Below are 113652 nucleotides of genomic sequence, written 5' to 3'. Positions count from 1 at the left end.
AGTGCCAAGGGCGTGCGCGCGTACACCGCCTCGTCGAGCATCTCGAGGACGAACATGCCGACCGGGTCGAACCGCCGCGGTTCGCCGACCGCGGCGGGGTCGATCCGTGCGGTGATGTCGTCGGCGACCGCGTCCGCTTGGAGCAGTGAGAGGTAGCCGAGCTTGACGGGGAAGTCTCCGGCGTCGCCGGGGGCGTAGACGACGTCGGTGCACCGGACCCGGCGGGTCTGCGGTTCGGTCAGCAGGAACCCGTTCAGGTCCTTCGGCAGGCCCTCGTAGTCGACGGCGGCGGTGTGGGGCGCGGAGGAGACGAGCACGTCGAAGGTGTGCGCCGTCCCGTCGGCGAAGCGGACCAGGTTCGGTTCGACGCCGGTCACCACCGCGCGGGCCCGGCTGATGATGCCGCGGTCGGCGAACTCCTCGCCGATGACCGGGTGCAGTCCGGTGCCCAGCGCCTCCAGGTAGCGGTCTTCGAACGTCGCGAACGTCAGGCACACCAGGTCGCGCACCCGCGAGCGCCGCAGCCACGTCTCGAGCATGAACGCGAGCTCGTACACCGGGCCCGGCCAGGCGTTGCCCGGCGGCACCAGGAACAGGACGTGCTGCGGGGACCCGTCCACGGCCGCGTCGCGCACGCGCCGGAGCGTCCGGCCGAGTTCGCGCATCTGCTCGAGGGAACCGACCAGGTGGGCGTGTTCGGCGAGCCCCGGGACCCGCTCGGGTCGCATCGCGGCGCCGGTGGCCAGGACGAGGTAGTCGTAGTCGAGGGTGCATCCGTCGGTGAGCGCGAGCCGCTTGGGTTCGGTCTCGACCCAGGCGACTTCGCCGCGCCGCACCGTGATCCCCTGCCGTTCGGCGGGGACGGCGACCGGGATCCGCAGGTCGTCTTCGGCGCCGCCGAAGGGCACGTAGACCGTGCTCGGTCGGAACTCGAAGTCGTCCCGGTCGGTGACCAGGGTCAGGTCGACCCGGTCGCCCAGGCGCTGGCGCAGGGCGAAGAGCGTCTCCATGCCGGCCAGGCCGCCGCCGACGACGAGCACTCGAGGTGTGGTGTCCAAGGCATCCTCCCGAAGCTGTGTGTTCACCCCTCCATGCCACCACTTCGGGCGGTGCGGGCACAGCGACCAAGCGCCCCAGGCGAAGGGACGGAGGTCCCTTCGGTTGCCGCCGATGCCGACGCCGGAGGGCCGCGACCATCGGTCGCGGCCCGTTCCTGGTCTGGTGCCACGTCAGCCGCGGATGACGACGACCGGGCAGTGGGCGTGGGTGACGCAGTGGAGGCTGACGGAGCCGAGCAATGTCCCGGCCAGTGCGCCGCGGCCGCGGCTGCCGACGACGAGGAGGTCCGCGGCCGCCGAGCGTTCGACCAGGACCTTCGGCGGATATCCCTGGCGGGTCGCCGCCTCGACCGGCGCATCGGTTCGGTCGCCGACGACCTCGTCGATCGAGCCCTGGAGCGAGCGTTTGGCGGTGGCCTCGAAGGTCTCGCCGGGGACGGCCGGGACCGGGGTGCCGTATTCGTTGGGGATGTGCCAGACGTGCAGTGCCTCGACGATGGCGCCACAGCGGTCGGCATAGGCGATGGCCCATCGCAGGGCGTCCAAGGACGGCGGCGAGCCGTCGATCGCGACCACGATGCGTTCGGAGTGCCGGTCGGTCATGGGTGTGCTCCTTGTGCGTCTGCTGCGATCCGCACCGGAGGGTGCTCCGGCGGCGGTGCCGTTCGGTTGGCGGCGGGGTCTTGGTCGAGCCCCACCGGGTGGAGGCCGATGCCGTTGCACGCGAACGCGTCCAGGTTCGCGATCGTCGTCGCTGCGATCGCTTCGAGAGCCTCGGCGGTGAAGAACGCCTGGTGGCCGGTGATGAGCACGTTCGGGAAGGCGTTGAGCCGGTCGAAGGCGTCGTCGCCGATGACCTGGTCGGACAGATCCTCGAAGAACAGTCCGGCCTCCTCCTCGTACACGTCCAGTCCAAGGTGGCCGATCCGGCCGTCCTTGAGCCCTTCGACCACCGCGGCCGTGTCGACGAGCGCGCCGCGGCTGGTGTTGACCAGCATCGCGCCGGGGCGCATGAGCGCGATCCGTTCGCGGTCGATGAGGTGGAACGTCTCAGGCGTGAGCGGGCAGTGCAGCGACACGATGTCCGACGCGGCGAGCAGGTCCTCGAGGGGCACGTACTCGGCCCCGGCCTCGCGGGCCGCCTCGCTCGGGCAGGGGTCGTACGCCAGGACCCGGCATCCGAACCCGGCCATGATCCGCGCGAAGCACGTCCCGATCTTCCCGGTACCGACCACGCCGACCGTGCGGCCGTGGAGATCGAATCCGAGCAGCCCGGTCAGCGCGAAGTTGTGCTCGCGCACGCGGTTGTAGGCACGGTGGGTCTTCCGGTTGAGCGCCAGCACCAGCGCCGCGCAGTGCTCGGCGACCGCGTACGGCGAATAGTCCGGGACCCGCGCCACCGCGATGCCCACCGCTGCGGCCGCCCGCAGATCGACGTGGTTGAACCCGGCCGACCGCAGCGCCGCGAACCGCACCCCGCGGTCGGCCAGGGCCGCGAGCGTCGCCGCGCCGAGGTCGTCGTTGACGAACGCGCACACTGCCTCGCAGCCCGCGGCCAGCGCCGCGGTGTCGGCGTTCAGGCGCGGCTCCAGGAACACCAGTTCGTGGGCGCCGTCGCGGTCGGCATCGTGCAAGGACGTCTTGTCGTACGGTTTGGAGCTGAACACGGCCACCCTCACGGCAGGCCCCCTTCTTTCGAGATGCGGGCGAGCGAGTCGGCGCTGCCGTCCTCGCGTCCGCGTCCGATCCTCATTCGACGCCGCGGAAGACCAGGACGGGGCAGCGTGCGTGGGTGGCGCAGTACTGGCCGACCGACCCGATGACCGCGCCGACGAACCCGCCGTGACCGCGGGAGCCGACCACGAGCAGCTCCGCCCCGGCCGCTTCCTTCAAGAGGACCTTCGCCGGGTGGCCTTCTTTGACCTTGCGTTCCACGTGCACCCGGGGGAAGGCCGCGGCGGCCTCCTCTACGACCTGCGTGAGGCTGCGCCGGGCCCGGTCGGCGAACTCCGCGGCGGGCAGCACCATCGCCGCGGTCCCGTAGTTCATCGGGATCTCCCACGCCTGGACCGCCGTCACCGGCAGGCCGGCGGCGTCGGCGTGGCGCAGTGCCCACTCCAGGGCCCGCCGCGACGATTTCGATCCGTCGACGCCGACGACGATGCCGTGCCCCTGTTCGCGGTTCGACATGTCCCGCTCCTTCCTCTCGGACTCCAGTCTCGCCAGCGCGGCGGTCGCGGATCAGGGCCGAAGGTCCCCGGTTCCGAGGGCGGTGGTCACGAGCGGGAGCGGCGGGCGTCAGTGCCCGATGGTGAGGCGCAGGCCGGTCACCTGGTGCGGGCGGATGGCGATGACGGCGTCGTGGGGGCGGTCGATCCACGAGGGGACCTGCCTGCCCAGCTGCGCTGCGCGGGGATGGCCGGTGATGTCGGTAGCGGTGCCGCGGACCAGGACGCTCCAGCCGGTGTGGCTGTGGGCTTCGATCTCGTCGGTCTCGTATGCCACAGGCAGGTCCGGCCGTGCCCGGACGGCTTGGGCGAATGCCGAATCGTGCGAGGTGTGCACGATGATGTCGCCCTCGACCACGACGTGGTTGAGCGGTCGGATGACCGGGAGGCCGTCGACGATGAACGCGACGCGTCCGAACTCGGCGTGGGTCAGATACCCCTTGGCCACCTCCGGCCGCAGTTCGACCGGTTTGCGCTCGTGTTCCATGTTGGCCTCCGTTTGCCCGGGCCGGTGTGCGGCGGCCGCGGCGCGACCGCCGGCCGGGTCTTGCGCTCCTGGCACTCCTGGCGCTCCTGGCTCGAGCGTAACGGCGCCGCCGGTCTTGCAGTGATGACTGCGGGCACCTGCTGTCGGGACTTTCGGCTCTGCTGCGGCCGCGGCATCGCGAGCAGACTCGAGCGCAAGAGAAGGGAACGGCCATGACCGACATGAACGAATCACGGCACCGCATCATCGTGGGCGTCGACGGATCGGCGTCGTCCGCCAGGGCGCTGGCGTGGGCGCTGGACTACGCCGAGGAGCTGCATCTGGCCGTCACGGCGGTGCACGCCTGGCAGTACCCGTACGCGTACGGGTCGGGGGCCACGATCATCGCGGCGTCCGACTTCGGTGCCGAGGCTCGGCGCACGCTTGACGCGGCGGTGGAGAAGCTGGCGGCCGAGCACCCGTCGGTGCCGGTGGAGCGGTGCGTCGCCGAGGGCCACCCCGCTCGGGTGCTGATCGACCGGTCCGAGGGCGCCGACATGCTCGTCGTCGGCAGCCGCGGCCACGGTGCGTTCGTGGGGGCGCTGATCGGCTCGGTGAGCCAGTACTGCGTGAGTCATGCCCGCTGCCCGGTGCTGGTCGTCCGCGACGCCGACTGACCTGAGCCGGCGAGCGAAGTGGAGGAGGCGGCCGCGTTCGCGTGGCCGCCCCCTTCGTCGTGCAGCTCAGCGCCGGCGGGCGGGGTTCGTTGCCGCACCCATGGTCAGTCGCTTCTCGAGGGCTACGACGAGGCTGGTCGCCGCGGCGATCGCGAGGATGCGCAGCCACACGTCGGCGCCGATGGGGGCGGTGTCGAACACCGTGTTCATCGCCGGCGTGTAGGTGAGGGCGAGTTGCCCAGCCGCTTGCACGGCGACGCCGAGGAGGATCCAGGGGTTGGTGAAGGCGCCGATCCGCCACGCCGACCCGGTCAGGGTGCGGCAGCTGAACAGGTAGCACGCCTGGACGGTGACGAAGACGTTCACCGCGGCGGTGCGGGCCTGGGCGAGGTCGGCGCCGTGGGCGAGCTCCCAGTCGAACAGCCACCATGCTCCGGCGACGAGCAGCACCGACACCAGTGCGGTCCGGAGTATGAGCGCCCGGGTGAACAGCGGTTGTCCCGGCTTTCGCGGTCGCCTGGTCATGATGCCGGGTTCTTTGGGCTCGAAGGCGAGCATCAGTCCGAGGGCGACCGCGGTCGTCATGTTGATCCACAGGATCTGGCCGGGCAGGATCGGCAGGGCGGCGCCGAACATGATGGCCGCCAGGATCACCAGCCCTTCGCCGAGGTTCGTGGGCAGGGTCCAGGTGATGAACTTGGTGAGGTTGTCGAAGACGCCGCGGCCTTCTTCGACGGCGGCCTCGATCGTGGCGAAGTCGTCGTCGGTGAGGACCATGTCGGCGGCTTCCTTGGCGACGTCGGTGCCGCCGGCTCCCATGGCGACGCCGATGCCGGCTTGGCGGAGCGCGGGGGCGTCGTTGACGCCGTCGCCGGTCATCGCGACGACGTGCCCGCGCGACTGGAGTGCGGCGACGAGCCGCAGCTTCTGCTCGGGGGAGACGCGCGCGAACACGCTGGTGCGCTGCGCGGCTTCGGGGAGCTCGTCGTCGGGGAGGGCGGCGAGGTCGGCGCCGGTCATGACCGCGTCGGCGTTGCGGGAATCGAGCAGTCCCACGTCGCGTGCGATCGCGGTGGCGGTGGCCGCGTGGTCGCCGGTGATCATCTTGACCGCGATGCCGGCGGTCCGGCAGGCGGCGACGGCTGCGGCCGCGGCGGTGCGGGGCGGGTCGAGCATGGCCTGGAGGCCGGTGAGGACGAGTCCGCTGCCGAGGGCGTCGTCGTCGAGGCGCTCGACGCTTTGCGATCCGTTGCCGTGGGGGCGCAGAGCGGTGGCGAGGACGCGGAGTCCCTGGTCGGCCAGTTCCGCGGCGGCGCCGGTCACGGTGCGGCTGTCGAGCGGCCGGGTGGTGCCGTCGGCGTCCATCTGCAGGGAGCAGCGCTCCAGCAGCCGTTCGAGGGCGCCCTTGACGAGGACGACGGTGGCGCCGTCGCGGTCGTCGCGGTGGAGGGTGGCCATGAACTGGCGCTCGGAGTTGAAGGTGAGGGTCGCCTGCCGCGGCCATCGCGCCCGGAGTGCGTCCGTCTCCAGTCCCGCCTTCGCGGCGGCCACGATCATCGCCCCTTCGGTCGGGTCGCCGGCCACGTCCCAGGTGCCGTCATGGGAGGTGAGGCTCGCGTCGTTGCAGAGGGTGCCGGTGAGCAGGGTCCAGTGCAGCGCGTGGTCGCGGTCGGTGCCGGCCACCGCGCCCGCGGCGTCGCGAACGGTGCCCTCGGGGGAGTAGCCGGCGCCGGTGACGGCGTACCAGGCTCGGGGCGTCCAGACCGCTTGCACGGTCATCTGGTTCTGCGTGAGCGTGCCGGTCTTGTCGGTGCAGATCACGGTGGTGCTGCCGAGCGTCTCGACCGTCGGCAGGTGCCTGATGACGGCGCGGCGGCGCGCCATCCTGGCTACGCCGATGGCGAGGGTGACCGTCACGGCGGCGGGCAGCCCTTCGGGGATCGCGCCGACGGCGAGGGCGATCGCCGCGGTGAACATCGCGACGGCGTCGTGGCCCCGGAGCAGCCCGACGGCGAACGTGACCGCGGCCAGCGCCAGGATGCCGACGGTCAGCATCCGGCTGAACCCGGCGAGTTTCTCCGTCAGCGGCGTGGCCAGCGTCTCGGCGGCGCCGATGAGCCGGTGGATCGCGCCCAGCTCGGTGTCGGTGCCGGTGGCGCAGACGAGGCCGGTGGCGGACCCGGCCGTGACGAGGGTGCCCGAGTAGGCCATGTTGCGCCGGTCGGCCACCGGCAGGTCCGCGGGCAGGGCCTCGACGTGCTTGCCGACGGGTTCGGACTCCCCGGTGAGGGCCGATTCGTCGATGCGGAGGGCGGTCGCGTGCGTCAGCCGCAGGTCTGCGGGGACCTTGTCGCCCGCCTCGAGTTTCACGAGGTCGCCGGGGACGAGCGCTGCGGAGGGCACGGTGCGTTCGCGGCCGTCGCGGACGACCCTGGCCTCGGTGCGGACCATCGATCGCAGTCCGGCCAGTTCGGCTTCGGCCTTGGACTCCTGGACGAGGCCGATGACCGCGTTGATCAGCACGACGCCGAGGATCACGGAGGAGTCGACGTACTCCCCGAGTGCGGCGGTGACGGCGCCGGCGGCGAGCAGGACGTAGATGAGCGGATTGTGGATCTGCCGTGCGATGCGCACCGGCAGGCTGGTGTGTGCGGCGGTGGGGAGGCTGTTGGGGCCGGTGCGTGCGAGGCGGGCGGCGGCTTCGGCTGTGGACAGTCCGGTGCCGGGGTCGCTCGCGAGGAGGGCTGGTAGGTCGCCTGTGGTCGCACTGTGGAAGTGGCGGGGCGCGCCCGTGTCGACTGCGGCGGTCACCGCCCGTCTCCTCTCGGGCCGGGGTGTGCTGCGCGATCGGTGGAATCCGGTCGCCGTGCTCGGCCGCCGGTCGCGGCTGGTCGGTGTTCGCTCATGTGGCCAGCTTGGCGGAGCGGGGGGCGGTGCAGCAGGGGACGATGGTCCCGAGGAGGGCCGCGTTCGTCCCCGCGTCCCGATCCTTTGCGGCGCAACGCGACGGGGGCGGACCCGGTTGGGTCCGCCCCCGTCGCGCGCCGGGCTACAGGCTCAGCGGCCGCCCGGGGCGCCAGTCGGCGACCGCGGGGTGGTCGGTGCCGTGGGCGCGGGTGTACTCGCGGCAGACCCGGCGGGCGTCCCACATCTCCTGGCGCAGTCCGGCGGCGTTCTGGCCGAGGCCGGGGACGCGGTCGATGACGTCGATGACGAGGGTGAACCGGTCGAGGTCGTTGAGCATGACCATGTCGAACGGGGTGGTGGTGGTGCCCTCCTCCTTGTAGCCGCGCACGTGGAGGTGCTCGTGTCCGGCGCGGCGGTAGGTGAGCCGGTGGATGAGCCACGGGTAGCCGTGGAAGGCGAAGATGACCGGCTTGTCGGTGGTGAACAGCGCGTCGTACTGCCGGTCGGGCAGGCCGTGCGGGTGCTCGGTGTCGGGCTGGAGCCGCATGAGGTCGACGATGTTGACGACCCGCACCTTCAGGTGCGGGAGGTGGCGTCGCAGCAGGTCGGCGGCGGCGACGGTCTCCAGGGTGGGGACGTCGCCGGCGCAGGCGAGGACCACGTCCGGTTCGGTGCCGCCGTTGGTGGAGGCCCACTCCCAGATGCCCAGGCCCCGTTCGCAGTGGCGCACGGCCTCGTCCATGGTCAGCCACGAGGGTGCGGGTTGCTTGCCGGCGACGACGACGTTGACGTACTGGCGGCTGCGCAGGCAGTGGTCCATGGTGGACAGGAGGGTGTTGGCGTCCGGCGGCAGGTAGACGCGGACGACTTCGGCCTTCTTGTTGACGACGTGGTCGATGAACCCGGGGTCCTGGTGGGAGAACCCGTTGTGGTCCTGGCGCCACACGTGGCTCGACAGCAGGTAGTTCAGCGAGGCGATCGGGCGCCGCCACGGGATGCCGTTGGTGGTCTTGAGCCACTTGGCGTGCTGGTTGAACATGGAGTCGACCAGGTGGATGAACGCCTCGTAGCTGGTGAACAGGCCGTGGCGCCCGGTGAGGAGGTAGCCCTCGAGCCAGCCCTGGCACAGGTGCTCGGAGAGGACCTCCATGACCCGGCCGTCGGGGCCGAGGTGGTCGTCGCCGGGTTCGACGCGGGCGCTCCAGGCCCGGTCGGTGACCTCGAAGGCGGCGCCGAGCCGGTTGGAGGCGACCTCGTCGGGGCCGAAGAGGCGGAACCGGTCGGGGTTGGCGGCGATGACGTCGCGGACCCACTCGCCGAGCACCCGGGTGGCCTCGGTGTCGGTGCCGCCGGGCCGGGGGACCTCGACGGCGTAGTCGCGGAAGTCCGGCAGGACCAGGTCGCGCAGGAGGATGCCGCCGTTGGCGTGCGGGTTGGCGCTCATGCGGCGGTCCCCGCGCGGCGCGGCGGCCCGCAGTTCGCCGATGGGGGCGCCGGTGGCGTCGAAGAGGTCCTCGGGCCGGTAGGAGCGCAGCCAGGACTCCAGGGCCGCGAGCTGGGCCGGGTCGTCGCGGACGGCGCCGAGCGGGACCTGATGGGAGCGCCAGGTGCCCTCGACGGGCTTGCCGTCGAGTTCGCGCGGGCCGGTCCACCCCTTGGGGGTGCGCAGCACGATCATCGGCCAGCGCGGCCGTTCGACCGTCCCGCCCGAGCGCGCCTCCTGCTGGATCGATCGGATCGCCGCGAGGGCGGTGTCGAGGGCGGCCGCGAGCTCCTGGTGGACGGTGTCGGGGTCGTCGCCTTCGACCAGGTGCGGGTCGTATCCGAAGCCGCGCATCATCGACAGGAGGTCCTGGCGCGGGATGCGGTCGAGGACGGTCGGGTTGGCGATCTTGTACCCGTTGAGGTTGAGGATCGGCAGGACCGCGCCGTCGCGGGCGGGGTTGAGGAACACGTTCGACAGCCACGAGGCGGCCAGGGGCCCGGTCTCGGCTTCGCCGTCGCCGATGACGCAGGCGACGAGGAGGTCGGGGTTGTCGAAGGCGGCGCCGTAGGCGTGCATGAGGGAGTAGCCGAGTTCGCCGCCTTCGTGGATGGACCCGGGGACCTCGGGGGCGGCGTGGGAGGGGACGCCGCCGGGGAAGGAGAACTGGCGGAACAGGCGGGCCATGCCGGCCTCGTCGCGCCCGACCGAGGGGTGGTGCTCGGAGTAGGTGCCCTCCAGCCAGGTGTTGGCGAGCATGGCCGGGCCGCCGTGTCCGGGGCCGGCCATGTAGATCGCGTCGAGGCCGTGCTCGGTGATGAGGCGGTTGAGGTGCGCGTAGACGAGGTTGAGGGCGGGGCTGGTGCCCCAGTGTCCGAGCAGGCGCGCCTTGACGTGCTCGGCGCGCAGCGGTTCGCGCAGGAGCGGGTTGTCGAGCAGGTAGATCTGCCCGACGGTGAGGTAGTTGGCGGCCCGCCAGTAGGCGTCGATCTGGCGCAGTCGCGCCTCGGTCAGCGGCTGCGGAAGCGTCTTGTCCATCAGTGGCCCCTCGGGGTGGTCGGTGGTCGGTGCGCTTCCAGCCTCGCGGCTGCACCTGGCGCCGGGCAGGGACGGAGGTCCTCAATGCGGAGGTCCAAAGACGGCCGTCCCTTGCGGCCGGGGCGGAGGTCGATACGATCAGGTCATGGACCCCGTCTCGCCGCCGCACCAGGGAGATCCGCAGTTGCGGAAGCTGCCGATCGACGACCTGCTAGGCGAGCTGTCGTCGCGCATCGACGAGATCGTGCTGGGCCGTGAACGGCTGCGGGCGCTGCTCGACGCGGTGATCAGCATCGGATCCGACCTGGAGCTCGCGGCGATCCTCGACCGCATCGTGGCCGCCGCGTGCACGCTGGTGGACGCGCGGTACGGCGCCCTCGGCGTCCTGGACGACTCGGGGGGCCTGGCGGACTTCCGCACCCACGGCCTCACCGAGGAGGAGATCGTCGCCCTCGGCGACCCGCCCACGGGCCGCGGCATCCTCGGGCACATCATCGAGGTCCCCGAGCCGCTGCGGCTCGCCGACCTCTCCCGGCATCCGGCCTCCGTCGGTTTCCCTCCCGGTCACCCTCCGATGCGGACGTTCCTGGGCGTGCCCGTGAAGGTGGGGGAGAAGGCCTGGGGGAACCTGTATCTGACCGACAAGCGCGGCGGCGGGATGTTCACCGACGACGACGAGGACATCATCAAGGCGCTCGCCGCCGCCGCGGGCGTCGCGATCGACAACGCCCGGCTGTACGGGCAGCTGGCCGCCTCGCAGGCCGAGCGCGAGCGCCTGGTGGTCTTCCGCGACCGCGACCGGATCGGTCGCGACCTGCACGACCTGGTCATCCAGCGGCTCTTCGCCACCGGCCTCCAACTCCAGTCCATAGTGCACCTGGTGGACGCCCCTGAGGCCGCGACGCGGATCCACTCGGCGGTCGACGAGATCGACGGGGCCATCTCCGACCTGCGCGCGGCGATCTACAGCCTGCACACCGACACGGCCCAGGCGTTCTCGCAGACCGTCCGCGGCCTGTGCGGGGTGGTGCGCCACCACCTCGGCTTCGCCCCGCAGGTGGAGTTCGCCGGGCCGGTCGACGACGCGGTGCCCGAGCTGGTCCGCATCGAGGTGCTCGCCATGCTGCGCGAGGCCCTGTCCAACGCCGCCCGCCACGCCCATGCACGGCAGGTGCTGGTGACGATCGCGGTCGAGGCCGGCGCGCTCCGCATCCGGGTCGCCGACGACGGGATCGGCATCCCGCCGCAGGCACCGCGCCGCGGGCTGGCCAACCTCGCTTCGCGGGCCGCGGCGCTCGGCGGCGAGTTCACCGTCAACCCGGCCGAACCCTCCGGCACCGAGCTGCGCTGGTCGATCCCGCTCCCGCCCCCGAATTGACGTCCGTGGCCGACCCGGTTCGGCGTTCCGGGGTGCCGGTCAGGTGAAGAGCCGGGACGCCAGCACCGCCGCCTGCGTGCGCCGCTCCAGACCGAGTTTGCCCAGGACGCGGGTCACGTAGTTCTTCACCGTCTTCTCCGCCAAGTGCATCCGCTCGGCGATCTGGCGGTTCGTCAATCCCTCGCCGATGAGTTCGAGGATGCGCTGCTCCTGCTCGGAGAGCACGTCCAGCTCCGGGGCGGTGGGCGGCCCCGTGCGCAGCCGCTCGAGCACCGCCCCGGTCATCCGCGCGTCCAGCAGCGACCCGCCCGCAGCGAGGGTGCGCACGCCGTCGACGAGGTCGTTGCCGCGCACCTGCTTGAGCAGGAACCCCGCCGCCCCCGCCTCGATCGCCGCGAACAGCGTCGCGTCGTCCTCGTACGACGTCAGGATGACCACGGCGACGTCCGGGTCGGTCTCCTTGATCCTGCGGCACACCTCGACACCGCTGCCGTCGGGGAGCTGCGCGTCCAGCACCGCCACGTCGGGGCGGGCCGCGGGATAGCGCCGGACGGCCTCCGCCACGTCCGCAGCCTCGCCGACCACCTCGATATCGCCGTCGCGTTCCAGCAGTTCGCACAGTCCCCGCCTGACCACCTCATGGTCGTCGAGCAGGAACACTCTGATCGGTTCTCCGTCCATGGATCAAGTATCAGCGATCCGCAGGACCGGACCATCCCCCCGAGGTCCGTCCCGCAAGGGACCTAGGGCCCTTCGGCGCGCCCGAGGACCAAGGTCCCCGCGCCGCCCCACGTTCGCCTCTGGAAGTGGGGCCGCCGCTGACCCGATGCTCGAGTCGGGGCGGACCGACCGCTCGCGAACCCTGAGGAGCCAGGCATGCACCTCCGCCAGCCCGCGCCAGTCGACGCCCTCGACGCCGACGGCCGCATCGTCCGCATCCGCCCGATCGCACCGCTCGACCTCCCCTCGCTCATCGCCATGCACGAAGCCTGCCCGACCGCCGACCTGCGCTACCGCTTCTTCGGCACCGGCCGGGGCGTCCTCGCCATCGAAGCGCGCCGGCTCGCCGGCCTCAACGACTCCGGCCGCGGCATCGCGCTGGCGGTCGAGGACGAGGGCGCCCTGCTCGCGGTCGCCTCGTTCGCATGCGCGCCCGACCAGGCCGACCGCGCCGAGTTCGGCGTGCTGGTCGCCGAGTCCCACCAGCACCGCGGCCTGGGCACGCTCCTGCTGGAGCACCTCGCCCTCGCCGCGGCCGCCGGCGGCGTGAAACAGCTGACCGGGCAGGTGCTCGGCGGCAACTACAGGATGCTGCGCCTGGCCCGCCGTCTCGCTCCGGGGGTGGCGATGCCATACGCGGACGGCGTGGTCGACGTCGTGCTCACCGCCGATCTCGACGGCGCCTTCGCCGATGACGTCGCCGAGCGCGAACGGGCCGCCGAGCGCCTGTCGCTGCGGCCCCTGCTCGACCCGGCCTCGATCGCGGTCGCCGGCGCGAGCCGCACCGGCACCGGCGTCGGGGCCGAGATGCTGCGCTCGATCATCAAGGGCGGTTTCAACGGTCCGATCATCCCCGTCCACCCCGGCGCCGCCGAACTGGAGGGCCTGCCCGCGGTCCGGTCGCTGACCGAACGCTCCGAGCCGGTCGACCTGGTCGTCATCGCGGTCCCCGCCGCGGCCGTCACCGGGGTGCTGCGGGACGCCGGCGCGGCCGGAGCCCGGGCGGCCGTGGTCGTCTCGGCGGGATTCGCCGAGACCGGCGACGCCGCGGCGCAGGAGGAGCTCGTGCGCATCGCACGCGCGCACGACATGCGCGTGGTCGGACCCAACTGCCTAGGGATCGTCAACACCGACACCGCCGTGCGGCTCCAGGCGAGCTTCGCCGCCGAACCACCCTCTGCGGGCGGCCTAGCCCTCGCCTCGCAGTCCGGTGCGGTCGGGATCGCCGCGCTCGCCCACGCCTCCCGCACCGGGCCGGGTGTGCACGCCTTCGTCTCCCTGGGCAACAAGGCCGACGTGTCCGGCAACGACCTGCTCGCCTACTGGTACGACGACCCGGCCTGCAAGGCCGTCGCCCTCTACCTCGAGTCCTTCGGCAACCCCCGCAAGTTCGCCCGCCTGGCCCGCGCCGTCGCACGCCGCAAGCCGGTACTCGCCGTCAAAGGCGGCCGCTCCGAGCCCGGCCGCCGGGCCGGCCTCTCCCACACCGCCGCTGCGGCCACCTCTGACATCGCCGTCGACTCCCTGTTCGCGCAAGCCGGCGTGATTCGCTGCGACACGCTCGAACAGCTCCTGGACACCGCGCGCGTCCTGGTCGACCAGCCGCTCCCACAAGGAGTGCGCCTCGGCGTGGTCGGCAATGCCGGCGGCGTCGGCGTCCTGGCCGCCGACGCCGCAGCCGCCGCTGGCCTCGACGTCCGGGGCCTCGGCGGCGATGCGCGCGGACGACTCGCCGCGGCCGTCCCCGGCGCGGCGGCCGCCGACAACCCGGTCGACCTCGGCGCCGCCGCCGGCCCCGACGCGTTCGCCGAAGCGATCGCCGCGCTCGGCGCCTCCGGAGAAGTCGACGCCCTCCTCGCGGTGTTCGCCGTGACCGGCGCCAGCGACCTCGAAGGCAACCTCGCCGCGATGTCCGACGCGCTCGACGCACTGCCCGGCCTGCCGGCGGCCGCCGTCGTCATGGGCCTGAACGAGGCTCCGACCACCCTGGGCGCCAGGCGGATCCCCGTGTTCGCCTTCCCCGAGCCGGCCGTCGCCGCACTCGGCCGCGCCGCGGACTACGCGGCCTGGCGGGCCCGCCCGCTCGGCGCGCGCCCCGACCTGCCGTGCATCGACCGCAACGAGGCCCGCGCCCTCGTCGACAGGCTTCTGGAAGCGGGGGAAGGCTGGCAGCGGGCGACCGACGCCGCGGCGATCCTCGCCTGCTACGACATCCAGACGACGCCGGCCGTCCGTGTCTCCTCGAAGAGCGAGGCCGTCGCCGCCGCCCGCGCCTTCGGCTACCCCGTCGCGGCCAAGGCCGACGACCCGCGCCTGGTCCACAAGTCCGACGTCGGCGCTGTCCGGCTCGGCCTGCGCGACGCCCACGCGGTCCGCGTCGCCTTCGCCGAGCTGTCCACCCTGATCCACGACGAGGCGAACGCCTCGGTGCTCGTCCAGCCAATGCTGGACGCGGACGTCGAAGTGGCCGCCGGCATCGTCCACGACCCGTCCTTCGGCTCGCTGGTCGTGGTCGGTCTTGGCGGTACGGCCACCGACGTGATGGACGACAGGCAGTTCCGGACCCTGCCGCTCACGGACGTGGACGCGGAGTCGATGTGGCGCTCCCTGCGGTCCAGACCGCTCCTCGAGGGCCACCGCGGTTCGCGGCCAGTCGACACCGCCGCGCTCGCCGACCTCCTGCTGCGCCTGGGCCGCCTCGCCGAAGACGTCCCGGAGATCGCCGAACTCGACCTCAATCCGATCATGCCCGTGCGATACGGCGTCCAAGCCGTCGACATCAAACTCCGGCTCGCCCGTATCGGAGACGAACCCCACCCGATCGCCCGACGCCTCCGCTGACCGTGCCGAGCCCCGGCTCGACCGAGCCGGGGTCCAGGGCGCGGACCGGAAGTCCCGGAGACGGGTGACGTCCGGCCCCTGTACAGCGAACCGCCTCCGCCGCTCAATGGACGAAGAGGACACCTCACGGAGAAGGACATCGCGATGACCGCAACGACGCACCGGTACGTGTACGCGTTCGCCGAAGGCGACAAGGACCAGAAGGACCTGCTCGGCGGCAAGGGCGCCGGGCTGGCAGAGATGACCAACCTCGGGCTGCCCGTCCCGCCGGGCTTCACCATCACTACCGAGGCGTGCCGGCGCTACCTGGCCACCGGTGACGACCCGCCCGGCCTGGCCGAGGAGGTCGACGCGCACCTGGCCCGCCTGGAGGCCGAGCGCGGCAAGCGCCTCGGCGATCCCGGCGACCCCCTGCTCGTGTCGGTCCGCTCAGGCGCGAAGTTCTCGATGCCGGGCATGATGGACACCGTCCTCGACATCGGCCTGAACGACCGGTCCGTGCGCGGCCTCGCGGCCGCCGGCGGCGAGCGGTTCGCCTGGGACTCCTACCGGCGCCTCATCCAGATGTTCGGGGCCACAGTGCTGGGCGTCGAGGCCGAGGCGTTCCACGCCGCCCTCGAGGAGGCCAAGCGCTGCAACGGCGCCGAGCGCGATCTCGACCTCGACGCGGCCGCTCTGCGCGACCTCGTCGCCGTCTACAAGGGGATCGTGCAGGATGCGACGGGGATCGACTTCCCGCAGGACCCGCGCGAGCAGCTCGACATGGCCGTGCGCGCGGTCTTCGACTCCTGGAACACCGACCGCGCCCGCGTCTACCGGCGCCGGGAGCGCATCCCCGAGCACCTGGGCACCGCCGTCAACGTCATGGCCATGGTCTACGGCAACCTGGGGCCCGACTCGGGCACCGGCGTCGCCTTCACCCGCGACCCCGCCACCGGCGCCCCCGGCGTCTACGGGGACTACCTCGCCGAGGCGCAGGGCGAGGACGTCGTCGCCGGCGTGCGCACCCCCATTCCCCTGGCCGAGCTCGGGCGCACCGACCCCGCCTCCTATGCCGAACTGCGGCGCACGATGGCGATGCTCGAGGAGCGCTACCGGGACCTGTGCGACATCGAGTTCACCATCGAGCACGGGCGCCTGTGGATGCTGCAGACCCGCATCGGCAAGCGCACCGCCGCGGCCGCCTTCCGCATTGCGCTGCAGCTGGTCGACGAGGGCCGCATCAGCGTCGAGGAGGCGCTCGGCCGCGTCACCGGCGACCAGCTCGCGCAGCTGATGTTCCCCCAGTTCGATCCCGAGGCCAAGCCCGAACCGATCGCGTTCGGCGTGCCCGCCTCGCCGGGGGCCGCGGTCGGGGCGGCCGTCTTCGACGCCGCCGCCGCCGAACGCTTCGAGGGCCCCGCGATCCTGGTGCGCCGCGAGACCAGCCCGGACGACCTGGCGGGCATCATCGCCGCCGCCGGCGTCCTGACCAGCCGCGGCGGCAAGACCTCCCACGCCGCCGTCGTCGCTCGCGGCATGGGCAAGACCTGCGTCGTCGGCGCCGACGACCTCCGGATCGACGCCGTGCGCAGGCAGTTCACCGCCCCCGGCGGCGTCCTCGTCCGCGAAGGCGATCCCGTCTCGATCGACGGCGCCACCGGCGCGGTCTACGCCGGCGCCATCCCGGTCGCCCCGCCGCCGGTCGTGGAGTACTTCGAAGGCCGCCTCACCCGCGAGCAGCGCCGGTCCGACCCCGTCGTCCAGGCCGTCGCCCGCATGATGCGCTACGCCGACGAACGCCGCCACCTCGGTGTCCACGCCAACGCCGACACCCCCGAGGACGCCGCCCGCGCGCGTCGCTTCGGCGCCGACGGCATCGGTCTGTGCCGCACCGAGCACATGTTCCTCGGCGAGCGGCGGCGCATCATCGAGCGGCTCGTCACCGCCGGCACCGACCGGGAGCGCGAGGCCGCGCTGGCCGAGCTCTTGCCGCTGCAGCTGGGCGACTTCACCGGCATCTTCGCTGCGATGGACGGGCTCCCGGTCACGATCCGGCTGCTGGACCCGCCCTTGCACGAGTTCCTGCCCGACCTCACCGAGCTGTCGGTCAAGGTCGCCCTGGCCGAGGCCCGCGGCGACGCCGACCCGGCCGACGTCCGCCTGCTCGCGGCCGTGCGCCGCCTCCATGAGCAGAACCCGATGCTCGGGCTGCGCGGTGTCCGCCTCGGCCTGGCCGTGCCGGGCCTGGCGGCCGTGCAGGTCCGCGCGATCGCGATGGCGGCCGCGGCGCGCATCAAGGCCGGCAGCGACCCGCGCCCGGAGATCATGGTGCCGCTGATCGGCGGCGTCGAGGAGTTCGAGCTCATGCGCGCCGAGATCACCCGCGTCCTGGAGGAGACCGCCGCGGAGACCGGCGTGCGGGTCGCCGCCGAGATCGGAACGATGATCGAGCTGCCCCGGGCGGCTCTGACGGCCGGCCGCATCGCCGAGCACGCCGCGTTCTTCTCGTTCGGCACCAACGACCTGACGCAGACGACGTGGGGGTTCTCCCGCGACGACGTCGAGAGCTCCTTCTTCCCCGTCTACCTCGCCAAGGGTGTCTTCGCGGACTCCCCGTTCGAGGTCCTCGACGAGGAGGGCGTCGGGCGCCTGGTGGCGACCGCGGTCGAGCAGGGCCGGGCGGTCAACCGCGACCTGACCGTCGGCGTCTGCGGCGAGCACGGCGGCGACCCCGCCTCGGTCCGGTTCTTCGACCGGGTCGGGCTCGACTACGTCTCCTGCTCGCCTTTCCGCGTTCCCGTCGCCCGCCTCGAGGCGGGCCGGGCCGCCGTGGCGGCGCAGATCGAGGGCAGCGACTCGCGGTAGCGCGAGTCGCGGACCAGAGCACGGGTCCTTTCGGGGATCCGCACGGGGCCCGGTTCCGGCACCAGGACCGGGCCCCGAATCATTCCCGATGCCAGCAAGCACGTCAGAAAGGCGGTCGCCATGCGAGCCGCAGTGATCTACGAATCGATGTTCGGCAACACGAGGGCGGTCGCGAAGGTCGTCGTCGAGGAGCTCGCGAAGTACATGGACGTCGAACTCCACGAGGTGAGCGAGGCGCCCACCGCGATCGACGCGTCCGTCGACCTGGTGGTGGTCGGCGCCCCGACCCACGGGTTCACGCTCAGCCGTCCGCTCTCGCGCAGCGACGCCGCCGGCATCGCACCTGCCGGCCTGGTCTCGACCGGGATCGGCGTCCGCGAATGGCTGGCCGCAGTGGAGACCGCTCCCGGTGTGCAGGCGATCGCCTTCGACACCCGCGTCGACCACCTCCCCGGGTCCGCGGCCCGTGCGGCCACCAGACGGCTGCGCCGGGCCGGGTTCACCATCGTCGCGAGCCCGGCGAGCTTCAGGGTCGAGCGGACCCTCGGCCCGCTCAAGACGGGGGAACTCGACAACGTCCGCTCCTGGGCGTCCGAGCTCGCCGCGGCGGTCGCCCTGCCGAAGTGAGGAGGCTGCACGCCGGGCCCCGGCCCGGCGGCCGCCGCGGGCAGGGACCTTGGTTTGGGACCGCGGTGACGTCGGCCTCTGGGAGCGGCCGGCTGCGAGCGGGAAGCTGAAGGCACGACCTGAAGGAGGCGAGTCCGATGATGAATGGATTCGGTCCCGGCCGCTGCGGCCAGTTCGACGCCATGTCGGGCGGGGACTGGTGGTGGGCCGGTTTCATGATGATCTTCTGGCTGGCGGTCCTCGTCCTGCTGATCTGGGCGGTGGTCCGGCTCGGCAGAGCGATCGGCACCGACCGCGGCGCGGCCGACCCGGCCACCGCCCAGGCGAGTGCGGGCGAGATGCTCGACCGGCGGTACGCCTCCGGCGAGATCGACACCGCGACGTACACCGAGATGCGTGCCAGACTCGAAGGGCGCGAGCCGGACGGCTCCTGAGTGCGGCACCGGCCGGTGCAGGCGCGCTGTCAATCCTCGGTGCGGACGATGACCACGGGGCAGGCGGCGTGGGTGACGCACCGCAGGCTCACCGATCCCAGCAGCGTCCCTTTCAGGCCGCCCTGACCGCGGGAGCCGACCACCAGCAGGTCCGCGTCCCTCGACAGCTCGACCAGCACCTTCGGGGTGTATCCGCCTGGGCAGACCCGGCGCACCTCGAGATCCGTCCTGCCCCCCAGCTCCTGGTCCACTGTGCCGTCCAACGCGCGCTGCCCGGCTTCGGCGAAGTTCTCGCCCGGGACCTGCTCGATCGGAGTGCCGTAGATCGTCGGCACCTGCCATACGTGGACCGCGTCGATCGCGGCGCCGGTGCGCTCGGCGTACCGTATCGCCCAGCGCAGCGCCTTGGTCGACGCCGGTGACCCGTCGATGCCGACGAGGACCCGCTCCTGCTTCTGCCCGCTCATCCGGTGTTCCTCTCCGGGTCCGTTCCCGTCTGGTCGTGGACGACGACCACGGGGCAGGGCGCATGGCGGACGCAGTGCTGACTGACCGAGCCGAGCACGGTGCCGGCGAACCCGCCCAGGCCCCGGTTGCCCACTACGAGCAGGTCCGCTTGCCCGGCCTCGCGCAGCAGGACTTCCGCCGGGTGGCCTTCGACGACGCGCTGTTCGATCTCCACCTGCGGCCGCGCGGCGGAGGCGGGCTCGACGGCCGACCGCAGCGTGTTGCGGGCCTCGGCGTCCCATTGCGCGCCGGGCATCACCATGACGGCGGTGCCGAGATGGCGAGGGATCTGCCAGGCGAGAACCGCGACGACCTTCGCGCCGGTGGCCTCCGCCTGCTCGAGACCCCACCGCAGTGCCCGGCGGGACGACGGCGAACCGTCCACACCCACCACCACGACACCGCCTCGCTGCCTCTGACCCGCCATCGTCCCTCCCGGTCCGACTCTAACCCGGGCACGCGCCGATGAGGTCGAAAGCGGCGCGGCGCCGACCGGACCGTGAAACGGGCCCGGACGGGCCGCTTGCACGCCCGCTCTGCTGCCTGCGCCGATCTGCCCCCGATGGCCTCCCGGCCCGCATACCCTGGGATCCGGGCCCGCGCCCGCAGGCTTCGGTGTACAGGCGTCTTCGCGGGCACCGCCTGAACCGCCTGCCGGCCGGGGCGAAGGAGGAGCAATGAGCGGCTCGACACGAGTGGTGGTCGTCGGCGGAGGATTCGCCGGCCTGGAGACCGCGTTCACGGTTCGCGAGCACCTCGGCGACGGGGTCGACCTCGCACTCGTGGTCAACGGCCCGGACTTCTTGGACCGACCGAACAACCTCTATGTGCCGTTCCGCCGCGATCCGCGCCTGCGGGTCCCGCTGGCCGAGCCGGCAGCCCGGCGAGACATCACCCTGCACCAGTCGCCGCTGGGGGCGACCGACTGCGCCGCCAACCGGATCGAGCTCGCCGACGGGTCCTCGATCCGCTACGACTACCTGGTCCTGGCGACCGGCGCCGCGATGCGGCCCGGCGAGATCCCCGGTTTGGCGGAGCACGCCCACACGGTGTGGACCGAAGACCATGCACGGACGCTCGGCGCGGCCTTGGACCGGCTCGCCGAATCCGCCCGCGCCGGCCGCAGCCAGCGGGCCCTGTTCCTGGTGCCGCCGGGAAACATGTGCTCGGCCCCCCTCTACGACCTTGTGCTCCTGCTCGAGCAGTGGCTGCGCTCTGAACAGGTTCGCGATCGTGTCGACCTCCTGCTGACGACCTGGGAGGACCGGTACCTCGAAGCGTTCGGCCCCGACCTCCACGGCTCAGTCCGCTCGGAGTTCGCCACGCGCGGCATCGAGGGGGTCACCGCGGTCGAGGTCGACACCGTCCATCCGGACCGGGTGGCGTTCACCGACGGGACGTCGCAGCAGTACGACCTCTTGATCACCTTCCCACCGCACGTCGCCGCGTGCGCCTTCGACGGACTGCCCACCGACGCGCGGGGCTTCCTCAAGACCGATCCCGCGACGAGCCGCGTCATGGGCACCGAGAACGTGTTCGCGCCCGGTGACTCCGGTGACTTCCCGGTCAAGCTCGCCTACCTCGCCCTGCGCCAGGCCGACGCCGCGGCGGACGAGATCGCCTGGCGCATCGACCCCAACGCGAGACGCGCACGCCGCGAACTGGATTTCCAGGTCGGTGCCTCCCCGCTGTGGAATCCGGGGCGGGTGTCCGTGCGGGTGTACATGCCGCGGCTGTTCGCCGCGGGCCGCCCGTCCCAATCGGGCATCGGCGGCTGGTAGGAGCCCGGTCGTCACGCCGCGGCCTCGACGTGCGGAGGCAAGCGCCCCGTCATCGAGTGCGGCACCGGTATGGGCGGAGGGTTGCGGCCGCTTCGCCTCGGTGGCTCCTCGCGCGCCACGGGAGAGGACAGTCGGCGCCGTGAACGATGCCTCCAGGAGCCGAACGCCGACTCCCATACGGATGCTGCGGCCTCGGCGCTCTGGATGCCGGGCCCATCGGTCCTCGAATGAGGGGACATTCGGCACTCCCGGTCGGCGCCGGCGTCGGCGAGGCTGGGGACTGGAGGAAGGGAGAGCACGATGTCCGGCCGTTCGCATTCGGACAGCGCGATCATCGTGGGCGTCGACGGATCGGCGCCGTCGCTGGGTGCACTGGACTGGGCGATGCAGTACGCGGCGTTGACGGGAGCGCCGGTGCTGGCAGTGCGTGCGTGGCAGGTCCCGTTCGCCTCGGGCGCCGATGCGACCGCGGTGTCCGCGACCGAGTTCGTGAAGGCGATGGGGCGCGAGCTCGAGCAGGCGGTGCACGAGGCCGCGCTCGAGCATCCCCGGGTGCGCGTCGCCACGCTGCTCACGGAGGGACGGCCCGGGCGCGTGCTCCTCGAACGGTCCGGGCATTCAGCCCTGCTGGTTGTCGGCAACTGCAGGCGCGGCCGCCTCGTCGGGGCGGTCATCGGCTCGGTGACCAGGTACTGCATCACCCACGGGCACGGCCCGGTCGTCGTCGTCCCTGGAAGGCAGCAGTCGAAACCCGCCGCTTGAGTCGGCGGGGCGCCGTGGCGCAGGAGATCCGGATCGCCGCGGGCAGCGCCGGCGTCGTGAGGGAGCGATGGTGCCGGGGGACCCCGATGCCCGGCTCTGAGAGGGACTCGCGCCCCAGTCCGGAGCCTCCCTGCTGAGGGACGGCGGCCTTCTGGGGTCGGTTCAAGGCTGGATGCGGGGGATCGGGCCGAGGCGGCAGGCCACCACCTCTTGCGTTCTGCGCATGCCCCTCAAGAAACGCCGACCAGTGCTTCAATCGGGGTGAAAGGAAGGATGGGACCATGGGCAAGCTGGAGGGGCGGGTCGCCCTCGTGACCGGCGCCGCGAGCGGGATAGGCAAGGCCACGGCCTTCCGTCTCGCCGCGGATGGGGCGAGCGTGGTGGTGACCGATGTGCACGATGAAGCCGGAGCGGAGGTCGCCGACCAGGCCGGACGATCGGTGTACCGGCACCTGGACGTCACCGACGAAGCCGCCTGGCAGGAGGCGGTCGAGGCGGCGGTCGGGCAGTTCGGTGGACTGCACATCCTCGTCAACAACGCCGGTGTCGGAGACCTCGCCTCCATTGAGGAGACGTCTAAGGACGACTACGAACGGACGATCGCAGTCGACCAGACCGGGGTCTTCCTGGGCATGAAGACCGCCAGTGGAGCACTCAAGGCCTCGGGGCACGGTTCGGTGGTCAACATCAGTTCGATCTTCGGCGCCTCCGGCGGGTTCGGGACCTCGCCGGCCTACCATGCGGCGAAGGGCGCGGTGCGGATCTTGACCAAGAACGCCGCCCTGCACTGGGCGACAGAGGGCGTCAGAGTCAATTCAGTCCATCCAGGATTCATCGACACCCCGATGCTGGACGTCGCCAAGGGAACCGAGTTCGAAGCGGCGATGATCGCCGCGACACCCATGGGTCGTCTGGGCAGACCTGAAGAAGTCGCCGCTTGCGTCGCGTTCTTGGCAAGCGACGACGCGGCATTCGTCACCGGATCGGAGCTGTATGTCGATGGCGGCTACCTCGCCCGCTGAACCGAAGGCCACCGTCGTCGGGGTCGACGGTTCGTCGGCGTCGCAGCATGCGCTGGAGTGGGCGGTGAGGCGGTCTGCCGTCACGAACGACCCCGTGATCGCCGTCCGCGCGTGGCAGGCACCGACCGATTACGCCACCGGCGGGTTGCTGGTGCCCGAGGCGGAATGGGAGACCGCCGCGATCGAAGCCATGGCAGCGACTGTCGCCGAGGTTCACGCCGCATACCCGGCGGTGCCCGTGCAACAGCGCGTCGTCAAGGGCGATCCGGCTCAGGTCCTGGTGCAGGAGGCGGCGAACGCCGGACTCCTCGTAGTCGGCAGCCGGTCGCGCGGGGAGTTGAGGAGTGTGCTTCTGGGCTCGGTGAGCTGGAAATGCGTCCACAGCGCACGCTGTCCGGTCCTGGTGATCCGGGACGGCACGCAGACGATCTGAACCCTGGCGGTCTGCGTCATGGGGTGCGTGGCGCGCCGCGCTAGCGATTGCGTTCACCAGCGCTTCGGAAGTGATCGCGGACACCGGGATCGCAATCGATTCTGTGCCCGGATCCAGGCTGAATCGGAAGTCGTGCGGGATCGGGTTCGTCGGTCGGGGCCGGGTGCGGGGTGTCAGGATGGACGATGAGGGTGAATTCGGGAAGGGGGAGTCGGAGTTGAGGCATGAAGCAGGCCCTGAAGGGGGCATCGTGGTGGGTGTCGACGGCTCGCCGTCGTCGATCAGCGCGCTGGGTTGGGCGCTCGATGAGGCTGAGCGGACCGGTGCGGTGGTCCGGGCGGTCACGGCTTGGGAGGTCCCTACGAACTGGGGCAAGCCCGTCCCGGTGTATCCGGGCGACCATCTCGAGGCCGAGGCGGGGGAGCGGCTGGCGCGGATCGTGGGGGAGGCGACGGCGGGGCGGCCGACGCTGCAGGTGACCCAGGCCGTGGTCAAGGGCCATCCCGCCCGTGTGCTGCTCGACCAGGCTCGGCGGGCTGACCTCCTGGTGGTCGGCCAGCGGGGCCTGGGCGGCTTCTCGGGCACGCTGGTCGGGTCGGTGAGCCAGAAGTGCCTGCACCATGCCACCTGCCCGGTCCTGGTCGTCCCTGCCGAGGGCACCGACGATCGCATCATGGCAGGGACCTAGCAGGCCATTCAAGGCGATCGCATTCGCCACCGATGCGGCCCCCGCGGTGGACGGCTCGGGTTCGAACCGCCTTGGGGGACGTTGCGGAGGACGAGCGCCGCAGCGGGCGGGAGGTGGCCTTGGCGCGCACTCGCAGAATCCCCTCGTGGCGAACGGCGGGGCGGTGCGGAGGCCGCGTGAGACCGAACTCGTACGCCAGGCGGTGGCCGCGGCGCGGTCGCTGAAACCGGGTTCGGCGAGGATGCCGCTGAGGTGCGCGTCGACGGTGCCTCCGCAGAGGAGGAGCCGCTGGAGCATCTTCAATATTTTCAATGAATATTGAAAAGTCTGACATTTCCGGGTAGGCTGTGGTGGTCCGAGTGAGAGGAGTCCGCATGAGCGGGGAGCGCACCGCCCGGCACGACTACGCCGATGAGATCGGCGCCTATTTCGAAGGCTTCGGCCTGCCGCGCATACCCGGCCGCATCCTGGGTTGGCTGCTGGTGTGCGAGCCGCCGCATCAGTCGCCCGAGCAGCTCGCCGAGGAGCTGGGCGTCAGCCGCGGCTCGGTGAGCATGGCCATGCGGATGCTCCAGCGCAACAACGCCGTCGAACGGGTCACCGTCCCCGGCTCCCGCCGCACCCACTGGCGGCTGCGGCCCGGCTTCTGGCTCGACGAGGCCGCCGAGAAGGCCAAGCAGGCGCGCGAGTGGATCAAGCAGGCCGAACGCGGCCTGGACGTCCTCGCCGATGCGCCGCCGGAGTCCCGCCGGCGCCTCGAGGAGGCCAAGGAGATGTACACCTTCCTGGCCGAGCAGTACGAGCACATCGAAACCCTCTGGTACGAACAGCGAAAGAAGTGACGGCGATGAGCCCGGTCATCGACATCGACGACCTCACCTTCACCTACCCCAAGGCCGCGGAACCGGCCGTCCGCGGCATCGGCTTCAGCGTCGAGGCCGGCGAGGTCTTCGGCTTCCTCGGACCCTCCGGCGCCGGCAAGTCCACCACCCAGAAGATCCTCACCGGGCTGCTGACCGGCCACGGCGGTTCGGTCGCCGTATGGGGCAAGGAGCCCGCAGCGTGGAAAGCCGAGTACTACCAGCGCATCGGCGTCTCCTTCGAGCTCCCGAACCACTACCTCAAACTCACCGGCCTGGAGAACCTCGAGTTCTTCGCGTCGCTCTACGACGGGCCCACCGAGGACCCCATGGCGCTCCTCGAGCGGGTCGGCCTCGCCGACGCCGCCCACGTGCGCGTCGGCAAGTACTCCAAGGGCATGCAGATGCGCCTGGTCTTCGTCCGCGCCCTGCTGCACCGCCCCGGACTGCTGTTCCTGGACGAGCCGACCTCCGGTATGGACCCCGCGAACGCCCGCATCGTCAAGGACATGGTGAACGAACTGCGGGCCGAAGGCCGCACCGTCTTCCTGACGACCCACGACATGACCACCGCCGACCAGCTGTGCGACCGGGTGGCGTTCATGGTCAAGGGCCGCATCGCGGCCCTGGCCTCCCCCGCCGAGCACAAGCTCTCCCGCAGCCGCCGGACGGTGACCGTCACCTACCGGGCCCTCGGCTCCGACGACCTGGCCGCCAAGGACTTCCCGCTCGACGGCCTGGGCGAGGACGAGGCGTTCCGCTCGCTCCTGCGCGAGGCCGCCGTCGAGTCGGTCCACAGCCAGGAGGCCGACCTGGAAGACGTCTTCATCGACGTCACGGGAAGGAAGCTGCCATGACCGGCGTCCTCGCACAGGCGCTGCGTCTGGACCTGCGCCTGCTGCGCCGCTACGGCCTGCTGTACGCGGCGCTGTTCTCGGCACTGCTGTGGGAGGCGGTCGTGTACCTCATCCCCGGCCCCCTGCGCGCGACCGCAGCGGTCTACATCGTCTTCGAGGACCTCGCCCTGGTCGGATTCTTCTTCATCGCCGGCGCGGTGTTCTTCGAGCGCGGCGAGCGGACGCTGTTCGCACTGCTGACCTCACCGGTGCGGTTCGGGCACTACTACGCCTCGAAGCTGGCCGTCCTCGCAGGACTCAGCCTGGTGCTGTCGCTGATCATCGCGCTCACCTCGGTCCACTTCGCGTTCGAGCCGCTGTCGTTCCTGGCCGGCGTGGTGCTGTGCGCGCTGCTGTTCCTGACCTCGAGCTTCATCTCTGCCACCCCGTTCGGTTCGATCAGCGAGTGGATCATCCCCTCGACCGGGGTCCTCGCGATCCTCAACGTCCCCCTGCTGAACTACTCCGGCCTGTGGGAGCACCCGGTGACCTACCTGATCCCGACGCAGGGAGTGCTCCTGCTCCTGGGCTCTTCGATGGGGCGGGTCGACCTCGAACCCTGGCAGTGGGCGTACGCGCTCGCCTACCCCCTGGCGGCCCTCGCGGTGCTGTGGACGGCCTCCCGCCGGATGTTCCTGCGCCACATCGTGGCCGGGGAAGGAGGCCGCTGACATGGCCGGAGTCGCAGCGGCCTACGGCCGCAACGATGCGCGCAGCATCCGGCGCGACAGCCTGCTGCTGGGCGTGGCCGCCGGACCGTTCATGTACGCGGCGTCGATGTGGTTCCTGCCCGCGTTGACGCGTTACCTCGACCGCGACCACGGCTTCGACCTGGTGCCCTATCACGCGCTCGTCCTCAGCGCCTTCGTCGTCATCGGACCGGTCGCGGTCCTCGGCGCGGTGTGCGGGCTCCTGCTCATCGAGGACAAGGACCAGCGCACGCTCGCGGCCCTGCGCGTCACACCCGCCCCGCCGTCGAGCTACCCGCTGTACCGCGCCGGCACCACCGTCGCGGCCACCGCGCTGTCGCTGACGGCCGCCATGGCGCTGACCGGGCAGATCGAGGCCGAGGTCGTTGCGGCGTCGGTCCCCGTCACCCTCTTGTGCGGACTCAACGCCGCCGCGGTCGGGTTCGGGCTTGCGGCGCTGGCGCACAACAAGGTCGAGGCGCTCGCGCTGATCCGCGCGATCGGCCTGCTCCTGTTCGGACTGCCGCTCGTGCCGTTCTTCTACGACCACCCGGCCCTGATCGCCTTCGGCGCCATCCCCACGTACTGGCCCGCGAAGGCCTTCTGGGAGATCTGGGACGGCGGCAATCCGTGGCCGTACCTCGCCGCCGGGGCACTCTACGCCGGAGGCCTCGCCTGGTGGCTGCTGCGCCGGCTCGCCTCGCAGAAGCACTGAACCCCCGGCCGCCGCCGTGCCCGGCGTGCACGGCGGCGGCCCGCCGCAATTTCGCAGGCGACCGGCTGTCGCCAATCGACAGTCGTGAACGTCCGGGGTCGGGATCCGGAAGCGCGGATGGCCGGTTGGTTCCTGTGGGGTACGGTATGCCTTGGTGTGCCGGGAAGTCTGGTCGGCAAGGAATTGTTTCCTTCGACCGATCGGTGACCCTGCACGATGCGGAGCCTGTACAAGTCCGAACCCGGACGGCGCATCATCGCGCACTGGTGCCGGGCGCAGCTGGAGTCCTGGCCGGTAGCGCACCGCCGCAGCCTGGTCTCCGTGGACGGCGCACTGGCGCACGCCACCTTCCTCGGCACGGGCCCGGCACGCGTGGTGTTCGTCCCCGGCACCAACTTCAACGCCGCCACGTGCCTGGCAGTGGCCGAGACCCTCGCTTCCCGGTGGCCGACGATGGTCGTGGACCTGCCCGGTCAACCCGGTCTCGCCAGCGGCGAGCGCCCCGCCGCGCCCCTGCGCTCCTGGTACGGGTCGATGCTCGCCGGCGTCCTCGATGCGGTCGACGCCCGCGACGTCGTGGTGGTCGGCAACTCGCTGGGCGCGGCGGTCGCGCTCTCGTGCACCTCGGACCGCATCGCCGCCCGCGTCCTGTACTCGCCCGGCGGCATCATCCCGCTTCGCACCGACGCCCTGCTCCTGCGGCGCTCGCTCGCGTGGCTGCTGCGCCCTTCCGCGTCGCGGTCCCGTCGGCTGCTGGAGCTGTTCGTCGCCCCCGGAGCCGCGCCGTCGGCGTCCACGGTGGACTGGATGGAACTGGTCGCCCGGTACTGCAAGACCACGCTGGCGCCGCGGCCGCTGTCCCCCGAGCTGCTCGAGCGCTGGCGCGGCACCCCGCTGGTGGCGGCCGTCGGCGCCCATGACCGGTTCCTGCCACCGGACCGGCTCGCGCCGGCAGTCGAGTCCGCCCTGGGCACCCGATTGCGCATCCTGCCCGGGGTCGGACACCTGGCGGTGGAGGAACGTCCGGCGGACGTCCTCGCCCTGGTCGGGGAAGCCCTCGCCCTCTGCGCCGCCCGACCCTCTCCCAATCCCGAAAGGCCCCAGAACATTGACTGACAGCCAAAGCGCCGCACCCGCTTACACCAGCGGCTGCGGCAACGTGATCATCGAGGCCGCCGACACCGCGCCGGTGGTCAAGCTGAGCGCGGCAGCAGTGCGCATGCCGGTGCGCGAGCTCGCCGATCTGATCGCCTTCACCGCCCGGGACGCGGCCGACGCGATGCGCACCGACACCGCGAACCAGGAGGCCGGACTCGGCTCTGCCGCCGATGCGCTCGCGGAACTGAAGAACCTGCGCGACGGCATCCGATCCGAAGGACTGGAGGCGGTCATCCAGCGCAAGGGGGGCGAGTTCGGCGCCGAGGACGCCCTCCCCGCCGACGACCCCCGCGCGATGTCCCGCCTCGCCCTCAACCCGGGCGCGGTCTCGACCGCGAACCTGGACGCGGCCATCGCGATGCTCGAACGCTTCCAAACCACCCCAGGCGGGGCGCCCACCCCGCTCGAAGGCGACGCCGACGCCATGGTCGGCGTCGCCACCAGCGAGGACGGGCAGGTCACCGTCGAGGCCACCGGAACCTACCCGATCGCGCGACTCCTCCTGGGCCTGCACGCCAGGGAGATGGGGCCGGACCTGCTGGCCCAGCAGATCACCGCGACCGCCGAGCGCGCCGTCGCCAACCGCGACGAACGCCAGCGCGCGCACATCGACGCGGCCGGCCTCCCGTTGACGATGGAGCAGGTCGAGGGCCTGCCCGGCCAGATCGGCGACTACGCCCGCAAGGTCGCAGGCCAGGCCGCGTTCCTGCAGCAGGACTACCAACAGCAGATCCGCCGATTCAAGTGAGGACCGCCCCGTGACCAAAGCCGACCCGACCCAGATCCGCGCGCTCGGACAGAACATCCAGACCAAGGTCACCCCGACCCTGGAGGAGGCCAACGAGATCCTGCCGAACCTGCGCGGCATCGACCAGGCCCTGTACACCTCCGTGACCCCGGCGCTGGCCACCGTCTACACCACCGCCGTCTCCTACATGAACGAGATGGTCCAAGGCGCGGCCGAGTGCTTCCAGACCATGAACGCCGATCTCGACGGATGCGCCACCGCCTGGGAAGACGCCGACCAGGCCGCCGCCAACAACTTCAACTGACCCGCCCCACCCACACGCAAAGGATCCCAGCCAATGTCGATCGGCGCCCCCGACCCCAAGAGCTTCCAGGGCATGATGGACGCATTCGCGATGGTCGCCCCCGCCGCGGCCGTCGAAATCGTCCTGCCCGCCTTCACCTTCGGGCCCTCCTGCACCCAGATCGCCCGCATCATCTACATGAACCAGTGCAACCCCGGCCAGATCATGATGGTCGGCGCCTACTGGTTCCAGCTGGCCGAGAAGTACATCACCGGCGGCAAGGACCTCGAAGCCGAGGTCTCGGCGATGGACGCCGACGCGTGGGAGGGCGACGACTGCAACGCCTTCGTCGACCAGTCCGGCAAGGTCTCCATGCAGCTGTACACGATCGCGGCCTTCGCCATCCAGGTCGGACTGGGCCTGTTCACCATCGCCGCGCTCCTGGCGGTCATGGTCACCGCCTACGCCCTGTTGGCCACCGTCCTGATGGCGATGGCGCTCGTCTACTGGCCGCTCCAGGCGTTCCCGCTCACCGCCCCGGCCGCGGCCGCCGTTCGGACCGCGGCGATGACCATAGCCGCCACCGGCCTCGGCATCCTGAAGACCCTCGACGGCGCCCTCGAAGCGCTCGGCAACGGCCTCGCGGCGTTCATCGGCGGCGGGATGACCGGCTCGTGGGCGGTCCTGGCCTCCCAGGGCAACGTGGTCAACCCGGCCGAGATGGTCGGCCCCACCGCGTTCAACATCGCCAACGGCCTCGCCCAACTGGGCCTGCGCAACGCGCTCGCGCCCTCGGGAGGCAAGCACGTCGCCGGCGGGCTCGGCCACCTGTTCGTCGGCGGCCAGGGCGCCTACAACTTCGGACTCAACGCCAACGACCTCGCCGGCGACGGCGACGTCAACGGCGCCGAAGACCCTCGCGGGACCTACGGCGTCGACCCGGGCAACCTCGACTTCATCCCCTTCGTCGACACTCCCGAAGGCGAGCAGGAGCCGACCGGCACCTGGGAGAAGCCCAGCTGGGCCGACGACCAGGAGCCGAACTGGAGCGGCAGCTAGTGCGAGGGAACCGGTAGCCGTGGGTGCAGACGACCTGACCGCCCTCGGACTCGGTCTGGCCGCGATCGCCGTGCTGGTCACCTGGCCGGTGCTGCCCGGTCTGCGGCGCTTCTCGGGGTTCAAGACGTTCCCGCCGTTCAAGGGGTGGGCCGTACGGCCGCACCCTGATGCGGCCGTGCCGGTGCGGGCCGGACGACGCCTGAAACCGGGTGCAGCGGCCGGACGGGGACCGCACGCGGTCGTGGTGGTGCGCACCGCATGGCGCAATCAGGACTCCCGAGACGTCCACCCGTCGCTGCGGGTGAGCCGGCCCCTGGTCCCGGTCGTGAGCATCGACGGCGTGCCGGTCTCATGGGGGTGGGGCACGACTGAGATGACCGTCGATCCGGGCGACCACTTGATCGCGGTAGCCAGCAGCCACTCCCGCTGCTACCAGACGGTCGACCTCGAAGCCGGCGAGCGGCGCGAACTGGACTACGCGAGCATCATCGGCTCGACCGCGCACTGGTACGCCGAGGCCGGCGCCCAGATCAGAGACCTCACCGCGTTCGGGCCCCGGCGGCCCGGCCCCGGCGGCATCGGCGGATTCCACCTCGTCGCCGTGGGCGGGCTCGTCCTCGCCGCCGCGCTGACCGCCGTCGCTATCGCCAGTCCCGACCCGACTGCGGACCTCCTCGTCCCGGCCGTGATCTGGGGCGCGGCCGGACTGGGGCTCGGCATCGGCATCGTCGCCATCACCGCCTCCCTGATGCAGGAGGCGCGCGCGCGACGGATCGTCACCGCCGCCCCGCCGACCGGCGCTGCGCCGCTTGCGGTACGAGTCCTGGACGCCGACACCCCCGAGCGGCTCGCACCGGCACCCGGATGGGCCGGGCTCAACCTGCACCTGCGGTTCGAGATCGAGGCGCACCCCGAGCCCGCGCTCGCCGCCCTCGCCGGTGGGCGGAAGCCGGGCCCGCTGCAGCGGTGGCGGGCGATCAGGATCGGCGAACCCGAGCCGCCCGCCTGCCGGCCGTGGGTCCCGGCCCCGGAGGTGCTCCTCGACGGCGAACCGGTGGCCGCGAGCTGGACGCGCATGTGGATCCAGCTCGCCCCCGGAGCGCATGACCTGGTCGTGCGCACTGCGCCCGCACCGAGCCAGGTCGATGCTCGGACCGCGCTCGATCTGAGCGGGGCCGAGATCCGCAGGCGTTTCTCCGTCGACGCCGGGGGGACGTTCGACCTGCGATGCACGGCCGAAGTCGCCGCGCTCTCCGCGCACGACCGCCCCCGCCTCGCCGCCTTCCGCGCCCGATGGCGCTGACCTTCCCGGCCTGTGCGCGCGCTTCGGGGAGCGCGCCGCGGGCGACTACCGTTCACCGCGCGATTGCGGTCTCAACGACGAGACGACGCGGCCCGGCACCGCCGGGGCGTTCGCGCACCGCATTCTCCAAGGAGCCACCGTGAACCAGACCCCTGACAACGAGCCGACGCAGTCCGGGAGCGACCAGGCTGCCGATTTCGACCTCGCCGCTTTCATGAGCGGCTTCCGCGAGCAGATGGCGAAGCTCGAGGAGCAGTCGCTCCCGGTGCGGCACTTGATCGAGGCGACCAGCATCCGGGTCGAATCCGAGGGCGGCGAGGTGGCCTTGACCGTCACCGTCGGCGGCGACCTGGTCGGCATCGAGTTCCTCCCCGCTGCCGAGGATCTCGCGCCGGCCGATCTCGCCGAGGCGATCATGACCACGTACGAGCGCGCCAAGCACACCGCCCGCGAACGCTCCCCGGAGGTCCTCGGCCGATTCCTCGACCGCCAGGCCCGCACCATGGCCCAGGCCGAGGACCTGATCCGGCGGGCACAAGAGCGACGAGCCGGAACCGACGGCGAGACCCCTCCGGAGTCCTGACCCGAACCTGACAGGAATTCTGGCCCGAGGCTGTCGACCTGGAGAGGAGGTCGTTCGATGACGGGCGGGTCGGCGCACGCCAGCCGGAGCGCGTTCGAGCACGTCGTGCGGTATTACCGAGGGAACCGCGATTTCGCGGCGAGCGCGCTGTCGTTCGTCGAGCTCGGGATCACCGCCGCCACCTGGATCGCGGCGGTCGCGGGCATCGGGTTCACCGTCGCGCTGTTCATCACCGAGCTCGCCTTCCACAGCGGTGACGCGGCGCTGCTGACCGACGAGGCCAAGATCGGCGTCCTCGTCGGATCGGTGGCGGCGGCGCTCATCGGCGCGGCGATCGTCGCGACCACCGCACCGCGCAGGCGATCCGACGCCTGACCGATCCGTCACCGCAGGGCGTTGACGGATTCTTGACGGTATTCCTACGGCGCGCACTGCGGCCCCGATTCCAGCCTCCGGGTGTTGAATGACGTCGCTGACCTGCGCCTTCTTGCGTGCGGTCAGCGACGAGGCGTGGAGGGCCAGGCGGTGGGCGCCGTTATGGTCCAGTGGTGATGCGAGCGCTCCGACATCCCGCCCGACTGGTGCCGCTGGCGTTCCTGGTGTTCATCCTGATCGGCACCGCCCTCCTGGCCCTCCCGATCGCGACCGAGACCGGCGAAGCGGCCCAACCGCATGGAATTTCCTTGCGGCGGTGGCGCAGCACTGCGCTGCGGAGCGGGTCCGCCGTCGCCACCGCATCGGAATGGATGAATGCAGGCGCCGAAAGCGTAAGAGGACGTGGGGCGCTCAACCGACAACAATCGAGGTTCATCCATGCATCGAATTCAAATGTCCATGACCGTCAACCCGTGGGAAAGAGCCGGAAAGCGCGCCATCGAGTGCTGCGCGCGAGCCCCGGCAACTCATGTGCCGATGGGGCGGTTTCGGTAGGCGCTGGGGGTCATGCCGTGGACCCGAGTGAACTGGCGGGAGAAGTACATCGGGTCGTCGAAGCCGGCTTCGCGGGCGACCGCGGCGATGGGGAGGTCGGAGCCGTCGAGGAGTTCGCGGGCGCGGGTCATGCGCAGGTTGACCTGGAACTGGAGCGGTGAGACGCCGAGGTGGTCGCGGAACAGCGCCGTGAGCTGGGAGGCGCTGAGGCCGACCATCGAGGCCAGGGCGGTCACCGAGGTGCGGTGCGGGGTCGTGGCGCGGAGGTGGTCGACGGCGCGTTCGAGTGGGTTGAGGGTCGGGCCGGGGTTGCGGCGGCCGGTGGCGATCACCTGAGCGATCGCGTGCCAGGCGGCCCCTGAAGCCCTGGTCAGCGACGAGGTGGTCAGGCCCGATTCGAGGGCGTCGATCACCTGGGACACCAGGCTCGCCAAGGGCGCGGGGTCGCGCAGGTGGGTCACGCGTCCGCCCGCGGCCGAGTGCGCGGTGCGGACCAGGTCGGCCGCGTCGGCGCCGGTGAAGTGGAACCACCACAGCGTCCACGGGTCGGCCTTGGCCGCGCCGTACGCGTGGGGGCGGTCGGCGGGCAGCAGGACCACGCCGCCACGCGAGACCGTGAACTCGGCGCCCTCGGAGCGGCACCAGCCCTCACCGTCGGTGCAGACCAGCAGGATGTGCTGGCTCGCGCCGCGCGGGCGCGACCTGCCGTGCCGGGCGGCGTGGGGGAAGTAGCCGGCGTCGGTGACCAGCAGCTTGCCGGTCACCGGGTGGCGCAGCGCCTTCTCGGCCGTGGATCGCGGGATGACGAGCATGCGCTGGCCCGCGAAGCCGTCCCTAATGCCCTCCTGGTCGACCATCGTCGTCGATTCATCCATGTTCTCTAGTGAAATGACCATCGACACTGATGTCAAGTGTCCATACGCTCGATGCATGTCAACCGAAGAGTCCAAGATCGTGCTTCCCGACGCTCCCGCCGCGCTTGCTGAGCAGGCGGTCCGGGCATGGCGGGAGCCGGTCGTCATCGACACGTACGCGCCGGGTGCGCCCGACCGGTTCCCGGCCTACTTGGATCAGCGGGTCTACCAGGGTTCGAGCGGCGCGGTCTACCCGCTGCCGTTCATCGACGCGGTGTCGCGCGAGAAGACCCCGCGCGCCTGGGACGCGATCCACCTCGAGAACGAGTACGTGCGGCTGATGGTGCTTCCCGAGCTCGGTGGGCGAATCCACATCGGACTTGACAAGACTCGCGGCTACGACTTCTTCTACCGCAACGACGTCATCAAACCGGCACTGGTGGGCCTGGCCGGGCCGTGGGTCTCGGGCGGCGTCGAGTTCAACTGGCCCCAGCACCACCGCCCGGCCACGCACCTGCCGACCGAGGCGCTGATCGAGGCCGAGGAAGACGGCGCGGTCACCGTGTGGTGCTCCGACCACGACCCGTTCGCGCGCATGCAGGGCATGCACGGCATCCGGCTGCGGCCGTCGAGTTCACTCGTCGAACTGCGGGGCCGTCTGGTGAACCGCACCGATGACGTGCAGACGTTCCTGTGGTGGGCCAACGTCGCGGCCGAGGTCCACGACGACTACCAGTCGTTCTTCCCCACCGACGTGCACGTGGTCGCCGACCACGCCAAGCGCGCCACCACGAGCTTCCCCGCCGCGGATCGCTATTACGGCGTCGACTACCCGGCCCGCCGCACCGCGGACCGCCCCGACGGCGACTGGCTCGACTGGTACCGCAACATCCCCGTCCCCACGTCGTACATGTGCATCGGGACCGAGGACGACTTCTTCGGCGGCTACGACCACGCCGCAGGCGCCGGGTTCGTGCACTGGGCCGACCACCGGATCGCGCCGGGCAAGAAGCAGTGGACCTGGGGCAACGCCCCCTTCGGGTGGGCCTGGGACGACCATCTCACCGACACCGGCGGGCCGTATGTGGAGCTCATGGCCGGGGTCTTCACCGACAACCAGCCCGATTTCGCGTTCCTGGCGCCCGGTGAGACCAAGACGTTCTCGCAGTACTGGTACCCGATCCAGGACACCGGCCCGGTCCACCAAGCCACGTTGGATGCGGCGGTACGCCTCGATGTCGACGGCGGCCATGTGAGGATCGGCGCCGCCGTCACGGTACCGCGCCCCGGTTCGAAGGTCGTGCTCCGCGCCGCCGATCGGGTCGCCTACGAAGCCGAGGTCGACCTCGCCCCCGGCGCTCCCCACGTGCACGAACTCGACCTCGACGCCGTGTACGAGCCGACCGACCTCGTGTTGGCGGTCGAACAGGGCGGTGAAACCCTCGTGTCATGGCGTCCGCGGCCCGCACCGACCGAGCCGTCCACCACCGAACCCGCGACCGAACCGCCCGCACCCGCCGACATCGCCTCCGTCGACGAGCTCTACCAGACCGGCCTCCACCTGGACCAGTACCGCCACGCGACCCGCTCGCCCGAACCGTACTGGGAGGAGGCGCTGCGCCGTGACCCCGGCGACGCCCGCTGCAACACCGCACTCGCGGCACGCCGCCTGAAAGCCGGCCTCCTCGAGGAGGCCGAGACCCTGCTGCGCAAGGCGATCGAGCGGCTGACCAGGCGCAATCCCAACCCGCGCGACGGCGAGGCCCACTACCGGCTCGGACTCGTCCTCGCCCGCCAAGGCCGCACCTTCGAAGCCCGCGAGGCATTCGGGAAGGCCCAATGGGACCAAGCCTGGGCCGACGCCGCCGCCGTGGCGACCGCCCGGCTCGATCTGGCCGAGGGCCGCGACACCGAAGCCGCAACGGAACTGGCGGCAGTGATCGAACGCAGCCCCCGCCACGTCCAGGCGCGCAACCTCGCCGCCATCGCCGCGCTGAGGGCCGGAGACACTGCCGCGGCCGCCGAGCTCGTGCGCGGCACGATCGGTGACGACCCGCTCGATGCCTGGGCCCGCGACCTCGCAGTTCGCCTCGGGCTCGATGCGGCGCCGACCACCGATCCGACCATCGCGCTGGACGTCGCCCTCGAATACGGCTCCGTTCGCGAACATGCGGCTGCGATCGACCTCTTCGCGACCGCCGCGTCGCTGGACCCGGCCCCCGGCCAGACCAATGTCGCCCCGATCGCCTGGCTCCACCGCGCCGACCTCGAGTTCGAACGCGGCGACATCGAGGCCGCCGACCATGCGCTGCAACAGGTCCACGAACTCGACCGCACCTGGTGCTTCCCGTCCCATGCTGAAGACGACGCCCTCGCGCGCCTGCGGCAGCGGCGACCGGACGATCCGGTCCTGGCCGCGCTCGCCGGGCACCGCCTGTACGCGGCCGGCCGCCGCGAGGAGGCGATCGAAGCCTGGGAGACCGCGGCCGACACCGGTGACCCGGTGGTGCTCCGCAATCTCGGTGTCGCCGCCCACAACGTCCAAGGCGATCCCGAGCGGGCCGCGCACTGGTATGCGCTCGCCCGCGCCGCCGCGCCGGATGACGCGCGCCTGCTCTACGAGTTCGACCAGCTCGACGGCCGCCGCGGCCGCACGCCTCGGGAGCGCATCGCCTCGCTCGAGGAACGGCGCGACCTCGTCGACCAGCGCGACGACCTGTCGGTCCAGTTCGCCGAGCTGCTGACCGCCACGGGCCGGGCCGAGGATGCCGTCAGCGTGCTCGCGGGACGCCGGTTCCAGCCGTGGGAAGGCGGTGAAGGCCGCGTCCTCGCCGCCTGGGAGGACGCCCACCTCACCCTCGCCCGCGCAGCCCTCGCGTCCGGCGACCCGCAGCGCGCCGTCGTCCACGCCCGCGCGGCCCTGGACCCGCCCCGCGGCCTCGGCGAGGCCCGGCACCCGCTCGCCAACACCGCCGGCCTCCATCTCGTCCTCGGCGACGCGCTCGCAGCGGCGGGGGAGGACCTCGCCGCCCGCGAATCCTGGGAGCAGGCCGCCGCGCAGGAAGGCGACTTCCAGGGCATGCAGGTCCAGCCCCACTCCGAGCACACCGCCGCCGCGGTCACCGCGCTGCGCCGCCTCGGCAAGCACGACGCCGCAACCGCGTTGCGGGACGACCTCGAGCGGTACCTCCGCGAGCAGGCCGCGACAGTCGCGACGATCGACTACTTCGCGACCTCGCTGCCGACGATGCTGCTGTTCACCGTCGACGTCCAGGCCGTGCACGACACGCGCGTGCTCGTCCTCCGCGCCCAGCTCGCGCACCTCGACGGCGACACTGATCGAGCCGCCGGCGTGGCGCGCCGCGCCCTCGACCGCGACCCCCTCAACCCCTACGCCCGCATCATCGCCCTGCCGAACCCGTGACACCGAACCCGAACTCGCTCAAAGGAGAGACATGAACGCCCACGAACTGCGGGTCCACCAGCCCGAGCCGCCGCTGCGGGGCCACCTGCCCTTCGGTGAACCCGAAGGCGCGCCCGACCGGATCGAGGTCACCAGCCGCTGGTTCGAACGCGGCGGCCGGCCGTGGATGCCGATCACCGGCGAGATCCACTACTCCCGCATCCCGCGCGAACGCTGGAGCGAAGTCCTCGGCCACGCCCGCGCCGGTGGCCTCGACTCGGTCGCCACGTACGTGTTCTGGACCGTCCACGAGCCCGAGCCCGGCCGCTTCGACTGGAGCGGCAACCGCGACCTGCGGGCCTTCATCGAGCTCGCCGGCGCGCACGGCCTCGACGTGATCGTCCGCATGGGGCCTTGGGGTCACGGCGAGTACCGCTACGGCGGCTTCCCCGACTGGCTCATCGAGCGTGGCGACGTCCGCACCAGGACGAACGACCCGGCCTACCTCGACCTTGTGCGCCCGCTCTATGCGCAGATCATCGCCCAGCTCGAGGGCCTGACGCACGCTGAAGGCGGCCCGATCATCGGCGCGCAGGTCGACAACGAGCTGTACGACCAGCCCGACCACCTCGCCAAGCTCCGCGAGATCGCCGAGGAGCTGGGTCTGCGCGTGCCGTTCTGGACCGCCACCGGCTGGGGCGGCGCGCAGGTTCCCGAGACGCTGCTGCCGCTCTACAGCGCCTACTCCGAGGGCTTCTGGGAGGACTCGACCGTCGAGTGGCCCGCGTTCGCGCCCTTCCACTTCCGCTACTCCGAGGTCCGCGACGACCTCACCGTGGGCGCGGACCTGCGCGAAGCGCTCGACGGGATCAGCACCGATTCGACAGAGCCGCTCAAGCACGACGACCGGACCCCGTTCGCCACCTGCGAACTCGGCGGCGGCATGCACGTGGCCTACCACCGCCGCCCGCTCGTGTCGCCCGAGGACGTCGCCAACCTCGCGCTCGCCAAGATCGGCTCCGGCTCGGCCTGGCAGGGCTACTACATGTACGCCGGCGGCACCCAGCGCACCGGACCCCATGGGACCGAACAGGAATCGCACGCCACCGGCTACCCCAACGACGTGCCCGCCCTGACCTACGACTTCCACGCGCCCATCGGCGAGCACGGCCAGATCCGCCCTCACCACCACTACCTGCGCCGCCAGCACCTCTGGCTTCAGGCAGACGGCCGCCGGATCGCGACCATGGCCTCCATTGTGGGCGGCGGCAGCGACGACCCCGAGGAGCTGCGCTGGGCCGTCCGCTCCGACGGCCGCAGCGGGTACCTCTTCGCCACCACCTACCAACCGCCCAAGCGGCCCGTCGCCGCCCAGCCCGGCGTCCAGTTCACCGTCCACTTCGAAGACGCCGAAATCACCGTCCCGACCGTGCCGGTCAACCTCCCCGAGGGCGTCTCGGTGGCCTGGCCGCTGCGCTACGCCCTCACCGACGACCTCGAACTGCGCAGCGCCACCGCGCAACTGCTCACGCGTCTCGACGATCTCGTGGTCCTCGCCGCGACCGAAGGCGTCCCGGTCGAGCTCGTCCTCGGCGACGGCACGATCGTCGACCTGCCCGTCCCGCCCGGCCCCGACTGCTTCATCGACCTCCACGGCGTCCGCCTCCTGATCCTGGACGACGCGAGCGCCAACCGCCTCTACAAGCTCCCGTTCGCGGGCCGCGACCGCCTCGTCCTCGCCGACGCCCCGGTCTACGTCGAGAACGGCGACCTCGTCGTCCACCCCGAGACCGAGCGCACTGCGATCGCGATGCTCCCCGCTCCGGGCCCGCTCGAAGCCGAAGGCGCCGAACTGGAACACACCGCAGGCGGCGACTGGTCGACCTGGGTCCTCACCACGCCGAGCACCGGCCCCGTTCCCGTCACGGTCCCTGACATCGGGCCCGCCACCGCTCCTGAACCCCGCCTTGGCGGCCCGATGGACCGGCTCAGCGCGCCCACCGACTACTCCGGCGCCGCCAACGTCCACATCGACATCCCCGACTTCGGCGGCCCCGACCGGGCGCTGCTGCGGATCGACTGGACCGGCGACACCGGCCGCGCCCACATCGGGGACGCATTCGTCAGCGACCACTTCTGGCACGGCCGCGTCTGGGACATCGACCTCAGCGCGCACCGTGAAGCCGTCGCCGAGCACGGTGTGCGCCTTGAACTCCTGCCGTGGCGCCGCGCCACCGGCGTCTGGGTCGACCCCTCGGTCCGCGACGTCCCCGACGGCATCGAGATCCGTTCGGCCACGATCGTCCGCGTCGGCAAGGTCCGCATCAAGGAGGACCAGTGACGGGCCTCGATCGAAGGCGCCTCCTCCGACTCGCCGGGACCACCGGTCTCGGGGCCGGGGCGCTCGCCGCCTGCGCCTCCGGTGCGGAAGGCGACCCGATCGCCTCGGGCCCGGTCACGCTCGACCTGTGGACTCACGACCCCGGCTACGTCACGTACTTCACCAGCGCCGCGACCGATCCGGCCATCACCGGCGACAGCGCCTGGAAGTACTCGATCGCGACCACCTCGACCTCGCCGGCCGACGTGGTCTCCCGCACCATCAACCAGGCCGTCGCGCAGCGTCCACTGCCGAACCTCACCGGTCTGGTCATCGACCAGTTCCCGAGGGTGATGCGCTCGGGGATCGCCGAGAACCTGTTCGTCGACCTCACCGACGTCGCCGCCCGATTCGGGGACGGACTGCTCAAGACCCAGCCGTACACCGTCGACGGCCGCGTCTATGCGATCGAATCGGACAACTCGATCTCGGTGATGTGGTACCGCGCGGATCGCTTCGCGGACCTCGGCATCCCCGAGGACGTGGCGACCTGGGAGGACCTGCTGGCGATCGGCGCCGAGATCGCCGCCGACACCGGCGAGGCGATCGGCATGGTCTCCAACGGCGACAACGGCGCCATCGTCAACGGCTTCACCCAGATGCTCCTCCAGCGCGGCGGGAGCCTCTACGACGCCTCCGGCGAACTCGCGGTCCTCTCCGAGGAGTCCGTGGAAGTCCTCGCCCTGATGGCCGAAGGCGTGCGCACCGGCGCGCTGCTGTCCATCGCCGACCCGTACGGGAGCGCAGCGGCCGCCGCGATCAAGGACGGCCGGCTCATCGGCACGGTCATGCCCAACTGGTACAAGGTCTACGGACTCGAAGCGAACGCTCCCGATCAGGCCGGGCTGTGGCGTGCCCGCACCATCCCGAGGTTCGCCTCCGGCGGCCACATCGCCTCCACCCTCGGCGGCACCGCGTTCGCGGTGCTGAAGGACCAGGCCGAGACCGACGCCGCACTCGACTTCCTCGAACGCGCCTACCTCACGCCGGAAGGCCAGCTGGCCCGCTACGGGTTCGGCGGCTACCTGCCGACCCTCGTCGACCTCTACGACGCGCCCGAGTTCCAGGAGATCACCGACCCGTTCCTGGGAGACCAGCGAGTCTTCGAGGTGTACGCCGCCGCCGCGAACGACATGCCGCTGTTCTACCAGGCCGCCGACGCCTCGCTGCTGCGCGACAGCCTCGGCGGCCCGATCCTGCGCGCCGTCAACGGCGAGATCGACCCCGAGGCCGCGCTCCGCGAAGGGCTGCGCGCGTACGAAAGGCAGGTCGCCGAATGAGCAGCCGAACCGCCGCCCTCAAGCCCGGCAGGACCCTTTGGGCGCCCTACCTCTTCGTCTCGCCGTTCTTCGTCCTGTTCAGCCTGTTCATGCTCGTGCCCATCGCTGCGGGGATCTACCTGAGCCTGACCCGGTGGGCCGGCCTGGGCTCGCCCGAGTACATCGGCATCGACAACTACACGCGCTTGTTCCGCGACCCCAGTTTCGCTGCGGCACTGGGCAACACCGCGATCTACACCGTGTTCGCGCTCGTCGTCGTGCTGCCCGTCTCGCTGCTGATCGCCCAGGCGCTCAACGCCCGCGGCCTGAAGCTGCGCGACTTCTTCCGCTTGACCTACTTCATGCCCGTGGTGCTCTCGCCCATCATCGTCGCCCTCGTGTTCGGACTGGTCTTCGACGGCGAGTACGGCCTCGTCAACGCCGTCCTCGAGGCCCTGTTCGGGTTCGGCGGCGTCTCGTGGCTGACCGACCCCTTCTGGGCCCGCGTCGTGGTGGTGATCCTGGTGCTGTGGCGCTGGACGGGCTACCTGACCATCTTCTTCCTCGCCGGCATGCAGGCCATCCCGCGCGAGATGCACGAAGCCGCCGAAGTGGACGGCGCCGGGCCGGTGCGCCGGTTCTTCTCGGTCACACTGCCGCAGCTCAAGCCGATCACCGCGTTCATCGCCGTCACCATGCTCGTCAACACCGCGCAGATCTTCGAAGAACCGTTCCTGCTCACCTAGGGCGGACCCGGCGAATCCACCCTGTCGGTCTCCATGTTCATCTACCGCGCCGCGTTCCAGCGGCAGGAGCTCGGTTACGCCGCCGCCGCGGGCGTCGTCATGTTCATCATCATCTTCGTGCTCGGACGCCTCAGCTCCAGCGCGTTCGGCGTGGGGAGAAACCGATGACCACCACCGCACTCGACCGCACCGCCGATGCCAGGCCGCAGGCCAGCGCTCCGCGACCGTCGCGGCCGCGATTCCGCCCGGCGCGCCTCGGCCTGTACGTGACGCTGTTCCTGCTCGTCGCGATCTACCTGGCACCGCTGGTGTGGGCGCTGTCGTCCTCCTTCAAAGACCGCAGCGAGATCTTCTCGTTCCCGCCCGAACTGTGGCCCGGCGAACCGACGACGGCCAACTACGCCAACCTGCTCGCGGCGCAGCCGTTCTGGAGCTGGACGCTCATGAGCACCGGTGTGGCGCTGGTGAGCACCGCCGCCGTCGTCTTCCTGTGCTCGCTCGCCGGCTTCGGGTTCGCCAAGTACGAGTTCCGCGGCAAGCGGCTGCTGTTCGACGTCATGTTCTCCTCGCTCGCGATCCCCTTCGCGGTCATCGTCGTGCCGCTGTTCATCCTCGTCGCCGAACTCGGCCTCGCGCACCCGCTGTTCGCGCTGATCGTCCCGTGGGTCGCCCCGGCGTTCGGGATCTTCATGATGCGCCAGTACGCCGAGCAGTCCATCCCCGACGAGATCCTCGACGCCGCCCGCATCGACGGATGCTCGGAGTTCCGGACCTTCTGGACGATCGTGCTCCCGCTCCTGCGGCCGGCGCTCGGCGCGCTCGCGGTCTGGAGCTTCCTGGGCGCCTACAACAACCTGCTGTGGCCGCTGGTCATCGTGTCCGAACCGGAGTTCTACACCGTCCCGCTCGGCCTCCAGGCCCTGTTCGGCGCCGAAGGCCGCCAGTACGACCTCGTCCTGGCCGGCTCGATCCTCGCCGCCGTCCCCGCCATCGCCGTGTTCATCCTGCTGCGCAAGCAGCTCGTCTCCGGACTGACCGCCGGCGCGGTGAAGTCATGACCACTGAACCGTAAGGAGCAGCCGTGCACCCCGACCTGCCGCACCGGGGGGCTCCGGCGCTTGAAATAGGGCTCTCATCTTGATTTGCAGCTGATAGAACGCTGTTCTATAGTATGGAAGTCATTTTCAATTAGGTGGTGCCGTGACGGCTGTCGCGGTCGCCGGCGAGCCCGAGAGGTCAGGTGGATGGGAACGACGTCGGAGCAGGCGGACGCGGAGGGTTTCTTCGCGCCGGTCCGGGGCAGTCTCGCCGCGATCGTGGCACTGAGCGTCGTCGGTGCGGTCAGCAGCGTGGTCCCGTTCATCGCCGTGGTCGAGCTCGCGCGGACCCTGCTGCCGGCGCTCGACGGCGAAGCCGTCGACACGGGTCGAGTGTGGACGATCGTGGTGATCGCGGTCATTGCGCTCTTCGCCGGCTTCGGTGCGGCGTTCGCCTCCGGGGCCGTCAGCCACTTCGCCGACGCCGAACTCCAGCTCTCGTTGCGGCGCAGGATCATCCGGCACTTGCAGCGCCTGCCCCTCGGCTGGTTCGACGCCCGCAGCTCCGGGACGGTCCGCAAGCTCGTCGAGAACGACGTGACCGCCCTCCACCAGCTCGTGGCCCACACGATCCAGGACGTCATCACCGCCGTCGCGGTCCCGGTGATCGGACTCGTCTACCTGTTCGCCGTCGAGTGGCGCATCGCCCTCGCGGCGCTGCTGCCGCTCGTGGTCACGATCGTGCTGTACGCCATGATGATGCGCGGCGGGGCCGAGCAGTACCGCCGATACGACCAGGCCACGACCCGCCTCTCGGGCGCCACGGTCGAGTTCGTGCACGGCATCGCCGTCGTCAAGCGGTTCGGGCAGCTCGGCCGCAGCCACCGCCGCTACCGCGAGGCGATGCGCGAGTACGTCGACTTCATCGGCCAGTGGACCCGCGACACCGCACTCTGGTTCACCGCCATCGAGGTCGCCACCTCGCCCGCGGTGGTCCTGGCCTGGCTGCTCGCCGTCGGCCTCTGGCTCGTCGAGGCCGGCGCGGCCCCGATCGACGTCCTCCCCGGCGTCCTCCTCGGACTCGGCCTCTCCGGCCCCCTGATGAAGCTCGGCTCCTCCGCGCAGTTCCTCCGCAACGCGACCAAGGCCCAAGCATCCCTTGCGGACTTCCTCGCCCTCCCGCCGGTCCCGCAGCCCGATTCGCCGCAGGAGCCCGCGGGCGCCGACGTCGGCCTCGACCGGGTCGCGTTCAGCTACGACGGCGAGCACCGCGTCCTCCACGACATCACGGCGACCTGCCGCCCCGGCACGGTCACCGCCCTCGTCGGCGCCTCCGGCTCCGGCAAGTCCACCCTCGCGAAACTCGTGCCCCGCTTCTACGACGCCACCGCCGGCGAGGTCGCCATCGGCGGCGCCGACGTCCGCGACACCGCCTCTGCCGACCTGTACCGCCGCGTCGGGTTCGTGTTCCAGGACGTGCAGCTCCTGCGCGCGAGCCTGCGCGACAACATCCGCCTCACCCGCCCCGACGCCGCCGACGAGCAGATCGAGCGGGCCGCCCGGGCCGCGCAGATCCACGACCGGATCATGCGGTTCCCCCGCGGCTACGACTCGGTGGTCGGGGAGGACGCGAACCTCTCCGGCGGCGAGGCCCAGCGCGTCACCATCGCCCGGGCGCTCCTGGCCGACCCGCCCGTCCTCGTCCTCGACGAGGCCACCGCGTTCGCCGACCCTGATTCCGAAGCCGCGATCCAGTACGCGCTCAGCGCACTCGCGGCCGACCGCACGGTCCTCGTCATCGCCCACCGCCTCCACACCGTCACCGGCGCCGACCAGATCCTGGTCCTCGACGGCGGCCGCATCGCCGAACGCGGCACTCACGCCGAACTGCTCGCCCGCCAGGGCCGCTACGCCCGCATGTGGGCCGACTACCGGGCCAACCACGCCCGCTCACTCCCGGAAGGAGCCCGAGGATGATCCGCCGCCTGCTGCACCACTCCACCCCGAAGGCGCGGCGACTGCTCATCGCCGAACTCGCGTTCATCGTCGCGACCGCCGTCCTCCAAGGCGTCGTGTTCCTCATGCTCGTGCCGCTGCTCCAGGCCCTGTTCACCGGCGACACCGCGGCGGCCCGCACCTGGCTCCTCGCGCTGGCCGCGACCGCCGCCGCCTGCGCGGCCGCGCACTGGACCGCCAGCCAGATCGGCATGCGGGCCAGCACCGCGGTGCTCGACTCCCTGCTCACCCGCCTCGGCGACCGGCTCGTCGAACTGCCGATCGCCTGGTACGCCACCGACCGCTCCGGGCAGACGACCCAGCTCGCCACGCACGGCGCGATGTTCGCCGCCTCGGCCCCGTACGCGGTCCTGCGCCTCATCCTCGCCGGGTTCATCACCCCCGGCACCGTCCTGGCGGGCATGTACCTCTTCGACTGGCGACTCGCACTCGCCATGACCGCCACGGTCCCCGTGATGTGGCTGGTGTTCCGGTGGCTGCGCCGCGGCATGGAACGCGACGACGCCGAGCACGCCGCCGCGGTCGCCGAGACCTCCAACCGGGTCATCGAGTTCGCCCGCGCCCAGCCCGCGCTCCGCACCGCCGCCGACGGCTCGATCGCCGACCGGCTCGTCGAGGACGCGCTCCAGCGCCAGCACCGCGCCTACCGCGGCCTGCTCGTCACCGGCGGCGCCGGGATCGCGACCTTCACCGGCGTCGTCCAGCTCGCCCTCACCGTCGTCATCGTGCTCGGCGCCTACCTCGCCGTCGGCGGCTCGCTCGAACCGGCGACGTTCATCGCGCTGCTCGTCCTCGGGGTGCGCTTCACCGAGCCGATCGCCAACTCCGGCGCGCTCGGCGGCGGCGTCGCGATCGCGAACACCGCGCTGGGCCAGCTCGACGAACTCCTCGCCCTCGAACCGCTCCCCGAACCGGCACGGCCGCGGGAACCGCAGGACTGGTCCATCGCATTCGAGGACGTCACCTTCGGCTACGGCGCCGACCCCGTGCTGCGGGACCTGTCCTTCACGGCCCCTTCAGGACGGATGACCGCGATCGTCGGCCCGTCCGGCTCCGGCAAGACCACCGTCACCAAGCTCGTCGCCCGCTTCTACGATCCCGAGCGCGGCACCGTCCGCATCGGCGGCGTCCCCGTCCCCGAACTCGGCACCGCCGCCGTCGAGGCCGCCGTCGCCCCCGTCTTCCAGGACGTCTACCTCTTCGACGACACCATCCTGAACAACGTCTGGATCGGCAACCCGGCCCTCAGCCGCGACGAGGTCATCGCCGCCGCCACCCGCGCGCGGGTCGACGAGATCGCCGACCGCCTGCCCGACGGCTGGGACGCCCGCGTCGGCGAAGGCGGCTCCAACCTCTCCGGCGGTGAGCGCCAGCGCGTCTCCATCGCCCGCGCCCTCCTCAAGGACGCCCCGATCGTGCTCCTGGACGAGGCCACCTCCGCGCTCGACATCGGCAACGAGATCGCCATCGGCGACGCGATCGACGCCGCCCGCGAAGGCCGCACCATGATCGTCGTCGCCCACCGCCTCCAGACGATCATGACCGCCGACCAGATCCTCATGCTCGACGGCGAAGGCGGCATCCGCGAATCCGGCACCCACGCCGAACTCCTCGCCGCCGACGGCGCCTACGCCCGATACTGGCGCGAACGCGTCGACGCCACCGGCTGGCAGCTCACCCCGACCCGCTGACCCCCGACCATCCGATCCCTTGCCCCGAAAGGAACCGAAATGAGCGACCGGCCCGTCGCCGCACCGCCCGAGAACACGTCCGCCGAGCCCTCGACCGCCGCGGCCCCGCGCCGGACGCGGTTCTCCGCCCGCGACCTGCTCAACGTGGCGCTGTTCGCGGTGCTCTACTTCGTGATCGTCTTCGCGATCGCGATGCTCGGCATCGTCAGCCCCCTCGTCATGCTCCTCACCCTGCCCCTCAGCGTCATCGCCGCCGGCATCCCCTACATGCTGTTCCTCACCCGCGTCCGCCACGCCGGCATGGCGGCCCTCTTCGGCCTCGTCATCGGCCTCCTGTTCCTCGTCACCGGACACCCCTGGATCAGCACCCTCGTCACCGTCGCCGCCGCGCTCGCCGCCGAAGCGGCCCTGCGCCTCGGCAGGTACCGGTCGCGCTGGGCCGCAATCTGGGCGCACGCGCTGTTCTCCCTGTGGTTCATCGGCCCGATGGTCCCGCTGCTGCTCGACCGCGCCGCGTACCTCGACTCGCCGGGCATGCGGGCGATGGGACCGGAGTACGTCGAGGCCTTCGACCGCACCGTGTCCGTCACCGTCCTCTGGGCCTACAGCGGCTCCACACTGGTCTGCGGCCTCCTCGGCGGCCTCCTGGGCGCGTTCCTGCTCAAGAAGCACTTCACCAAGGCGGGCCTGGCGTGAACACCTCCGAACACCATGTCCGCGCCGGCACTCGCTGAGGTCGCGGCCCCGGCGACCGCCGTCCGGTCGCCGGGGCTCGACCCCCGCACGAAGGCGCTCCTCGTCATCGCGGCGAGCGCGGCCGTCATGGGCCCAGGCGGCCTCCGGTTCGTGCCCGCCGCACTGGCACTCGCGGTCGGCCTCGCCCTCTGGGAGCGGGCCTGGGCGCGCGCCGCATCGCTGACGGCCGCGGCCGCCGCGATGTGGGCCGTCGGCTGGCTGCTGCCGGAGTGGTGGGCGAACCCGGTCACCGCGGTCGCCTCGCTCGCGTGCGCCTACCTGATCCGCTTCACCGCCGCGGCCGGCGTCGGCATGCACCTCATCGCCACCACCACGCCGACCGCCCTCGGCTTCGCCTTGCGCGCGTGGAACACACCGCGGCCCGTCGCGGTCACCCTCGCGGTCATGCTCCGCTTCTTCCCCGTCGTCGCCGCCGAGGCGGCCGCGGTCCTGGACGCGATGCGGCTGCGCGGCCTCGCCGGCGTCGGCGGGTTCCTCCGCCACCCGCTGCTCAGCGTCGAGCGGTTCACCGTGCCCCTCATCGCCGCCAGCCTCCGCGCCAGCGAAGACCTCTCCGCAGCCGCCGTCCTGCGCGGATTCGGCTCGCCCCGCACCCCGACCGCCCTGCACCCGCCCCGGTTCGGCCCGGCCGACGCCGTCCTCGTCCTCGGCACCGCCGCGCTGGCGGCCGCCGCCCTCCTGCTGCCCCAGCCGCTGACATGATCGAACTCGAAGGCGTCTCCTGGACGTACCCGCATGCCGCGCAACCGAGCCTGCGCAATCTTGACCTCCACATCAGACCGGGCGAGTTCGTCGTCCTGTGCGGCGCCAGCGGCTCCGGCAAGTCGACGGCGCTGCGGCTCATGAACGGCCTCATCCCGCACTTCCACGAAGACGGCACCCTCTCCGGCACCGTCCGCGTCGCCGGCCTGACCACCGCCGAGGCGCGCCTGGACGAACTCGGCGCCGTCACCGGGACGGTCCTCCAGCACCCGCGCCGCCAGTTCTTCACCGACACCGCCGAAGCAGAGGTCGCCTTCGCGATGGAGCAGTTCGGCTTCCCGCCCGGCGACATCCGCGCCCGCGTCGACGGCGCACTCTCGGCACTGTCCGCATGGGTCCCGCTCGACCAGTCGCTCCAGCGCCTCTCCGGCGGCCAGCAGCAGCAGGTCGCCATCGCCGCCGCCACGGCTCACGGCCCGCGGGTCCTGCTGCTCGACGAGCCCAGCGCCAACCTGTCCGCCGACGCCGTGGACCGGCTGCGCGCCGTCTTGGGGGAGCTGCGCGCCCGGGGCACCACGGTGGTCGTCGCGGAGCACCGGCTGCGCTACCTCCAGCACCTGGCCGACCGGATCGTCGTCATGCGCGAGGGCGCGATCGACACCGAATGGACGGCCGCCGAGTTCAACGCCCTCACCGACGAAGCCCTTGCGCGCGAAGGACTCCGCGGCCGGGTGGCCGTACCGGTGCTCAAACCCGCGGCGGCCGAGGGTGCGAGCGTGGTTGACAGCGCTCTCGACGGTGCGCCCGCGCAGACGGACTCCAGCGGCCTCGAACTCGTCGGCGTCAAGTGCCGCCTCGGCGGGCGCACCGTCCTCGACCTCGACTACGCGTCGTTCGCGGCCGGCGCCGTCACCGCGGTCAGCGGCGCCAACGGCGCCGGCAAGTCCACACTGGCCCGGATCGTCGCCGGCCTCCAGCGGTCCACCGGACAGGTGCGGCTCGGCGGGAAGCCGCTGCCGCGCCGCGCCCGGCAGCGGACCGCCGCGATCGTCATGCAGGACGTGCAGCGCCAGCTCTTCACCGACAGCGTCCGCGCCGAGATCGACGCCGCCGGGGACGGCGACGGCGAGGCGGCCATGTCCGACCTCGACCTCGCGCAGCTCGCCGACCGGCACCCTCTGTCCCTGTCCGGCGGCCAGCAGCAGCGGCTCGTCATCGCGACCGTGCGCGCCGCCGCCCGACGCGTCGTGATCTTCGACGAACCCAGCTCCGGAGTGGACCGCCGCCACCTCCGTTCCATCGCCGACCAGATCCGCCGCACCGCCGCCGACGGCGCGGTGGTACTGCTCATCAGCCACGATGACGACCTTCTCGACCTCGCCGCCGACCGCCGCCTCACACTGCGGCGCCCCGACCGAGGCCCAACGAACAGCGACCCAACGAACAGCGCCCCAACGAACAGGGACCGAACCCCATGACCGACACCGTCCCGGCTCCTCCTGTATCCGCCCAGCCTCAGGTCCGCCTGGTGCTCGGCGCGGTGTTCCTCGTCTACCTCGCCCAGATGACGCTCAATCCGATCATCGCGCCGCTCGCGCGCGAAGTCGGCCTCGCCGAATGGCAGATCGGGCTGACCATCAGCGTTGCGGCGGCCATGATGGTCGCCACCAGCCAGGTGTGGGGCCGGCGTTCACAGTCGCAGGGCCGCAAACCGGTGCTCGTGGCAGCGTTCACGCTCGCGGCCTGCGCGACCGCTCTGTTCGCCTTCGTCTCCTGGCTCGGCATGCGCGGCGTCGTCACTGGCACGCTCCTCTTCGGACTGTTCTTGCTCCTGCGCGGCATCGGGTTCGGCACCGCGATCTCGGCGGTTCCGACGACCGCGCAGGCGTACATCGCCGACGTCACCACCGACGAGGCCGCCCGCGTCAAGGGCATGGCCGGCGTCGGGGCCGTCCAGGGCATCGCCATGATCGCCGGGGCCGTCGTCGGCGGCGCGCTGGCGGCCTTCGGGCTCATCGTGCCGCTCATCGCCGTCCCCGTCATTCTGGCCGTGGCGCTGGCGTTCCTCGCCCTGCGGCTGCGCCGCGAACCACAGCACGAGCTCATCGAGAAGCCCGCGAGCGTCAGTCCGTTCGACACGCGGGTCTGGCCGTTCCTGCTGGCCGGGTTCACCATGTTCACCGCGCTCGGCTTCATCCAGATCCTCATCGGCTTCCTCATCCAGGACCGCTTGGACCTCGGCGCCGAGGCCACAGGCCTGACCACCGGCGGCGCGCTGCTGGCCGCGGGACTGGGGCTCGTCGCGGCGCAAGCCGTCATCGTCCCCAAGAGCGGCTGGACGCCGCGCACGCTCCTGCGCGTCGGCACCGTCGTCGCGGCGCTCGGGTTCGCGCTGCTCATCCCCGACCTCGGACTGCCCGGCATGCTGGGCTCGATGCTGGTCGCCGGCCTCGGCATGGGCACGGCGATGCCCGGCTACACGGCCGGGCCCACGCTCCTGGTGAGCCGCGAAGAGCAGGGCGGCCTGGCCGGACTCACCAGCGCCACCACCGGCCTGACCTTCGTGATCGCCCCCACCGCCGGCACCGCGCTCTATGCGATCGCTCCGGCCCTGCCCGTGATCGTCGCGACCGCGATCCTGGTTGCCCTCGCCGTGTTCCTCTCCATGCACCCGCGGTTCCGTGCCGAACCGTCGCAGGCGCTCACGCCTCCCGCGTGAACCGCTCCAGGCCCGCCAAGACGGTCTCGATGACGAACCGGTAGTACTCGTCACCGGCATCCGACCGGGAGGTGAAGCCCGCGGTCAGCTCGGTCAGAACCTGGACGCCGGGGCTTTCGGCGCCGATCCGCTCGAAGTCGCGGACGATCTGGGCGTGGTCCCGCGAGCCGTCGTCGGCGTGCACGAGCCGCTCGTCGGCGGCGGCGACCGTGAGCACGGCGCTGTTGAGGATCGCGGCGTAGGCCAGGCCCGTCTGCTCGCCGAACCCGGCGCGCTTCAATGCGGCGATGCCGTCGTCGATGATCGGCGTCAGGTGCTCGAAGGTCGGGCCGTGCATCATGAGCCACATCGCCACGCCCGGATACGGGCTCAGGATCGCTCGAGCGGGGAACAGCAGCGCCCGGAACCAGTCCTGCCATGCCAGCGCCGGGTCAGGCCGCCGCATCTGCGCGGTCACGCGTCCGGCGACCTGGCGGCACAGCTCGTCCTTGCCCCCGACGTGGTGGTAGATCACCGACGGCACCACGTCGAGCCGCTTCGCCAGGTCGCGGATCGACCACGTGTGGAGTCCCCGCCCCTCGGTCAGCTCCATCGCCGCGTCCACGATGCGCTCGGGAGACAGGCCCGCGAAGCGCCTCGATCGGTCGTTCAACGCCGCTCCTCAATCTCGACAGGCCCTGATGGTCGCCTACACCTGCGACGCCCGGCCGCGGGGTCCATCGTGCAGTGGTCACGACCGCTCCGGGACCCGATGCCCGATTCATACGAGTCCGCTGCCCGTAAGCGAAAGGCGGCTCACACTCTCGGCAGCCCCACCCATTATCAGGAATGGTTGTCATTATTCTTTCCTCGATCGCCCTCAGCCGGAAGGACCCCCATGCCCCGACTCGACGCCCGCGCGCACCCTGAAACGATTCGCCGCGCCGGGCGCACGCTGCGGGTCGGACTCGTGGCGATCGGCCTGGCAGCCCTGCTCGTCGCGTCGGCCCTGGTCGCGATCGGCGCCGGTCCGGCCTCGATCGCCCCGGCCGACACCGCCGGGTACTTGTGGGCGGCGCTCACCGGCGGCACGATCCCGGCCGACGAGGTGAGCCGGTACCAGATCATCTGGCAGATCCGAACCCCGCGCGTGCTGCTCGCGGCCGTGGTCGGCGCGGGTCTGGGCGCGATGGGCGTCGCCGTGCAGGCGATGGTCCGCAACGCGCTCGCCGAGCCCTACCTTCTCGGCGTCTCCGCCGGAGCCGCCACCGGTGCGGTCTCGGTCGGCGTCTGGGGCGGCCTCGGGGCCCTTGGCATCTACGCGGTCTCCACGGGAGCGTTCCTGGGCGGGCTCGTCGCCTGCGCCGTCGTCTACCTCGCCGCCGCCCGCGCCTCGGTCCTCAGCCCGCTGCGGCTGGTGCTCGTCGGCGTCGCCATGTCCTTCGCGTTCCAGGCGGCCACGAGCGTCATCGTCTACTTCGCGCCGAACGCCGAAGCCGCCAGCACCGTCCTGTTCTGGACCATGGGCGGATTCGGGGCCGCGTCCTGGGCGACGCTTCCTGTAGTCGCGGTCGCCGTCGCGGCGGGCATCGCGATCCTGGCCTTCCGGGCCGGACGGCTCGACGTGCTCTCCCTCGGCGACGAGGCCGCCGCCAGCCTCGGCGTCGACACCGGCCGCGAACTGCGATGGCTCCTCGTGCTCACCTCGGTCGTCACCGGCGCGATGGTCGCCGTCTCCGGCGCGATCGGCTTCGTCGGCCTGGTCGTGCCGCACCTGATCCGCATCTGGGTCGGCGCCTCGCACGCACGCGTGCTCGCGGTCGCGCCCCTCGCGGGGGCACTGCTGATGGTCTGGATCGACCTGGCCTCGCGCACGCTGGTCGCGCCGCGCGAGATCCCGGTCGGCGCGGTCACCGCCCTCATCGGCGTCCCGGTCTTCGTCTACATGCTGCGCCGCCGCGCCTACCTGTTCGGAGGGAGCTGACATGGACCTGCGTCTCGACGGGCTGAACGTCGCCCTGGACGGCGTCCGCATCGTCCACGACCTCACCCTCGACGTCCCCAGCGGCAGCGTAGTCGGCCTGTTGGGCCCCAACGGGTCCGGCAAGACCACCGCGCTGCGGGCCGTCTACCGCGCCCTGTCGCCCGAGAGCGGCGCGATCCTCGTGGACGGCGCGGACCTGTGGGCCATGCACCGCCGCGACGCCGCCCGCACCGTCGCCGCCCTCACCCAGCAGCACCACACCTACCTCGACTTCACCGTCGCCGAGATCGTCGCGATGGGCCGCCACCCGCACCACCCCCGCGGCGGGCGGCTCAGTCCGGACGAGCTCGCGCTCTGCCGCGACGCCATGGCCCGCGTGGACGTCGCCCACCTCGCCGACCGGGGCGCGCTCACCCTCTCCGGCGGCGAGATGCAGCGGGTCCTGCTCGCCCGCGCCCTCGTCCAGGAGCCGCGGATCCTCGTCCTCGACGAGCCCACCAACCACCTCGACCTGCGCCACCAGCTCGGCCTGCTCTCCCTCATCGCCGCCGCCGACGTCACGGTCCTGGTCGTTCTCCACGACCTCAACCTGGCTGCGGCCGTGTGCGACCGGATCGCCGTCCTGCAAGGCGGCGCGCTCGCCGCGGTCGGCACTCCGCACGAGGTGCTGACCGCCGAGCTGCTGCGCGAGGTCTTCGGCGTCGACGCCGAGATCGTGCCCCATCCGCACACCGGCCGTCCGCAGGTCCTCCTCGGCCTCCCCACATCGTCCCCAATGGAAGGAATCCCGAAGTGAACACCCGCACCGCCCTCACCGCTGGCTTGACCGTCACCCTCGCAGCGGCCCTCGCCGCCTGCGGCGCCGAAGTCGAAGGCGGCGGCGACGCCGCCACGGTCACCGTCAACCGCTGCGGCGAAGCCGTCCAGTACACCACCCCGCAGAACGCGGTCACCTATGAAGCCGGCAGCACCGACAAGATGCTCGTCCTCGGCCTCGCCGACCACATCAAGGGCTACGTCATGCCCCCGGCCAACCCGCCGGTCGAGGAGTCCCCGTACGCCGCCGAGTACGCCGAACTCGAATTCCTCGGCGACGACCTGCTCAACCGCGAACTGGTCGTCGACGCCGGAGCCGACTTCGTCGTCGCCGGATGGAACTCCGGGTTCAGCGACGAACGCGGCATCACCCCCGAGATCCTCGACGGCCTGGGCATCCAGAGCTTCATGCACACCGAATCGTGCTTCAACTACCCCGAGTTCCCCGAGGAGACCTCCCCGCTCGAGGGCCTGTACACCGACCTCGAACGCCTCGGGCAGATCTTCGGCGTCGAAGACAAGGCCGCCGAAGTCGTCGCCGATTACAGGGAACGCGTCGCCGCCGTCGAAGCCGCCGCCCCCGAGGGCGAACCGCTCAAGGTCTTCCTCTACGACTCCGGCACCGACCAGCCCTACACCGCCGGGAACCAGGTGCCGCCCAACGACATCTTCACCAAGGCCGGCGCCGTCAACGTCTTCGCCGACCTCGATGAGCGCTGGACCCAGGTCGGCTGGGAGTCCGTCGTGGAATCCCAGCCCGACGTGATCGCCATCCTCGACTACCAGGACCAGCCCGCCGAGGAGAAGATCGAGTTCCTCAAGACCAACCCGAACACGAAGGACCTGCCGGCCGTGGTGAACGACCGCTTCTTCATCCTCGACTACAACGAGGCCATCTCCGGCCCCCGCGTCATCGACGGCATGGAGGCCTTCTCCGAGTACCTGAACTCGATCCAGTGACCGCGCTGCGCCAGGACACCGCGCCTCCGAGCGAGGCGCGGCTGTGGGCCGAGCTGTGGCCGCTGCTGCTGGCCTCGGCCGTCAGCCTCCTCCCGTTCACGGTCTACTCGACGTTCCTGGTGCCCATCGCCCGTGACGCGGGCGGCGACGTGGCCGCCGTCGGGGCCCTGCGGGGCCTCGGCGGCATCACCGCGCTCGCCGTCGGCGTCACTGCCGCACCGCTGCTGGAGCGCTTCGCGAAACGGCGCGTCGGCGCGGTCGCACTGGGCATCCTCGCCGCCGGTTCGCTGACGGCACTCCACGGCAGCTTCCCCGCGCTGGTCGTCTTCTGCGCCGCGATCGGCTCCTCCACGGCACTCCTGACTCCCGCGCTCTTGGCGGCGGCCGCGGACCGGTACGACGATGCCGCGACCTCCGGGCGGGCCGCCACCCTCGTCTCCGCGACCCAGGCCCTCGCGGCCGTCGCCGCCGGACCGGTGATCGGCGTCGTCGCGGCGCAGACCGGCTGGCGCGGTGCCCTGGTCATGACCGCGGCCCTCGCCACGGTCCTGGCGATCGGCTTCGCCCTGCGACCCGATCCGCACCGGCACACCGGCGGCTCCGAGCGGCCGCCGGGCTACCGCGACGCATTCCGGCAGATCGCCGGCAGGCGGATCCTCTTGGCGCTCATCTCGGCCGCCTCGTTCCGCACCGCCGCCCTCATGGGCTGCCTGGCTTACATGGCCGCCTGGTACGACCACGCCTTCGGCCTTGACGCCGCCCTGTTCACGCTGGTATGGACTGTCAGCGGCCTCTCGTTCTTCCTCGGCAACTACTTCGGCGGCAGGTGGATCGGCCGCACCGAGGACCCGCATCAGGTCGCTCTCGCTCTGTTGGGCGGTGTCCTGGCGGCGACCGCTGGCCTCGTCCTCCTCTTCGCCGCGCCCTCACTGGTCCCCGCGATCGCGGGGACCGCGCTCCAGTCCGCGGGCCACGCGGTCACGGCGGCGGCGATCACCGCGCTCATCGTCCGCCGCGGCGGGCCGGTGCGCTCGGCCGCGTTGAGCGTCAACGCCGCCGGGATGAGCCTGGGCACCTTCGCCGGCGCGAGCCTCGGCGGGGCCGGACTGGCCCTCTTCGGCTACCCTGGCATCGCTGGAGCGCTCGTGCTCCCGCTCCTGGCCGCGACTGCGATCGCGGTCGCGATCTGGAGAGCCGTATCGCCCAGTCGATCTGCGGACCCCGCCTCCTGAGTGCGCTTCCCCGACCGGCGGAGGCTTGTGGCAGCCAGACCTGGTTGGACAAGGGGCCGGTCCGTCGCCGTCGGCCGATTTCGTGTGATGCCGTGGCAAGCAATTCGGCCGGAGGCCGCCCGGACCGGCGCGTGAGCTTCAACGCCCACATCCGCCGTGCCGCCGAAGGCGGCGAGGTCATGCTGCGGCGCTCGTTCGACTACGACGAGGGCCCGACCGCCGAGGGGCTGCCCGACACGGGCCTGGTGTTCATCGCCTACCAGGCCGATGCCGAGCAGTTCCTCGCCATCCAGCAGCGGCTGTCGGACGCGGACCTGCTCAACGACTACGCCGTCCCGATCGGCTCGGCCGTCTTCGGTCTTGACGCCTCCTGCCGAGGTCTGCTGAGGCACAATGGAACTCGACAGGAGGCCTCACGCAGGACTCAGGGTCACAGGTAGGGGCTCTGCGTGAGCAGGTGGTCCCGGTAGCCCTCGCCGACGCCGGGTTCCGGGATTCCGGACCAGTCCTTGATGAGGACCGCGCCGGTGGTGCAGCCCCACGGGTTCCAGGTCCAGGCCAGGTAGCCCATGCCGTTCGCGTCGGCCCAGTTCACCAGCTCCTGCATGTAGTCGAAGCCGCAGTCGTCCTGGCCGAACTCGCCGAGCACGACCGGCACCTCCTGCATCAGTGGGGCGATCTCGGCGTCCCAGCAGGACGCGGTCACGCAGCGGTTGAAGCTGTACGAATGCCAGGACGCGGCGATGTTGTTCAGCGGGTCCTCCGGCATGTAGGCCAGCCATTCCCGCATGTCGTTGGTCCACTCGAGTCCGCTGACCATGAGGATGTTCGTGGCGCCGGTGCTGCGGACCGCGTCGACGAGGTCCTGCATGCCGGCCACCTCGTATCCGATGCCGGCGCAGGTGCCGCCGTCGCGCAGGCACTGCCAGCCCAGCGTCTTGTCCCAGTCGCTGGCCATGTCCGGGTACGGCTCGTTGAACAGGTCGAAGACGACGGCGTCGTTGCCCTTGAAGGTCTCGGCGACGCCGGCCCAGAACTGCGGGGCGTACTGCGCGTCGGGCATCGGCTTCTGGCAGGTGGCGTGCACATCGGTGCAATGCCAGTCCGGGCCGGTGGTGTAGGCGCCCCAGGTCCAGTGCAGGTCGAGGATGACGTTGATGCCGTTGGCGACCAGGAGATCGACGTAGTCCTTGATGCCTTGCTGGTAGGCGGCGCCGCTGGGGGAGCCGTTGAGGCCGAGCCAGCACTCCTCGTTGAGCGGGAGGCGCACGGCGTGGATGTTCCAGGTCTTCATGGCGTCGACGGACGCCTGGTCGACCGGGCCGGAGTCGAACAGGCCCTTGCCCTGGACGCACGCGAACTCGGCGGAGGACCGGTCCACACCGAGCAGCCGGTACGGCTCGCCGTCCTCGGTGACGATCTGGTTGCCGGAGACGCTGAGCTGCGGCGCCGGACCGTCCGGCGGGGTGGTGGTCGGGTCCTCGGTCGGGGTGGTGGTCGGACCCCCGGTGGGCGTCGTCGAGCCGGTGCAGGGTATGCCGTTGAGCGAGAAGGACTCCGGCTCGGGGTTGGCATCGCGCCAGGTGCCGACGAACCCGATCGAGGTGGAGGCGTCGGTGTCCAGCGACCCGTTCCAGCTCATGCTGGCGGCGGAGACGCCGGTGCCGGATTGGGTCCACACGGCGCTCCAGCCCTGGGTGACCTGCTGGCCGACGTCCGGGAAGTCGAAGGTCAAGGTCCAGTCGGACATGGCGTCGCCGAGGTTGGTGACGTCCAGGTCGGCGCGGAACCCGCCCGGCCACTCGCTCTGCACGGTATAGGTAACCGCGCAGCCCGAGGCGGCCGCCGATGCGGGAAGGGTCGCCGTCGCCAAGCCGCCCAGTACCAGTGCGCCGACGGCGCCGGCGACCAACAGTGTCTGACGATGTCGCATCACAGCTCCTTTGCTCGTGAGGGATGTGTGGGAGCGCTTCCGTACTCACCTTAGTTAGGCAGCCGAAGAAAGTCAAGAATGTAGATGAATCTATGCTTAGGGGCATCGTCCGGCCGCTCGGGCGAACGGGCAGGCAGCCGGGTAAGCAAGGCGGCTTTGCAAACCAGCGAAGGGAGCACGCGTGGCGCTCAGGCCGACGTGGACGAGCAGATCGAGGACCAGAGGCAAGATCCTGGACGCCATCCGTGCGTCCCGCACGATCAGCCGAGTGGAGCTCGCGGCGGCGACCGGACTCACCGGTGCCACGATCTCCGAGCTCGTGCGGGAGCTCATCGACGACGGACTGGTCGTCGAGGCCGGCCGAGGCGCGCCGACCGGCGGCAAGCCGCGCACGCTGGTGCAGCTCGACCCCCGGGCCCGCTACAGCGTCGGCGTCCAGATGGAGCGCAACGTCTGCGTCATCGTCATCGTCGACCTGGCCGGCCGGCCGGTGGCCCGAACGTCGTTCCGCGGGGTGGCGTCGATGCCGCCGGACCAGGCCCTGCCGATGATCGCCTCGCAGGTGGACGCCCTGCTCGCCATGGCCGCCGTCGACCGCGACCGGGTGCTGGGGGCCGGGCTGGTCAGCTACGGCCCGCAGGACCGCCGCGCGGGGGTGCTCTTGAGCCCGCAGCCCTCCGAGCCGTGGCTCGAATACCCGGTCGCGGAGCGACTCGCGCAGAGCCTCGGCCTGCCCGTGCTCCTCGACAACGACGCCGCGGCCGCCGCGATCGGCGAATACTGGATGGGCGCGGTCGACCGACGCAGCACCTACGGCTGCATCTACATGGCCAGCGGGATCGGCGGCGGAGTCGTGGTCGCCGGAGACGTGTACCGAGGCAGCTCCTCCAACAGCGTCGAACTCGGACACATGTCGATCGACGTCAACGGCGACCCGTGCCCGTGCGGCAACGTGGGCTGCCTGGAGAACTACGCCGGCCCGTCAGCCCTGGTCCGGCAGGCCGCGGCCATGCCCGCGCTGGCCGAGCGACTGGTGCCCGACCCCGACAGCGCCGACTTCCTCACCGAGTTCGCGCGGATCGCGGCCGCAGCCGACGCCGGTGATCCGGACGCACGTCACCTGATCGAGCGGTCGGCCCGCTACCTCGGCGCCGCCGCCGTCACCATGACCCTCCTCTTCGACGTGGACGCGATCATCCTGGCCGGTCCGAGCTTCGCGAAAGCGGGCTCCGTCTACCAGACCGTGATCCAGGAGGAGGTGGACCGCCGCACCGCCGCCTGGCGGACGCACCCGGTGCGGGTGGCGCCGTCGGTCAACGGCCCCGACGCGGCAGCGATCGGCGCAGCGGCCCTCGTGCTGCAAAGCGAGCTGACCCATGGCCGGACTCAGACGGGGAGGGGCCCCGGCAGCCATGCGCGGCCGGTGGCCGCGGTCGCGGATGACTAGGCCGTCCGCCGTGATCTCGTAGTCCCGGCCGGCTCCCTCTCGGCGAATGCAATGGGATGGTCCTGGTGAGGCAGGGTGGACGCGGTCGTGGGGAAGTGGCTCACATCCGGCCCGACAGCTTCAGTTAGACTGATAATCATTTCCAATAATGATTGGAGTCCCGGTGAAGCGACTGCCGGTCACCGTGCTGTCCGGGTTCCTGGGCGCCGGAAAGACCACCCTGCTCAACCACGTGCTGCGCAACCGCGAGGGCCTGCGCGTGGCCGTCATCGTCAACGACATGAGCGAGATCAACATCGACGCCGGCCTCGTGCGGGAGGGCGGGAGCCTCTCCCGCACCGACGAGCGCCTGGTCGAGCTGAGCAACGGCTGCATCTGCTGCACACTGCGCGGCGACCTCCTCGACGAGGCCGCGAAGCTCGCCCGGGAAGGCCGCTTCGACTACCTCCTCATCGAGTCGAGCGGCATCTCCGAGCCGATGCCGGTGGCGGCCACCTTCGCCTTCGGCGAGCTCGAGCACGGCCTGCTCTCCGATCTCACCGAGCTCGACACCATGGCGACCGTGGTCGACGCCGCGAACGTCCTCATCGAACTCGAACGCGGCGACGACCTCGTCTCGCGCGGGCTCGACGCGTACGAGGACGACGACCGCACCGTCGCCGACCTCCTCATCGACCAGATCGAGTTCGCGGACGTCATCGTCCTCAACAAGACCGACCTCGTCGCGCCCGCCGACGCCGACAGGATCGAAGCCGTCCTCCGGCGGCTGAACCCCGAAGCGCGCCTCGTGCGGTCGAGCCACGGCGAGGTGGACGTGCGGCGCGTGCTCGGCACCGGCCTGTTCGACCTCGACCGCGCCCAGGAGGCCCCGGGCTGGGCCAAGGAGATCAACGGCGAGCACGTGCCCGAGACCGAGGAGTACGGCATCTCCAGCCTGCTCTTCCGCGACCCGGCCGGTTTCCACCCCGAGCGGCTGTGGAAGCTGGTGTCCGAACTGGACTCCGGTCGGTTCGGGAACGTGCTGCGCTCCAAAGGCTTCTTCTGGCTCGCCACCCGCCCGGCCGTGACCGGCCTGTGGTCCCAGGCCGGGGCCGTGGCGCGCTTCGACCCGTTCGCGGCGCGCGACGAGGAGCAGGGGCAGGAGCTCGTCTTCATCGGCGCCGACCTGAACCACGCCGAACTCGAACGCGCCCTTCGCGACTGCCTCGTGCGCTCGGGGGAGGACCAGGCCCCCATGGTCGACCCGTTCGAACCGTGGACCGCCCACGGCCTCGACCACCACGACCACGCCCACGCCCACGCCGGGAGCCTCCATTGAGTTCGCCGATCGCGCTCGACTACAGCGAACAGGAGCGCTGGCTGCGGCAGAGCGCCGCCCGCAACGCCGAACGCGACCGGCGCCTCGCCGCCGAGTTCGCCGTCGCCGGATACGACCGCGCGGCCGACATCGGCTGCGGCGCGGGCGGCATGGCCGCGGCCCTCAAGTCCGCCCGCCCGGGCGCCGCAGTGCTCGCCGTGGACTCGGACGCGGCCGTGCTCGACATCGCCCGCTCCTACGCCGCCGAACACGGCGCCGACCTCGACTTCCGCACCGCCGACCTCGACGCCGGAGCCGAGGCGATCCGCGACGCGCTCGGGGGACCGGTCGACCTGGTGTGGGCCGGGCACGTCGTCCACCACGCCGTCGACCAGCAGGCGGCCCTCGACGCGCTCGCCGCGAACCTCCGGCCCGGCGGGCGCATGGCCGTCGCCGAAGGCGGCCTGGGCGCGCGGATCCTCCCGTGGGACATCGGGTTCGGCAGACCGGGCCTGCACGCCCGCCTCGAGACCGCCGGAAGCCTGCGGATGGAGGCCGAGAACGCCGAGCGCGGCGCCGTCCCGATGCCGTACGGCTGGACCAGGGCGCTGCGCCTGGCCGGGCTGCGCGACATCGAGACGCGCACGGAGTTCATCGACCGCCCGGCCCCGCTCGCCGGCGGCGACCTGACCGAAGCCCTCGACAGCCTCGCCGCGCGCGTGGAGTGGTTCGGCGACTTCCTCGACGGCGAGGACCGCGACGTCTGGCAGGCCCTGCTCGACCCCGCCGACTCCCACTGGCTCGGCAACCGGGACGACCTGCACCACTGGGAGATTCGCACCGTGTACACCGGCCGCCGCGCATAGAGTGGGGACCGCCGCATCAGAGAAGGGGAACCGATGGACGCAGGAGCACTGTGGAGCCGCGGCGACTACGCCGCCGCCGGCGACCGCTGGGCCGAGGCGAGCACCCGGGTCGCGGAAGCGCACGCCGCCGCCGGCCTCGACGTGCTCGACATCGCATGCGGCCCAGGCGCGCTCGCCATCGCCGCGGCGAGGGCCGGAGCCCGGGTGACCGGTCTCGACGCCGCCCCGGCCCTGCTCGACCTGGCCCGGACCCGAGCCGAGGCCGCCGGTGTCGCGGTGGACTGGATCGAAGCCGACATGACGGCGCTCCCGGTGCCTGACGAAGCCTTCGACCTGGTGGCCTCGGCGTTCGGATGCATGTTCGCGCCCGATCCCGAGGCCATGGCCGCCGAACTCGTCCGCGTGTGCCGACCGGGCGGTCGCATCGCCGTCCTCGCCTGGACGCCGGAGTCCGCCTTCGGCGCCATGGGGCCGCTCGCCGGGGCCTACCTGCCCGGCCAGGGCGTCGGCGCCCCCGTCCACCGGTGGGCGCGGGCCGACAGCGTCCGCGAGGTCTTCGCGGGACTGCCGGTCGAACTCGAATCCACCGTGCGCACCGTGAACGTGGTCTGGGCGGACCTGGACCAGGCGATGTCCGAGCTCACCGGGGGCAACCCCGCGTGGCTCGCCATCCGCGCGGGCGTCGAGCCGACCGGTCGCTGGCCGGAGCTCGAATCCCGGCTGCGCGAACTCCTGGCCGAGCGCGGCCGCACCGACACCTGGTTCACGCTCCCGGTCGACTACCTGGAGACGGTCGCGACCAGGGCCTGAGCCGCCTCACGCGGCGGGCGCCGCTGTCGGCCTCGGCGCGGCCGTCATCCGCCGCCATGACGCGGCTCGTCGTCGCACTGCCTCCGGCCTCATCGGCGGTGCGGCCGTTCGCGCCGCCCGGGCGCGACAGGGGCCGTTCAGATAGCGGCGTCCGCATATGCGCATGTGCTCGGTATTCAACGTCACTCGACTTCGGACGGGGCCGCTGCCTGCGAAGACGCCTCCGTTCCCGACCGACCGAAATCTCCGGTCACATGGGACTCGATAATGATAATGATTTCCGTTAGCATGAGGGGGACCCCGTCCTTGAACCGCGAAGGAACCCCCGATGACCCTCGCCCCAGCACTGCCGCGGGCGGCCGCCCTCGCCGCGGCGCTCCTGCTGACCACCGTGGCGGCCCCGGCCGCCGCCGAGCCGACCCACGACGGCCGGGTCGTCCTCTCCGCCGGGCACACCGACGCCATGAAGGCCTACCTCGAAGGGGACCGCCTCGAGCTGCGGGTCAGCGACGACACCGGGGACGTCACCGTGGAGCGCGACCCCGAAGACGTCCTCTTCCAGGTCCTGCCCCAGGCCGAGATGGCGATCCCCGAAGGCGGCATCCTCGACTTCCTCGGCGAACCCGGAGATCCGATCTGGTTGCTGCCCTTCACCCAGGACCACGAACTGCTGTGGCCCGGCTGGAGCACCGAACCGCTGAAGGCCGGGCAGTTCGAGGACGACCGGATCCAGATGACCCTGGTCGGCGTCGACGGCCCCGGCGACCTGGCCCTGTGGAGCCTCAGCAACTTCGGCTCGCCGCAGGTCCTCTACAACTCCCGCGACGGCCTCCCGGACGCCCTCGCCGTCGGCGTCAACTCCCACGTCCACGCCGCGTGGGCCTTCACCGCGGAGGGCTCGTACACCCTCACGTGGAAGATCACCGGCACCCTCGCCGACGGCACCCCGGTCGCCTCCGAGAACGTCGACTACCACTGGCACGTGGGCGAACTGCCCTCCGAACCCGATCCCGACCCGGACCCCGGCAACCCTGGCCTCGACGACCGCCTGGTCCTCGCTGAAGGCCACGTCGACGTGCTCAGCCCCGACTTCGCCAAGGGCGCCCTCGCCCTCGAGATCAAGGACGGCAGCAAGGTCCACGACCCCACCGCCGTCTACCGCGACCCCGACGACGTGGCCCTCCACGTCGTCCCTGAGACCGAGACGGAGCTGACGGCCGAACACGTCAGCGGGCTCGGCCTCCAAGGCCGATTCAACGCCGGCGACACCGTGTGGTGGCTGCCCGACACCGACAAGAGCGGCATCCTCTTCGCCGGCTGGGACACCGCCCGCATCGCAGGCGGCGAACTCCGCGACGACGCGCTCTCGCTGAACCTCACCGGCGTCGAAGGCCCCGGCGACCTGTACATGTTCCAGCTCGACGACTTCGGCGGCAACACCACCCTCATCGACAGCGCCGACGGTCTCCCCGACGCGATCCCCACCCGCGCCGGCTCTCACGCGCACGCCAACTGGTTCTTCACCGAACCCGGCGTCTATACCCTCACCTGGCAGGCCCAGGCGACCCTCGCGGACGGCACCGCCGTCACCTCCCCGCCGACGCAGTACGTCTTCGTCGTCGACGAATGGCCCGGCGGCGACCCGGACCCCGACCCCGATCCTGAGCTGGAGAACACCCAGACCATCACCGCGAGTCTGGACACCGACGCGGGCGGCCTGGTCATCAGCGTCGACCCCGATGACCGCGACGTGGTCCTCCCGGCCATGGCGCTCGACAACACCGCGACCCGCTGGACCAGCGAAGGCGAACTGCGCCCGGTCACCGTCACCGACACCCGCTCCGCCGACCCCGGCTGGAACGCCGCCGCACAGGTCTCCGACTTCACCGGCGCCGACGGCGGATTCAGCAGCAACCACCTCGGCTGGCTCCCCGGCGTCGTCTCCACCGGCGCCAGCCAGCAGGTCACGCCGGGCCCGGCCGTGGAGGGCGCCCTCGACGGCGGCCCCGGCCTGGCCACTTCGCAGATCCTCGCCGCCGCGGCCTCCGGGGCCGGCAACGGCACCTGCGTGCTCGGCGCCGACCTCCAGTTGGAACTGCCCACCGACGTCGAGTCCGGTACCTACACCGCGCTCGTCACCTTCACCGCCATCTGAACACCGAGAAGGGAACCCCCTTGCGAACCATCGCGAAGCACTCCGCCGTAGCCGCTGCCGCCGCAGCCGTCGTCGCCATGACCGCCGCCCCCGCGACCGCCGCCGAGGCCGACTACACGATCCTGTCCGAGGGCCACGTCGACGTCATCGGCATCGCCTACGAGGCGGGCGAGCTCGAGCTCCACGTCCACGACGAGGAGACCGACGCCGAATACGCCCCCGGCGAGGTCCTCCTCAAGGCCAACAACGAAGCCAAGACCACGGTCCCGGCCGGGTACGACTTCATCGGCGCGCCCGGTAGCAATGCCTGGATCCTCCCCGACACCGAGGTCGAAGGCCTCCTGTTCGCCGGCATAGGCACCGAGGAGATCGCCCTCGGCGACCTCGTCGGCGACAGCGTCACCCTCACCGTCCACGACGCCGTGGGCCGCGGCGACGTCGCCCTGTACAACGTGGACGACTTCGGCAACCCCGAGGTCCGCTTCGACTCCAACGACGGCGCCGGCTCCTGGGAGGTCGCGGCCGCCAGCCACGGCCACCTGAACTGGGCCTTCACCAAGTCCGGCATCTACAAGCTGACCGTCGAGGCCGAAGGCGTCGACGCCGCCACCGGCGAGTCCGTCTCCACCGGCGAGGTCGACTACTGGTTCTGGGTGGAGGCCTAAGCCATGCGCACGCTCAAGAAGACCTCGCTGCTCGCCGCCGCGATCGGCGCGGTCGCGGCACTCCTGTTCTCCGGCACGGCCCAGGCCGCGACGACGATCAGCTCCGGTCACGTCGACGTCTTCGCCATCGCCTACGACGACACCGCGAACAAGCTCGACCTCAACGTGAAGATCTACTCCACCGGCCAGACCATCGAACCGGCCGACGCACTCTTCGATGTCCACAGCGGACACCAGGTCACCATGGCCAGCGCCACCGCCTGCCGCTGGGACGCCGGCGCCAACTGGGTCCTGCCCCGCACCGAGCAGACCGGCAAGATCTGGGCCGGCTGGAACACCGACGGGCTGAACCTCGCCTCCTTCGGCGGCAACGTCAAGGTCAACCTCGTGAGCTACTCCGCGCCCGCGGGCGGTCACGTGTCGATCTACGACTCCACCACCAACACGACCCGCCTGCACACCAACAGCGGCTGCGGCGCTTCGGCGATCACGGTCACCGAATCGCACCACCACCCGACCTGGGTCTTCACCGAGCCCGGGGTCTACACGCTGACCCTGCGACTCTCGGGCACGCACAGCGTCGACGGCGCCGTGACCTCCGACCCGGTCACCTACACCTTCGACGTCGGTTAACCGACCACTTCCTCCCCAGAAGACGCGGGGCGGTCCACGCCGAGCACTCCCCAGCCGGACCGCCCCGCACCCCGACCCGAGAGTTCCCCCGTGAAACCCATCCCCGCGCCGATCGCCACCGCCCTGAGCGCCACCGCACTGGCCGCCTCCCTGACGGCGGCCGTCCTGCTCGCCGCGGGCAGCGCCGCCGCCCAAGAGGCGAATGAGGCAGAGCCCGCCGTCACCTGGGGCGTCAACCCGTCCAGTCAGGACGGACCGGACGGGCGCGCCGCCTTCGACTACGCCCTCGGCCCCGGCGACACCCTCATCGACTTCGTCGGCGTCTCCAACTTCGGCACCGAGCCGATCACCGTGCGGCTGTACGCCTCCGACGCCTATACGACCGAGACCGGCGCGTTCGACCTGCTGCCCTCCAGCGAGGCCCCGGTCGACATCGGCTCGTGGATCGGCTTCAACGAGCAGACGCTCACCGTCGCCCCCGAGACCCGGCTCGACGTGCCGTTCGCCCTCACCGTCCCGGCCGACGCCACCCCCGGTGACCACGTCGGCGGTATCGTCGCGGCCGTCACCGAGGAGACCACCGACGCGAGCGGCAACGAGATCCTGATGGAGCGGCGGGTCGGCGCCCGCGTGCACCTGCGCGTCTCCGGCGAGCTCGACCCGAACCTCACCCCCGAACTCGGCCACGTCGCCTACGACTACGAGTGGAACCCGATCGAGCCCGGCTCGGTCTCGTTCGACTACGCCGTCGAGAACGCCGGCAACGTGCGCCTCCAAGGCGAACTCGTCGCCCGCATCGCCGGACCGTGGGACCTCCTCGCCCGCGAAGTCGTGATCGCGGAGCTGCCGCAGATCCTCCCCGGCGACCGGTTCGAAGGCACCGCCGAAGTGGACGGCATCTGGCCGCTCGCGTACCTGAACGCGGAGCTCATCGTCCGCCCCGAGGCCGTCAGCGAGGCCGACACGGATTCGCGGCTCGTCTCCGGCCGCGAAACGGCGGGCCTCTGGGCCCCGCCGTGGCCGCAGGCCGCCGTCACCGCCGCACTCTCCCTCCTGATCTGGATCGTCGTCAAGGCGCGCAAGCGCAAGCGCCGCAAGGCGACCGCGCGAGCGATCACACCCGAGCCGAAGGACGAGCAGGCCGGCGCCGCAGCCGAGACCGATGCGCAGCCGGAACCCGCCGAGCCCGGTACGGCCGACGCCCCGGCCTCCGACACCGCGCACCCCAAGGAGCCCAGCACCACATGAGACGCCACCGCACCCTCGCCGCGTTCGCCGCCGCCGGCGTGCTCGCCTCGGCCGGCTGCGCGCCCTCCGCGAACGCCGACGGCCTCCACGTCGTCGTCACCACCGAGCTCATCAAGAACTGGACCGAGATCGTCGGCGGCGACCGCGTCGCGGTCGAGACCATCGTGCCGCCCGGCGGCGACCCCCACTCCTACGAGCCCAGCCCGAACGACGCCGCGAAGGTCGCCCGCGCCGACCTCGCGTTCACGAACCACCTGCTCCTCGAGGACCACCCGCTCATCAAGCTCTTCGACGCCAACGTGCCCGAAGACGTCCCCAACCTCTCCCTCGCCGAGAACGCCGAACCCTACGGCGCCAAGCTGATCCCGCTCGTCGAAGACGTCGGCCTCGACGTCGTCTGGCTCGGCTTCGGGGTCCGCGGCGAGACCGAGACCCGCTCGGCCGAGATCGACATCCGCCTCACCGGAGCCACCGGCCCCGGCGAGGTCACCATGTTCCTCACCGACGCCTTCGGCACCCCCGAGATCTACTGGAACACCGCCGACGGCCTCACCGACGCCGACGCGATCAGCCTCCCGCCCGAGGCGCACACCCACGTGAACTGGACCTTCACCGAACCGGGCGTGTACGAGCTGACCACCGCCGCCACCGCGGACGACGACGGCGCGATCACCGAGATCCCCGAGGCCACCTTCACCTTCGCGGTCGGCGTCAACCCCCGCGAGGTCCGCGAGGGCGCCGCGGTCCTCGACGACGGCCACGCCGATCTCACCGCCGACCTCGACACCCGATCCTTCGTGGTCCGCGACGACGAGCGCGGCGACCTCGCCCCCGCCGACGTCGTGATCGACGTGCCCACCCGCTCCATCGAGGAGATCCCCGACGCCGAGGCGTTCGCGTTCCTCGGCGAACCCGGCCAGGAGCTCTACCAGCTCCCGCAGGCCGTCCTCGGCAAGCACGTCCACGGCGAGATCGACCCGCACCTGTGGCAGAACGTCGCCAACGCCAAGGCGTACGTCGAGGTGATCACCAACGCGCTCATCGAGATCGACCCTGACGGCCGCGCCACCTACGAGGCCAACCGCGACGCCTACCTCGCCGAGCTCGACGAGCTCGACGCCGAGGTCGCCGCCGCGATCGACTCGATCCCGGAAGCGGACCGGCAGCTCGTGACCACCCACGACGCCTTCGGCTACCTCGCCGACCGCTACGGGATGCAGGTCGCCGGGTTCGTCGTCCCCAACCCGGCCGCCGAACCCAGCGCCAGCCAGGTCGAGGCCCTCACCGAGACCATCGCCGACCTCGACGTCAAGGCCGTGTTCGTGGAGCCGAACCTCCACGCCCGCGCCGACGTCCTGCGTCGGGTCGCCGAGGACCAGGGGGTGCAGGTCTGCACCCTCCACGGCGACGCCCTGCCCCAAGACGCACCCACCTACATCGACATGATGCGGCAGAACGCCTCCGAGCTGAGCCGCTGCCTGGGAGGACACTGATGCAGCACCGACCGCCGAACCAGCGCCGCGCGGCGGCCCTGATCGGAGCGGCCGCCCTCGCGGCGGGCCTGACCGGCGCGGGCTCGCCCGCGAACGCCCAGACGGCCGAAGGGCTCGCGGCGTTCGCGACCCCCGGCTCCCGCCTGGAGATCGACGCGCCCGCCGCGCTCGAGACCGTGCCTTCGCTCGTCCCCGACCGCGAGGACTTCGCGTTCCTCGGCGAGGCCGGCGACCTGGTGTGGATCGCGGGCACGGTCGACGGGCGGACGTTCCCCACGCTCGACGCCAGGGAGGCCGACACCGACGTGACCGTGTCGCTGGCGAAGACCGAGGGACCCGGCGACGCCTGGCTCTACACCTTCGAAGGCGCCGGATTCGCCGACCCGCTCGCCTCCACCGCGGGCGGCGAGTCGTTCACCCTCCTGGCCGGGACCACCGCACCCGTGGTCCTCGCCGTCGACGAGCCGGGCCGGTACACACTGGAGCTCGTCGCCCGCGAGGACGGCGCGGCGAGCGGCTCGGTCGCCACCGGCCACGCCCAGGCCCCCGCGTCCGCCTCGACCACGTATTCGCTCACCGCCGCCGAGGCCACCACCGAGGAGGCCGCGAACCTCGCCGCCGGACACGACGCCGCCGCGGGGAACGCCCAGGCCGCGTCGTCCTGCGAGGTCGTCGCCGACGGCCACGTCGACATCGGCCCGCGCTTCGTCGACGGCGAATGGACCGTGCAGCTGCGCGACGACCGCCAGTCCGAGTCGGTCTGGCGCGACCTGGCCGACACCGTGATCCACGTGCCCGACGCCGCGGTCTTCCCGATCCCCGAAGGCGACTTCGACTTCCTCGGCGAGCCCGGGGAGGAGATCTACATGCTCCCGCAGGTCCAGGCCGCCGGGATCGTCTGGCCCGGCTGGAACACCCAGGACCCCGGCGTGATCGAAGCCGTCCCCGGCTCGGTGGACTGGAACCTCGCCGCGGTCGAGGGCCCCGGCGCGTTCACCCTGTTCCTCACCGGCACCTTCGGCGGCGCCGACGTCCTGTTCAACTCGGCCGAGGCGCTGCCGCAGACCGTCTCGGTCCCGCGCAACACCCACGCCCACGGCAACTGGACCTTCTCCGAAGCCGGCGTCTACCGACTCACGATCGAGTTCACGGCCACCACCGCCGACGGCGAGACGGTGACCGACAGCGCCGAGATCCAGCTCGCCGTCGGCGACGCCACCGACCCGGACGACGCCTGCACCGGCGGCACCGGCGGCGCCGACACCGAAGGCGACCAGGACGACGACCGGGACGGCTGGCTGCCGACCACCGGCACCGGCTGGCTCCTGTGGGGCCTCGGCGCGGCCGTGCTCGCCGTCGTCGCCGGCGCCGTGATCATGTCCGCCACCCGCAAGCGCCGCACCGCCGCGGACGGCGCCGCCGCCGACCAGACGGGAGACGCCGATGCGGTCTGACCCCCTCCGCATCGAGGGCCTCACGGTCTCGCTCGGCGGCCGCCCCGTGCTCGACGGGATCGACCTCGCGGTCGCCCCCGGCGAGACCGTGGGCCTCATCGGGCCCAACGGCGCGGGCAAGACCACGCTGCTGCGGGCCGTCCTCGGCCTCGTCAGACCCGACGGCGGCACCATCCGGAACGACCTCGGCCGGCCCGGCTACGTCCCGCAGAAGCACGAGTTCACGTGGGACTTCCCGATCACCGTCGCCGGAGCGGTCCTCAACGCCCGCACCGGCACCAAATGGCCGCTCGGCCCGAACCGCGAGGACCGGGAGGCCGCCGCCGAGGCCTTGGACCGGGTCGGCCTCACCGACCTCGCCAAGCGCCCCGTCGGCGAACTCTCCGGCGGCCAGCGCCAGCGGGTCCTCGTCGCCCGCGCGCTCGCCCGCCGCCCGAACCTGCTGCTCCTCGACGAGCCGTTCACCGGCGTGGACGTCCCCACGCAGGAACTGCTCACCGGACTCCTCTCCCGACTCGCCCAGGAAGGCACCGCCGTCCTCATGACCACCCACGACCTCGCCCAGGCCCGCGCCACCTGCTCGCGCCTGTGCCTGCTGAACCGGACGGTGGTCGCCGACGGCCCGCCCGAGGCCCTGACCGACCCGGACCTGTGGCTGCGCGCCTTCGGCGTCGCCGCCTCCGGCGAGCTCAAGGCGCTCCTGGCCGGGAAGGCCGCGGCATGATCGAGTGGCTGGCCGAACCCTGGTCGCACGTGTTCATGCAGCGGGCCTTCGCGGTCGCCGTCATGTCCGCGATCGTCTGCGTCGCGGTGGGCGCGTTCGTGGTCCTGCGCGGCATGGCCTTCATCGGCGACGCGGTCGCGCACGCGGTCTTCCCCGGCGTCGCGATCGGCTTCGTCCTCCACATCAACCTGGCCCTGTCCGGGGCCGCCGCGGGCATCGCGACGGCCCTCGCGATCGTCCTCATCAGCCAGACCCGGCGGCTCAAGGAGGACACGGTGATCGGGATCTTCTGGGCCGCGGCGTTCGGCCTCGGCATCGTGATCGTCTCGACCCAGGACTCCTACACCGGCGACCTGACCTCGTTCCTGTTCGGCCAGATCCTCGCGCTCGGCGACGCCGACGTGATCCTCGTCGGCGCGGTGGGGGCGGCCCTGCTGCTCGCGACGTTCCTGCTGCGCCGCCAGCTCATCGCGGTGAGCCTCGACCGGGAGACCGCCCGCGCCGCGGGCCTGCCGGTGCTCGCCCTCGACATGGCCCTGTACGTGATGGTCACCGTGGCGATCGTGATCTCGTTGCAGGCGGTCGGGAACATCCTGGTGCTGGCCCTGCTCGTGACGCCCGCGGCGGCGGCGCGCCTGGTCACCGACCGGCTCGGGCCGATGGTGGTCGCCGGGTGCGCGGTGGCCGCGTTCGGGGCCGTCGCGGGCCTGTACGCGTCCTTCTACTACGACCTCGCGGCCGGCGGCCTCATCGTCCTGGTGATCACCGGGGTGTTCCTCCTGGCCTGGGTGTTCGCGCCCCGGCACGGCCTGGTCTCGCGCTGGGCGGGCCGCCGCGCGGCCGCGCACGGTCAAGCGCCGTAAACCGATTGCTCGACGTGTCCACGACCCGCGAGGATCATGCTGTGACGCCTGCCTACGATCCCGCGAACCTGGACGGGGCCACGCTCGACGCCGTCCTCTACGACCGCCTCAATCCCTGGGGCCCCGGTGACGCGTTCTATCTCGATCTGGTCATGGCCGCCGAGCGGGTGCTCGACGTCGGCTGCGGCACCGGGACCCTGCTGCGGCGGGCCCGGAGCGAGGGGCACACCGGGCGCCTGGCCGGGCTCGATCCCGACCCGGCCATGCTCGACCAGGCCCGGGGGAGCGACGCGGCCGAATGGCTCCTCGCGACTGCCGCGGCAGCGCCCTGGGACGGCGAGTTCGACCTGGCGGTCATGGGCGGCAACGCGTTCCAGTTCCTGCTCGACGACGCGGCGGTCCACGACTCGCTCGTCGCGGTCCGCCGCGCCCTGGCCGGCGGCGGGCGCTTCGCGTTCGACACGCGCAACCCGGTGTGCCGGGAATGGCGCGACTGGAACCCCGACCACCCGTACGAGGTCACCGATCCGGCCGGCGCGCGGCTGCGCGTCCACCACGAGGCGAGCGAGCCCGACGAGCACGGCGTGGTCGCCGTGTCCACGGTCTTCGCCGGACCGCACTGGGACCGACCCCTCACCGCCTCCGGGGCCCTGCGCTTCACGCCGGTGGAGCGACTCGACGGACTGCTCGCCGCCGCGGGGTTCACCGTCGAGGAGCGCTACGGCACGTGGGCGAAGGACGCCTTCCGCGAAGGCGAGTCCCGCTCGATCATCACCATCGCACGCGCCTGAGCCTCGTCCCGCGTCGCGACCTCGGGCCGGTGCTCCAGGCTCCGACGCCCCGGCCGGGTGCGCGCCGCGGACGCCGCGTGATGCTGAGGCGCAATGTGCCTGCGGTAAGGTAGCGGAGGGTGTGCCGGGAAGTCTGGTCGGCGAGTCCTGTCGTCGACCCGTTCGGAGCCCGTCCCCGTGCCCACCTCGCCTGAGCCCTGGAAGTCCCCGATCTGGCGCTCCCAGCCCACGTTCCTGTACTCGCGCAAGCCGCTCGCCCGCTATGTGGGGCGCCCCGCGGCGGAGTTCCTCAAGATCGAGCCCGCCGCCGGCGTCGTCCTCGTCGTCTGCGCGGTGGCGGCGATGCTGTGGGCGAACTCGCCCTGGGCGGCCTCCTACGAGGGGGTGTGGGGCCTGGACGTCTCGATCCATGTCGGCGGCTTCGAACTCCACCACTCGCTGCGCGAGTGGATCAACGACGGCCTGATGGCGGTCTTCTTCTTCGTGGTCGGCATGGAGATCAAGTCCGAGATCGTCTCCGGCGAGCTGCGGCAGGTGCGCAACGCGGTCGCCCCGGTGGCCGGCGCGGTCGGCGGGATGGCCGTGCCCGCCCTGATCTTCGCCGCGTTCAACGCGGGCGGGCCGGGCGCCGGCGGCTGGGGCATCCCCATGGCGACCGACATCGCCTTCGCCGTGGGCGTCCTCGCCCTGTTCGGGTCCCGCATCCCCTCGGCCGCGAAGGTGTTCCTACTGACGCTGGCGATCGTGGACGACCTCGGCGCGATCGCCGTCATCGCGGTGTTCTACACCGACGACCTGTCCATGCCCTGGCTCGCCGCCGCCGGCGTGATCCTCGCGGTGGCGATCGGGCTGCGCGTGCTCAACGTCTGGTCCGGCCCGGTCTACCTGGTCGTCGGCGTCGCCCTGTGGCTGGCCACGCTCGAATCGGGCATCCACGCCACCGTCGCCGGCGTCGCCATGGGACTGATCATCTCCGCCAAGCCGCTGCTGGACCCCGATGCGGCCCATGCCAAGGCGCAGGAGCTCGCCAAGCAGGGCCTGACGGTGGAGGAGACCGAGCAGCTGGTCCGGCTCACCCGCGACGCCCAGCCGCCGACGCACCGCCTCCAGCATGAGCACCACCCGTTCTCCTCGTTCGTGGTGCTGCCGCTGTTCGCCCTCGCCAACGCCGGCGTGGCCCTCTCCGGCGACCTCCTCGCCACCGCCGCGACCTCGGCGCTCACTCTCGGCATCGTGGTGGGCCTGGTCGCGGGCAAGACGATCGGGATCACCGCCGCCACCTGGATCGCGGTCAAGACCGGCGCCGGGCGCCTGCCCGAGGGCACCGGCTGGCCGCTGCTGACCGGCATCGCGGCGGTCGCGGGCATCGGGTTCACCGTCGCGCTGTTCATCACCGAGCTCGCCTTCCACAGCGGTGACGCGGCGCTGCTGACCGACGAGGCCAAGATCGGCGTGCTCGTCGGATCGGTGGCGGCGGCGCTCATCGGCGCGGCGATCGTCGCGACCACCGCACCGCGCAGGCGCTCCGACGCCTGACCGATCCGCCACCGCAGGGCATCGGCGGATTCTTGACGGTTTTCCTACGGCGCGCCTTGCGGATCGCGTACGCGGTTCACCCGGCGCCCGGGGATAGCCGAAGCGGAGGCGACCGATCTGCCCGCACTGCGGGCAGTGGGCGCCCGCGCGCAGGCCGGTTCCGGTGCAGTGTTCGCAGCGGGGATCGGGTGCAGCACAAGTCCAAATGCAGCAGGTCGGCGAGCTCGGCGAGATACGCGAGCCGCGCATCGGGTCCCGTGGGCCCCGCGGCGGCCGTGGAGGTGAAGAAGTGGCGGTGGCGGGTGCGCGCCTGCGCCCTGGCGATCGCTCCGGCCTCCAGCGCGAGCCGTGTCTCGGCGGGCAGGTCCGGACTCCACTCGCCGGGCACGGCCAGGGACCAGGCGAGGCCGTTGGTGTTCTCGTGGGAGGTGATCACGGCACCGCCGACGGATGCGGCGAGGCGGTCGACGACAGGAGACAACGGGAGCGCCCACCGGGGTATGCCCTCGGTTTCGGACGGGATCCACTCGGGCGTCAGGACACCGGGCAGGATGGTCTCGGAGGCGACGGCGCCGGTGTCGATGTTGACGACCGTGACCACCAACTGCGCGCGGGCCGTGCCGGCGCCGGTACACGTGGGGCAGGGGAGTTGGAGGACACCGGTCCCTCGGCAGCGTTTGCATTCGGGGAGTGGACCTGCGCTCCCGGGATCGTCGCCGTATCCGGTGACGATAGGGGTCCCGGTTGCGGTGCATGAACAGTGCATGACCGAAGCGCCAAGGCCCGAGCAGTCAGGACACGGCGGTGTCCGCAGTGGGCCCTCATCGGATGGCGCCGCGTCGTTCGTCGATGGCATCGAGTCCCAGAGACCTGTCGTGAACTAGTAGGGATCGGACTGGCACGCCGGATCGAGCGGAAGAGGGGGCGGCCCGGCGATGGACCGCATCGGGTGCCGTCAAGGATATGCACGGATCTCTCAGCACTGGGTCCACTGGGGCGGTCGGAGAGGGAGACGGCCGGGCCGGCAGGACCATGCACCCGTGAGACGGGCTTCAGGAGCGTTGTTGAGCGGGAGAGTCAGTCGGCGTCAAGATAACCGGCGGAGGGGACGACGCCGTCGTCGTACCAGCCCCGCTCCCACTCTGGAGGCTCTTGGACGCGGAGATCGGGTGCGGTTGGAACGGGCTGGAGTGCATGATCGATGATCAGGATGCCGTCATCGATGGCGTCGTCATCGACGACGACCCGGCCGTGCCAGCCGTCTTCGGTGACCAGCATCCACGTCGAGTCCGCCCGCCCGTCGTCGGGAATGAGCGCTTGTGTCTCCAATGCCTTGCACAGCACCGTTGCCAAGTGGAGTTCGGTGAGGCCGCCGATCACATCGGCGAACGCCTCGCCTGCGGAAAGCTCGGTATCGAAGGCCGACCCCGGATGCAGCCCCGACTGGATCGATACGATATGGTGTGGACCTTCATGTTCTTCAAACGATTCGGACGTGCCTGCGAAGACCGCTTCGGCGTCTAGGGGCCATCGGGCGAGGACCAGCGCTTTGAGCCGTGCGGGGGGCACGGATGAGGCGAAGTTGATCGAGTAGTCCACTAAGGCCCTCCTTGGTTATGGCGTGGATGGTACCGGTAGACCTCCGCAGCACGGTCCCAATCCGCTGCGGAGATGTTCTGGTCGCGGAGATAGTTCTTCGGCCAGACACCGATCGGCTCCTGCGCATCGTTGAGACTCATCAAGGCTTTGAACTGCGGACGAGTCAGCTCCACCAGGCCGGGGCCTGAGACGGGGAACGCTCTCCCGTTCCCCTTGACCGCCCACGTGCGGCCATTGACTGCGTAACGGCCGGTGGCGGCATCGAACGGCGCTCGTCCGGTGCGAATCGCTTCCAGGTCGCCCTCGACGTCCACATGGGGCAAGATGACGGTGTTCTCACCTTTCGCGAGGGACTTGCGCCCGATCCGCGTAAGCCGGTGGCGACCGGGAGTCGGCGGAAGGATCGTCGTCCGGGCGGGCCCGCGGACCTTGCTTTCCGATCGCGCCGCACCAGTCCCTAACGGCGGGCGCGCTCGAGGTGCGACCACTGCCCCGGGACCGGACCCGCCGCGCAGGACGCTGATGTACTCCTGAAAGCGCTCCGCGCCTGCACTGAGCAGGCCATGAGCTTCGTCGATCTTTTGGAGCGCGTGCCGGAGGTGTCCCAATCCGTCGGCGGCCGCAGCGCTGTTCGAGCCGGTGGTCGACTCCTTGACCGCCGTGAACACCTGCTCCAGCTGGTTGCCGGCACCGGTCACCCTCGCGCTTGACTCGCGACTGCGTTCGATCAGCGAGGACAACTCGGCAATCAAATCACTCAGCAGCGACACGGCGGCTCCAAAGAGCATAGGGGACGGCTGCCGCCCAATCGTACCGAAACGACCCGTGATGTGAGGTCCCCGAATGTGTCAACCTCCGTGCCCGAAGCGGACAGTCAGTGGGTTCGTCGACGTCTAGAGCGTCGTACGTAGGAAGTCGCTCTTGGTCCGGGCAATGAAGTCCAGGTGGAGACCGACCGGCAGCGGTGTCGCCTCCGGCCGGTCCGCACGCTTGCTGCCTGTCAGATCGAGTTGGCGTACTGCTCGAAGGCGGTGTTCGCGGCGAGAGCCAGATTGACGGCCTCCTCGAGCCGTTCCTTGGCCTGCTGCCACTGTCCCAGCGCTTCGCCGGGGAGCGCGCTCGAGGTGTCCTGCGTGGCGGCGGCGCCGGTCCCGACGGCGGTCTCGATCTGCTGCTGCGCTGCACCGATCTGCCCGATGGCTTCATTCGCTTGCTCGATCGCCGATTGGATCTGCGCTTTGATCTCGGCAGTACTCGCCATGAGCGTTCGTCCTTCACTGGTTCGAGGGTCAGTGCCTCCCGCAGAACGGGTAGTTCAACGGTAGCGGCGTCATGTCCACAGCGGGGTCGTGGGTGAGTCACGGCCGCAGCGTCCAGGTGCGGATAACGCTGCATACGAGCGGGCCTGCAGCGCCCACAGCTCGGAGTACGTGCCGTGATTGGCCACCAGGTCGACATGCGTGCCGAGCTCGGTGAGCTTCCCTTCCTCTAGGACCGCGATCTGGTCGGCATGCACCACCCCTTGGAGCCGGTGCGAAATCAGGACTGTTGCGGCCCGCCCCGCGCGGGCGCGGAGGGTGTCGAATAGAGCCGCTTCAGCGCGGGCGTCGAGTGCGGCGGACGGTTCGTCGGCGAGCAGGAGGCCATCGTGGTCGCGGTAGAGACCGCGGGCGGATGAGAGCCGTTGCCATTGACCACCGGACAGGTCGGTGCCGCCGCGGTACTCGGCGTCCAACAGTTGCTGCCAGCCGTTGTCGAACCCCTCGATCATGGCCAGGGCCCCCGCGTCGCGTGCCGCTGACCTCAGGCGGCCAGGGTTCGCGGGCTCGTGCGAGCGGCCCAGGCGCACCGACAGCTCGGCGGTGAACGGCCACCGCTGCACCTGCTGCGCGATCACGGCCACGTGCGGCCGCCACCGGCCCGGGTCGATACGGGTGATGTCGACCCCATCCCAGAGGATTCGACCACTCGTGGGCGGGTACAAGCCCGACAGGAGCTTGGCGAGGGTGGTCTTCCCCGACCCGTTCTCGCCCACGAGCGCGATCGTCTCGCCGCGGCGGATCGTCAGGGAGACGCCTGTCAGCGCCTCGGTGTCCTTGCCTGGGTACCGGAAGGACACGTCTACCACCTCGATGATCTCTGGTACCGGCAGCGGCCCAGGGTCCTTCGCGGGAGCGGCGATGTGCGGTTGGGCTGCGATTCGATCGGCCGCCAGGGTGTCGAACTCGTGCCGGTCGGCGGCGTAGAGGCCGTCCTCGTACACCGTGTTGACCGCGACGAGGAGGTTCGCCATTGCCGCCGATCCCTGGCCGAGCGCGACAACCGCGGCCGCCGCCACCGCGAGTGGGACGGTACCGGTTGCCAGGAGCCACAAGAGCACGCCGTACACGGCAGCGACGGCAAGTCCTGAGAGGATCTGCCCGGTCGCGCGGGTGACCGTCTGCGACCGGATTATGTCGAAATCGGCCTGTGTCTCGGCATCGACCATCGCCCGGTGCTGGCCGCGCAGCCACGGTCCTGCCTCGTGGTAGCGAAGGTCGTCGGCGGCCCAGCGGGTGTCCATGAGCACCTCGACCATCCACAGGCGGCGCCGGCGCGAGACGCGCGACCGGTTCGAGACGTACATGAGCCGCGCTGAACGGACGGCGGCCCACCCGGTCGGCAGCGCCGCAGCGAACAGGAGTGGCACGAGCACCGGCTGGATGATGGTGAGGGCAACCGCGACCGCGGCGACCGTGACCGCTGCGGTCACCAGATCGACGACGTCACCGACCAGGTCCACCACCGCACGGGACCCGCGGTCCTTGGCGCCTTTGAGCCGGTCGGCGAACTGGTCGTCGTCGAACGCGGCCCGCGGCACGGCCGTGACGAGTTCGTAGAACTCGCGCTCGGTGCGGTTGAGGACGAGCGGGTCGAGTCGCTGCTGCGCATACCCGGCGCCCAGTCCGAGGCCGGATCGCGCTGCACTCGCGACCGCCAAGAGCACCAGCGCCGGACCCGCGTCGAAGATGCGGTCCCAGGTGGGTGGGGCGGCGAACAGTGTCGCAGTCGCGTCCGAGACCGCGAGAAGCGCCGTCGTCGTCGCTATGCCCGCGACCGTATTCAGGATCAGCGCGGCCGCCGTCCACGCCGGGGATGCCGCCCATGCGGTCCCCAGGGCCTGTCGCAGCAGTCGCGGAAGTCGCCGAGCCATCCGCCAGAACGAGGCCGACTCGACCTCGTCGGCGTGCCGGTACCAGGCGATGTCCTCCAGAACAGGAAGTTCATCGACGATAGTGTCCTCGCTCCCCCTCTTCCGTTGCCGCGGTACCAACCGCCGGAACCACTCCAAAGCCATGCCCGCACCTCCCGCATCGACCGGCCGGCGGGCATCATCGCACTGCGGGCCGACATTCCCCGGTCACCAACCCGACACCCACCGCTCGAAGTGCTGTCGGAAGAGCGACACCAGCCCTTCTGGCGGCGCGACTGTGTTCGTTCCTCAGGGACGAGCTCCCGGACGATCGGACGGGCGACGTCATGGAACCGGAGCCCTCGGATCCTTCCCGATGTGCTAGCGGGAGGACCGATCCGCGAACTCGCAGAGTGCGCGCTTATGGTGGCTCCGAGGTTGATCGACGAGACAAGACCTCGAGCGTGCCGCTCGCATCGGTCCGTCAGGCTCGCCTCGAAGCCCGGTACGGCCCGTCAGCCCTTGACATTGATTTATCGATATACAAGCCTGGTGTAGACGTCCGATCCGGTCGCCCCTCCCGGCCGGTCGGGAACCAGCGCACAAGAGGAAGACGACGATGATGGAGTCTCACGCACGACGGACGGCCCCGCCGGACCGCTCCAAGCCTGCCGCGGTGCTCGCCGCGGTCGCGGCGGTGGGAGCAGGGGCGTTTCTGGCGGTCCCCTCCGCGACTGCGGCGGTGAGCAGCGATGCGTGGGTGTCCGAGGTACCGGACAACCCCGTGGAGGACGTGTATCGCTTCACCGTGCCCGCCGAGGTCGTGAACGAGGTGACGGGCGTCGAGGACGGCCAGGTCACCGTGCAGGGCAACTTCGGGCCCGGCCGGTCCTGGACCGAGTTCAACGCCGACGGCGACGCGAACCGCGTCGCCACGATCGGCCCGCTCGAACCGGGCCTCTACTACTACCAGTACGCGGTGCGCCCGGCCCCCGGCGCGGAGGCCGTCGCGTTCCGCAACCCCGAGACCGACCAGGAGGTGACCGCGCAGCCGAACCTCAGCACCCTGTTCGTCCCCGGCCCGGGCGCGGAGTGGCTCGCTGACGTCGAAGGCGGCGGCGCGCTCGCGACCCTCGAATACGGCCGCGGCGCCGAAGCGCTCGTCTGGACCCCGCCGGGCTACGACCCCGAACGGGCCGAGCCGTACCCCGCGCTCTACCTCCTGCAAGACGAAGGCCAGAGCCACCGCGAATGGACGGAACTGGGCCGCCTGAAGCAGATCCTCGACAACCTCACGCTCGACGGCGACGCCGAGCCCATGGTCGTCGTCATGGCCGACAGCGACGGGCTCGCGGTCAAGCACGACCTCACCAGAGCGCTCCTGCCCGCCGCGGAGGCGGCGTTCCACCTCTCCTCCGAACCGGCCGACCGGGCCGTCGCCGGCATCGGCCGGGGAGCGGCGCTCGCACTGGAGACGCTCGTCGCCGCCACCGGGACGTTCACCAAGGTCGGATCGTTCTCCGGCGGTCTCGACCACAGGATCAGCCCCGGCAAGGCGCGCCAGATCAACCACCGCACCGACCTGATCCGCGTGTACGGCGGCAACGCCACCGACCCCGCCTACGACGATGTCGTCGCACTGGAGGCCCGACTCGCGGACGCGGGCGTCGAGTTCCAGTCGGACGGGTCCAACCCCGCCACCGGCGGCACCTGGGAGACCTGGCGGGCGAGCCTGCACGACTTCGCGCAGCGCCTGTTCCGACCCGCCGGGGACGGCGGTCCGAGCGAAGGCCACCTGCCCTTCACTGCCCGCGAGATCCCCGCCCCGGGCACGACGCCCACGCCGTGGGTCGACGGGAACGGCGTCGTCACCTTCGAAGCCGGCCCCGAATTCGCGGACGCCTCCCGCGTCACCGTCTGGGGCAACTTCGGACCGGCCGGCAGCTGGCCGCGCACGCCGATGACGCGGCAGGACGACGGCTCGTGGCGCCTGTCGATGCGGCTCGAAGGCGGCTCGTACTACTACAAGTTCGAGGTCGAAGGCGTCGACCACAAGGACCGGAACAACCCGACGTCGGTGTTCTCCGAACCCGCCTGGAGCACCTTCACCGTCGCCGGCGACACCCTCCGGGGCCGTTACACCGCGCAGGTGCCCGCCGATGAGCGCGGCGAGGTGACCGTCATGAACTACATCAGCACCGCGGGGGAGCAGGAGCGCTCGGCGTACGTGTGGACGCCGCCGGGCTACGACGCCGACCGCGCCGAGCCGTACCCGGTGTTCTACCTCCAGCACGGCGGCGGGCAGACGTGGACCGACTGGCTCGAGGTCGGCCACGTCGACCGCATCCTCGACAACCACCACCGGCAGGGGACCATGGTCCCGATGGTCGTGGTGATGGCCAACGGCAACGGCGTCGACTTCCCCGAGGAGATGACCACGCGCATCGCCCCGGCGGCCGAGGAGCAGTACAACGTGAGCGGGGATCCCGGCCGGCGCGCGCTGGCCGGCCTGTCCATGGGCTCGGGGCACACGCTCAGCACACTGTGGACACATCCCGGCGAGTTCGCCTACATCGGCGCGATGTCGGCCTTCGGCGCCCCGCCGGCGGGGACCGACGTCGCCGCCGTCAACGCCGGCACCGAGCTGATCCGGGTGTACTCCGGCGATCGGCAGGACTTCACTTACGTGCCGACGCTCAACCTGATCGCGGCGATGGAGGAGCGCGGCATCGAGCACGAGTTCGCCCCGATCATCGCCGGCCCGCACGGCTGGGACGTCTGGCAGCTGTCGCTCATCGACTTCCTGCCGCGATTGTTCACCAGCTAGCGCACCGTCCGGGGCCGGCCGCGGCCGGCCCCGGACGCAGTCCTGTCAACGCGATCCCGCGCCCGAGGCCGGCGCAGGCCGCCGTGAAGAACGACGCAGCAGGCGAATCGCGCACGATGCCGCGCCCCGCCTGTCGCCGGGTCAATCGCGGTCCGGCGGGTCCTCGATCGCGGAGCCCGGCCGCTTCCGGCCCGCGCGGATGTCGGCGTTGTGCCGGCGTTCGGCCTCGGACAGCTCCCGCTGCGGGGACCCGTCGTCGTTGAGGCCGATCGGGCCGGAGAACCGCTTCGCGCGGTCGCGGTCGGGGCGGCGGCCTCCGCCGGCGTCCTCGGACCGCTCGGTCCGCTCGTGCAGCCGTTCGAGTTGCGCCGCCCTGCGGGCGTCCCGCTCGGCGGCGGACTCGTGCTCGCGGGTCATCAGGACACCTCCGTCATGGTGATCACGGTCTGGCCGGTCTTCGGATCGGTGTAGCGGTCCTCGACCAGGAAGTCCGTGCCCTTGTCGTAGAGGACCTCGGACTCGGGGTAATCCGAGTACTTCGAGATGTCGGACCCGTTCTCGCCGGTGATGATGAACAGCGTATCGCCGTCGTACTGGAAGCTGTCGGCGATCTTCGGGTCGGTGCTGGTGCTGGTGAACGCGGCCTCGGTGACGACCTTGCCCGGCTGGTACTGGTCGAGCACGTGGGGCAGCTTCGAGAAGTCGGCGCCGCGGTACGTCTCGCCCGGGTGTTTCGGCAGGTGGGAGAGGGCGACCGAGACGGTGTCGGCCTTCGCCTGGACCGACCGGGCCCCCGCCTCGTCGTACCTGTCGACGCCTCGGAGGAAGCGGTTCAGCTTGTCGGCGCCCTCGGTGGTGCTGTAGTAGTGCAGCGCCCGCTTGTCCTCCTCGGTTAGCCGGGGCCTGGTGGGGCTCGACGCCGTCTCGCCTGCGCCGCCGTCGGCCCCCGCGCCGCCCACCGCGAGGGCGTCGACCTTCGCCTCCGCGTTCGCCTGGGCTTCCGCGGTGCTGGAGGGCGCGCCGCCGCGCCCGCCGGGGTCGTCCCGGTCGTACCTGCCGCCGCCCGGCCAGTCGTCGGCGTTCTCGCCGGACCCGCCCCCGCCCGATCCGCCGCCGGGTCGCGCCGCCGTCGTCACCATGGGGCTCACCACTCCATGAGTTTCCTGAGAGCGGCGAGGCTCTCCTGTAGAGCGATCAAATAGGACACGATCCGGGCGACCTTGCCGGCGACGAAGCCCGTGACCTGGGCGACGACGGCGGGAGCCGTCGATCCGAGGGTGACGGTGGCGATCCCCGCCTCCGCGCACCACATCGGCACGCGGACGACCAGGGTCGCCACCGCGCCGGCGACGAGCTCCCGCACGATGTCGCGCGTGGTGGCGACCAGCACCCCGGCGGCCTCGGTGGCCGCCGCCATCGCGTAGGCGGTCCCGGCCAGGCCCGCGGCGGCGTTGACGCCGTGCTGGATCTTCGCCCGGTACGCGTCCGCCGCCTCCCCGCGCCAATCGGCGAGGTCCTGGTCGACCGCGGCCTGGAGGCGCTCGGCGTAGTCGAGCTTCGACTGGCCGATGTTCTTCCAGGTCTCCACGTGGGAGGCGATCACATCGGCCTCCCCGGCGAGGTCGTCGAGCCATTGGCGCAGCGGCTCGACCTGCTCCATCAGCCAGGAGGCGCCGAGCTCGGCGAGGAGCCGACCGGGTCGAGGACGAGGGAGAGCACGTCGAGCGCGGCGACGGTCCCGGCCAGGGCCTGGTCCTTCCACTCCCCGGCCTCGATGGCCCCGATCAGCGCGGTCGCGTCGTCCCACAGGTAGTTGCCGGTCAGCCAGGTGTGCGAGTCCTCGACCGGCGCGACCAGCGAATCACCGCCCACCGGCGGCCTCCGCTTCGAAGGCCCTGAACTCGAGGCGGGCGTCCTCATCGGACTCGTCGTAGGACTCGGCGGCGTCGCGGAGGGCGTCGGCGATCAGGCGGAGGTTCCTCGCGAGCTTCCCGGTGATGCGGTCCTGCTCGGTGGCGCGGGCCTCCAGGATCGGCGGGATCCACTCGCAGAGGGTGCCGTACGCGTTGTCGGCCGCGGCGATCGACTTCATGGCGTCGCCGACCAGGGCGAACTCGTCGACGATCGCGTCGATGTGGTTCGCGTGGGTGCGCAACGCCTCGGGATCGACTTCGAAGCCGTTCACGCCGCGCGCTCCCTCTCCGTCGCGGCGAACCGGGTATCGGCTCGCCCGATAAGCCCATTGAGGACGGACTGCTGGTCGGTTCCCTTGCGCGGCTGTCGGAACGCGCTCGCATTGACGGGCATGTGATGGTTTCCTACCGTTCAGGACGGGGTGTTGCAGGATGCGGGCCTCGGTCCCCGCTCGGCGTCAATCCTGAAGGGGGCCTCCATGGATCGCGCACGGATTCGGCACGGACGATTCGGCGCGCGGACCGGGGCCCCGACCCCTATTCCGTGATCTCCATGGTGCGCCAGAACTCCCATTCACCGCTGAGGTAGACCAGCATCTCGTAGGTCCTCCCCGCGCGGAGGTTGTAGGTCTTGGAGTCGCAGCCGGCGTCCGAGCCGTCGGTGATCGTCAGGAGGGGGGTGTCGCCGCCCTCGGCGTAGAGCTTCCCGATGATGTTGCGTCCCTCGCTCTGCGTGTCGCAGACGGTGAAGCGGTCCGTCTCCGCGTCGTAGTGGGTCATGGTGCCGAGCTGGCGCCCGTCGCGATCGCTCAGGATGAGGTAGGCGTTGGCGGCCTGGGCCTGACCCGATGCGGCGAGGACCATGGCCGTCATGGCGGCGCCGACGACCAGCGCGCGCTTGGCGAATGTCGTGAACAAATTCGACCTCCTTCGTCGTGCTGCCAGTCTGCGTCCGCAGGAGGCCGGCCACCAGGCGGACGACCGGCGGGACACCGGAGGGAATGCGGCAGCGGCCGGGACGGCCGCTCGCGCCGACCCGGCACCGCGACGCTCAGCCGTCCTGTGCCGCTGCGGCCGAGCGGCGTTCGCGCGCCGCGTCCTCGAAGACGGCCTGCGCGTCCGCCACCGGGCCGAGGTGCCGGAGCTTGTCGGGGTTCGACACCGTGCGGATCGTCTGGATCTGCCCGTCGAGGATGTCGAGGGACCAGGTGTTGACGACCCTGCCGTCCCGGTCGTGGAAGATCGCTCCGGGCTGACCGTTGAGCCGCCGGCACTCCACGGTGCAGCGGGCGGCGTCGAACAGCGCCGCCAGCTCGGCGAGCACGGCGGTGACCTGCCGCGCCCCGGTGAACGAGGGGCGCCACTGGGGCGCCTTGCCGCCGGAGTCGGCGACCAGCCGCGCGTCGCTCGCGAGCAGGGCGGCCAGGCTCTGGACGTCGCCCGCCCGGAACGCCTCGACGAACCGTTCGGCCAGTTCCCCGCGGGCGGCGTCGTCGGCCGCGTACCGGGCCCGGCCCTCGGCCATGTGCCTCCGGGCCCGGGCGGCGAGCTGGCGGCACGCCGCCTCGGAGCGCCCCACGGCGGCGGCGACCTCGCCGAACTCGAATCCGAACACCTCGCGCAGGACGAAGACGGCCCGTTCGAGCGGGCTCAGGCGCTCCAGCAGGAGCAGCGCGGCCGTCGACAGCGAATCGGCGAGCTCCGCGGCCCGTTCCGGGTCCGCGTACGGGTCCTCCAGGACCGGTTCGGGCAGCCAGGCGCCCACGTACTCCTCCCGCCGGACCCGGGCCGAACGCAGGACGTCGATCGCGATCCGGGTGACCACGGCCGACAGGTACGCCTTGGGCGACCTCGGCTCGGCCTGCGACCGCTCGAACCGCAGCCACGCCTCCTGGACCGCGTCCTCGGCCTCCCCGACGCTGCCGAGGATCCGGTAGGCGATCGAGAACAGCAGCGGCCGCAGCCCTTCGAACGTCTCGGCGCGCTCCATGGCGTCCCTTCCCGCGTCGGCTTCCGCTTCCCCTCTGAGACGAGACGGCCGGGCCGTTCGTGACATGCCGCGGCCCGGTTGTCACACCGGGCGCGCCCGTCTCGTCTCGTGCAGGACGCCGTTCAGAAAGGACTTCACCATGCGCATCGCAGTCTTCGGGGCCGGCGGCCCCAGCGGACGCCTGCTCACCGGCCAGGCGCTCGCGGCCGGGCACCACGTCGCCGCCGTCACCCGGCGACCCGACTTGTTTCCGCTGCGCCACGACCGGCTCGAGGTGGTCGGCGCCGACGTGCTCGACCCTGCCGCGGTCGACGCGGTCGTGGCCGGCCGCGACGCGGTGCTCTCGACGCTCGGGGTGCCGCCCCGGAAGGGGCCGATCAGCACCTACTCGCGCGGCACGGCCAACATCACGGCGGCGATGCGCCGACACGGAGTGCGCAGGATCGCGGTGGTCAGCTCCAGCGGGGTCGAACCGCACCCGTACTCCGATGGGGGCTTCTGGTTCAACCGGCTGCTGCTGCCCTACGTGACCCGGGTGGTCGGCAGGACGCTGTACGACGACATGCGGCGAATGGAGTCGCATCTGCGCGTCGGCGACCTGGACTGGACCGTGGTGCGCCCCAGCGCCCTCTTCGAGCTGCCCGCGGTCACCGACTACACGCTGGTGGAGGGCTTCGCGGACGGCCGGTTCACCGCCCGGGTGGACCTGGCCGCGAGCATGCTGGCCCTGCTCGACGCGGACCGGTACGTCCGCCGGACGGTCAGCGTCATCACCACCGCCGACAATCCGACGCTGCGCCAGTGGATCCGCGATTCCCAGCGCTGAAACCGATCGCGGTGGTGCGGAAGGCGTTTCCGCCTTCCGCACCGCTGTCAGAAGGAGTCCCGCTCGTCGCGCAGCCACTGCGCGAACGTGCGCGCCGGACGGCCCAGGACCCGTTCGACGTTGTTGGTCACCGGCGCCGGGGTGTCGCCCAGCGTCTCGGCCGCGCTGAGGAGCGAGTCGAACATCGCCTCCGGGAACCACGCCGGCCGGCCTGCCAGCGCCTCCCCGCGGGTCAGCTCCTCGACCTCGACGGGCCGCCCCAGCTCCGCGGCGATCGCGTCGACGGCCTCGCGCTGGCTCAGCGACGCGGGCCCGGTGATGTCGAGGCGGCGGCCCCGGAACCGGTCGCGCGTCAGCAGTTCGGCCGCGACCTCGGCGACGTCGCCGAGGTGGATCGGGTTGATCCGCCACTCGGGGAACGCGATCGAGACCCTCCCGGCCCGGACCCCGTCGGCCCAGTCGCGGAAGACGTTGCTGCCCAGCCAGGACGGGTAGAGCACCGTGTGGGCGAGACCAGAATCGCGCACCGCGCGCTCGATCGCCTGGTGCGCCGCGCCGATCGGCCCGTCGTGCTCCACGGGCTCGTACGCGGCGGGGGAGGAGAGCAGCACGGCGTGCTCGACGCCGGCCTTCACCGCGGCGTCGAGGAACCCGGTGAGGTCGCCGAAGGTCGGGTAGAGGAACAGGGCGCGGGCGCCGTCGAGCGCGGCCTCCGCGCCGGTCGGGTCGAGGAGGTCGAGCCGCACCGCCTCGGCTCCGTCGGGCACGGCGAGTCCGGCGGTGTCGCGGGCGGAGGCGCGGACGGCGTGGCCGGCGGCGGCGAGGGCGCGGACGACGCGCGAGCCGATGTTGCCGCGCGCGCCGGTGACGAGGACGTGGTGGTCGGACATGGGTGTCTCCCGGTCTCGGGGCATGCGACCGCGGGGCGCGGGTCGCGCACTCGGGTAGCATGGCAGTGGAACCTATTTGCTTTGAAAGCAAAGAATATTTGACAGCAAAGATAACCCGGAGGGGTACCCGTGTCAACCCGTGACGGCCTCGACGACTCGATCCGGGAACTGCTGCTGCTCATGCCGCGCATGGTCACCCGCGCGAAGCGCCTGCCGGTGCCCGAGGGCGTGCGCTCGCTCGAACTGAGCCCGCGGCACCTCTCGCTGCTCGCGCTCCTGCTCTTCGACGGCCCCGCGACCGTCAACGACCTGGCCGCCCGCCTCGAAGTCGCCCCCACCACCGTGAGCCTCATGGTCGGCGAGCTCAGCCGCAAGGGCGTCCTGGAGCGCCGCGAGGACGACGCCGACCGCCGCCGCCGGATCGTCTCCATCACTGACCGGATGCGCCCCGAGATCGAGGCGTGGCTCGCCGGGAGCGCCGCCGCCTGGCGGGAGGCGCTGGCGTCGCTGACGGCCGCCGAGCGGCGCATGTTCGTCGACACGCTCCTCGCCTACGAACGCGCCCTGGACGAGAGCGGCCCAGGCGGGCACGGCGCCGGCGGCACGGTCGCAGAGAACGGCGGCGCCGCCTCGGGCTGAGCTAGGCCGGCGCGGTCGGAAGCGCGTCGAGCAGCTTCTCGGTCGCCTTGGCGAGCCGTTGGGCGTTCGCCGGATCGAGCGTCCGCAGCGTGAGCGGGAGCGACGTGCCGCGGTCGATCGCCGTGAGTGGGACGGACGGCGGGTTGTCGATGAGCCCGTGGAGGGGTGCGATGGACTGCTCGACCGGGCGCGCGGCGAACGCGCCCAGCACGCGGATCGCGAGGCGGGCGGCGGCGGGCAGCGGGCTGAGGTCACCGCTCTTGGTGAACCCGGGGTGGTAGAGGACGTATCGGACGGGGTTGTCCGCCTGGGAGGCGTAGGCGACGCCGAGCAGGTCGTTGGCGCGGCCGGCCTGGAGCTGGGCGGTGACCAGGTGGTACTTGCGCTCGAGCTGGAGGTCGTCCCAGTGGACCGCGCCTTTGGTGACGCCGACTCCGGCGACGTTGACGATCACCGGCGCCGAGCTCCGGCGCAGCAGCGGCGTGAGTTCATGGCCGAGCAGGTAGCGGCTGAGGTAGTAGAGCGCGAAGGTGCGTTCGAGCCCTTCGGATGTCGTGGCGCGCTTCGGTGACTGCCGGTTGGCGAACAGGCACAGGGCGTCGACGGCCTCGTGGCGTCCGGTGATCTCGCGGACGGCCCGCCGGGTGGCCTCGACGCTGGACAGGTCGGCCTGGAGGAACCGCACCCGGTCGGCGGCGCCGATGCGCTCCGCCTCGGCCACGAGTTGCCGCCCCTTGGCGGGATTGCTGCCGAGCGCGACGACCTGATCGCCGCGTTCGGCGCGGGCGAGGGTCAAGGCGCGCCCCATCCCGTCGGTTCCGCCGCTGACGACGATGACGCGCGGTCGGTGGGTGTTCGGTTCCTGGACAGGCATGAGTGACTTCCTCGGGTAGTTACTTCTGGTAAGCACTACCATCTTCAGTAACCGGCCCCGGTCGCACAAGGAGGCAGTTTGCAGTCCGGTACGCACACGAATGTGCCCTCGATGGTGAGCGCGCCCCTGCCCGACCCGGTGCCGGCAGAGGAGTACGAGCAGTGCCCGGTCACCGACGTCCTGCGCCGGGTCGGCGACAAGTGGACGGTCCTGGTGGTCGTGCTGCTGGGCAGGCGCCCGTATCGGTTCAACGAGCTCCACCGCGCCATCGCGACCATCAGCCAGCGCATGCTGACCCGCACCCTCCGCGGACTGGAGACCGACGGCCTGGTCCATCGCGAGGTGTTCCCCACCAACCCGCCCAGCGTCGAGTACCGCCTCACCCCCTTGGGGGAGAGCCTGCTCGTTCCCCTTTCGGCCCTTGCCGACTGGGTCATGGAGCACCGAACCGACATCGCGGCCGCGCGGTCGGCGCACGCCGCTGAGCGCGGTGACGACGTCACCGCACCTTGAAGGCGAGCCGCCGGCGCGCCCGCACGGCCGCATACGGGCTGTTCGGGTCACCACCAGCGGATCGTGGGGGACAGGCCGCGGGTCTCGCCTGCCGCGGGCCCGCGGAGGAGGCGGAGGCCGAGAGGCGCGAGTGCGGCGCAGGCGGCGGCCGCGGCGAGGACGTCGGCGAGGTGCGCCTCCTTGAGGACGCCGCCCCACATCGTCCCGGCCCACACCAGCGCCGTGCCGCGGGCGAGGCCGAGGACCCGCGAGCGGTAGGCGGCGACGGCGAGCAGGACGAACCCGAGGTAATGCAGCGCCGAGGACCAGACGACGATCCGCCACGGCCCGTAGGACAGATCGGGGTAGGCGCCCAGGACGAAGCGGGCGGCGGCCTCGGCGCCGCGCTGCTCGGTCATGACGAACGCGGCCTGCTCCACTCCGGCCCAGTACAGCCGCGTGAACAGGCCCAGGACCACCAGCGAAGCGCCCCACCACGCCAGCCGCGGCGAAGCGGCGGCGGCGAGGTGCGCCAGGGCGGGGTAGGCGAAGGCCAGGACGAGCGCGCCGAGCATGAAGACGGCGAAACCGGTGAGCACGAGGTCGGGACCGGCCTCGTACATCGCCAGTACCATGGGCGCCGCGAACGGCCGCGCCCGCAGCTCCGCCCAGCGCTCGGGCGCGAGCAGGTCCGAGTGGGCGGGAAGGGCGCGCAGCAGCAGGCCCAGGCACCACAGGGCCGGGCCGGCGACGAGCGCGAGGCCGCCGATGAGCGGCCCGGGGAACCAGGCGTCGGCGCGGCGGCGGGTGGGAGTCGACCATGCTTGCAGGCGTTCGAATCTCGTCATCGCACCAGGATCGGCTCGCGGCGCGCCGGACGCGTCGGCCGTTCGATTCGGCGGCACGTCGCTTTCGTAGGGGGTCGGGATCGTCCCTTGGAGGGAGGCCGGGCCGCGCGGGCGCGGATAGGCTCGCCGGCATGGTCACGGTTCCCGCACGGGTGCGGCGCGCGGCGCTCGCCGCGGCGGCGGGTGCGCTCGTGCTGGCCGCGGCCCTCCTGCCCGGCGAGCCCGGCCCGGCCGGCCATCTCGCCGAACTGACCGGTGCGGCCCGAACCTTGTGGACCGCGCCGCTCCTGGCGCTCGCCGCCGCGTTCGCCGCCTGGTGGTCCCCGGTCGCGCTCTGGCCGCTGCTGCTCGTCGCCGCCGCGGCACCGCTGGCCGACCCCACCGGCGCGGCCGCGTGCGCGCTGGTCGCCTCGCTGGTCGCGAGCCGTCGGCTGCGGCGCACCGCCACCCGGCTCGCCTTCGTGCTGGCGGCGACGGCATGGACTGCGGTGCCGGTCGCTCTCGGCTTGGCCGCCGACGAGGCCGCAGCCGTGGGCGCGGCGCTGTCGGGCTGGCTCGGCGCGGCCGCGCTGTTCGTCTGGACACCGTTCAGCTCGGGGCTCTGGGCCGCCGCCCGTCGCGACCTCCTCGCACAGGCCCGCGAGCGCGCCGAACGCCTCGAACGCGATCAGCTGGACGCCGCCGAGCGCGCCCGAGCTCTCGAGCGGACCCGGATCGCGCACGACATGCACGATGTCGTCGCCCACCGCGTCTCCCTGATGGTCCTGCACGCGGGCGCGCTCGAGGTCAACACCGCCGATCCGGAAGCCGCCGAGGCCGCCGAGCTGATCCGCGCCACCGGTGTCGAAGCGTTGGAGCAGCTGCGCGAGGTGCTCGGCGTCCTGCGCGACCCCGCCCGCGACCGGGCACCGGGCGCCGCCGCGGACCTGGACCGGCTCGTCGACGAGTCGATCCGGGCGGGCGTGCCGGTGACGCTCCGCCGCCGCGGCTCGCCCGAGGCACTGCCCGCCCACGTGGCCGGCACCCTGTGGCGGGCGGCGCGCGAAGCGCTCACGAACGTCCACAAGCACGCGGGAGCGGTGCCGACCGTCGTCGATCTCGACTGCTCACCGGAGCGGGCCGTCCTGCGCGTGCGCAACGCCGCCCCGGCCCTGGAGGTCCGTGCGATCCAGGGCAGCGGCATCGGCCTGGTCGCGATCCGCGAGGCGGTGGCACTGCTGGAGGGCGCCATGGCCGCCGGCGCCACCCCGGACGGCGGCTTCGAGCTGCGCATCGCGCTCCCGCTGCCGATCGCGGCCTCCCCTGGAGGGCCGGGTGATCCGCCATGACGATCCGCGTGCTCGTGGCCGACGACGAGCCGTTGGTCCGCGCCGGACTGCGCATGGTGCTGCGCCCGGCCGCCGACATCGAGGTGGTCGCCGAGGCCGGCAACGGTGCGGACGCGCTCGACGCCGTCGCGGCATCCCGACCGGACGTCGCCCTGATCGACATCCGTATGCCCGGCATGGACGGCCTGACGATGGTCCGCGAGCTCAAGCACCGCAACCTCGCCGTCACCGCGATCATGCTGACCACCTTCGACCTCGACGACTACCTGCACACCGCGCTCGCCGAAGGCGCCGTCGGCTTCCTGCTCAAGGACACCCCGCCGCGCAGACTCGCCGACGCGGTGCGGTCCGCCGCCGCCGGCGAGCTCGTGCTCGGCCCCGCAGCCGCGCGCCGGCTCGTCGCCGCCTACACCCGCCAAGCGCCGGCCGCCGCCCGCGCCGCGCGGGACCGGCTCGCGAAGCTGACCGCGCGCGAAGGGGCCGTGGCCGCCGAGATCGCCCGGGGCCGCTCCAACGCCCAGATCGCGCGCGCACTCGGCATCGCCGAGACCAGCGTCAAGGCCCACGTCAGCCGCATCCTCACCAAACTCGCGCTCGACAACCGAGTCCAGATCGCCCTGCTCGTGCGCGACGCCGAGACCTGAACCGCGCCGAGCAGATCCGCGCCCCCGTCCAGCACGGCACCGGTCGCCTCCCGCCGGCCGTCGCGCGCCGGTCCGGGCTGCCGCGTCGCGTCCCTCCGGTATCGGAACGTTAGTTTCGTGTATTGACAAAGTCGGTCGGCTTGCGGATACTTGGACGGCCCCGAATCCGACTGGAGTAGTGAAGTGACGCCCGACCCGCCGCTGCGAGACGAACACGAATCGACCGTCGAGCCGGGCCTCCCCGACGCCAAGATGCGCGCCGCGTTCGCGATGGCCCCGGCGGCGCTCCGAGACCAGGTCTTCAGCGCCGAGCAGCTCGAGGAGCTCGCCCGCCTGCTCGACCTCGCACCGAAGATGCTCACGGACCCGCGGGACGTCGACCGGCTCCCCCAAGCCGACCGCATCGAGCTCCTCATCACCGGATGGGGCTGCCCCGTGCTCGACGCGGCCCTCCTCGAACGCCTCCCGGCGCTCAAGTACGTGATCCACAGCGCGGGCTCGGTCAAACCCTTCGTCACCGACGCCCTCTGGGAACGCGGCGTCCGCGTCTCCTCCCAGGTCGCCGCCAACGCCGTCCCGGTGGCCGAGTACACGGTCGCGATGATCGTGCTCGCCAACAAGGACGTCTTCGACATGGCCCGACGGGCCCGGCGCGGCGAACCCGACCCCGACATCCGCACCGAACTCGCCGACGCCGGCAACTACGGGAAGGTCGTGGGCGTCGTCGGCGCCTCCCAAGTCGGCTCCCTGGTCCTGCGGATGCTCGCGGCCTACGACCTGCGACTCCTCGTGACCGACCCGACGCTCGACGCCGCCGGGGCCGCCGCGCTCGGGGCCGAGCTCGTGCCGCTCGACGTCCTCGTCCGCGACAGCGACGTCGTGACCGTCCACGCGCCTTCGATCCCCCAGACCCGGGGACTGATCGGCGCGGACGAGCTGAGCGCCATGCGGCCCGGGGCCACGCTCATCAACACCTCGCGCGCTGAGATCATCGACCAGGACGCCCTCGCGCGCGTCGCGGCCACCGGCCGCATCCAGGCGATCCTGGACCTGCTCCACCCCGGCGAGAGCGGGCGCGCCCTCGCCCGGATGGAGAACGTCATCGTGACCCCGCACCTCGCCGGATCGGTCGGCCGCGAGCTCCATCGCCTGGGCGCCGGCGTCCTCGACGAAGTCCGCCGCGTCGCCGGCGGCGCCCCACTGCACTTCCCCGTCGACCCCCGCACCCTGGCACGCTCGGCCTGAACGAGAGGACGCCCCGATGTCCGACCCCACCGACCACACCACCCGCGACCCCCTGGCCCTGGACTACAACGGCTGGATGTTCTGGCAGCACGCCACCCCCCAGCAGCAAGAGGACCAGCTGCGCCGCCAAGCCGGCATCCTCAAGCGCGCCAAGGGCGCCATCGGCGAGCGCACCTTCATCTCCGAACTGGCGATGGTCGAGCCGACCGAGTTCACCCTCGGGAAGGACTCCTACGTCGCGGCGCACGCGTACATCACCGGCACCGTCAACATGGGCGACGACTGCACGGTCAACCCGTTCACCGTCATCCGCGGCACCGTCACCACCGGCGAGGGCGTGCGCATCGGCGCCCACACCTCGATCCTCGGCTTCAACCACGGGATGGCCCCCGACCGGAGGATCTACCACCAGGCGAGCGTCGAGGCCGGCATCCGCATCGGCGACGACGTGTGGATCGGCTCGAACGTCGTCATCGTGGACGGCGTCAGCATCGGATCGCACGCCGTCATCGGCGCGGGCTCGGTCGTCACCGCCGACGTGCCCGACTGGGCGATCGTCGCCGGCAACCCCGCCCGCCTCATCCGGGACCGGCGGGCCCCCCGCAAGTCCGCACGGCACGCGTTGGCCTCGGCGCTGCACGACTTCGGCGCCGCCGCCCGAGAACAGGCCCCGGGCATCATCGCCCGCAGCTGGGAACCCGACGGACTCGCCGCCGACGGCACCGGCCGCGGCCGCTACGTCGACGCACCCGGCTCGGGCCCCTCCCTGCGCGCGCACGCCGACGCGGTCGAGCTGTCGATGCTGCTCACCGGCGAACCCCCCGAACAGCTCACCCGCGAGCAGCACATCGCACGGCTGCGCCAGAACCAGGACCCGGCCACCGGCCTCACCCCGCTCCTCGTCGACGGCCGGCACGCGCCCCCGCCCGCCGGGTTCGAGGACGGGTCCGCGCACTACCACGTCCTCAGCCTCGGCTACGCCCTCGACCTGCTCGGCAGCCGCTTCGAGCACCCGATCCGGGCGGTGGAGCGGCTCAGCCCCGGCGAGGTCATCGCACTCCTGAAGGCCCAGCCCTGGAAGGACATGGGCTGGTCGGCGGGCGCGGGCGTCGACACGCTCGGCACCGCGCTGCTGTGGAACCTCCGCACCGGCGCGGCCGGGACCGCCCGCGAACAGGCGGACGCGATGTTCGGCTGGCTGCTGACCAACGCCCGCCGCGACACCGGCATGTGGACCGAACCGCGGCTCTCCGACGGAATGCTCCAGGCCGTCAACGGCTACTACCGCGCCGTCCGCGGCACCTTCGCGCAGTACGGACTCCCCGTCCCCCACCCCGAACGGGTCATCGACGCCGTCCTCGCCCACGCGGGCGACGAGCGGCACTTCGGCCCCGGCCGCACCACCGCGTGCAACGCACTCGACATCGCGCATCCACTGTGGATCACCGCGAAGCAGACCTCCCACCGCAGGGCGGAGGTCGCCGCGCTCGCCGAGCGGCTGGCGACCGAGACGATGGCGCGCTGGCAGCCGCACGAGGGCTTCGCCTTCCGGGTCGCCCCGCTCGGCGGGCCGCTGACCGCGGAGCACCGGCCCGGATTGCAGGGCACGGAGATGTGGGCCGCGACGCTCTGGTACCTCGCCGATCTCGCGGGCGTCGCCGAGTCCCTCGGCTACCGCCCCGCCGGCGTGCACCGGCCCGAGCCGGCGTTCGACCTCTCCGAGCTGCGGGGCTAGGGGCCCACGCGAACGACGTTCCGGGCGCGCCTCAGCGCCGGGTCTCACCGAGTTCGCCGTGGCGGACGCCCGCCCAGACGGCGAACGCCAGCAAGGCCAGTCCGCAGGCGATGTCGAGGATGACGTGGGTCTGGCGCCACCAGGCCATGTCGGTGGCGCCCGGCATCAGGTAGTGGACGATGCCCACCAGGCCGGAGAGCGAGTAGACGCCCAGCGCCGCCGCGGACCACGCGATCGCGCGCCGTCGCCAGAGCAGGACCGCGGCGGCGCCGAACGCGGTGAACACGAACCACGAGACGCCGACGACCGTCGCCGACGGCACCGGGAACCGGCTGTGGGCGTGGGGGACGGGGTAGTCGTCGTAGTTCGCGTAGTTGTCGATGTAGTGGACCACCGACACCGCCACCGCGATGGCGAGTGTCCAATACAGAATTCTGCCGGCTCGTTCGTACACGGGGTCGGTCCCTTCTTCAGGTGCACGAGGGCCGCCGGTTCCGGGCCGACGTCGTACCGCCGGGGGTGATCGGGGGCGCTGTGCTGTTCTCGTGGGGCGGGTGCCGGAAGCGCGGCACTCGATCGACGTCGAGAGCCGCTGCCTTCGATCGCGGGAGCGGCCCCTTGCCCAAGACCATACCATACGGTATGGTACGGTCATGATGGAGGTGATCGCGATGCCCACGGCGTCGAAGGAGCGATGGCTCGACGAAGGCTTGACCCTGCTCGCGGAATCGGGTGTGAAGGCGGTGACGATCGACGCCCTCAGCGAACGGCTCGGCTTGAGCAAGGGCTCCTTCTACCACCACTTCAAAGGCATGGCCGGATACCATGCCGCCCTGCTGGACCACTTCGAGCAGCGGGAGACGCAGGCGTTCATCGACCTCGTCGAATCGCTCCCGGTCCACGACGGCGCGGTGAAGCTGCGCGCGCTCATCGACGCCTCCGTGGCCGACGAGGTGAGCGTGGCCGTCGAGCCGCGGATGCGCATCTGGGCGAGCCACGACGAGGCGGCCCGGTCGTGCATCGCACGAGTCGACGCGAAGCGGCTCGACTACCTGCGGCGCCAGTGCCGCGCCATCGCCGACACCGATCGCGCCGACGAGACCGCCCGACTGATCTACCTCGTCGGCGTCGGGTCGATGCACCTCGTCCCGCCGATTCCCGTGCCGGACCAGGTGCGCATGTGCGACATGCTCATCAGCGACCTCGAAGCCGCCGCCGGACGCGCGGCGCGTCGAGCGGAAGGCGGCGCCTCATGACCCGCCGCAACCGCCCCGTCGTCGCCGGCGGCGCCATCATCACCCTGGTCGGCATCGTCCACTCCGCCGTCGCCCCGCTCCAGGTCGCACCGCGCCACGGCGGCGCCTGGCTCGACGGCGCCCTCTGGGAGCAGGTGAACCGCGACGTCACCGAGTTCACGCCGGTCACCGGCGCGTTCTGGTACAGCTACTACAGCTTCGGGATCCCGATGCTCCTGCTCGGCGTCACGGTCCTCTCGCTCGGACTGCGCGGAGCCGCGGCACCGCGGGTCGTCCCGTGGATCCTGATGCTGTGGACGGTCATCGGCGAGATCGCCTCCGGGCCGTCGCCGCTCCTGCTCCTCGTCCTCGCGGGCGTCCTCATGCTCGTTGGCGCGGCGCGCCCCGCGGCCCAGACCGGGTTGCCGGACGCCGACGCCGCGACGGAGAATTCGGAGTCGTCGCCCGGAACACAGCCGCCCGGGAACAGCCGCAGAAAGGACCACTGAGCAATGTGGAATGAACACGCCCTGAACGGACCCGCCGACCCGGCGGGAGGCGGACGGTGACGCGCATCGCGATCGCGACCTGCGCCGGCCTGCCCGAAGGGTTCGAGGACGACCACGAGGCGGTCGCGCTCCTCGGCGGCGAGTACGCCGTCTGGAACGACCCCCACGTCGACTGGCACGGCTTCGACCGCGTCCTGATCCGCAGCACCTGGGACTACACGCCGTCCCGGGCCGAGTTCGTGCGATGGGCGCACTCGGTCGGGGCCGGGCGGCTGCTCAACGCTCCCGCCCTGGTCGAGTGGAACTCCGACAAGACCTATCTGAGCGACATCGACGCGCCGACCGTCCCGACGCAGTTCGTCGGGCCCACCGACGCCGTTCCCCGGTTCGAAGGCGAGGTCGTCGTGAAGCCGACGGTCTCCGCCGGCGCCGTCGACACCGGACGGTTCGGTCCCTCCCACCACGACCAGGCGCGCGCCCTGGTGCGGCGCATCACCGACTCGGGCCGCACGGCGATGATCCAGCCCTACCTGCACCGCATCGGCACCGAGGGCGAGACCGCACTCGTCTTCCTCGGCGGCGAGCTGTCCCACGTGCTGCACAAGAAGCCGGTGCTCCGTCCGAATGAGACGGCCCCCTTGGTGCAGGCCGCGGACGCGATCGTCGCCGCCGCAGCAATGTTCGATCCGGACCTGGTGACCGCCGGCCAGGCCGACGCGGCCCAGATCGCGCTCGCGAACCGGGTCGTCGAGCAGGTCGCCGACCGGTTCGGCGTGCCGACCTTCGCGCGGGTCGACCTCGTGCCCGGCCCGGACTCCGAGCCGACCCTCCTCGAACTCGAAGCGGTCGAGCCCTGCCTGTACCTCGATCTCGCCCCCGGCGCCGCCGCGAGGCTCGCCGACGCCGTGCTCCGCTCCTGACGCGCGTTCACGGGCTGCCAAGGGCGGCAGTCGCACTGCCGACGCGCGAGCCCGCCTCTCCTCCCGATGCCGCTGCGGCGGCCGCAGTGCCGGATTCAGGGCGGCCGCCGCACGGACTCCCCGTGCGCGAGCCGTGCCCCGGCCGTGCGCGCTCCGGAAATGCTCGATGACGATGCGTACGGACGGACGCAGCCCCCAACAACCCCGTCCGGAACCTCCGAGAGGAACTGCATGAACATCGTACGGAGAGCGGCGATCTGGCTCGCGACCGTCGCGAGCCTGCTCGTCGCCGGCATGACGGTCGCGGTGCCGTCCGCGTCGGCGGCCGACCAGCTCGACAATCCGAGCGGATCGTGGACCATCTCGTGCGGCGGCGCCGAAGCGAAGATCCAGATCAAGTGGAAGTCCCCGAGCGTCATCAACGTCTGGTGGCGCCTGACGGACACCGACCAGAACGGCAAGAGCCCGGTCCTGCGCATCCACGCGCACGACTACCAGCACGACGCCTCGGCTTGGGAGTTCGGCACCGGCAACAACTACTACGTCCTGTCCGGCGGCGGCACCGTCTCCGCGCGGAAGCTGGACTGGAACCCTGGCGCCATCGGCGGCATCAACCACCTGTGGATCCAGGTGAAGGACGGCACCGAAGGCGAGGGCAGCAACTGCACCAAGGAGAAGAACATCTATAACTGGACCGCCCTGGCGTACTCGAACGCCCTCGACAAGCAGGGCGCCCCGTACGTCTGGGGCGGCACGGGACCGGGCTACGACTGCTCGGGCCTCGTCTACGCCTCCTACAACCAGATCGCGTTCTTCCCGGACTGGTCGGTGCGGGCCTCGCGCGACATGTACAGCTGGGTGCGCAGCCACACCGCGGAGTCGAAGTTCTACGCCGAGCAGGTGTCCTATGCGGACGCCATGCAGGGCGATCTGATCTTCTACGACTTCAGCGGTGACGGCGTGGTCGACCACGTCGCCTTCTACGCGGGGAACGGCAACGTCTTCGACGCGCAGCAGGAAGGCGTGCCCGTCGGCTACCACAACGAGTACGGCAGCGACGACCGCATGGGGGTCTTCCGCATCCTCGGCGTCGAGACCGTCTGACCTCGAATCCTGTCCCGTGCACCGGCCCGCCGAGCGTCGTCCTCGGCGGGCCGGCCTCGGCTCGGGAGCCTTCACCCCGGGGAGGAACCGACATGACCGACCGCCGCCGGGACGCGCGAGACCCCCGCGCGGCGCTCCTCCGAGCGCCGCGCGGGGGTCTCGGCCCGCTCTCAGACGTTCTCGCCGAAGAAGCGGCGGATGCCGAGCGCGTGCCCGATGCCGCACTTCTCGCGGAACCCGTCGCGGTCCAGCAGGTTCGCATCCTGAGCGGTGTCGATGAACAGGTTCTCCGTGAGCACCGCCGACATGCGGGTGTTCACCAGCACGTAGAACGCCGCCTCCTTCTTGCCGCGGTTCTCGATCGAGGAGTCGGCCAGGCGCATCCGGTTCAGGGCGCCCCAGTGGACCTCGTTCTGGAGGCGCATGGTCCGATCCGAGGCCCCGGGGGAGCGGTAGCTCTCGAAGCCGGTGCCGCCGTTGGAGTTGATGTGGATGCTCACGAAGACCGAGGCGCCCCAGTCGTTCGCGTCGCTCGTCCGGTATTCGAGGCTGCGGTAGACGTCCGAGTTGCGGGACATCCTGACCTGGTAGCCGTGGGCGAGCAGGTGGTCGCGCGCATGGCGGGCGATGGACAGCGTCAGCCACTTCTCCTGGAGGCCGTAGTGGGTCGCCCCCGGGTCGGTGCCGCCGTGACCGGGGTCCAGATAGACCTTGGGGCCGGCGTTGACGCCGACGTCCTGGGCTTGCGCGGCGGCGCCGCCGAACGGCAGGGCGAGCAGGCCCGCCGCTCCGGCGATGAGGGCGCCGCGCCTTGAGACGTTTCGATGTTCCATGGGGGATGACTCCAATTCCGGCCGAGCGGCCGTGGTTCGACGATCACGTCGAGCGTCCTCGACCCGCCCACGAGTGCCACACGGTTCCTGCATCGCCCGTCGATGCGGCCGACGGCGGGACGGCGTCCGCTCGGGATGATATGAATCCGTCAGCACCGGCTGCGGCGCAACGGCGCCGGAGTCCGTCCCCCGACCGAGGAGCAAGTCCATGAAGGTACTCGTCGCCGGCGCGACCGGCGCCATCGGCCGCCCGCTGACCCGGGCGTTGATCGAGTCCGGGCACGAGGTGCTCGGCCTGGCGCGCAGCGACGCCGCCGCGCAGACCGTGCGGGAACTCGGCGCGACCCCGGTCCCGGGCGACGCCATGGACCGCGAGGGGCTGCTGCGGGCCGTCGAGGGCCTGAAGGCCGATGCGGTCGTCTCCCAGCTGACGGCGCTGGCCAAACCCAAGCGGACCCTGGACGAGCGCGATCCGAGCACCGCCCTCCGCAAGACCGGGACGGCGAACCTCCTGGCCGCCGCCGAGATCCTCGGCGCCACCCGCTTCCTGACCCAGTCCATGGCGCTCGGCTACGGGTACCGCGACCACGGCGACCGGGTCCTGACCGAGGACGACCCCTTCGGCGAGCACGCCGGCAACCTCACCGACCACGTGCTCGACGGGCTCAACTCGGCGGAGGACCAGGCGCGAGGAGTCGGCGGGATCGCGCTGCGCTACGGCCTGTTCTACGGTCCCGGCACCTGGTTCGACCCGGCCGCGAGCAAACGGTCGATCCCGATCCCCGCCGACGGCGGCGGCGTCGTGCCGTGGATCCACACCGAGGACGCCGCGGCCGGCACCGCGGCCGCCCTCGAACACGGCGCCCCCGGCGCGTACAACCTGGTGGACGGCGTCCCGGCGACCTGGGGTGCGATCGGCGACGCCATGGCGGCGGCGGGAGGGCGCAGCCCGATGCGGCTGCCGGGACGGCTGCTCCGCCTCGCCGTCCCGTACCTCGGGGCCCTCATGATCGACACGAACCTGCGTGTCAGCCATGACAAGGCGACCCGCGAACTCGGCTGGCGCCCCGCGCACCCGAACCCGGCCGCCGACGCGTGAAAGCACGCTCATGCGGCCCGCGCCGACCCGCCAGCCTGACGGGTCGGCGCCGTGCCGGCGGCGTCAGCGCGGCGGCACGGTGACCGTGCGCCGGTACATCGACGGCGAGGCGGCGGCGATCGCCGCCGCGCGAGCCGCGTAGGCGACGGCCTCCGGGTGCTCGCGGGTCCGCGCGGCGTCGGCGACGGAGTCCCACTGGGCGATGTTGACGACCCGGGTGCCGTCGAGGCTCTGGTAGAGCTCGATCGAGCCGAACCCGGGCTGCCGGCTGATGACCGACTCGGCGCCCTCGGTGAGGACCTCGACCAGTTCCTCCTGCCGTTCCGGTGCCACGTCGAAGACGCTGATGAAGGTGACGGCCTGTGCTGACATTTCCGGTGCTCCTTGTCTGTTCGGGGCGTTCGAACCGCCCGCAACCGACATGACGAGGCACGGGGGCGCGGTGTCAGGTCGCGGCCCCGTCCCAGTGGGTCACATCACTCCTGCCGCAGCGCGAAGCCGCTACGGTGGGGGCGTTGCATCGGCGGCGCCGCAGGGGAGGGACGAGCGAATGCAGGACCGGACGCTGCTGCTGGGCATCGCGTACCGGATGCTCGGTTCCCTCGCCGACGCCGAGGACGCCGTGCAGGAGGGCTACGCCCGCTGGTACGCCCTCCCGGAGCCGGACCGGGCGGCGGTCGAGTCGCCCGCCGCCTGAAGGGTGACGGTCGTGAGCCGCATCTGCCTGGACGTCCTCGGGTCGGCGCGCCGCCGCCGCGAGCGGTACGTCGGCGAATGGCTCCCCGAACCCGCGCCGGGCGCGCTCGCCGCCGCGAGCGGGCCGGAGGACCGCGGCGATCCGGCGGAGCTCGCCGCGCGTGAGGAGACGGTCGGCTACGCGCTGCTCCTCGTGCTGGAGACGATGACCCCCGCGGAGCGGGTCGTGTTCGTGCTCCACGACGTCTTCGGATACCGCTTCGCCGAGATCGGCGCGATCGTCGGCCGCTCCGCCGGCGCCTGCCGCCAGCTGGCCTCGGCTGCGAGGCGACGCGTCCGGGAGGGGCGGCGCCGCGAGGTCGATCCGGCCGTCCACGCCCGCGTCGTGGCCGCCTTCAAGGACGCCTGGCAGCACGGCGACCCGGACCGGCTGCTGCCCCTCCTCGACCCCGGTGCCGCCGCCGTGGTCGACGGCGGCGGACTGGTCAGCGCCCCGACCGCCCCGGTGGTCGGCGCCGCCGGCGTCGCGGCGCTGCTGGCCGGCGTGCACGAGAAGGCGCCCGCCTTGACCGTCGAGGTCGCGGACGTCAACGGCCGCACGGGACTGCTCGCGAGGGACGGGAGCGGCGACGTCATGGCCGTCATCGCGGTCGCCACCGCGGGGGACCGGGTCCGGCGCCTCTGGGTCGTGCGGAACCCCGCCAAGCTCACCGCCTGGCGTTCACCGGCGAAGTGAGGGCCGCGGTGGGACGGGACGGCACCAGGCGCGCATGGCCGGGGTCAGCAGCAGCCACACCATGACCGCGCCGAGCGCGAGGTCGCGGAAGTTCGATCCGCTGAGGTCCGCCGCGATCATCGCAGCCGCCGACCTGACCATCATCAGCGTGTAATAGCCCACGAGCGTGATCCGGACCCAGTTCCTCCCCCAGAACAGGGCGAACGACAGCGCGAAGACGAAGGAGCCGTGCAGCACCGTCCACGCCCCGGCGAGCAGCGACATCGCGAGGTCGTCCGGCAGCGCCAACTCAGTCGGGGCCGCCCCCGCCCTGCCGAGCACCAGGAACAGGACCAGCAGGCCGGTCTGGCACCAGATCAGGACCGCGGCGGCCTTCCCGGGCGCGGGCATCGCCCCGAACCCGCGCTCGGGGCCCTCCCCGGCATCCCTCCGCACGCCGCGAGGCTCGACGACATCGGCGTCCATGCGGTCCCTCCTTCTCGATCGACGCACCGCGGACCTCCCGCCACCCTGGCGAGCCCCCGCACGGACTCCGCACGGAACCGGCACGGCCGCCCCGTGCGCCGCGGCCCGCGGCCCGGCCCCCGCGATCCTGCCGGTCTCCCGCCGCCGTTCCGCCTTGGCGGCGGCACCGTTCCCGGCTTGAATGGCCTCTGCCGGTCCGGCCGCAGCGCGGTCGCCGCCACCGGCCCCCACCGGGGAGCCCGCGAATCGCGAGCCCTCCGGCTCCGAACCCCAAGACTCCTGAGAAGGGCGCCTCCTCATGCTCGAGACCGGCAGCAACACCCCGTCACCCGTTCCGACCGGCGGCTTCGACCGCCGCCGCCTCCTCGCGCTCGCCGCCGGCGGGGCGGCCGCCGCGGCCGGGACCCTGCTCCCCGCGTCCGCCGCGCAGGCCCACGGCGACATCACCACCTACCCCGGCATCTGGCGCCAGCGGACGTACAGCGAGGCCACCGGTGACCCGAAGTCCTTCGGCTACCGGCCCGCGTTCCACGACCGGCTCAACTCCTGGCTGCAGCTCTGGTACGAGAACACCCCGTACCGCATGGACCTCACCGTCTGGTCCTCCGGCGTCCACAGCGACAGCAGCGGCATCGCCGCGCACAACCAGGGGCGGGCCTTCGACCTGACCCGCATCTACGCCGGCGTCGGCACCGACAGCCCCTCCCGGGTCTTCTGGGGCGACCGCGAAGCCTGGAAGCACCAGACCGGCTCCACGCTCACCGACACCCGCCGGAAGTTCTGGGCGACCGTGGCCTCACTCCACCACCACTTCCGGTCGGTCCGCACCTACCTGTACAGCGACCATCAGAAGCGGTCCGTCCACATCGACAACATGCTGTCCGGCACCGAGGCCCCCGCCTTCCACTCCGACGACAAGTCCCAGGTCCAGCACCTCCAGGCGAGCTGCCGGTACATCTGGGGCAAGGGCACCGAGGTCACCGGGACCTGGAACGCCGAGAGCAAGCAGGACGTGCACGAGGTCCTGGAGCGGATCGGCAAGGGCGGCCACATCGGCGACTCGACGTCGCACTGGCAGGCGTACAACCTCGCCACGATGCGCAAGGGGTACGGCACCCAGGCGTACTGACGCCGGCAGCGGCGGCCCGCCCCTCGAGGCGGGCCGCCGCACCGGTTCGAGCCGCCACGGCGGGCCCGATCCCGTTCCACCGCACCGGGTTCGCCCGCCTCGCCGACCGGCCGCCCCTCGTCGGCCGCGATCAGACCGCTCAGGAATTGGTCTCGACGAACTCGGCGTCGAACGCGCCGAGCGTGAAGCCCCCGTCGTAGCCGTTGCCGTTGAGCAGGCTCACGGCCTTGCCGGGCAGCTCGATCGGTTTCGGCTCGCCGTCGAGGTTGAGGTACAGGACGTGGTCGCCGTCGATCCGGCGCGCCATCACGCCGGCGGGCACGGCCGGACCGCGGCGGATGCCGAGCCGATCGATCTCGGCGTCGAGCACCGCGTCCAGCACCTCGCGGCGCGCCGGGACTCCCAGGTAGACCGCGCGTCCGGCGCCGTATTCGTTCACCGTGACGACCGGGTGGTCCCGGTCGAGCCCGGCCGTGGTGCCGAGGACCTCGGCGCTGCCGGGCTCGACGACGTCGAACCGGGGTGTGGTGAGGGCGATCCGCTCGCCGCCGACCACCAGGTCGACGCCGTGGTCGCCGGTGCGCCCGCGCGCGAGCTCGTTGAGGAACTGCGGTTCCTCGTAGGAGCCGACGCGGATGCCGAACACGTCGGCCAGCCGGCCCGGCCTGGTCGTGTCGAACGCCTGGCCGTCAGCGTCGAGGGTCGCCGAGTAGGAGGTCATGATCGCGGTGCCGCCGCGCTCGACGAACGAGCGGATCCTCGCCGCGGCCTCCTCGTCGAGCACGAGCACGCCGGGGACGATGAGGAGCTTGTAGTCGAGGGCGCTCCGCGACAGGTCGACGATGCGGGCGTCGAGGTTGCGGTCCAGGACGGCCTCGAACGCGGTCTGCGCCTGTGCGTCATGGCGTTCGGGGAAGGCCGCGGAGGCGATCTGGCTCGGGAAGTCGAGCGCGACGGCGATCTCGGCTTCGGGACGGTAGGGGAAGTGCGAGCCGATCTTGGCGAACTCCTCGGCGATGCGGCGGTACTCGTCGAGCTTGCGGTTCGGCCGGCCGTCCCAGTCGACCATGCCTTGGAGGAACTGCTCCTCGCCCGCGTGCATGGTCTGCCAGGTCCAGCCGCACACGAGCTGGTTGCCGAGCATGAGGGAGGCGTAGGCGGACTTGCGGATCGAGCCGGGGGTGGCGGTCATCGTGGTGAACTCGGTGCACCAGAACGGGTTCGTGTTCTCGTACTGGATGCGGGCCATGCCGAACAGGGCATGGCGCAGCCCGTCGCCGTCAAGGATCGAGTTGCCGGGATAGAAGCCGTTCCCGGCGCGGTTCAGGCGCCCGGTGTAGGCGATCGGGGCGAAGTCGAAGTGCCGCAGTGGACTGTAGTACCACATGTTCGTTGTGGTCAGCGCGCCCGGCGCGTGCGTCTCGACCACGTCGAGCAGCTCGGTCAGGTAGGCGTCGACCTCGTCGGAGACGAACCGCCGGAAGTCCAGGACGCGCTCGGGCGCGGCGCCCCCGTTGCCGGGCGTCGGCAGGCCGACGTCCTCGAAGTCGCCGATCCGGCGCGACCACCGCTGCCCGGCCCATGCCCGGTTCAGTGCCGCGGGCGTCTCGTACTTGGCGCGCAGCCAGTCGACGAACCGCTCCCTCACGGTCTCGGAGTAGGAGATCGGGCCGTCGCCGGGCTCGTTGTCGATGCCGAACGCGGCCAGCGCGGGATGCGCGGCGTAGCGGCGCACGAGCCGTTCGGCGAAGCGCTTCGCGTGGGCGCGGAAGCCGGGGTCGCCGACGTCGTCCATGTACCGGTGGTTCGCGTAGAGCCGGTTGCCGTTCGGGTCGACCACGTCGATCGAGGGGTGCTTGCGGTGGAGCCACAGGGGCGCGGGCCGGACCGCGATGTCGAGGATGACGCCGATGCCGTGCTCGTGCATGAGGTCCATGACCTCGTCGAACCACTCGAAGGCGAACTCGCCGTCGGTCGGCTCGAAGGTGTCCCACGCGAGGTGCCCCAGCCGCACCACGGTGATGCCGGCCTCGCGCATCATCGCGGCGTCGCGCCGCCAGGTCGCGGGGTCGGAGTCGTGGGGGTGGTAGTTGGCGCCGACGAGCAGCCCGGTGGCCTGCGTGCCCGGTGCCGGTGAAGCGAGGTCGTTGCGCGGTCGGTCGTTCACGGGTACTCCCTTGGGTGCTCTGGGGTGTGCCGAGGTTCGAGTCCGGCGCGGTCGGCGGCGTGGTCCAGGCGCGTGGCGAAGCGGACCGGGCGCGCGGCGGCGGACACTCGGGACGCGGTCACGGGGCGGGCCCTCTCGGCATGGCGACTTAGTTGGTCAACGCAACATAGTCTAGAGAGCGGAGCGTGCCGCCCGCGACTCGGTCGAACTCGCAGGCCCTCGACGGCCGAATCAGGCGCGGCGGCGGTCTTGCCACTGTTCCATCGGTACCCTCGGCAGCCGGCTTCGCCGTCGGCCCCGGCGGAGTGGCGCCGACGAGCGACCCGCCGAGAAAGTATTAGTTCCGTTGGTTGACAAACAGAAGGAGCGCTCCGTACTGTACGAGGCAGAATTCCGGGAATCTATATCTCTCGATGTGTTGGGTCCGCCCCAGCGCCGGACTCGCGCATCGCCAAGCCGTTCGAGGAAAGGCGCGAACCCTTGCCCACGCTCATCCCATGGCGCCGCGGCGCGGCGGCGGTCGTCGTGATCGTCCTCGCGCTCGCCGCGGCGCTGGCGGTCTTCGCGGCCCCCAAGGCGGCCCACGCCGCCCAGCTCACGCAGATCACGAACTTCGGGAGCAATCCCGGCAACCTCCAGATGTACGTCTACCGGCCCGACAACGTCGCCGCGAACCCGGCGATCGTGGTCGCGAACCACTGGTGCGGCGGTTCCGCCGCCGACTTCTACAACGCCACGCAGTACCGGGCGCTCGCCGAGCAGTACGGCTACATCGTCGTCTACCCGTCGGTGACGCGCGAGAGCAAGTGCTTCGACGTCGCCTCCCAGGCGTCGCTCTCGGGCACCGGCGGCGACTCGGTCAGCATCAAGTCCATGGTCGAGTACGTCATCGCGAACTACGGGGCCGACCGGAACCGGGTCTTCGCTACGGGCGTCTCCTCCGGCGCGATGATGACCAACGTCCTGCTCGGGGCCCACCCCGAGGTCTTCAGGGCCGGGTCGACCTACGCCGGCGTCCCGTTCACCTGCTTCGCCACCACCAACGGCTCGGAGTGGAACTCCGAATGCGCGCAAGGGCAGATCAACCGCACCCCGCAGCAGTGGGGCGACGCCGTGCGCAGCGCCAACCCCGGGTACGCGGGGCCCTGGCCGCGCATGCAGGTCTGGTTCGGCACCGAGGACGACGTGCTCCGCTATCCGAACTTCCAAGAGCAGATCGACCAGTGGACCAACGTCAACGGCACCGACCAGACCGCCGACTACACCGACACCCCGGAGCCGAACTGGACCCGCACCCGCTACGGCGGCACCGGCGGCCAGGCCCCGGTCGAGGCGATCAGCATGGCCGGCGTCGACCACGGCCTGCCGGTGCGCGAGATCGAGACCCTGCGCTTCTTCGGCCTGACCGGTCAGGGCGCCTCCGCGATCGTGGGCACCGCTTCGAACCGCTGCGTCGACATCCCGGCCGGCTCGACGGCGAACGGCACCCAGGCAGTGCTGTGGGACTGCAACGGCGGCGCGAACCAGTCCTTCACCCGCACCGCGTCCGGCGAGCTGCGCGTGGGCGGCAAGTGCCTCGAAGCGTACGGCTGGGGCACGGCCAACGGCACTCAGGCCGTGATCTGGGACTGCACGGGCAACGCGAACCAGCGCTGGAACGTCAACGCGAACGGCACCGTCACCAACGTCCACAACGGACTCTGCCTCGACGCGACGGGCGGCGCCACCGCCAACGGCACGCGGCTCATCCTCTGGGCCTGCAGCGGCACCGCCAACCAGCGGTGGAGCCTCCGCTAGCCGCACGGAGGCGGGCCCGGCGCAGTTGAGCGCCGGGCCCGCGTTCGCTGATGTTCGGTCCGGGCTCAGTCCCGGAGCGAGGCGGCGGCGAGGCGGACCGGTTCGGGTCGGCCGGGCCAGGTGCCGGTCAGGGCCGGTCCGGTGAGTTCGGGGCCCTTGTCGAGGTTGCGGACCACCGACAGCGTGACGGCGTCGGTGACGATCTCCGCGGGGTCGCCGTCCTCGACGCGTTCGATCCGGTGCACCTCGGGCGCGCTGCCGTTCGGCGAGGCGGTGCTGCCGATGCCCATGGGCAGCTCGCGCGGTTCGAGCCGGTCGCCGTCGACGAGGACGAGCTGTTCGGCCTGGCCGGTGTTCGCGATGATCGCGCCGGCGAGCGTCGCGGCGTAGACCGGGTCGCCCGCGGCGTCGTAGACCCAGCGCTCGCCGAGCACCGAGTGCTGGGTGGTGCCGACCAGCCACGCGTCCGCGCCCGCGAGTGGCGCGGCCCGGTAGGTGAGCGGCACCTGGTACACGGGCCCGCCGCCGGAGCGGACCAGCAGCGTCTCGACGCCGACCTCGCCGGCCGGGTCGTCGAAGCGGTACGCGGCGACCTGTTCGAGGTCGCCGGCCGGGCCGGCGTGCCAGGGGCGGCCGGGAAGCCAGGCGGCCAGCAGTTCGAGTTTGGTGGGGCTCACGGTGGCTCGGTAGATGAGTGCCATGTCCTGAGCATAGTTGCGGGGCCCGGACCCGCCGCTTCGGAACCCGTGCCGGCCATGCTCACCGGCGCGGGCCGTCGGCGCGGCCGCCCGGTTCGGACCGGGCGCGGATGTGGGCGCGTTCGCCCTGCCTGCCGATGAGGCTGAGGTACTCGACCGGTCCGGCGCCGGTCGCGCCGAACCAGTGCGGGGTGCGGGTGTCGAACTCCGCGGCCTCGCCGGGTCTGAGCCGGAGGTCGTGCTCGCCGAGCACGAGGCGCAGCGTGCCGTTGAGCACGTAGGCCCAGTCGAAGCCCTCGTGGGTCCGCAGCTGCGGCACCGCCGCGTCGTCCCCGGTCGGCAGGATGAACTTGTACGCCTGGATGCCGCCGGGCCTGCGGGTGAGCGGCAGGACCACCGCGCCGTTCTCGCACGCGACCGGCCGCAGGTTCACGCGCGGGTCGCCGGTCGGCGGCGCGTCCACGAGCTCGTCGAGCGTCACGCCGTGGACGCGCGCGAGCGGCAGCAACTGCTCCAGCGTCGGCCTGCGCAGCCCCGATTCGAGCCGGGACAGGGTGCTGGCGGAGATCCCCGTCTGCGCGGCGAGGTCGGCGAGCGTGATCTCCCGGCGGAGCCGCAGCCGCTTGAGGCGCGGGCCGACGGCGTCGAGCGTGCGGTCGAGGTTCGATTCCATCCCCCGATTTTGCCATTCGGCAACAACGTTTGCACTTCTGACCGCCGATCCGCCACGATCGACCGGCACGAAGCGAGCGAAGGGACCCGACATGCACGACGCGCCGAGGCACGAGTTCGACCAGGACTACTGGGACCGGCACTGGTCGCAGCGCCGCGGGCCGGGGGAGCGCGCACCGCATCCCCACCTCGCCCGCGAGACGGCCGGCCTCGCGCCGGGCACGGCGCTCGACGCCGGCTGCGGGACGGGGACCGAGGCCCTCTGGCTGGCCGCGCGCGGCTGGCGGGTGACCGGCGTCGACATCGCCGCCCGCGCCCTGCGCCTGGCCGCCGAGCGCGCCGCGGCCCTGCCGCACCCCGGCAGCGTGGAGTGGGTCGAGGCGGACCTGACGACCTGGGAACCGGGACGCCGGTTCGACCTCGTCACCACGGCCTACGCGCACCCTGCGATGCCGCACCGCGACTTCTACCGCCGCCTCGCCGACTGGGTCGCCCCCGGCGGCACGCTCCTCATCGTGGGCCACCTCCACACCGATACGGCCCGCGCCGACCATCCGGCGCCGGCCCTCGTGACCCTCGCGGACCTCACCGCGAGCGTCGCACCCCTGCGCATCGAGACCGCCGAGGAGCACACGCGCACCGTCGACGGCCCCGGCGGCCACCGCCATGTCCTGCGCGACGCCGTCGTCCGCGCCGCACGCCCCCGCTGACCCCATTTGAGTCCACCGAACCTCAACGCCCCGAAAGGAAACCATGACCACGATCCCCACCGCGCCGACCGACGCGGTCATCCACGACCCGCGCCGCCGCCGCGCCGTCCTCACCGGCGTCTGCCTGGCGCTCATGGCGGTCATCGCCTCGGTGTCCGGCCTGAACGTCGCCCAGCCGCAGCTCGCCGTCGCCTTCCACGCCTCGCAGGGCGAGATCCTGTGGATGATCAACCTCTACACCGTCACCCTGGCCGCGCTCCTGCTCCCGCTCGGCGCGGCCGGCGACCGCTGGGGCCGCAAGCCGGTCCTGTTCGCGGGCCTGGCCGTCTTCGGCGCCGCGAGCGCCGCGGCGGGCCTGGCGCCCACCACCGAGGTCATGCTCGCCGCGCGGTTCCTCTCCGGCGTCGGCGCGGCGATGATCATGCCCGTCACCCTCTCCGTCATCACCGCGACCTTCCCGGAGGCGGAGCGCGCCAAGGGCATCGGGGTGTGGACCGCCGTCGCGGGCGGCGGCGGCATCCTCGGGATGTACGTCTCGGCCGTCCTCACCGACGTTGCGGACTGGCGCTGGCTCTTCGTGCTGCCGGTCGGCCTCGTCGTCGCCGCCGCCGCGGTGGCGCTCCGGGCCGTCCCGAACTCCCGGGAGGCGGCGGCCCACCGGTTCGACCTGGTCGGCTCGCTGGCGTCCGTGATCGCGGTCGTCGGCTTCATCCTCGTCCTCCACGAAGGGCCGGAACGGGGTTGGACCGACCCGGCGACGCTGGTGTGCCTCCTGGCCGGCGTCCTCGGCGCGATCGGGTTCGCCGCGTGGGAGCTGCGTCATCCGGCCCCGCTGCTCGACGTGCGGCTGTTCGGGAGGCGCGGCCTCGCCGCGGGTTCGGTGGTGCTCCTCGTCGTGTTCGGTGTGCAGGCCGGGATCTTCGTGGTCCTCTTCCCGTACTTCCAGACCGTGCTCGGCTGGTCAGGGCTGGTCTCCACGCTCGCGTTCATGCCGATGGCGGTCGTGATGATGGCCGCCTCGGGCCTCGCGCCGCGACTCGCCGCGCGCATCGGCGCCCGCTCGACCATGGCCGCCGGCATCGCCCTGGGCGCCTCGGGACTCGCGCTCCTGGCGCTCCTCGTCTCCGTCGAAGGCGGCTACCCGGCGGTCCTGCCGGGCATGGCGGTCATGGGGCTCGGCATGGGCCTGTCGATGACGCCGTCCACTGAGGCCATCACCTCGTCGCTCCCGCGCGAGCGGCAGGGCGTCGCGTCCGCGCTCAACGACGTCACCAGAGAACTCGGTTCGGCCCTCGGCATCGCGCTGCTCGGCGCCGTCCTCACCGCCGGGTACGGCCGGGCGATCGAAGCGCGCCTCGCGGACGTCCCGGCCGCCGCCGCCGAGGACGCGCGCAGGGGCGTCGCCGGGGCGCTCGCGAACGCCGACGGCACGCCCGAGTCCGCGGCGCTGGTCCAGGCCGCCCAGGAGTCCTTCGTCCACGGCTGGCGCCAGGCGATGTGGACCGGCGTGGTCGTGATGGCGCTCCTGCTGGCGTACGTCGTCCTGCGGGGCCCGCGGCGCGCCCCGGCCGCGGACTAGGCCGAACGGAGCCGAGGCCGGCGCCCGCGCGCCGGCCTCATCGAGCTGCGTCACCGGAGGTCGTCTTGGAGCACCGCCGCCAGGCGCGCGGCGTCCTCGTCGTCGCGGTCCCCGGCCGTCAGGGCCAGCGCCGCGGCTCCCCGGTAGGCGGCCCGGCCCGGAGCGGGGTCGTCGATGAGGGCGACGATCGGGCGGACCGCGGCGTCCGGGGACTGCCCCAGGAGCCGCCCGAGCACTGCCGCTGCGATCGCCATGGCCTTGCCGACGTCCCCGGCGAAGCTGGTGCGGACCAGCCGGGTCGGTCCCCAGGTCACGTAGGCCAGGTTCGGGTCGTCGGCGGTGGCGAGGATGCCGAGCAGCTCGTTGGCGCGCCGCTGCTGCGCGTTGGAGCGCTTGAACGTGAACCCCTCGGTCATCTCGAGGTCGTCGAAGTCGATCGCGTCCGCGGGCGCGCCGGGCACCGCGGTGTTCACCACGACCGGCCTCCCGGACGCCCGAAGGAGCGGCGCGAGGCCGGTCACCAGGAGGTACTTCCCGAGGAAGAACAGCGCCCACGACGCTTCGCGGCCCTCGGCGGTGACGGTCCGCCGCTGCCTGACGAAGGACGCGGCGAGCACCAGGGCGTCGATGCGCTCGTGGTTCGCCAGCAGGTGCTCGACCACCCGGCGGTTGTCGGCCAGCAAGGACAGGTCCGCCGCGATGAACTCCGCCCGCGCGGCCGCCTCGCCCGCCGCAGCGGTCAGGGCCTCGAACTTGGCGCGGCTCCTGCCGATCACCACGACGCGGTCGCCGGCCGCCAGGTAGTGGCGCGCCAGCGCGGCGCCCATCCCGTCGGTGCCTCCCGTGATCACGATCGTTCGCATCCCGCACTCGCTGGCGGCCAGCGAGGTGTAGTCGAGCTCCAGGCACAGGCGCAGCGCCTCCTCGCAGCACCGGCGCGCGTCCTCGTGCTCGCCGAGCTGGGCGTGGTACCACCCGATCGAGTTCAGGGCCCGCGCCTCGCCGAACCGGTCCTGCGCCTTCCGGTAGAGCGCCAGGGCCTGGTGCGAGTGCGCGAGCGCCCCGACGGCGTCGCCGCTGCGCTGCGCGAGATGGCTGAGGTTGCGGTGCGCGGCCGCTTCGCCCGCCAGGTCGCCGGCCTGCGCCGACAGGTCCAGTGCGCGGGTCAGGTGCGAGCGGCTGTCGTCCAGGCGCCCGAGCCTGGTGCCGCACCACGCCAGGACGCGGTGCGCGTGGGCCTGCGCGGCCGCGTCCCCCGTCCGCTGCGCCGCGGACAGGGCCAGGTGCTGCACGTCGGTCAGTTCGAACACCCTGCCCCGCAAGGAGAGGAAGTGGTGAAGCGACCACGCCAGCTGCCAGACCTGGGCGTCGAAGACGCCGCGGGCGTGGAGCGCGACCGCGGCGATGGAGGCGTACTCGGCCTCGAACCAGTCCATCGCGGCCGCCCGGTCGGCGAGCGGCTCGGGAGCGACCCCCGGGGCCGGAGCGGGCAGCGACACCGCGACGTCGGGGGTGCCGGGGTAGACGAGGCGGTCGGCGGCGTGCGCGGTGTGGACGTAGTGGCTGAGGAGTCGGAACGCGGCCGCGTTCCGCTTCTCGCGCGAGTCGACGGTCGCGGAGAGCTCGATCGCGTAGGCGCGCAACAGGTCGTGAAGCGCGTAGCGGCCGGGGGCGGTCTCCGAGACCAGGTGCGCGCGGGCCAGTTCGGCGAGGAGTCGCCGGGCCCGTCCCGGAGCGAGCGCTGCCAGGCTCGCTACGGCGGCCGCCGAGATGTCGGGTCCGTGGTGCAGGCCCAGCAGCCTGAACAGCCGGGCCGCCTCCTCGCCGAGGCTCCGGTATGACCAGGAGAAGACCGCCCGCACGTCGGCGGTCGGATCGTCGCCGGCCAGCGAGTCGAGGCTGGTGTGCGTGTCCTGGAGTGCGGCGGCCAGGGCGAACAGCGGCCGATCGGTGCCGGTGGCCGCCTTCGTGGTCGCGACGGCGAGCGCCAGCGGCAGGCGGGCGCAAGCGTCGACGATGGCCTGCACGGCGTCCGGCTCGGCGGCGGTGCGCGCGTCGCCGAGCCGGCGGGTGAGGAACTGCCGCGCCTCGTCGTCGGTGAGCGGGTGCAGCGGCACCGGGCGCGCGTGCTCGACCGCGATGAGGCTGGAGAGCCTGTCGCGGCTGGTGACCAGGACGAGACTGCCGCTCCCGGCCGGAAGCAGCGGCCGGACCTGGTCGGCCGCGAACGCGTTGTCCAGCAGCAGGAGGAGCCGCTTGTCGGCCACCGCGCTGCGGTACAGGCCGATCTGGGCCTCAGCGGTGGGAGGGATGCGCTCGGGCGGGACGCCGAGCGCGTCCAGGAACCCGCGAAGCGCCGCCTCCGGCGGCAGCGGCGGGCCGTCGGGGTCGAAGCCGCGCAGGTTGACGTACAACTGCCCGTCCGGGAAGTGATCGGTCACCTGGTGCGCCCAGTGCACCGCCAGCGCCGTCTTCCCCACGCCCGCCATTCCGGAGATCACCCCGACGACCACCGCGCCGGGAGGCCGATCGCCGCTGGAGGCGAGCAGCTCGTCCAATTCGGAGAGTCGGGCCTCGCGGCCGGTGAAACCGCCGACGCCCGCGGGCAGCTGCCGGGGCACCGGGTCCGAGGCGGGCGGCCGGGCCCGGACCGGCTGCGCCTCCTCGCGCCCGGTGCGCTGCGGCGCCGTCGCCTCCCATGCGGTGTCGCC

The 113652-nt window shown here is 71.8% G+C and carries 106 protein-coding genes and 1 pseudogene (2 of these 107 only partly in view); 71 read left to right on the top strand and 36 right to left on the bottom strand.

Features of this window, described 5'->3' with window-relative positions:
- From EIW28_RS01305 to EIW28_RS01285, 5 genes are all read right to left on the bottom strand, one after another.
- Nucleotides 1-1058, bottom strand: the 5' portion of a protein-coding gene (locus EIW28_RS01305; RefSeq protein ID WP_125245918.1) for an NAD(P)/FAD-dependent oxidoreductase. It extends 202 nt beyond the left edge of the window; 1058 of the gene's 1260 nt are visible here — the first part of the coding sequence; the start codon lies at nt 1056-1058; its stop codon lies beyond the left edge, outside the window.
- A gap of 171 nt (nt 1059-1229) precedes the next feature.
- Complete coding sequence (locus tag EIW28_RS01300; RefSeq protein ID WP_125245917.1) at nt 1230-1661, bottom strand: universal stress protein; 432 nt, start codon at nt 1659-1661, stop codon at nt 1230-1232.
- Nucleotides 1658-2737 (bottom strand): 2-hydroxyacid dehydrogenase, encoded by a 1080-nt coding sequence (locus EIW28_RS01295; protein ID WP_125245916.1) that lies wholly within the window; start codon nt 2735-2737, stop codon nt 1658-1660. Before EIW28_RS01295 ends, EIW28_RS01300 begins: the two co-directional genes overlap by 4 nt.
- A 70-nt stretch (nt 2738-2807) precedes the next feature.
- A complete protein-coding gene (locus EIW28_RS01290; protein WP_125245915.1) occupies nt 2808-3248 on the bottom strand; it encodes a universal stress protein in 441 nt (146 codons plus the stop codon).
- A 108-nt stretch (nt 3249-3356) separates the two neighbouring features.
- Nucleotides 3357-3773, bottom strand: coding sequence for a pyridoxamine 5'-phosphate oxidase family protein (locus EIW28_RS01285; protein WP_125245914.1), 417 nt, complete (start codon nt 3771-3773; stop codon nt 3357-3359).
- 212 nt (nt 3774-3985) lie between these two features.
- Here EIW28_RS01285 and EIW28_RS01280 point away from each other — a divergent pair, with 212 nt between their 5' ends.
- Nucleotides 3986-4429 carry a universal stress protein gene (locus EIW28_RS01280; protein ID WP_197717011.1) on the top strand — a complete coding sequence of 148 codons (444 nt, stop codon included), beginning with the start codon at nt 3986-3988 and terminating at the stop codon, nt 4427-4429.
- Nucleotides 4430-4495: 66 nt separating this feature from the next.
- Here EIW28_RS01280 and EIW28_RS01275 read toward each other — a convergent pair whose 3' ends face one another.
- On the bottom strand, nt 4496-7240 hold the full coding sequence (locus tag EIW28_RS01275; RefSeq protein WP_125245913.1) for a cation-transporting P-type ATPase: 2745 nt from the start codon (nt 7238-7240) through the stop codon (nt 4496-4498).
- A gap of 238 nt (nt 7241-7478) precedes the next feature.
- The gene (locus tag EIW28_RS01270) at nt 7479-9857 is read right to left on the bottom strand and encodes a phosphoketolase family protein (protein ID WP_125245912.1); all 2379 of its coding nucleotides are present in this window, start codon (nt 9855-9857) and stop codon (nt 7479-7481) included.
- Between the two features lie 145 nt (nt 9858-10002).
- Between EIW28_RS01270 and EIW28_RS01265 the strand changes: the two genes are divergently transcribed.
- Nucleotides 10003-11235 carry a GAF domain-containing sensor histidine kinase gene (locus tag EIW28_RS01265; protein ID WP_125245911.1) on the top strand — a complete coding sequence of 411 codons (1233 nt, stop codon included), beginning with the start codon at nt 10003-10005 and terminating at the stop codon, nt 11233-11235.
- A gap of 39 nt (nt 11236-11274) precedes the next feature.
- On the opposite strand, the gene EIW28_RS01260 is transcribed toward EIW28_RS01265, so the two are convergent.
- Entirely contained in the window at nt 11275-11916 is a 642-nt protein-coding gene (locus EIW28_RS01260; protein WP_125245910.1) for a response regulator, read from the bottom strand.
- Between the two features lie 195 nt (nt 11917-12111).
- On the opposite strand from EIW28_RS01260, the gene EIW28_RS01255 reads away from it, so the two are divergent.
- The 4 genes from EIW28_RS01255 (at nt 12112) to EIW28_RS01240 (ending at nt 18704) form a co-directional block, all read left to right on the top strand.
- Nucleotides 12112-14796, top strand: coding sequence for a bifunctional acetate--CoA ligase family protein/GNAT family N-acetyltransferase (locus EIW28_RS01255; protein ID WP_125245909.1), 2685 nt, complete (start codon nt 12112-12114; stop codon nt 14794-14796).
- 144 nt (nt 14797-14940) lie between these two features.
- On the top strand, nt 14941-17643 hold the full coding sequence (gene ppdK, locus EIW28_RS01250) for a pyruvate, phosphate dikinase (RefSeq protein ID WP_125245908.1): 2703 nt from the start codon (nt 14941-14943) through the stop codon (nt 17641-17643).
- 120 nt (nt 17644-17763) lie between these two features.
- Entirely contained in the window at nt 17764-18270 is a 507-nt protein-coding gene (locus EIW28_RS01245; RefSeq protein WP_125245907.1) for a flavodoxin family protein, read from the top strand.
- A 137-nt stretch (nt 18271-18407) separates the two neighbouring features.
- Complete coding sequence (locus EIW28_RS01240) at nt 18408-18704, top strand: SHOCT domain-containing protein (RefSeq protein ID WP_197717010.1); 297 nt, start codon at nt 18408-18410, stop codon at nt 18702-18704.
- A gap of 29 nt (nt 18705-18733) precedes the next feature.
- On the opposite strand, the gene EIW28_RS01235 is transcribed toward EIW28_RS01240, so the two are convergent.
- Together EIW28_RS01235 and EIW28_RS01230 are read right to left on the bottom strand one after the other, a co-directional pair.
- Nucleotides 18734-19171 (bottom strand): universal stress protein, encoded by a 438-nt coding sequence (locus EIW28_RS01235; RefSeq protein ID WP_125245906.1) that lies wholly within the window; start codon nt 19169-19171, stop codon nt 18734-18736.
- The gene (locus EIW28_RS01230; protein WP_232013759.1) at nt 19168-19608 is read right to left on the bottom strand and encodes a universal stress protein; all 441 of its coding nucleotides are present in this window, start codon (nt 19606-19608) and stop codon (nt 19168-19170) included. The genes EIW28_RS01235 and EIW28_RS01230 overlap by 4 nt, the downstream gene beginning before the upstream one ends.
- Before the next feature lie 280 nt (nt 19609-19888).
- Here EIW28_RS01230 and EIW28_RS01225 point away from each other — a divergent pair, with 280 nt between their 5' ends.
- The 16 genes from EIW28_RS01225 (at nt 19889) to EIW28_RS01150 (ending at nt 32566) form a co-directional block, all read left to right on the top strand.
- Nucleotides 19889-20992, top strand: a complete 1104-nt coding sequence (locus tag EIW28_RS01225) for an NAD(P)/FAD-dependent oxidoreductase (RefSeq protein WP_125245904.1) — start codon at nt 19889-19891, stop codon at nt 20990-20992.
- A gap of 300 nt (nt 20993-21292) precedes the next feature.
- Complete coding sequence (locus EIW28_RS01220; protein WP_125245903.1) at nt 21293-21754, top strand: universal stress protein; 462 nt, start codon at nt 21293-21295, stop codon at nt 21752-21754.
- Nucleotides 21755-22035: 281 nt separating this feature from the next.
- Nucleotides 22036-22776, top strand: coding sequence for an SDR family NAD(P)-dependent oxidoreductase (locus EIW28_RS01215; RefSeq protein WP_125245902.1), 741 nt, complete (start codon nt 22036-22038; stop codon nt 22774-22776).
- Nucleotides 22754-23209, top strand: a complete 456-nt coding sequence (locus EIW28_RS01210) for a universal stress protein (RefSeq protein WP_125245901.1) — start codon at nt 22754-22756, stop codon at nt 23207-23209. Before EIW28_RS01215 ends, EIW28_RS01210 begins: the two co-directional genes overlap by 23 nt.
- 250 nt (nt 23210-23459) lie before the next feature.
- Nucleotides 23460-23897 (top strand): universal stress protein, encoded by a 438-nt coding sequence (locus EIW28_RS01205; protein WP_197717009.1) that lies wholly within the window; start codon nt 23460-23462, stop codon nt 23895-23897.
- Between the two features lie 374 nt (nt 23898-24271).
- Nucleotides 24272-24739, top strand: a complete 468-nt coding sequence (locus EIW28_RS01200; RefSeq protein ID WP_125245899.1) for a GbsR/MarR family transcriptional regulator — start codon at nt 24272-24274, stop codon at nt 24737-24739.
- A gap of 5 nt (nt 24740-24744) precedes the next feature.
- Nucleotides 24745-25614 carry an ABC transporter ATP-binding protein gene (locus EIW28_RS01195; protein ID WP_125245898.1) on the top strand — a complete coding sequence of 290 codons (870 nt, stop codon included), beginning with the start codon at nt 24745-24747 and terminating at the stop codon, nt 25612-25614.
- A complete protein-coding gene (locus EIW28_RS01190; protein WP_125245897.1) occupies nt 25611-26324 on the top strand; it encodes a fluoroquinolone export ABC transporter permease subunit in 714 nt (237 codons plus the stop codon). The genes EIW28_RS01195 and EIW28_RS01190 overlap by 4 nt, the downstream gene beginning before the upstream one ends.
- Before the next feature lies 1 nt (nt 26325).
- Nucleotides 26326-27057: an ABC transporter permease gene (locus EIW28_RS01185; RefSeq protein ID WP_125245896.1), complete on the top strand. Its 732-nt coding sequence runs from the start codon at nt 26326-26328 to the stop codon at nt 27055-27057.
- Nucleotides 27058-27273: 216 nt separating this feature from the next.
- The gene (locus EIW28_RS01180; protein WP_125245895.1) at nt 27274-28173 is read left to right on the top strand and encodes an alpha/beta fold hydrolase; all 900 of its coding nucleotides are present in this window, start codon (nt 27274-27276) and stop codon (nt 28171-28173) included.
- Nucleotides 28166-28963 carry a hypothetical protein gene (locus EIW28_RS01175; protein WP_125245894.1) on the top strand — a complete coding sequence of 266 codons (798 nt, stop codon included), beginning with the start codon at nt 28166-28168 and terminating at the stop codon, nt 28961-28963. Before EIW28_RS01180 ends, EIW28_RS01175 begins: the two co-directional genes overlap by 8 nt.
- Nucleotides 28964-28973: 10 nt before the next feature.
- Nucleotides 28974-29267, top strand: coding sequence for a hypothetical protein (locus tag EIW28_RS01170; protein WP_125245893.1), 294 nt, complete (start codon nt 28974-28976; stop codon nt 29265-29267).
- Between the two features lie 33 nt (nt 29268-29300).
- Nucleotides 29301-30305, top strand: a complete 1005-nt coding sequence (locus tag EIW28_RS01165; RefSeq protein WP_125245892.1) for a hypothetical protein — start codon at nt 29301-29303, stop codon at nt 30303-30305.
- A gap of 19 nt (nt 30306-30324) precedes the next feature.
- On the top strand, nt 30325-31608 hold the full coding sequence (locus EIW28_RS01160) for a hypothetical protein (protein WP_125245891.1): 1284 nt from the start codon (nt 30325-30327) through the stop codon (nt 31606-31608).
- Between the two features lie 139 nt (nt 31609-31747).
- A complete protein-coding gene (locus EIW28_RS01155; RefSeq protein WP_125245890.1) occupies nt 31748-32191 on the top strand; it encodes a YbaB/EbfC family nucleoid-associated protein in 444 nt (147 codons plus the stop codon).
- Nucleotides 32192-32248: 57 nt separating this feature from the next.
- Nucleotides 32249-32566, top strand: coding sequence for a Na+/H+ antiporter NhaA (locus EIW28_RS01150; protein ID WP_125245889.1), 318 nt, complete (start codon nt 32249-32251; stop codon nt 32564-32566).
- A 527-nt stretch (nt 32567-33093) separates the two neighbouring features.
- Here EIW28_RS01150 and EIW28_RS01145 read toward each other — a convergent pair.
- Nucleotides 33094-33996 carry a helix-turn-helix domain-containing protein gene (locus EIW28_RS01145; protein WP_125245888.1) on the bottom strand — a complete coding sequence of 301 codons (903 nt, stop codon included), beginning with the start codon at nt 33994-33996 and terminating at the stop codon, nt 33094-33096.
- A 55-nt stretch (nt 33997-34051) separates the two neighbouring features.
- Between EIW28_RS01145 and EIW28_RS01140 the strand changes: the two genes are divergently transcribed.
- From EIW28_RS01140 to EIW28_RS01090, 12 genes are all read left to right on the top strand, one after another.
- Complete coding sequence (locus EIW28_RS01140) at nt 34052-37399, top strand: DUF5107 domain-containing protein (protein WP_158630245.1); 3348 nt, start codon at nt 34052-34054, stop codon at nt 37397-37399.
- Between the two features lie 31 nt (nt 37400-37430).
- Nucleotides 37431-39719, top strand: coding sequence for a beta-galactosidase (locus EIW28_RS25315; protein WP_125245886.1), 2289 nt, complete (start codon nt 37431-37433; stop codon nt 39717-39719).
- On the top strand, nt 39716-41038 hold the full coding sequence (locus EIW28_RS01130; RefSeq protein ID WP_125245885.1) for an ABC transporter substrate-binding protein: 1323 nt from the start codon (nt 39716-39718) through the stop codon (nt 41036-41038). The genes EIW28_RS25315 and EIW28_RS01130 overlap by 4 nt, the downstream gene beginning before the upstream one ends.
- Nucleotides 41035-41763 (top strand): carbohydrate ABC transporter permease, encoded by a 729-nt coding sequence (locus tag EIW28_RS01125; protein WP_197717008.1) that lies wholly within the window; start codon nt 41035-41037, stop codon nt 41761-41763. The genes EIW28_RS01130 and EIW28_RS01125 overlap by 4 nt, the downstream gene beginning before the upstream one ends.
- A 33-nt stretch (nt 41764-41796) precedes the next feature.
- Nucleotides 41797-41931: a sugar ABC transporter permease gene (locus EIW28_RS25310; protein WP_197717007.1), complete on the top strand. Its 135-nt coding sequence runs from the start codon at nt 41797-41799 to the stop codon at nt 41929-41931.
- Nucleotides 41928-42821 (top strand): carbohydrate ABC transporter permease, encoded by an 894-nt coding sequence (locus tag EIW28_RS01120; protein WP_125245884.1) that lies wholly within the window; start codon nt 41928-41930, stop codon nt 42819-42821. The genes EIW28_RS25310 and EIW28_RS01120 overlap by 4 nt, the downstream gene beginning before the upstream one ends.
- Before the next feature lie 186 nt (nt 42822-43007).
- A complete protein-coding gene (locus EIW28_RS01115) occupies nt 43008-44777 on the top strand; it encodes an ABC transporter ATP-binding protein (RefSeq protein WP_125245883.1) in 1770 nt (589 codons plus the stop codon).
- Nucleotides 44774-46507: an ABC transporter ATP-binding protein gene (locus EIW28_RS01110; protein ID WP_125245882.1), complete on the top strand. Its 1734-nt coding sequence runs from the start codon at nt 44774-44776 to the stop codon at nt 46505-46507. The genes EIW28_RS01115 and EIW28_RS01110 overlap by 4 nt, the downstream gene beginning before the upstream one ends.
- A 39-nt stretch (nt 46508-46546) precedes the next feature.
- A complete protein-coding gene (locus EIW28_RS01105) occupies nt 46547-47203 on the top strand; it encodes an MptD family putative ECF transporter S component (RefSeq protein ID WP_125245881.1) in 657 nt (218 codons plus the stop codon).
- Between the two features lie 15 nt (nt 47204-47218).
- Nucleotides 47219-47965 (top strand): energy-coupling factor transporter transmembrane component T, encoded by a 747-nt coding sequence (locus EIW28_RS01100; RefSeq protein WP_125245880.1) that lies wholly within the window; start codon nt 47219-47221, stop codon nt 47963-47965.
- Nucleotides 47962-49443: an ABC transporter ATP-binding protein gene (locus EIW28_RS01095; RefSeq protein WP_125245879.1), complete on the top strand. Its 1482-nt coding sequence runs from the start codon at nt 47962-47964 to the stop codon at nt 49441-49443. Before EIW28_RS01100 ends, EIW28_RS01095 begins: the two co-directional genes overlap by 4 nt.
- Nucleotides 49440-50684: an MFS transporter gene (locus tag EIW28_RS01090; protein ID WP_125245878.1), complete on the top strand. Its 1245-nt coding sequence runs from the start codon at nt 49440-49442 to the stop codon at nt 50682-50684. The genes EIW28_RS01095 and EIW28_RS01090 overlap by 4 nt, the downstream gene beginning before the upstream one ends.
- Here EIW28_RS01090 and EIW28_RS01085 read toward each other — a convergent pair.
- Nucleotides 50668-51336: a TetR/AcrR family transcriptional regulator gene (locus EIW28_RS01085; protein WP_232013758.1), complete on the bottom strand. Its 669-nt coding sequence runs from the start codon at nt 51334-51336 to the stop codon at nt 50668-50670. The two genes, EIW28_RS01090 and EIW28_RS01085, sit on opposite strands and share 17 nt — an antisense overlap.
- 225 nt (nt 51337-51561) lie before the next feature.
- Between EIW28_RS01085 and EIW28_RS01080 the strand changes: the two genes are divergently transcribed.
- From EIW28_RS01080 to EIW28_RS24045, 5 genes are all read left to right on the top strand, one after another.
- On the top strand, nt 51562-52647 hold the full coding sequence (locus EIW28_RS01080; RefSeq protein WP_125245877.1) for a FecCD family ABC transporter permease: 1086 nt from the start codon (nt 51562-51564) through the stop codon (nt 52645-52647).
- 1 nt (nt 52648) lies between these two features.
- Nucleotides 52649-53443: an ABC transporter ATP-binding protein gene (locus tag EIW28_RS01075; RefSeq protein ID WP_125245876.1), complete on the top strand. Its 795-nt coding sequence runs from the start codon at nt 52649-52651 to the stop codon at nt 53441-53443.
- Nucleotides 53440-54423 (top strand): ABC transporter substrate-binding protein, encoded by a 984-nt coding sequence (locus tag EIW28_RS01070; protein WP_125245875.1) that lies wholly within the window; start codon nt 53440-53442, stop codon nt 54421-54423. Before EIW28_RS01075 ends, EIW28_RS01070 begins: the two co-directional genes overlap by 4 nt.
- The gene (locus EIW28_RS01065; protein ID WP_125245874.1) at nt 54420-55655 is read left to right on the top strand and encodes an MFS transporter; all 1236 of its coding nucleotides are present in this window, start codon (nt 54420-54422) and stop codon (nt 55653-55655) included. The genes EIW28_RS01070 and EIW28_RS01065 overlap by 4 nt, the downstream gene beginning before the upstream one ends.
- 92 nt (nt 55656-55747) lie before the next feature.
- Nucleotides 55748-56095: a Dyp-type peroxidase gene (locus EIW28_RS24045; protein ID WP_158630244.1), complete on the top strand. Its 348-nt coding sequence runs from the start codon at nt 55748-55750 to the stop codon at nt 56093-56095.
- Here EIW28_RS24045 and EIW28_RS01055 read toward each other — a convergent pair.
- Entirely contained in the window at nt 56086-57588 is a 1503-nt protein-coding gene (locus EIW28_RS01055) for a cellulase family glycosylhydrolase (protein ID WP_125245873.1), read from the bottom strand. The genes EIW28_RS24045 and EIW28_RS01055 overlap by 10 nt on opposite strands.
- Nucleotides 57589-57769: 181 nt before the next feature.
- Here EIW28_RS01055 and EIW28_RS01050 point away from each other — a divergent pair, with 181 nt between their 5' ends.
- The 14 genes from EIW28_RS01050 (at nt 57770) to nhaA (ending at nt 73570) form a co-directional block, all read left to right on the top strand.
- A complete protein-coding gene (locus EIW28_RS01050) occupies nt 57770-59035 on the top strand; it encodes an ROK family transcriptional regulator (protein ID WP_125245872.1) in 1266 nt (421 codons plus the stop codon).
- Between the two features lie 148 nt (nt 59036-59183).
- A complete protein-coding gene (locus EIW28_RS01045) occupies nt 59184-60353 on the top strand; it encodes a GTP-binding protein (RefSeq protein WP_125245871.1) in 1170 nt (389 codons plus the stop codon).
- A complete protein-coding gene (locus EIW28_RS01040) occupies nt 60350-61198 on the top strand; it encodes a methyltransferase (RefSeq protein WP_158630243.1) in 849 nt (282 codons plus the stop codon). Before EIW28_RS01045 ends, EIW28_RS01040 begins: the two co-directional genes overlap by 4 nt.
- Before the next feature lie 33 nt (nt 61199-61231).
- The gene (locus EIW28_RS01035) at nt 61232-62008 is read left to right on the top strand and encodes a class I SAM-dependent methyltransferase (RefSeq protein ID WP_125245869.1); all 777 of its coding nucleotides are present in this window, start codon (nt 61232-61234) and stop codon (nt 62006-62008) included.
- A gap of 328 nt (nt 62009-62336) precedes the next feature.
- Nucleotides 62337-64163 carry a choice-of-anchor M domain-containing protein gene (locus EIW28_RS01030; protein WP_125245868.1) on the top strand — a complete coding sequence of 609 codons (1827 nt, stop codon included), beginning with the start codon at nt 62337-62339 and terminating at the stop codon, nt 64161-64163.
- Between the two features lie 20 nt (nt 64164-64183).
- Nucleotides 64184-64828: a choice-of-anchor M domain-containing protein gene (locus EIW28_RS01025; protein WP_125245867.1), complete on the top strand. Its 645-nt coding sequence runs from the start codon at nt 64184-64186 to the stop codon at nt 64826-64828.
- Nucleotides 64829-64831: 3 nt separating this feature from the next.
- Nucleotides 64832-65461: a choice-of-anchor M domain-containing protein gene (locus EIW28_RS01020; protein WP_125245866.1), complete on the top strand. Its 630-nt coding sequence runs from the start codon at nt 64832-64834 to the stop codon at nt 65459-65461.
- 90 nt (nt 65462-65551) lie between these two features.
- Complete coding sequence (locus EIW28_RS01015; protein ID WP_125245865.1) at nt 65552-66709, top strand: WxL protein peptidoglycan domain-containing protein; 1158 nt, start codon at nt 65552-65554, stop codon at nt 66707-66709.
- On the top strand, nt 66706-68202 hold the full coding sequence (locus EIW28_RS01010) for an anchored repeat ABC transporter, substrate-binding protein (protein ID WP_125245864.1): 1497 nt from the start codon (nt 66706-66708) through the stop codon (nt 68200-68202). The genes EIW28_RS01015 and EIW28_RS01010 overlap by 4 nt, the downstream gene beginning before the upstream one ends.
- Nucleotides 68202-69656, top strand: coding sequence for a TIGR03773 family transporter-associated surface protein (locus EIW28_RS01005; RefSeq protein ID WP_125245863.1), 1455 nt, complete (start codon nt 68202-68204; stop codon nt 69654-69656). The genes EIW28_RS01010 and EIW28_RS01005 overlap by 1 nt, the downstream gene beginning before the upstream one ends.
- On the top strand, nt 69646-70380 hold the full coding sequence (locus tag EIW28_RS01000) for an anchored repeat-type ABC transporter ATP-binding subunit (protein WP_125245862.1): 735 nt from the start codon (nt 69646-69648) through the stop codon (nt 70378-70380). The genes EIW28_RS01005 and EIW28_RS01000 overlap by 11 nt, the downstream gene beginning before the upstream one ends.
- Nucleotides 70377-71243: an anchored repeat-type ABC transporter permease subunit gene (locus tag EIW28_RS00995; protein ID WP_125245861.1), complete on the top strand. Its 867-nt coding sequence runs from the start codon at nt 70377-70379 to the stop codon at nt 71241-71243. The genes EIW28_RS01000 and EIW28_RS00995 overlap by 4 nt, the downstream gene beginning before the upstream one ends.
- Nucleotides 71244-71284: 41 nt before the next feature.
- A complete protein-coding gene (locus EIW28_RS00990) occupies nt 71285-72034 on the top strand; it encodes a class I SAM-dependent methyltransferase (protein WP_197717005.1) in 750 nt (249 codons plus the stop codon).
- A 177-nt stretch (nt 72035-72211) separates the two neighbouring features.
- The gene (nhaA, locus tag EIW28_RS00985; protein ID WP_158630242.1) at nt 72212-73570 is read left to right on the top strand and encodes a Na+/H+ antiporter NhaA; all 1359 of its coding nucleotides are present in this window, start codon (nt 72212-72214) and stop codon (nt 73568-73570) included.
- Nucleotides 73571-73646: 76 nt separating this feature from the next.
- Here nhaA and EIW28_RS00980 read toward each other — a convergent pair whose 3' ends face one another.
- From EIW28_RS00980 to EIW28_RS00960, 5 genes are all read right to left on the bottom strand, one after another.
- Complete coding sequence (locus EIW28_RS00980) at nt 73647-74171, bottom strand: hypothetical protein (protein WP_125245859.1); 525 nt, start codon at nt 74169-74171, stop codon at nt 73647-73649.
- A gap of 476 nt (nt 74172-74647) precedes the next feature.
- A complete protein-coding gene (locus tag EIW28_RS00975; protein ID WP_125245858.1) occupies nt 74648-75169 on the bottom strand; it encodes a hypothetical protein in 522 nt (173 codons plus the stop codon).
- Entirely contained in the window at nt 75169-75939 is a 771-nt protein-coding gene (locus tag EIW28_RS00970; RefSeq protein WP_125245857.1) for a hypothetical protein, read from the bottom strand. The genes EIW28_RS00975 and EIW28_RS00970 overlap by 1 nt, the downstream gene beginning before the upstream one ends.
- Nucleotides 75940-76169: 230 nt before the next feature.
- Nucleotides 76170-76430, bottom strand: a complete 261-nt coding sequence (locus EIW28_RS00965; RefSeq protein ID WP_125245856.1) for a hypothetical protein — start codon at nt 76428-76430, stop codon at nt 76170-76172.
- Between the two features lie 69 nt (nt 76431-76499).
- Nucleotides 76500-78506 carry an ATP-binding cassette domain-containing protein gene (locus EIW28_RS00960; RefSeq protein WP_125245855.1) on the bottom strand — a complete coding sequence of 669 codons (2007 nt, stop codon included), beginning with the start codon at nt 78504-78506 and terminating at the stop codon, nt 76500-76502.
- Nucleotides 78507-79101: 595 nt separating this feature from the next.
- Here EIW28_RS00960 and EIW28_RS00955 point away from each other — a divergent pair.
- Nucleotides 79102-81168 carry an alpha/beta hydrolase-fold protein gene (locus EIW28_RS00955; RefSeq protein ID WP_158630241.1) on the top strand — a complete coding sequence of 689 codons (2067 nt, stop codon included), beginning with the start codon at nt 79102-79104 and terminating at the stop codon, nt 81166-81168.
- Nucleotides 81169-81309: 141 nt separating this feature from the next.
- Here EIW28_RS00955 and EIW28_RS00950 read toward each other — a convergent pair whose 3' ends face one another.
- The 7 genes from EIW28_RS00950 to EIW28_RS00920 form a co-directional block, all read right to left on the bottom strand.
- Nucleotides 81310-81585 (bottom strand): hypothetical protein, encoded by a 276-nt coding sequence (locus EIW28_RS00950; RefSeq protein WP_125245853.1) that lies wholly within the window; start codon nt 81583-81585, stop codon nt 81310-81312.
- Nucleotides 81585-82307, bottom strand: a complete 723-nt coding sequence (locus EIW28_RS00945) for an ADP-ribosyltransferase (protein WP_269462591.1) — start codon at nt 82305-82307, stop codon at nt 81585-81587. Before EIW28_RS00945 ends, EIW28_RS00950 begins: the two co-directional genes overlap by 1 nt.
- 5 nt (nt 82308-82312) lie before the next feature.
- Complete coding sequence (locus EIW28_RS00940) at nt 82313-82828, bottom strand: hypothetical protein (RefSeq protein ID WP_125245851.1); 516 nt, start codon at nt 82826-82828, stop codon at nt 82313-82315.
- Complete coding sequence (locus EIW28_RS00935; protein WP_125245850.1) at nt 82828-83040, bottom strand: hypothetical protein; 213 nt, start codon at nt 83038-83040, stop codon at nt 82828-82830. The genes EIW28_RS00940 and EIW28_RS00935 overlap by 1 nt, the downstream gene beginning before the upstream one ends.
- Nucleotides 83030-83353, bottom strand: a complete 324-nt coding sequence (locus EIW28_RS00930; RefSeq protein ID WP_158630240.1) for a type VII secretion target — start codon at nt 83351-83353, stop codon at nt 83030-83032. Before EIW28_RS00930 ends, EIW28_RS00935 begins: the two co-directional genes overlap by 11 nt.
- 265 nt (nt 83354-83618) lie before the next feature.
- Entirely contained in the window at nt 83619-83999 is a 381-nt protein-coding gene (locus EIW28_RS00925; RefSeq protein WP_125245848.1) for a hypothetical protein, read from the bottom strand.
- 133 nt (nt 84000-84132) lie between these two features.
- Nucleotides 84133-85071, bottom strand: a complete 939-nt coding sequence (locus EIW28_RS00920) for an RNA polymerase sigma-70 factor (protein ID WP_125245847.1) — start codon at nt 85069-85071, stop codon at nt 84133-84135.
- A gap of 139 nt (nt 85072-85210) precedes the next feature.
- Between EIW28_RS00920 and EIW28_RS00915 the strand changes: the two genes are divergently transcribed.
- Nucleotides 85211-85897: an NAD(P)-dependent oxidoreductase gene (locus EIW28_RS00915; protein ID WP_125245846.1), complete on the top strand. Its 687-nt coding sequence runs from the start codon at nt 85211-85213 to the stop codon at nt 85895-85897.
- A gap of 47 nt (nt 85898-85944) precedes the next feature.
- Here the strand turns inward: EIW28_RS00915 and EIW28_RS00910 are convergent, their stop codons facing one another.
- Nucleotides 85945-86787 carry an SDR family oxidoreductase gene (locus EIW28_RS00910; RefSeq protein ID WP_125245845.1) on the bottom strand — a complete coding sequence of 281 codons (843 nt, stop codon included), beginning with the start codon at nt 86785-86787 and terminating at the stop codon, nt 85945-85947.
- 129 nt (nt 86788-86916) lie between these two features.
- Here EIW28_RS00910 and EIW28_RS00905 point away from each other — a divergent pair, with 129 nt between their 5' ends.
- Nucleotides 86917-87426, top strand: a complete 510-nt coding sequence (locus EIW28_RS00905) for a MarR family winged helix-turn-helix transcriptional regulator (RefSeq protein ID WP_125245844.1) — start codon at nt 86917-86919, stop codon at nt 87424-87426.
- Between the two features lies 1 nt (nt 87427).
- Here the strand turns inward: EIW28_RS00905 and EIW28_RS00900 are convergent, their stop codons facing one another.
- Nucleotides 87428-88300: an SDR family NAD(P)-dependent oxidoreductase gene (locus tag EIW28_RS00900; protein ID WP_125245843.1), complete on the bottom strand. Its 873-nt coding sequence runs from the start codon at nt 88298-88300 to the stop codon at nt 87428-87430.
- Between the two features lie 111 nt (nt 88301-88411).
- Here EIW28_RS00900 and EIW28_RS00895 point away from each other — a divergent pair, with 111 nt between their 5' ends.
- Nucleotides 88412-88813 carry a winged helix-turn-helix transcriptional regulator gene (locus EIW28_RS00895; RefSeq protein ID WP_125246678.1) on the top strand — a complete coding sequence of 134 codons (402 nt, stop codon included), beginning with the start codon at nt 88412-88414 and terminating at the stop codon, nt 88811-88813.
- 47 nt (nt 88814-88860) lie between these two features.
- Here the strand turns inward: EIW28_RS00895 and EIW28_RS00890 are convergent, their stop codons facing one another.
- A complete protein-coding gene (locus EIW28_RS00890) occupies nt 88861-89640 on the bottom strand; it encodes a hypothetical protein (RefSeq protein ID WP_125245842.1) in 780 nt (259 codons plus the stop codon).
- 131 nt (nt 89641-89771) lie between these two features.
- On the opposite strand from EIW28_RS00890, the gene EIW28_RS00885 reads away from it, so the two are divergent.
- The 4 genes from EIW28_RS00885 to EIW28_RS00870 all read left to right on the top strand — a co-directional run bounded on the left by EIW28_RS00885 (nt 89772) and on the right by EIW28_RS00870 (nt 94592).
- Nucleotides 89772-90968, top strand: coding sequence for a sensor histidine kinase (locus tag EIW28_RS00885; RefSeq protein WP_125245841.1), 1197 nt, complete (start codon nt 89772-89774; stop codon nt 90966-90968).
- Nucleotides 90965-91612 carry a response regulator gene (locus tag EIW28_RS00880; protein WP_125245840.1) on the top strand — a complete coding sequence of 216 codons (648 nt, stop codon included), beginning with the start codon at nt 90965-90967 and terminating at the stop codon, nt 91610-91612. Before EIW28_RS00885 ends, EIW28_RS00880 begins: the two co-directional genes overlap by 4 nt.
- A 183-nt stretch (nt 91613-91795) precedes the next feature.
- The gene (locus EIW28_RS00875) at nt 91796-92857 is read left to right on the top strand and encodes a hydroxyacid dehydrogenase (RefSeq protein WP_197717004.1); all 1062 of its coding nucleotides are present in this window, start codon (nt 91796-91798) and stop codon (nt 92855-92857) included.
- Nucleotides 92858-92873: 16 nt separating this feature from the next.
- A complete protein-coding gene (locus EIW28_RS00870) occupies nt 92874-94592 on the top strand; it encodes an acyltransferase (protein WP_125245839.1) in 1719 nt (572 codons plus the stop codon).
- A 31-nt stretch (nt 94593-94623) separates the two neighbouring features.
- Here the strand turns inward: EIW28_RS00870 and EIW28_RS00865 are convergent, their stop codons facing one another.
- The gene (locus EIW28_RS00865; protein ID WP_125245838.1) at nt 94624-94998 is read right to left on the bottom strand and encodes a hypothetical protein; all 375 of its coding nucleotides are present in this window, start codon (nt 94996-94998) and stop codon (nt 94624-94626) included.
- Nucleotides 94999-95245: 247 nt separating this feature from the next.
- On the opposite strand from EIW28_RS00865, the gene EIW28_RS00860 reads away from it, so the two are divergent.
- The 4 genes from EIW28_RS00860 (at nt 95246) to EIW28_RS00845 (ending at nt 98360) form a co-directional block, all read left to right on the top strand.
- Nucleotides 95246-95848 carry a TetR/AcrR family transcriptional regulator gene (locus EIW28_RS00860; RefSeq protein ID WP_197717003.1) on the top strand — a complete coding sequence of 201 codons (603 nt, stop codon included), beginning with the start codon at nt 95246-95248 and terminating at the stop codon, nt 95846-95848.
- Nucleotides 95845-96336, top strand: a complete 492-nt coding sequence (locus EIW28_RS00855; protein WP_125245837.1) for a DUF6463 family protein — start codon at nt 95845-95847, stop codon at nt 96334-96336. Before EIW28_RS00860 ends, EIW28_RS00855 begins: the two co-directional genes overlap by 4 nt.
- Nucleotides 96337-96392: 56 nt before the next feature.
- On the top strand, nt 96393-97256 hold the full coding sequence (locus EIW28_RS00850) for an ATP-grasp domain-containing protein (RefSeq protein ID WP_125245836.1): 864 nt from the start codon (nt 96393-96395) through the stop codon (nt 97254-97256).
- Nucleotides 97257-97487: 231 nt separating this feature from the next.
- Nucleotides 97488-98360, top strand: coding sequence for a C40 family peptidase (locus EIW28_RS00845; RefSeq protein WP_158630239.1), 873 nt, complete (start codon nt 97488-97490; stop codon nt 98358-98360).
- Between the two features lie 170 nt (nt 98361-98530).
- On the opposite strand, the gene EIW28_RS00840 is transcribed toward EIW28_RS00845, so the two are convergent.
- Nucleotides 98531-99193, bottom strand: a complete 663-nt coding sequence (locus EIW28_RS00840) for an N-acetylmuramoyl-L-alanine amidase (RefSeq protein ID WP_158630238.1) — start codon at nt 99191-99193, stop codon at nt 98531-98533.
- A gap of 208 nt (nt 99194-99401) precedes the next feature.
- On the opposite strand from EIW28_RS00840, the gene EIW28_RS00835 reads away from it, so the two are divergent.
- Entirely contained in the window at nt 99402-100292 is an 891-nt protein-coding gene (locus EIW28_RS00835; protein ID WP_125245833.1) for an NAD-dependent epimerase/dehydratase family protein, read from the top strand.
- Between the two features lie 63 nt (nt 100293-100355).
- On the opposite strand, the gene EIW28_RS00830 is transcribed toward EIW28_RS00835, so the two are convergent.
- Nucleotides 100356-100664, bottom strand: coding sequence for an antibiotic biosynthesis monooxygenase family protein (locus EIW28_RS00830; protein WP_125245832.1), 309 nt, complete (start codon nt 100662-100664; stop codon nt 100356-100358).
- 178 nt (nt 100665-100842) lie between these two features.
- On the opposite strand from EIW28_RS00830, the pseudogene EIW28_RS00825 reads away from it, so the two are divergent.
- Nucleotides 100843-101724, top strand: a pseudogene (locus EIW28_RS00825) (sigma factor-like helix-turn-helix DNA-binding protein).
- On the opposite strand, the gene EIW28_RS00820 reads toward EIW28_RS00825, so the two are convergent.
- A complete protein-coding gene (locus EIW28_RS00820; protein WP_125245831.1) occupies nt 101710-102189 on the bottom strand; it encodes a hypothetical protein in 480 nt (159 codons plus the stop codon). The pseudogene EIW28_RS00825 and the gene EIW28_RS00820 sit on opposite strands and share 15 nt — an antisense overlap.
- Nucleotides 102190-102487: 298 nt before the next feature.
- On the opposite strand from EIW28_RS00820, the gene EIW28_RS00815 reads away from it, so the two are divergent.
- Entirely contained in the window at nt 102488-103318 is an 831-nt protein-coding gene (locus EIW28_RS00815; RefSeq protein WP_125245830.1) for a hypothetical protein, read from the top strand.
- Nucleotides 103319-103457: 139 nt separating this feature from the next.
- Here the strand turns inward: EIW28_RS00815 and EIW28_RS00810 are convergent, their stop codons facing one another.
- The gene (locus EIW28_RS00810) at nt 103458-105485 is read right to left on the bottom strand and encodes a beta-galactosidase (RefSeq protein ID WP_197717000.1); all 2028 of its coding nucleotides are present in this window, start codon (nt 105483-105485) and stop codon (nt 103458-103460) included.
- A 480-nt stretch (nt 105486-105965) separates the two neighbouring features.
- On the opposite strand from EIW28_RS00810, the gene EIW28_RS00805 reads away from it, so the two are divergent.
- Nucleotides 105966-107282 (top strand): extracellular catalytic domain type 1 short-chain-length polyhydroxyalkanoate depolymerase, encoded by a 1317-nt coding sequence (locus EIW28_RS00805; protein WP_125245829.1) that lies wholly within the window; start codon nt 105966-105968, stop codon nt 107280-107282.
- 65 nt (nt 107283-107347) lie between these two features.
- On the opposite strand, the gene EIW28_RS00800 is transcribed toward EIW28_RS00805, so the two are convergent.
- On the bottom strand, nt 107348-107983 hold the full coding sequence (locus EIW28_RS00800) for a CG0192-related protein (protein WP_125245828.1): 636 nt from the start codon (nt 107981-107983) through the stop codon (nt 107348-107350).
- 58 nt (nt 107984-108041) lie between these two features.
- Nucleotides 108042-108653, bottom strand: a complete 612-nt coding sequence (locus EIW28_RS00795; protein WP_125245827.1) for a helix-turn-helix domain-containing protein — start codon at nt 108651-108653, stop codon at nt 108042-108044.
- 91 nt (nt 108654-108744) lie between these two features.
- Here EIW28_RS00795 and EIW28_RS00790 point away from each other — a divergent pair, with 91 nt between their 5' ends.
- Together EIW28_RS00790 and EIW28_RS00785 are read left to right on the top strand one after the other, a co-directional pair.
- Complete coding sequence (locus tag EIW28_RS00790) at nt 108745-109362, top strand: class I SAM-dependent methyltransferase (RefSeq protein WP_125245826.1); 618 nt, start codon at nt 108745-108747, stop codon at nt 109360-109362.
- A gap of 43 nt (nt 109363-109405) precedes the next feature.
- Nucleotides 109406-110941 (top strand): MFS transporter, encoded by a 1536-nt coding sequence (locus EIW28_RS00785; protein WP_197716999.1) that lies wholly within the window; start codon nt 109406-109408, stop codon nt 110939-110941.
- A 50-nt stretch (nt 110942-110991) separates the two neighbouring features.
- On the opposite strand, the gene EIW28_RS00780 is transcribed toward EIW28_RS00785, so the two are convergent.
- A protein-coding gene (locus EIW28_RS00780) for an AfsR/SARP family transcriptional regulator (protein ID WP_158630237.1) crosses the window boundary here: on the bottom strand, nt 110992-113652 show its 3' portion. Its footprint extends 729 nt past the window's final position; only the last 2661 of its 3390 coding nucleotides appear in the window; its start codon lies off the right edge, out of view; it ends in the stop codon at nt 110992-110994.

The organism is Glycomyces terrestris (assembly GCF_003933745.1).
GTDB lineage: Bacteria > Actinomycetota > Actinomycetes > Mycobacteriales > Micromonosporaceae > Glycomyces > Glycomyces terrestris.
This window is presented reverse-complemented; position numbering and strand designations above follow the sequence as displayed.

What these genes read in the sequence shown, in the direction of transcription:
- EIW28_RS01300 (WP_125245917.1), bottom strand. Translation starts at nt 1,661, where the DNA reads ATGACCGACCGGCACTCCGAACGCATCGTGGTCGCGATCGACGGCTCG.
- EIW28_RS01290 (WP_125245915.1), bottom strand. Translation starts at nt 3,248, where the DNA reads ATGTCGAACCGCGAACAGGGGCACGGCATCGTCGTCGGCGTCGACGGA.
- EIW28_RS01285 (WP_125245914.1), bottom strand. Translation starts at nt 3,773, where the DNA reads ATGGAACACGAGCGCAAACCGGTCGAACTGCGGCCGGAGGTGGCCAAG.
- EIW28_RS01280 (WP_197717011.1), top strand. Translation starts at nt 3,986, where the DNA reads ATGACCGACATGAACGAATCACGGCACCGCATCATCGTGGGCGTCGAC.
- EIW28_RS01270 (WP_125245912.1), bottom strand. Translation starts at nt 9,857, where the DNA reads ATGGACAAGACGCTTCCGCAGCCGCTGACCGAGGCGCGACTGCGCCAG.
- EIW28_RS01265 (WP_125245911.1), top strand. Translation starts at nt 10,003, where the DNA reads ATGGACCCCGTCTCGCCGCCGCACCAGGGAGATCCGCAGTTGCGGAAG.
- EIW28_RS01260 (WP_125245910.1), bottom strand. Translation starts at nt 11,916, where the DNA reads ATGGACGGAGAACCGATCAGAGTGTTCCTGCTCGACGACCATGAGGTG.
- EIW28_RS01255 (WP_125245909.1), top strand. Translation starts at nt 12,112, where the DNA reads ATGCACCTCCGCCAGCCCGCGCCAGTCGACGCCCTCGACGCCGACGGC.
- ppdK (WP_125245908.1), top strand. Translation starts at nt 14,941, where the DNA reads ATGACCGCAACGACGCACCGGTACGTGTACGCGTTCGCCGAAGGCGAC.
- EIW28_RS01245 (WP_125245907.1), top strand. Translation starts at nt 17,764, where the DNA reads ATGCGAGCCGCAGTGATCTACGAATCGATGTTCGGCAACACGAGGGCG.
- EIW28_RS01240 (WP_197717010.1), top strand. Translation starts at nt 18,408, where the DNA reads ATGATGAATGGATTCGGTCCCGGCCGCTGCGGCCAGTTCGACGCCATG.
- EIW28_RS01235 (WP_125245906.1), bottom strand. Translation starts at nt 19,171, where the DNA reads ATGAGCGGGCAGAAGCAGGAGCGGGTCCTCGTCGGCATCGACGGGTCA.
- EIW28_RS01225 (WP_125245904.1), top strand. Translation starts at nt 19,889, where the DNA reads ATGAGCGGCTCGACACGAGTGGTGGTCGTCGGCGGAGGATTCGCCGGC.
- EIW28_RS01220 (WP_125245903.1), top strand. Translation starts at nt 21,293, where the DNA reads ATGTCCGGCCGTTCGCATTCGGACAGCGCGATCATCGTGGGCGTCGAC.
- EIW28_RS01215 (WP_125245902.1), top strand. Translation starts at nt 22,036, where the DNA reads ATGGGCAAGCTGGAGGGGCGGGTCGCCCTCGTGACCGGCGCCGCGAGC.
- EIW28_RS01210 (WP_125245901.1), top strand. Translation starts at nt 22,754, where the DNA reads ATGGCGGCTACCTCGCCCGCTGAACCGAAGGCCACCGTCGTCGGGGTC.
- EIW28_RS01200 (WP_125245899.1), top strand. Translation starts at nt 24,272, where the DNA reads ATGAGCGGGGAGCGCACCGCCCGGCACGACTACGCCGATGAGATCGGC.
- EIW28_RS01195 (WP_125245898.1), top strand. Translation starts at nt 24,745, where the DNA reads ATGAGCCCGGTCATCGACATCGACGACCTCACCTTCACCTACCCCAAG.
- EIW28_RS01190 (WP_125245897.1), top strand. Translation starts at nt 25,611, where the DNA reads ATGACCGGCGTCCTCGCACAGGCGCTGCGTCTGGACCTGCGCCTGCTG.
- EIW28_RS01185 (WP_125245896.1), top strand. Translation starts at nt 26,326, where the DNA reads ATGGCCGGAGTCGCAGCGGCCTACGGCCGCAACGATGCGCGCAGCATC.
- EIW28_RS01180 (WP_125245895.1), top strand. Translation starts at nt 27,274, where the DNA reads ATGCGGAGCCTGTACAAGTCCGAACCCGGACGGCGCATCATCGCGCAC.
- EIW28_RS01165 (WP_125245892.1), top strand. Translation starts at nt 29,301, where the DNA reads ATGTCGATCGGCGCCCCCGACCCCAAGAGCTTCCAGGGCATGATGGAC.
- EIW28_RS01150 (WP_125245889.1), top strand. Translation starts at nt 32,249, where the DNA reads ATGACGGGCGGGTCGGCGCACGCCAGCCGGAGCGCGTTCGAGCACGTC.
- EIW28_RS01145 (WP_125245888.1), bottom strand. Translation starts at nt 33,996, where the DNA reads ATGGATGAATCGACGACGATGGTCGACCAGGAGGGCATTAGGGACGGC.
- EIW28_RS01140 (WP_158630245.1), top strand. Translation starts at nt 34,052, where the DNA reads ATGTCAACCGAAGAGTCCAAGATCGTGCTTCCCGACGCTCCCGCCGCG.
- EIW28_RS25315 (WP_125245886.1), top strand. Translation starts at nt 37,431, where the DNA reads ATGAACGCCCACGAACTGCGGGTCCACCAGCCCGAGCCGCCGCTGCGG.
- EIW28_RS01125 (WP_197717008.1), top strand. Translation starts at nt 41,035, where the DNA reads ATGAGCAGCCGAACCGCCGCCCTCAAGCCCGGCAGGACCCTTTGGGCG.
- EIW28_RS25310 (WP_197717007.1), top strand. Translation starts at nt 41,797, where the DNA reads ATGTTCATCTACCGCGCCGCGTTCCAGCGGCAGGAGCTCGGTTACGCC.
- EIW28_RS01120 (WP_125245884.1), top strand. Translation starts at nt 41,928, where the DNA reads ATGACCACCACCGCACTCGACCGCACCGCCGATGCCAGGCCGCAGGCC.
- EIW28_RS01115 (WP_125245883.1), top strand. Translation starts at nt 43,008, where the DNA reads ATGGGAACGACGTCGGAGCAGGCGGACGCGGAGGGTTTCTTCGCGCCG.
- EIW28_RS01110 (WP_125245882.1), top strand. Translation starts at nt 44,774, where the DNA reads ATGATCCGCCGCCTGCTGCACCACTCCACCCCGAAGGCGCGGCGACTG.
- EIW28_RS01105 (WP_125245881.1), top strand. Translation starts at nt 46,547, where the DNA reads ATGAGCGACCGGCCCGTCGCCGCACCGCCCGAGAACACGTCCGCCGAG.
- EIW28_RS01100 (WP_125245880.1), top strand. Translation starts at nt 47,219, where the DNA reads ATGTCCGCGCCGGCACTCGCTGAGGTCGCGGCCCCGGCGACCGCCGTC.
- EIW28_RS01095 (WP_125245879.1), top strand. Translation starts at nt 47,962, where the DNA reads ATGATCGAACTCGAAGGCGTCTCCTGGACGTACCCGCATGCCGCGCAA.
- EIW28_RS01090 (WP_125245878.1), top strand. Translation starts at nt 49,440, where the DNA reads ATGACCGACACCGTCCCGGCTCCTCCTGTATCCGCCCAGCCTCAGGTC.
- EIW28_RS01080 (WP_125245877.1), top strand. Translation starts at nt 51,562, where the DNA reads ATGCCCCGACTCGACGCCCGCGCGCACCCTGAAACGATTCGCCGCGCC.
- EIW28_RS01075 (WP_125245876.1), top strand. Translation starts at nt 52,649, where the DNA reads ATGGACCTGCGTCTCGACGGGCTGAACGTCGCCCTGGACGGCGTCCGC.
- EIW28_RS01055 (WP_125245873.1), bottom strand. Translation starts at nt 57,588, where the DNA reads ATGCGACATCGTCAGACACTGTTGGTCGCCGGCGCCGTCGGCGCACTG.
- EIW28_RS01045 (WP_125245871.1), top strand. Translation starts at nt 59,184, where the DNA reads ATGATTGGAGTCCCGGTGAAGCGACTGCCGGTCACCGTGCTGTCCGGG.
- EIW28_RS01035 (WP_125245869.1), top strand. Translation starts at nt 61,232, where the DNA reads ATGGACGCAGGAGCACTGTGGAGCCGCGGCGACTACGCCGCCGCCGGC.
- EIW28_RS01030 (WP_125245868.1), top strand. Translation starts at nt 62,337, where the DNA reads ATGACCCTCGCCCCAGCACTGCCGCGGGCGGCCGCCCTCGCCGCGGCG.
- EIW28_RS01020 (WP_125245866.1), top strand. Translation starts at nt 64,832, where the DNA reads ATGCGCACGCTCAAGAAGACCTCGCTGCTCGCCGCCGCGATCGGCGCG.
- EIW28_RS01010 (WP_125245864.1), top strand. Translation starts at nt 66,706, where the DNA reads ATGAGACGCCACCGCACCCTCGCCGCGTTCGCCGCCGCCGGCGTGCTC.
- EIW28_RS01005 (WP_125245863.1), top strand. Translation starts at nt 68,202, where the DNA reads ATGCAGCACCGACCGCCGAACCAGCGCCGCGCGGCGGCCCTGATCGGA.
- EIW28_RS01000 (WP_125245862.1), top strand. Translation starts at nt 69,646, where the DNA reads ATGCGGTCTGACCCCCTCCGCATCGAGGGCCTCACGGTCTCGCTCGGC.
- EIW28_RS00995 (WP_125245861.1), top strand. Translation starts at nt 70,377, where the DNA reads ATGATCGAGTGGCTGGCCGAACCCTGGTCGCACGTGTTCATGCAGCGG.
- EIW28_RS00965 (WP_125245856.1), bottom strand. Translation starts at nt 76,430, where the DNA reads ATGGCGAGTACTGCCGAGATCAAAGCGCAGATCCAATCGGCGATCGAG.
- EIW28_RS00960 (WP_125245855.1), bottom strand. Translation starts at nt 78,506, where the DNA reads ATGGCTTTGGAGTGGTTCCGGCGGTTGGTACCGCGGCAACGGAAGAGG.
- EIW28_RS00950 (WP_125245853.1), bottom strand. Translation starts at nt 81,585, where the DNA reads ATGACCCGCGAGCACGAGTCCGCCGCCGAGCGGGACGCCCGCAGGGCG.
- EIW28_RS00945 (WP_269462591.1), bottom strand. Translation starts at nt 82,307, where the DNA reads ATGGTGACGACGGCGGCGCGACCCGGCGGCGGATCGGGCGGGGGCGGG.
- EIW28_RS00940 (WP_125245851.1), bottom strand. Translation starts at nt 82,828, where the DNA reads ATGGAGCAGGTCGAGCCGCTGCGCCAATGGCTCGACGACCTCGCCGGG.
- EIW28_RS00920 (WP_125245847.1), bottom strand. Translation starts at nt 85,071, where the DNA reads ATGGAGCGCGCCGAGACGTTCGAAGGGCTGCGGCCGCTGCTGTTCTCG.
- EIW28_RS00915 (WP_125245846.1), top strand. Translation starts at nt 85,211, where the DNA reads ATGCGCATCGCAGTCTTCGGGGCCGGCGGCCCCAGCGGACGCCTGCTC.
- EIW28_RS00910 (WP_125245845.1), bottom strand. Translation starts at nt 86,787, where the DNA reads ATGTCCGACCACCACGTCCTCGTCACCGGCGCGCGCGGCAACATCGGC.
- EIW28_RS00900 (WP_125245843.1), bottom strand. Translation starts at nt 88,300, where the DNA reads ATGCCTGTCCAGGAACCGAACACCCACCGACCGCGCGTCATCGTCGTC.
- EIW28_RS00895 (WP_125246678.1), top strand. Translation starts at nt 88,412, where the DNA reads ATGGTGAGCGCGCCCCTGCCCGACCCGGTGCCGGCAGAGGAGTACGAG.
- EIW28_RS00890 (WP_125245842.1), bottom strand. Translation starts at nt 89,640, where the DNA reads ATGACGAGATTCGAACGCCTGCAAGCATGGTCGACTCCCACCCGCCGC.
- EIW28_RS00885 (WP_125245841.1), top strand. Translation starts at nt 89,772, where the DNA reads ATGGTCACGGTTCCCGCACGGGTGCGGCGCGCGGCGCTCGCCGCGGCG.
- EIW28_RS00880 (WP_125245840.1), top strand. Translation starts at nt 90,965, where the DNA reads ATGACGATCCGCGTGCTCGTGGCCGACGACGAGCCGTTGGTCCGCGCC.
- EIW28_RS00870 (WP_125245839.1), top strand. Translation starts at nt 92,874, where the DNA reads ATGTCCGACCCCACCGACCACACCACCCGCGACCCCCTGGCCCTGGAC.
- EIW28_RS00860 (WP_197717003.1), top strand. Translation starts at nt 95,246, where the DNA reads ATGATGGAGGTGATCGCGATGCCCACGGCGTCGAAGGAGCGATGGCTC.
- EIW28_RS00855 (WP_125245837.1), top strand. Translation starts at nt 95,845, where the DNA reads ATGACCCGCCGCAACCGCCCCGTCGTCGCCGGCGGCGCCATCATCACC.
- EIW28_RS00845 (WP_158630239.1), top strand. Translation starts at nt 97,488, where the DNA reads ATGAACATCGTACGGAGAGCGGCGATCTGGCTCGCGACCGTCGCGAGC.
- EIW28_RS00840 (WP_158630238.1), bottom strand. Translation starts at nt 99,193, where the DNA reads ATGGAACATCGAAACGTCTCAAGGCGCGGCGCCCTCATCGCCGGAGCG.
- EIW28_RS00835 (WP_125245833.1), top strand. Translation starts at nt 99,402, where the DNA reads ATGAAGGTACTCGTCGCCGGCGCGACCGGCGCCATCGGCCGCCCGCTG.
- EIW28_RS00830 (WP_125245832.1), bottom strand. Translation starts at nt 100,664, where the DNA reads ATGTCAGCACAGGCCGTCACCTTCATCAGCGTCTTCGACGTGGCACCG.
- EIW28_RS00820 (WP_125245831.1), bottom strand. Translation starts at nt 102,189, where the DNA reads ATGGACGCCGATGTCGTCGAGCCTCGCGGCGTGCGGAGGGATGCCGGG.
- EIW28_RS00815 (WP_125245830.1), top strand. Translation starts at nt 102,488, where the DNA reads ATGCTCGAGACCGGCAGCAACACCCCGTCACCCGTTCCGACCGGCGGC.
- EIW28_RS00800 (WP_125245828.1), bottom strand. Translation starts at nt 107,983, where the DNA reads ATGGCACTCATCTACCGAGCCACCGTGAGCCCCACCAAACTCGAACTG.
- EIW28_RS00795 (WP_125245827.1), bottom strand. Translation starts at nt 108,653, where the DNA reads ATGGAATCGAACCTCGACCGCACGCTCGACGCCGTCGGCCCGCGCCTC.
- EIW28_RS00790 (WP_125245826.1), top strand. Translation starts at nt 108,745, where the DNA reads ATGCACGACGCGCCGAGGCACGAGTTCGACCAGGACTACTGGGACCGG.
- EIW28_RS00785 (WP_197716999.1), top strand. Translation starts at nt 109,406, where the DNA reads ATGACCACGATCCCCACCGCGCCGACCGACGCGGTCATCCACGACCCG.